This window comes from Pseudogemmobacter hezensis (genome assembly GCF_013155295.1).
Classification (GTDB): Bacteria; Pseudomonadota; Alphaproteobacteria; order Rhodobacterales; family Rhodobacteraceae; genus Pseudogemmobacter; species Pseudogemmobacter hezensis.
On record NZ_JABJXT010000002.1, the window covers coordinates 1 to 113,600 of the forward strand.

The 113,600-nt window shown below is 63.1% G+C and carries 106 protein-coding genes and 2 pseudogenes (1 of these 108 running past the window's edge); 55 read left to right on the forward strand and 53 right to left on the reverse strand.

What is annotated here, in order from left to right; genetic code table 11:
- Window positions 1–212 precede the first annotated feature (212 nt).
- The 6 genes and pseudogenes from HOY34_RS02020 to HOY34_RS02045 all read left to right on the forward strand — a co-directional run bounded on the left by HOY34_RS02020 (window position 213) and on the right by HOY34_RS02045 (window position 5,384).
- Window positions 213–539, forward strand: a complete 327-nt coding sequence (locus tag HOY34_RS02020) for a hypothetical protein (RefSeq protein ID WP_172359667.1) — start codon at window positions 213–215, stop codon at window positions 537–539.
- Between the two features lie 76 nt (window positions 540–615).
- Window positions 616–1,716 carry a tyrosine-type recombinase/integrase gene (locus tag HOY34_RS02025; RefSeq protein WP_172359668.1) on the forward strand — a complete coding sequence of 367 codons (1,101 nt, stop codon included), beginning with the start codon at window positions 616–618 and terminating at the stop codon, window positions 1,714–1,716.
- 588 nt (window positions 1,717–2,304) lie between these two features.
- Window positions 2,305–3,141, forward strand: a pseudogene (locus HOY34_RS02030) (protein NO VEIN domain-containing protein).
- Window positions 3,142–3,289: 148 nt separating this feature from the next.
- A pseudogene (locus HOY34_RS21955) lies at window positions 3,290–3,532 on the forward strand (DNA cytosine methyltransferase); the annotation flags it as partial.
- Between the two features lie 124 nt (window positions 3,533–3,656).
- Entirely contained in the window at window positions 3,657–3,965 is a 309-nt protein-coding gene (locus tag HOY34_RS21960) for a hypothetical protein (RefSeq protein WP_253944145.1), read from the forward strand.
- 357 nt (window positions 3,966–4,322) lie between these two features.
- Window positions 4,323–5,384 (forward strand): glycosyltransferase family protein, encoded by a 1,062-nt coding sequence (locus HOY34_RS02045; protein ID WP_172359669.1) that lies wholly within the window; start codon window positions 4,323–4,325, stop codon window positions 5,382–5,384.
- Window positions 5,385–5,725: 341 nt separating this feature from the next.
- Here the strand turns inward: HOY34_RS02045 and HOY34_RS02050 are convergent, their stop codons facing one another.
- Both HOY34_RS02050 and HOY34_RS02055 read right to left on the reverse strand, forming a co-directional pair.
- Window positions 5,726–6,808 carry a helix-turn-helix transcriptional regulator gene (locus HOY34_RS02050; protein ID WP_172359670.1) on the reverse strand — a complete coding sequence of 361 codons (1,083 nt, stop codon included), beginning with the start codon at window positions 6,806–6,808 and terminating at the stop codon, window positions 5,726–5,728.
- A gap of 177 nt (window positions 6,809–6,985) precedes the next feature.
- Window positions 6,986–8,008 (reverse strand): polyprenyl synthetase family protein, encoded by a 1,023-nt coding sequence (locus tag HOY34_RS02055; RefSeq protein ID WP_172359671.1) that lies wholly within the window; start codon window positions 8,006–8,008, stop codon window positions 6,986–6,988.
- A gap of 69 nt (window positions 8,009–8,077) precedes the next feature.
- Here HOY34_RS02055 and HOY34_RS02060 point away from each other — a divergent pair, with 69 nt between their 5' ends.
- The 3 genes from HOY34_RS02060 (at window position 8,078) to HOY34_RS02070 (ending at window position 9,385) form a co-directional block, all read left to right on the forward strand.
- Window positions 8,078–8,293 carry a putative signal transducing protein gene (locus HOY34_RS02060; RefSeq protein WP_172359672.1) on the forward strand — a complete coding sequence of 72 codons (216 nt, stop codon included), beginning with the start codon at window positions 8,078–8,080 and terminating at the stop codon, window positions 8,291–8,293.
- The gene (locus tag HOY34_RS02065; protein ID WP_366926896.1) at window positions 8,290–9,108 is read left to right on the forward strand and encodes a tRNA1(Val) (adenine(37)-N6)-methyltransferase; all 819 of its coding nucleotides are present in this window, start codon (window positions 8,290–8,292) and stop codon (window positions 9,106–9,108) included. Before HOY34_RS02060 ends, HOY34_RS02065 begins: the two co-directional genes overlap by 4 nt.
- A gap of 109 nt (window positions 9,109–9,217) precedes the next feature.
- Entirely contained in the window at window positions 9,218–9,385 is a 168-nt protein-coding gene (locus HOY34_RS02070; protein ID WP_172359673.1) for a YdcH family protein, read from the forward strand.
- 34 nt (window positions 9,386–9,419) lie between these two features.
- On the opposite strand, the gene yddG is transcribed toward HOY34_RS02070, so the two are convergent.
- The 4 genes from yddG to HOY34_RS02090 form a co-directional block, all read right to left on the reverse strand.
- Window positions 9,420–10,271, reverse strand: a complete 852-nt coding sequence (yddG, locus tag HOY34_RS02075) for an aromatic amino acid exporter YddG (RefSeq protein WP_172359674.1) — start codon at window positions 10,269–10,271, stop codon at window positions 9,420–9,422.
- 139 nt (window positions 10,272–10,410) lie between these two features.
- Complete coding sequence (locus HOY34_RS02080) at window positions 10,411–11,136, reverse strand: beta-ketoacyl-ACP reductase (RefSeq protein ID WP_172359675.1); 726 nt, start codon at window positions 11,134–11,136, stop codon at window positions 10,411–10,413.
- Between the two features lie 191 nt (window positions 11,137–11,327).
- Window positions 11,328–12,503, reverse strand: a complete 1,176-nt coding sequence (locus HOY34_RS02085; protein WP_172359676.1) for an acetyl-CoA C-acetyltransferase — start codon at window positions 12,501–12,503, stop codon at window positions 11,328–11,330.
- A gap of 142 nt (window positions 12,504–12,645) precedes the next feature.
- Complete coding sequence (locus tag HOY34_RS02090; RefSeq protein ID WP_172359677.1) at window positions 12,646–13,500, reverse strand: EAL domain-containing protein; 855 nt, start codon at window positions 13,498–13,500, stop codon at window positions 12,646–12,648.
- Window positions 13,501–13,601: 101 nt separating this feature from the next.
- Here HOY34_RS02090 and HOY34_RS02095 point away from each other — a divergent pair, with 101 nt between their 5' ends.
- The 4 genes from HOY34_RS02095 to HOY34_RS21965 all read left to right on the forward strand — a co-directional run bounded on the left by HOY34_RS02095 (window position 13,602) and on the right by HOY34_RS21965 (window position 16,095).
- Window positions 13,602–14,204, forward strand: coding sequence for a DNA-3-methyladenine glycosylase I (locus HOY34_RS02095; protein WP_172359678.1), 603 nt, complete (start codon window positions 13,602–13,604; stop codon window positions 14,202–14,204).
- Window positions 14,205–14,289: 85 nt separating this feature from the next.
- Window positions 14,290–15,195, forward strand: coding sequence for a thioredoxin (trxA, locus tag HOY34_RS02100; RefSeq protein WP_172359679.1), 906 nt, complete (start codon window positions 14,290–14,292; stop codon window positions 15,193–15,195).
- Between the two features lies 1 nt (window position 15,196).
- Window positions 15,197–15,844: an LON peptidase substrate-binding domain-containing protein gene (locus HOY34_RS02105; protein WP_172359680.1), complete on the forward strand. Its 648-nt coding sequence runs from the start codon at window positions 15,197–15,199 to the stop codon at window positions 15,842–15,844.
- Between the two features lie 98 nt (window positions 15,845–15,942).
- Complete coding sequence (locus HOY34_RS21965; protein WP_253944162.1) at window positions 15,943–16,095, forward strand: Trm112 family protein; 153 nt, start codon at window positions 15,943–15,945, stop codon at window positions 16,093–16,095.
- 129 nt (window positions 16,096–16,224) lie between these two features.
- Here HOY34_RS21965 and HOY34_RS02115 read toward each other — a convergent pair whose 3' ends face one another.
- Window positions 16,225–17,463, reverse strand: a complete 1,239-nt coding sequence (locus HOY34_RS02115) for an RsmB/NOP family class I SAM-dependent RNA methyltransferase (RefSeq protein ID WP_172359681.1) — start codon at window positions 17,461–17,463, stop codon at window positions 16,225–16,227.
- 85 nt (window positions 17,464–17,548) lie between these two features.
- Here HOY34_RS02115 and HOY34_RS02120 point away from each other — a divergent pair, with 85 nt between their 5' ends.
- The gene (locus tag HOY34_RS02120) at window positions 17,549–17,752 is read left to right on the forward strand and encodes a DUF1674 domain-containing protein (RefSeq protein ID WP_172359682.1); all 204 of its coding nucleotides are present in this window, start codon (window positions 17,549–17,551) and stop codon (window positions 17,750–17,752) included.
- Between the two features lie 68 nt (window positions 17,753–17,820).
- Here the strand turns inward: HOY34_RS02120 and dapB are convergent, their stop codons facing one another.
- The 6 genes from dapB to HOY34_RS02150 all read right to left on the reverse strand — a co-directional run bounded on the left by dapB (window position 17,821) and on the right by HOY34_RS02150 (window position 22,745).
- Complete coding sequence (gene dapB / locus HOY34_RS02125) at window positions 17,821–18,630, reverse strand: 4-hydroxy-tetrahydrodipicolinate reductase (RefSeq protein WP_172359683.1); 810 nt, start codon at window positions 18,628–18,630, stop codon at window positions 17,821–17,823.
- Window positions 18,631–18,743: 113 nt separating this feature from the next.
- Window positions 18,744–19,868, reverse strand: a complete 1,125-nt coding sequence (gene modC / locus HOY34_RS02130; RefSeq protein WP_172359684.1) for a molybdenum ABC transporter ATP-binding protein — start codon at window positions 19,866–19,868, stop codon at window positions 18,744–18,746.
- On the reverse strand, window positions 19,865–20,563 hold the full coding sequence (gene modB, locus HOY34_RS02135) for a molybdate ABC transporter permease subunit (protein ID WP_172359685.1): 699 nt from the start codon (window positions 20,561–20,563) through the stop codon (window positions 19,865–19,867). Before modB ends, modC begins: the two co-directional genes overlap by 4 nt.
- A gap of 25 nt (window positions 20,564–20,588) precedes the next feature.
- Window positions 20,589–21,374 (reverse strand): molybdate ABC transporter substrate-binding protein, encoded by a 786-nt coding sequence (gene modA / locus HOY34_RS02140; RefSeq protein ID WP_172359686.1) that lies wholly within the window; start codon window positions 21,372–21,374, stop codon window positions 20,589–20,591.
- A gap of 66 nt (window positions 21,375–21,440) precedes the next feature.
- Window positions 21,441–21,821 (reverse strand): winged helix-turn-helix domain-containing protein, encoded by a 381-nt coding sequence (locus HOY34_RS02145; RefSeq protein WP_253944146.1) that lies wholly within the window; start codon window positions 21,819–21,821, stop codon window positions 21,441–21,443.
- Window positions 21,822–21,860: 39 nt separating this feature from the next.
- Entirely contained in the window at window positions 21,861–22,745 is an 885-nt protein-coding gene (locus HOY34_RS02150; RefSeq protein ID WP_172359687.1) for a bestrophin family protein, read from the reverse strand.
- Between the two features lie 277 nt (window positions 22,746–23,022).
- Here HOY34_RS02150 and HOY34_RS02155 point away from each other — a divergent pair, with 277 nt between their 5' ends.
- Window positions 23,023–23,985 (forward strand): helix-turn-helix domain-containing protein, encoded by a 963-nt coding sequence (locus HOY34_RS02155; protein ID WP_172359688.1) that lies wholly within the window; start codon window positions 23,023–23,025, stop codon window positions 23,983–23,985.
- A gap of 225 nt (window positions 23,986–24,210) precedes the next feature.
- A complete protein-coding gene (gene exaC / locus HOY34_RS02160; protein WP_172359689.1) occupies window positions 24,211–25,728 on the forward strand; it encodes an acetaldehyde dehydrogenase ExaC in 1,518 nt (505 codons plus the stop codon).
- A gap of 117 nt (window positions 25,729–25,845) precedes the next feature.
- Here exaC and HOY34_RS02165 read toward each other — a convergent pair whose 3' ends face one another.
- A complete protein-coding gene (locus tag HOY34_RS02165) occupies window positions 25,846–27,264 on the reverse strand; it encodes an amidase (protein WP_172359690.1) in 1,419 nt (472 codons plus the stop codon).
- Between the two features lie 138 nt (window positions 27,265–27,402).
- Between HOY34_RS02165 and dapF the strand changes: the two genes are divergently transcribed.
- From dapF to HOY34_RS02180, 3 genes are all read left to right on the forward strand, one after another.
- The gene (dapF, locus tag HOY34_RS02170; protein ID WP_172359691.1) at window positions 27,403–28,272 is read left to right on the forward strand and encodes a diaminopimelate epimerase; all 870 of its coding nucleotides are present in this window, start codon (window positions 27,403–27,405) and stop codon (window positions 28,270–28,272) included.
- A complete protein-coding gene (gene mtaB / locus HOY34_RS02175; RefSeq protein WP_172359692.1) occupies window positions 28,269–29,540 on the forward strand; it encodes a tRNA (N(6)-L-threonylcarbamoyladenosine(37)-C(2))-methylthiotransferase MtaB in 1,272 nt (423 codons plus the stop codon). The genes dapF and mtaB overlap by 4 nt, the downstream gene beginning before the upstream one ends.
- Window positions 29,541–29,773: 233 nt before the next feature.
- Window positions 29,774–30,865: a hypothetical protein gene (locus tag HOY34_RS02180; protein WP_172359693.1), complete on the forward strand. Its 1,092-nt coding sequence runs from the start codon at window positions 29,774–29,776 to the stop codon at window positions 30,863–30,865.
- 91 nt (window positions 30,866–30,956) lie between these two features.
- Here HOY34_RS02180 and HOY34_RS02185 read toward each other — a convergent pair whose 3' ends face one another.
- Window positions 30,957–31,994, reverse strand: coding sequence for a LacI family DNA-binding transcriptional regulator (locus HOY34_RS02185; protein WP_366926897.1), 1,038 nt, complete (start codon window positions 31,992–31,994; stop codon window positions 30,957–30,959).
- Between the two features lie 244 nt (window positions 31,995–32,238).
- Entirely contained in the window at window positions 32,239–32,847 is a 609-nt protein-coding gene (locus tag HOY34_RS02190; protein ID WP_366926898.1) for a helix-turn-helix domain-containing protein, read from the reverse strand.
- Window positions 32,848–33,012: 165 nt separating this feature from the next.
- Between HOY34_RS02190 and HOY34_RS02195 the strand changes: the two genes are divergently transcribed.
- Window positions 33,013–34,971 carry an oxidoreductase gene (locus tag HOY34_RS02195; protein WP_172359696.1) on the forward strand — a complete coding sequence of 653 codons (1,959 nt, stop codon included), beginning with the start codon at window positions 33,013–33,015 and terminating at the stop codon, window positions 34,969–34,971.
- Between the two features lie 18 nt (window positions 34,972–34,989).
- Here the strand turns inward: HOY34_RS02195 and HOY34_RS02200 are convergent, their stop codons facing one another.
- The 4 genes from HOY34_RS02200 to HOY34_RS02215 are packed head-to-tail and all read right to left on the reverse strand — an operon-like array spanning window position 34,990 to window position 39,031.
- On the reverse strand, window positions 34,990–36,150 hold the full coding sequence (locus HOY34_RS02200; RefSeq protein WP_366926899.1) for a FecCD family ABC transporter permease: 1,161 nt from the start codon (window positions 36,148–36,150) through the stop codon (window positions 34,990–34,992).
- Window positions 36,147–37,202, reverse strand: coding sequence for a FecCD family ABC transporter permease (locus tag HOY34_RS02205; protein WP_172359697.1), 1,056 nt, complete (start codon window positions 37,200–37,202; stop codon window positions 36,147–36,149). Before HOY34_RS02205 ends, HOY34_RS02200 begins: the two co-directional genes overlap by 4 nt.
- Window positions 37,199–38,149, reverse strand: a complete 951-nt coding sequence (fepB, locus tag HOY34_RS02210) for a Fe2+-enterobactin ABC transporter substrate-binding protein (RefSeq protein WP_172359698.1) — start codon at window positions 38,147–38,149, stop codon at window positions 37,199–37,201. Before fepB ends, HOY34_RS02205 begins: the two co-directional genes overlap by 4 nt.
- Before the next feature lie 18 nt (window positions 38,150–38,167).
- On the reverse strand, window positions 38,168–39,031 hold the full coding sequence (locus HOY34_RS02215; protein WP_216654615.1) for a siderophore-interacting protein: 864 nt from the start codon (window positions 39,029–39,031) through the stop codon (window positions 38,168–38,170).
- A 219-nt stretch (window positions 39,032–39,250) separates the two neighbouring features.
- Between HOY34_RS02215 and HOY34_RS02220 the strand changes: the two genes are divergently transcribed.
- Complete coding sequence (locus tag HOY34_RS02220; RefSeq protein WP_172359699.1) at window positions 39,251–40,075, forward strand: ABC transporter ATP-binding protein; 825 nt, start codon at window positions 39,251–39,253, stop codon at window positions 40,073–40,075.
- A gap of 2 nt (window positions 40,076–40,077) precedes the next feature.
- Here the strand turns inward: HOY34_RS02220 and HOY34_RS02225 are convergent, their stop codons facing one another.
- Entirely contained in the window at window positions 40,078–40,881 is an 804-nt protein-coding gene (locus HOY34_RS02225; protein WP_172359700.1) for an IclR family transcriptional regulator, read from the reverse strand.
- A gap of 223 nt (window positions 40,882–41,104) precedes the next feature.
- Between HOY34_RS02225 and HOY34_RS02230 the strand changes: the two genes are divergently transcribed.
- Window positions 41,105–43,195 carry a TonB-dependent receptor gene (locus tag HOY34_RS02230; RefSeq protein ID WP_172359701.1) on the forward strand — a complete coding sequence of 697 codons (2,091 nt, stop codon included), beginning with the start codon at window positions 41,105–41,107 and terminating at the stop codon, window positions 43,193–43,195.
- A gap of 75 nt (window positions 43,196–43,270) precedes the next feature.
- A complete protein-coding gene (locus tag HOY34_RS02235; RefSeq protein ID WP_172359702.1) occupies window positions 43,271–44,578 on the forward strand; it encodes an NtaA/DmoA family FMN-dependent monooxygenase in 1,308 nt (435 codons plus the stop codon).
- Window positions 44,579–44,594: 16 nt separating this feature from the next.
- Here HOY34_RS02235 and HOY34_RS02240 read toward each other — a convergent pair whose 3' ends face one another.
- Both HOY34_RS02240 and HOY34_RS02245 read right to left on the reverse strand, forming a co-directional pair.
- On the reverse strand, window positions 44,595–45,782 hold the full coding sequence (locus tag HOY34_RS02240) for an ABC transporter substrate-binding protein (protein ID WP_172359703.1): 1,188 nt from the start codon (window positions 45,780–45,782) through the stop codon (window positions 44,595–44,597).
- Window positions 45,783–45,792: 10 nt separating this feature from the next.
- The gene (locus HOY34_RS02245) at window positions 45,793–46,854 is read right to left on the reverse strand and encodes a GntR family transcriptional regulator (protein ID WP_172359704.1); all 1,062 of its coding nucleotides are present in this window, start codon (window positions 46,852–46,854) and stop codon (window positions 45,793–45,795) included.
- Window positions 46,855–47,114: 260 nt separating this feature from the next.
- On the opposite strand from HOY34_RS02245, the gene HOY34_RS02250 reads away from it, so the two are divergent.
- The 7 genes from HOY34_RS02250 (at window position 47,115) to HOY34_RS02280 (ending at window position 53,490) form a co-directional block, all read left to right on the forward strand.
- Window positions 47,115–48,407 carry an ABC transporter substrate-binding protein gene (locus HOY34_RS02250; RefSeq protein ID WP_172359705.1) on the forward strand — a complete coding sequence of 431 codons (1,293 nt, stop codon included), beginning with the start codon at window positions 47,115–47,117 and terminating at the stop codon, window positions 48,405–48,407.
- Window positions 48,408–48,464: 57 nt separating this feature from the next.
- Complete coding sequence (locus HOY34_RS02255; RefSeq protein WP_172359706.1) at window positions 48,465–49,337, forward strand: ABC transporter permease; 873 nt, start codon at window positions 48,465–48,467, stop codon at window positions 49,335–49,337.
- A 7-nt stretch (window positions 49,338–49,344) separates the two neighbouring features.
- A complete protein-coding gene (locus HOY34_RS02260) occupies window positions 49,345–50,181 on the forward strand; it encodes an ABC transporter permease (RefSeq protein WP_172359707.1) in 837 nt (278 codons plus the stop codon).
- A 2-nt stretch (window positions 50,182–50,183) separates the two neighbouring features.
- Window positions 50,184–51,299 (forward strand): ABC transporter ATP-binding protein, encoded by a 1,116-nt coding sequence (locus tag HOY34_RS02265; protein WP_172359708.1) that lies wholly within the window; start codon window positions 50,184–50,186, stop codon window positions 51,297–51,299.
- A 26-nt stretch (window positions 51,300–51,325) separates the two neighbouring features.
- Window positions 51,326–52,228 carry a polysaccharide deacetylase family protein gene (locus HOY34_RS02270; RefSeq protein WP_172359709.1) on the forward strand — a complete coding sequence of 301 codons (903 nt, stop codon included), beginning with the start codon at window positions 51,326–51,328 and terminating at the stop codon, window positions 52,226–52,228.
- Window positions 52,229–52,319: 91 nt separating this feature from the next.
- Window positions 52,320–52,538 (forward strand): hypothetical protein, encoded by a 219-nt coding sequence (locus HOY34_RS02275; RefSeq protein ID WP_253944147.1) that lies wholly within the window; start codon window positions 52,320–52,322, stop codon window positions 52,536–52,538.
- Window positions 52,531–53,490: a CobW family GTP-binding protein gene (locus tag HOY34_RS02280; protein WP_172359711.1), complete on the forward strand. Its 960-nt coding sequence runs from the start codon at window positions 52,531–52,533 to the stop codon at window positions 53,488–53,490. Before HOY34_RS02275 ends, HOY34_RS02280 begins: the two co-directional genes overlap by 8 nt.
- Window positions 53,491–53,504: 14 nt before the next feature.
- Here the strand turns inward: HOY34_RS02280 and HOY34_RS02285 are convergent, their stop codons facing one another.
- The 5 genes from HOY34_RS02285 to proS all read right to left on the reverse strand — a co-directional run bounded on the left by HOY34_RS02285 (window position 53,505) and on the right by proS (window position 59,534).
- On the reverse strand, window positions 53,505–54,479 hold the full coding sequence (locus tag HOY34_RS02285) for a lysylphosphatidylglycerol synthase domain-containing protein (RefSeq protein WP_172359712.1): 975 nt from the start codon (window positions 54,477–54,479) through the stop codon (window positions 53,505–53,507).
- A gap of 199 nt (window positions 54,480–54,678) precedes the next feature.
- The gene (locus HOY34_RS02290) at window positions 54,679–55,353 is read right to left on the reverse strand and encodes an ABC transporter ATP-binding protein (protein WP_172359713.1); all 675 of its coding nucleotides are present in this window, start codon (window positions 55,351–55,353) and stop codon (window positions 54,679–54,681) included.
- Window positions 55,346–56,632 carry a lipoprotein-releasing ABC transporter permease subunit gene (locus HOY34_RS02295; protein ID WP_172359714.1) on the reverse strand — a complete coding sequence of 429 codons (1,287 nt, stop codon included), beginning with the start codon at window positions 56,630–56,632 and terminating at the stop codon, window positions 55,346–55,348. The genes HOY34_RS02290 and HOY34_RS02295 overlap by 8 nt, the downstream gene beginning before the upstream one ends.
- Before the next feature lie 123 nt (window positions 56,633–56,755).
- Window positions 56,756–58,075: a glycosyltransferase family 4 protein gene (locus HOY34_RS02300; RefSeq protein WP_172359715.1), complete on the reverse strand. Its 1,320-nt coding sequence runs from the start codon at window positions 58,073–58,075 to the stop codon at window positions 56,756–56,758.
- Between the two features lie 118 nt (window positions 58,076–58,193).
- A complete protein-coding gene (gene proS / locus HOY34_RS02305) occupies window positions 58,194–59,534 on the reverse strand; it encodes a proline--tRNA ligase (protein WP_172360007.1) in 1,341 nt (446 codons plus the stop codon).
- Between the two features lie 209 nt (window positions 59,535–59,743).
- Between proS and HOY34_RS02310 the strand changes: the two genes are divergently transcribed.
- From HOY34_RS02310 to HOY34_RS02350, 9 genes are all read left to right on the forward strand, one after another.
- Window positions 59,744–60,859, forward strand: a complete 1,116-nt coding sequence (locus tag HOY34_RS02310; protein WP_172359716.1) for an AI-2E family transporter — start codon at window positions 59,744–59,746, stop codon at window positions 60,857–60,859.
- Window positions 60,856–61,533 carry a P-loop NTPase family protein gene (locus tag HOY34_RS02315; RefSeq protein ID WP_366926900.1) on the forward strand — a complete coding sequence of 226 codons (678 nt, stop codon included), beginning with the start codon at window positions 60,856–60,858 and terminating at the stop codon, window positions 61,531–61,533. Before HOY34_RS02310 ends, HOY34_RS02315 begins: the two co-directional genes overlap by 4 nt.
- Window positions 61,534–61,624: 91 nt before the next feature.
- Entirely contained in the window at window positions 61,625–63,817 is a 2,193-nt protein-coding gene (locus HOY34_RS02320; RefSeq protein ID WP_172359717.1) for an RNA degradosome polyphosphate kinase, read from the forward strand.
- 248 nt (window positions 63,818–64,065) lie between these two features.
- Window positions 64,066–65,553 (forward strand): Ppx/GppA family phosphatase, encoded by a 1,488-nt coding sequence (locus tag HOY34_RS02325; RefSeq protein ID WP_253944168.1) that lies wholly within the window; start codon window positions 64,066–64,068, stop codon window positions 65,551–65,553.
- Between the two features lie 108 nt (window positions 65,554–65,661).
- Complete coding sequence (locus HOY34_RS02330; RefSeq protein WP_172359719.1) at window positions 65,662–66,375, forward strand: molecular chaperone DjiA; 714 nt, start codon at window positions 65,662–65,664, stop codon at window positions 66,373–66,375.
- Window positions 66,375–67,427, forward strand: a complete 1,053-nt coding sequence (locus HOY34_RS02335; protein WP_172359720.1) for an endonuclease/exonuclease/phosphatase family protein — start codon at window positions 66,375–66,377, stop codon at window positions 67,425–67,427. The genes HOY34_RS02330 and HOY34_RS02335 overlap by 1 nt, the downstream gene beginning before the upstream one ends.
- A 142-nt stretch (window positions 67,428–67,569) precedes the next feature.
- Window positions 67,570–68,082, forward strand: a complete 513-nt coding sequence (locus tag HOY34_RS02340) for a hypothetical protein (RefSeq protein ID WP_172359721.1) — start codon at window positions 67,570–67,572, stop codon at window positions 68,080–68,082.
- A 286-nt stretch (window positions 68,083–68,368) separates the two neighbouring features.
- Window positions 68,369–68,719 (forward strand): hypothetical protein, encoded by a 351-nt coding sequence (locus HOY34_RS02345; RefSeq protein ID WP_172359722.1) that lies wholly within the window; start codon window positions 68,369–68,371, stop codon window positions 68,717–68,719.
- Between the two features lie 48 nt (window positions 68,720–68,767).
- On the forward strand, window positions 68,768–72,340 hold the full coding sequence (locus tag HOY34_RS02350; RefSeq protein ID WP_172359723.1) for a M10 family metallopeptidase C-terminal domain-containing protein: 3,573 nt from the start codon (window positions 68,768–68,770) through the stop codon (window positions 72,338–72,340).
- 88 nt (window positions 72,341–72,428) lie between these two features.
- On the opposite strand, the gene HOY34_RS02355 is transcribed toward HOY34_RS02350, so the two are convergent.
- Window positions 72,429–76,478 (reverse strand): calcium-binding protein, encoded by a 4,050-nt coding sequence (locus HOY34_RS02355; RefSeq protein WP_172359724.1) that lies wholly within the window; start codon window positions 76,476–76,478, stop codon window positions 72,429–72,431.
- Between the two features lie 167 nt (window positions 76,479–76,645).
- Here HOY34_RS02355 and HOY34_RS02360 point away from each other — a divergent pair, with 167 nt between their 5' ends.
- Window positions 76,646–77,632 carry a glycosyltransferase gene (locus HOY34_RS02360; protein WP_172359725.1) on the forward strand — a complete coding sequence of 329 codons (987 nt, stop codon included), beginning with the start codon at window positions 76,646–76,648 and terminating at the stop codon, window positions 77,630–77,632.
- On the opposite strand, the gene HOY34_RS02365 is transcribed toward HOY34_RS02360, so the two are convergent.
- From HOY34_RS02365 to HOY34_RS02375, 3 genes are all read right to left on the reverse strand, one after another.
- Entirely contained in the window at window positions 77,629–78,678 is a 1,050-nt protein-coding gene (locus HOY34_RS02365) for a DUF2793 domain-containing protein (RefSeq protein ID WP_172359726.1), read from the reverse strand. The genes HOY34_RS02360 and HOY34_RS02365 overlap by 4 nt on opposite strands.
- A gap of 148 nt (window positions 78,679–78,826) precedes the next feature.
- On the reverse strand, window positions 78,827–79,741 hold the full coding sequence (locus HOY34_RS02370; RefSeq protein WP_253944149.1) for a DMT family transporter: 915 nt from the start codon (window positions 79,739–79,741) through the stop codon (window positions 78,827–78,829).
- Between the two features lie 45 nt (window positions 79,742–79,786).
- Window positions 79,787–80,389, reverse strand: coding sequence for a LysE/ArgO family amino acid transporter (locus HOY34_RS02375; RefSeq protein WP_172359727.1), 603 nt, complete (start codon window positions 80,387–80,389; stop codon window positions 79,787–79,789).
- A 146-nt stretch (window positions 80,390–80,535) separates the two neighbouring features.
- Here HOY34_RS02375 and HOY34_RS02380 point away from each other — a divergent pair, with 146 nt between their 5' ends.
- The gene (locus tag HOY34_RS02380; RefSeq protein WP_172359728.1) at window positions 80,536–81,450 is read left to right on the forward strand and encodes a LysR family transcriptional regulator ArgP; all 915 of its coding nucleotides are present in this window, start codon (window positions 80,536–80,538) and stop codon (window positions 81,448–81,450) included.
- Here the strand turns inward: HOY34_RS02380 and HOY34_RS02385 are convergent.
- From HOY34_RS02385 to HOY34_RS02400, 4 genes are all read right to left on the reverse strand, one after another.
- Window positions 81,422–82,342, reverse strand: a complete 921-nt coding sequence (locus HOY34_RS02385) for a lysophospholipid acyltransferase family protein (RefSeq protein ID WP_172359729.1) — start codon at window positions 82,340–82,342, stop codon at window positions 81,422–81,424. The two genes, HOY34_RS02380 and HOY34_RS02385, sit on opposite strands and share 29 nt — an antisense overlap.
- Before the next feature lie 157 nt (window positions 82,343–82,499).
- Window positions 82,500–83,240, reverse strand: coding sequence for a YebC/PmpR family DNA-binding transcriptional regulator (locus HOY34_RS02390; protein WP_172359730.1), 741 nt, complete (start codon window positions 83,238–83,240; stop codon window positions 82,500–82,502).
- Between the two features lie 165 nt (window positions 83,241–83,405).
- The gene (locus HOY34_RS02395; protein WP_172359731.1) at window positions 83,406–85,184 is read right to left on the reverse strand and encodes an SLC13 family permease; all 1,779 of its coding nucleotides are present in this window, start codon (window positions 85,182–85,184) and stop codon (window positions 83,406–83,408) included.
- Between the two features lie 139 nt (window positions 85,185–85,323).
- Window positions 85,324–86,136 (reverse strand): TIGR00282 family metallophosphoesterase, encoded by an 813-nt coding sequence (locus tag HOY34_RS02400; protein WP_172359732.1) that lies wholly within the window; start codon window positions 86,134–86,136, stop codon window positions 85,324–85,326.
- Window positions 86,137–86,225: 89 nt separating this feature from the next.
- On the opposite strand from HOY34_RS02400, the gene HOY34_RS02405 reads away from it, so the two are divergent.
- Window positions 86,226–86,861 carry a hypothetical protein gene (locus tag HOY34_RS02405; protein ID WP_172359733.1) on the forward strand — a complete coding sequence of 212 codons (636 nt, stop codon included), beginning with the start codon at window positions 86,226–86,228 and terminating at the stop codon, window positions 86,859–86,861.
- Window positions 86,862–87,029: 168 nt separating this feature from the next.
- A complete protein-coding gene (locus HOY34_RS02410; RefSeq protein ID WP_172359734.1) occupies window positions 87,030–87,398 on the forward strand; it encodes a hypothetical protein in 369 nt (122 codons plus the stop codon).
- 253 nt (window positions 87,399–87,651) lie between these two features.
- Here the strand turns inward: HOY34_RS02410 and HOY34_RS02415 are convergent, their stop codons facing one another.
- Window positions 87,652–89,556: a methyl-accepting chemotaxis protein gene (locus HOY34_RS02415; RefSeq protein ID WP_172359735.1), complete on the reverse strand. Its 1,905-nt coding sequence runs from the start codon at window positions 89,554–89,556 to the stop codon at window positions 87,652–87,654.
- Between the two features lie 184 nt (window positions 89,557–89,740).
- On the opposite strand from HOY34_RS02415, the gene zapE reads away from it, so the two are divergent.
- On the forward strand, window positions 89,741–90,859 hold the full coding sequence (gene zapE / locus HOY34_RS02420; RefSeq protein WP_172359736.1) for a cell division protein ZapE: 1,119 nt from the start codon (window positions 89,741–89,743) through the stop codon (window positions 90,857–90,859).
- 9 nt (window positions 90,860–90,868) lie between these two features.
- Here the strand turns inward: zapE and HOY34_RS02425 are convergent, their stop codons facing one another.
- From HOY34_RS02425 to serB, 3 genes are read right to left on the reverse strand one after another with little or no spacing between them, the layout of a single operon-like run.
- Entirely contained in the window at window positions 90,869–91,633 is a 765-nt protein-coding gene (locus HOY34_RS02425; protein ID WP_172359737.1) for a TSUP family transporter, read from the reverse strand.
- Between the two features lies 1 nt (window position 91,634).
- Window positions 91,635–92,126 (reverse strand): GNAT family N-acetyltransferase, encoded by a 492-nt coding sequence (locus HOY34_RS02430; protein ID WP_172359738.1) that lies wholly within the window; start codon window positions 92,124–92,126, stop codon window positions 91,635–91,637.
- Window positions 92,123–92,998 carry a phosphoserine phosphatase SerB gene (serB, locus tag HOY34_RS02435; RefSeq protein ID WP_172359739.1) on the reverse strand — a complete coding sequence of 292 codons (876 nt, stop codon included), beginning with the start codon at window positions 92,996–92,998 and terminating at the stop codon, window positions 92,123–92,125. Before serB ends, HOY34_RS02430 begins: the two co-directional genes overlap by 4 nt.
- Window positions 92,999–93,218: 220 nt before the next feature.
- On the opposite strand from serB, the gene HOY34_RS02440 reads away from it, so the two are divergent.
- From HOY34_RS02440 to HOY34_RS02455, 4 genes are all read left to right on the forward strand, one after another.
- Window positions 93,219–95,216 (forward strand): protein meaA, encoded by a 1,998-nt coding sequence (locus HOY34_RS02440; protein WP_172359740.1) that lies wholly within the window; start codon window positions 93,219–93,221, stop codon window positions 95,214–95,216.
- Window positions 95,217–95,323: 107 nt separating this feature from the next.
- A complete protein-coding gene (locus HOY34_RS02445) occupies window positions 95,324–95,815 on the forward strand; it encodes a hypothetical protein (protein WP_172359741.1) in 492 nt (163 codons plus the stop codon).
- 153 nt (window positions 95,816–95,968) lie between these two features.
- Window positions 95,969–97,330: an NADP-specific glutamate dehydrogenase gene (gene gdhA, locus HOY34_RS02450; RefSeq protein ID WP_172359742.1), complete on the forward strand. Its 1,362-nt coding sequence runs from the start codon at window positions 95,969–95,971 to the stop codon at window positions 97,328–97,330.
- A 120-nt stretch (window positions 97,331–97,450) separates the two neighbouring features.
- Entirely contained in the window at window positions 97,451–98,419 is a 969-nt protein-coding gene (locus tag HOY34_RS02455; RefSeq protein ID WP_172359743.1) for an aldo/keto reductase, read from the forward strand.
- Window positions 98,420–98,790: 371 nt separating this feature from the next.
- On the opposite strand, the gene HOY34_RS02460 is transcribed toward HOY34_RS02455, so the two are convergent.
- From HOY34_RS02460 to sdhC, 8 genes are all read right to left on the reverse strand, one after another.
- Window positions 98,791–99,570: a succinate dehydrogenase iron-sulfur subunit gene (locus HOY34_RS02460; protein WP_172359744.1), complete on the reverse strand. Its 780-nt coding sequence runs from the start codon at window positions 99,568–99,570 to the stop codon at window positions 98,791–98,793.
- A gap of 3 nt (window positions 99,571–99,573) precedes the next feature.
- The gene (locus tag HOY34_RS02465) at window positions 99,574–99,882 is read right to left on the reverse strand and encodes a hypothetical protein (RefSeq protein ID WP_172359745.1); all 309 of its coding nucleotides are present in this window, start codon (window positions 99,880–99,882) and stop codon (window positions 99,574–99,576) included.
- A complete protein-coding gene (locus tag HOY34_RS02470; RefSeq protein WP_172359746.1) occupies window positions 99,882–100,196 on the reverse strand; it encodes a hypothetical protein in 315 nt (104 codons plus the stop codon). Before HOY34_RS02470 ends, HOY34_RS02465 begins: the two co-directional genes overlap by 1 nt.
- Window positions 100,196–100,555 (reverse strand): succinate dehydrogenase, encoded by a 360-nt coding sequence (locus tag HOY34_RS02475; RefSeq protein WP_172359747.1) that lies wholly within the window; start codon window positions 100,553–100,555, stop codon window positions 100,196–100,198. Before HOY34_RS02475 ends, HOY34_RS02470 begins: the two co-directional genes overlap by 1 nt.
- Entirely contained in the window at window positions 100,536–100,907 is a 372-nt protein-coding gene (locus HOY34_RS02480; protein ID WP_172359748.1) for a hypothetical protein, read from the reverse strand. The genes HOY34_RS02475 and HOY34_RS02480 overlap by 20 nt, the downstream gene beginning before the upstream one ends.
- Before the next feature lie 98 nt (window positions 100,908–101,005).
- Window positions 101,006–102,811 (reverse strand): succinate dehydrogenase flavoprotein subunit, encoded by a 1,806-nt coding sequence (sdhA, locus tag HOY34_RS02485; protein WP_172359749.1) that lies wholly within the window; start codon window positions 102,809–102,811, stop codon window positions 101,006–101,008.
- A gap of 63 nt (window positions 102,812–102,874) precedes the next feature.
- Entirely contained in the window at window positions 102,875–103,246 is a 372-nt protein-coding gene (gene sdhD / locus HOY34_RS02490) for a succinate dehydrogenase, hydrophobic membrane anchor protein (RefSeq protein ID WP_172359750.1), read from the reverse strand.
- 11 nt (window positions 103,247–103,257) lie between these two features.
- Window positions 103,258–103,647, reverse strand: a complete 390-nt coding sequence (sdhC, locus tag HOY34_RS02495; RefSeq protein WP_172359751.1) for a succinate dehydrogenase, cytochrome b556 subunit — start codon at window positions 103,645–103,647, stop codon at window positions 103,258–103,260.
- A gap of 349 nt (window positions 103,648–103,996) precedes the next feature.
- On the opposite strand from sdhC, the gene HOY34_RS02500 reads away from it, so the two are divergent.
- Window positions 103,997–104,773, forward strand: coding sequence for a hypothetical protein (locus HOY34_RS02500; RefSeq protein ID WP_172359752.1), 777 nt, complete (start codon window positions 103,997–103,999; stop codon window positions 104,771–104,773).
- A 1-nt stretch (window position 104,774) separates the two neighbouring features.
- Here the strand turns inward: HOY34_RS02500 and HOY34_RS02505 are convergent, their stop codons facing one another.
- The 3 genes from HOY34_RS02505 to HOY34_RS02515 all read right to left on the reverse strand — a co-directional run bounded on the left by HOY34_RS02505 (window position 104,775) and on the right by HOY34_RS02515 (window position 107,094).
- Window positions 104,775–105,839, reverse strand: coding sequence for a MaoC family dehydratase (locus HOY34_RS02505; protein ID WP_366926907.1), 1,065 nt, complete (start codon window positions 105,837–105,839; stop codon window positions 104,775–104,777).
- 87 nt (window positions 105,840–105,926) lie between these two features.
- Window positions 105,927–106,130: a DUF1737 domain-containing protein gene (locus HOY34_RS02510; protein ID WP_172359754.1), complete on the reverse strand. Its 204-nt coding sequence runs from the start codon at window positions 106,128–106,130 to the stop codon at window positions 105,927–105,929.
- Between the two features lie 97 nt (window positions 106,131–106,227).
- Window positions 106,228–107,094, reverse strand: coding sequence for an HpcH/HpaI aldolase/citrate lyase family protein (locus tag HOY34_RS02515; RefSeq protein WP_172359755.1), 867 nt, complete (start codon window positions 107,092–107,094; stop codon window positions 106,228–106,230).
- Between the two features lie 238 nt (window positions 107,095–107,332).
- Here HOY34_RS02515 and HOY34_RS02520 point away from each other — a divergent pair, with 238 nt between their 5' ends.
- Window positions 107,333–107,524 carry a CsbD family protein gene (locus HOY34_RS02520; RefSeq protein ID WP_172359756.1) on the forward strand — a complete coding sequence of 64 codons (192 nt, stop codon included), beginning with the start codon at window positions 107,333–107,335 and terminating at the stop codon, window positions 107,522–107,524.
- Window positions 107,525–107,703: 179 nt separating this feature from the next.
- Here HOY34_RS02520 and HOY34_RS02525 read toward each other — a convergent pair whose 3' ends face one another.
- Window positions 107,704–108,453 (reverse strand): sulfite exporter TauE/SafE family protein, encoded by a 750-nt coding sequence (locus tag HOY34_RS02525; RefSeq protein WP_172359757.1) that lies wholly within the window; start codon window positions 108,451–108,453, stop codon window positions 107,704–107,706.
- Between the two features lie 198 nt (window positions 108,454–108,651).
- On the opposite strand from HOY34_RS02525, the gene mdh reads away from it, so the two are divergent.
- The 5 genes from mdh (at window position 108,652) to HOY34_RS02550 (ending at window position 112,642) form a co-directional block, all read left to right on the forward strand.
- Complete coding sequence (gene mdh, locus HOY34_RS02530) at window positions 108,652–109,614, forward strand: malate dehydrogenase (protein WP_172359758.1); 963 nt, start codon at window positions 108,652–108,654, stop codon at window positions 109,612–109,614.
- Between the two features lie 100 nt (window positions 109,615–109,714).
- Entirely contained in the window at window positions 109,715–110,341 is a 627-nt protein-coding gene (locus tag HOY34_RS02535) for a trimeric intracellular cation channel family protein (RefSeq protein ID WP_172359759.1), read from the forward strand.
- Between the two features lie 77 nt (window positions 110,342–110,418).
- Window positions 110,419–110,580, forward strand: coding sequence for a hypothetical protein (locus HOY34_RS02540; protein WP_172359760.1), 162 nt, complete (start codon window positions 110,419–110,421; stop codon window positions 110,578–110,580).
- A 110-nt stretch (window positions 110,581–110,690) separates the two neighbouring features.
- Complete coding sequence (pepT, locus tag HOY34_RS02545) at window positions 110,691–111,920, forward strand: peptidase T (protein ID WP_172359761.1); 1,230 nt, start codon at window positions 110,691–110,693, stop codon at window positions 111,918–111,920.
- Window positions 111,917–112,642, forward strand: a complete 726-nt coding sequence (locus tag HOY34_RS02550; protein WP_216654617.1) for a class I SAM-dependent methyltransferase — start codon at window positions 111,917–111,919, stop codon at window positions 112,640–112,642. The genes pepT and HOY34_RS02550 overlap by 4 nt, the downstream gene beginning before the upstream one ends.
- Here the strand turns inward: HOY34_RS02550 and HOY34_RS02555 are convergent.
- On the reverse strand, window positions 112,572–113,600 hold the 3' portion of the coding sequence (locus tag HOY34_RS02555; protein ID WP_172359762.1) for a helix-turn-helix transcriptional regulator. It continues 1,533 nt past the right edge of the window; 1,029 of the gene's 2,562 nt are visible here — the last part of the coding sequence; the start codon falls outside the window, past its right edge; its stop codon occupies window positions 112,572–112,574. The genes HOY34_RS02550 and HOY34_RS02555 overlap by 71 nt on opposite strands.

Here is a 113,600-nt window from a genome sequence, read left to right on the forward strand (position 1 = left end):
AGCAGCTGCAGTAAGAAAAAAGAAGGAGACACACCCAACCTTGACCCCAGCTTGAACCAAAATCCATAATCAGAGGTGGCTCACTTCTCGGTGACAAAACCGGCTCAGTTCCGCGTGAGATTCAACACGCTGGCGTCAAAATAGTCAGCGGCAAAAAGCAAATGTTTGCCGGTCGAGGGATCAGAAAACTCGATCCCGGACCCAAAGGCGGAATGATCCGCAAAAATATCGGGATACGCCATGATGGCGGCGAATGCGTGGGGGTTCCAAGCCATTTTTTGACCTTTCTGTCTGATGATAGCCAATCAAAAAGGGCGCTATCTCAGATGCTGATTTCGATACGCACGTCATCCGTGCCGCTAGAAGCGGGTCAGGATATGCGGCGTATGATCAGCGTTTTGGTCATGTCGGGAATCATAGATGGTGGCCCTGGAAATCGTCAATCCAAAAAATGTGCTTGCGGAAAAATAGTCCGGCCTTATTTTGATAGCCATCCGCAGCTCATTCCGAGCCGCGTCTCTGATTGGACATTCTGGTGATGATACGCGGCATAAACGCCCTGTAATATCAAGCGTTTGCGCTGCTCAGGCCATCAGGCCTGCGCCCGGAAATAAGATGGAGACGACCATGGCGGATGCAGCTCGCGCCCCCTATCTCACGTTCCCGAAAGGGAAATCATCCTTCCAGATCAGGGATGGCAAGAAATATATTTCGACCGGTAAAACCGATCGTTCGGAGGCGATGATTGTTCTGCTCGAGTATCTCGACCGCAAAAAGGCGGATGAGGCGCGGACCGCCGCACCGATTACCCGGCTCGCCACGGTAGGGAACATCCTCGACGCGTGGGCGGAGGAGCGTCAACGTGAAAATCCGGAGACCTGGCGCCGCAAATGGCGCACTCTCCATCAGCGGATGAAATGGAAAATCGGTAAATATCTCCTCACTGGCGTCAATAAAAAGCTTCTCGATTGGTATGAATCTGAGCGGTATCGCGAGGGCGTATCCGAGCCGACTGTTCGCCAGGAGCTGACGACTCTTACGGCCGCATGGTCGGTCGCACTGCGGGCAGATCCGCCGATCACCGACTTGCCGATCCCGAAGATCGACCTACCCGCCGGATCCGATCCGCGAGAGGCATTCCTGACACACGAAGAGGCGGACAGGCTGATCGCTGCTGCGGAAAAAGAATACCTCAAACTTTTCATCCGCATCGGTCTCGCCACCGCCGGTCGGCATCGTGCGATCCTCGATCTGACATGGAGCCGTGTGGACCTCGAGAGAGGAACCATTGATCTCCGTATGCCGGGTGAAACCGATGGACCGGTCAGGGTGGATGTGCGCGGACGCCGGATTCGCGCGCCGAGGATGAAGAAGCGCGGTTTTTGCAAGATCGAGGGGGATATCATCGACGAACTCCGCGCGGCTCAGGAGCGGGCCGCGTCGGATCATGTGATCGAGCTGGCCGGTCGCCGTCTCCAGTCCGTCGGCGATGGATTCAAGGCCGCGGTGATCCGTGCCGGATTGGACCCGGATGAGGTGACGCCGCACATCCTCCGTCATACGGCGATCACATGGCTGATGCAGTCGGGGGAAGACATCTACCGGGTGGCCTCCTTTGCCGGCCATAGCAGTCCGAAAATGATCGAAAAAGTTTATGGCCACCATCATCCCGATTTTCAGGGATCCATTGCGAGGCGCCTCGCCCGGCGTGCTTGACGCGATTTTGCTAGGGGTGCAGGGGGATTACCGAATGGTAATCCGGCCCCCGAAATCATCTCTACACGAACGAAACAAATCTGTTCTTTCGTGTAGAGATGCGAGATATGAATCCATTAAAATCAACCTGTTAGGTTGACTTTTAGACCACCAACGCCCCCGTAATGCCGCTTGCCGACACCCCTGCTAAGGGTGCAGGCCCGGAAGGGTCTCGAGGGTTCGAATCCCTTCGTCTCCGCCATTTTCCCCTGCAAACCTGAAAACAAGCCCCTCGCGGGATCTTTTTCTTTATGGCCAAAGGGGTTTGCAGGAGCCATCCACCCTTTGGAGACTGGCTTGCCTCACGAGCTCGGTCTCTGAACGCTCACCGTCACTTTCCACCCGCCCCTCGCTCTCGGCGAGACGGGTTCAAAACCTCCATGCATTTCAAGGAACTGGCGGGATCGCGTTGCGCCCGTGTTTCGCTGGTTCCGGCTTGTTTCGATTCAGATGGAGACGCGACGCGGGCGGCGTGGTCGTTGGTATGTCTTGGGAGACTTGCGCGAAGTCCCTGATGACAAATGCAGTTTCCACCTTTAGCCTGGCGCGATGTCAATCGGGGCCTGGACCGTTCAAGAGAACGACCTGATCATCGCGGATTACTTCGCGACGCTGGCCGACGACGTCTGTGGCCGCCCCTACAACAAGGCCGAGCATCGGCCCGGGCTTCTGCCGCTGTTGAATGATCGGTCCGAAGGAGCGGTCGAGTTCAAGCACCAGAACATCAGCGCCGTGCTGAAGGGGCTGTATGAGGACTGGATCCCGGGCCATAAGCCCGCCTTCAATTTCCAGATGACGCTGGTGGATGCCGTGGCACGTTGACTGGCGCTGAACCCGGCATGGCTCGGCCGCCATTCAGGTACCAGAGCACCGACTGGCCTGGCGGAGGCGCGGCCGATCTGGATCGGGCCGCCGCCCACGTTGTCGAACCAGCCGCCCCCGCAGGAGCTGGCGCAGATGCTGCACATCGCCCGCAAATTCGATGTCGCGGCGAGAGACGAGCGAAACCGCGCCCTCGGCCGTGCCGGTGAGGAGCGCGTCCTGGCGCACGAACGAGCCTTCCTGAAATCAGCGGGCCGCGACGATCTTGCGCGCAAGCTCCGGTGGGTGTCGGAGGAGGAAGGCGATGGTGCCGGCTACAATATCGCCAGTTTCGCGCCGGATGGCCGTCCGCGCCTGATCGAGGTGAAGACGACGAATGGCTGGGAACGCACCCCTTTCCACATCAGCCGCAACGAGCTGGCCGTGGCCGAGGAGCGGCGTTCGGAATGGTCCCTGTTCCGGCCTTGGAACTTCGCGCGCGAGCCGAAGGCGTTCGAGCTGCACCCGCCGCTGGACGCGCATGTCTCGCTGACCGCGACGTCCTTTCAGGCGAGTTTTCATTGAGGGTCAGCGAAACGCCCGCTCAGCCTGCTCCTGCCATTTCTCACCCGCCAGAAAGCGCAGGTCGTAGAGGCTGGAAGACGCGCCCCTGGATCACGCGCCTGTCTGGGACGACGTTGCCACCTTCGATGGCCGCCCGTGGCGCGGTGCAGTGGACATCGTCACTGCGGGCTATCCGTGCCAGCCGTTTTCCGTTGCGGGCAAGCGTCAGGGCGCGGACGACCCGCGCCACCTCTGGCCGCATGTCGCCCGCATCATCGGCGAAATCAAACCGCCCTTCGTCTTCCTCGAGAATGTCGCCCATCATCTCCGCCTCGGCTTCCCTGAAGTCGCCAGCAGACTGGTCGGAATGGGCTACCGCCTTGCGGCAGGCCTCTTCACGGCGGCGGAAGTCGGCGCGCCCCACAAGCGCGAGCGGCTCTTCATCCTCGCCGTCCGGGAGGGCGACGATCTGACCGACCCCGCGCGCCTGCTCTGGCATCCGGTCGAGTGGCGGGAACCGGACGGAACTGCTGCGCTTGTGGCCGACGCCGAGGGCCAGTGCGAACCAGAACCGGCAGACGAAACTGACGCCCTCGCAGGCAGCGGGCCAGCACGGGATGAATCTGGCGACGACGGCAGCAATGTGGCCGACGCCGCAGACCGACAGCTTTCGGAGCCGGGGCGGCGAACGGCGCGGCGAGAAAGGTCTGGAAGGGTTCTTCTTCCGGTATGAACACCGCTTCGTCTATACGCGCCGACTGTCCGACGGCCATATCGGTATCGTCGCGGTCCTGCATGAGCGCATGCATCAGATCGACAGGTTCAAGGAAGATTTTCGCGACTGAAGCGGCAGCCGCCCACGCCCGTCATGCCTCCATAAGCCGTGGGCGGTTTCCGGTGGTGAAGAAGGTTGGACTTCAGGCCCGCGCCCTCCGCCATCAGGCTTTCAACGCATTGAACGCATTGAACGCATTGAACGCATTGAACGCATTGAACGCGTCTTTCAAAGACAACCTGGGCAAGCCTGCTCCTGCGACAGCACATTGTTACAGCGGGCCAGGGGCAGGAACCACAGGACGGCCCGTCAGGCGCGGTGCGGTATTCCGCTTCCGTATGGGCGTTCCGCCTCATCCTGTTGCTCAGGCCACCGCGAACGGGGAAATCCGGGATATTCATTCGCGCCCCCGTTCATCGCGGGAACCTTGCCCAATATCCGCATTCTGTTACAGAATTCATTACATACAGTCGGCGCACATTGCGGCCTGATCCGCGCTATTGACGCGTTTACGCATGCCAGCTGGCCCTTTTTCATTGACACAGGAACGGGCAGCCGCAGCTCGGGCCTCTGGTTGCAGGACGGTACGGGAATGATTGGTGAAAAGCGACTTTTGGGCGTTATGACAATGGCCTACCAGGACTATTTCTTTGTCGAACGCTGGTATCGCTATTGGTCTGCGCAGATTGGTCCTGAATGCCTCTATCTTCTTAGCCATGGCAATGATCCGGTTCACCGCGAAATCGCCATTGGAGCCAATATCATCAATCTTCCCCGCGACAGCGGCATGTATAAGTTCGATGCGCGCAGATGGCGCTCTATGGGCTATCTGGCATCCGGACTTCTTGAGTTTTACAAATGGATGATTGTTTCGGATGTAGATGAGATTGTTATCGCCGATCCGCTATCAGCCACGTCTGTGGGCGACTGGATTGAACGCAACACCAGCGATAATAAATCGGCGCCCAAAAATATATCGCCATTGTGCCTGGAACTTATTCACCTGCCCGATGAAGAGCCCGAAAGTATCGCCGATGATGCGACCATACTTTCCCGGCGGCGCATATTTCAGCCGAACTGGAATTACAGCAAACCCTGTCTGATTGGCGCCCCTGCATTGTTTGCCCCAGGCGGGCATCGCAATAACCTGGGCCCCCGCCTTTTGCCTGATGGGTTGTTCACGCTGCACCTTAAGTTTTTCGATCTGCCCATGTTGACGGACCGAAGCAAGGGGCGCAAAGAAATCATGTCAGAGGCCAGCACAAACGGCCTGGAGGTCGACACCTCAACAAGCTGGGGAAGCACCACCCTGGATCGATATCACAATATTGTCGCAAGCAAGACGCTTCGCGGTGAGGATGTCGATCTTCCCGAATACCGGGCGGCAATGCGCAAGCAGAAACAGAAATATACCAATTCATTCATCTGGGGCCAGGCAATCGACAAAAACCTGTATCGCATTCCAGAGCGCTTTTCCGCCTTGTTCTGATCCGCATATCCCCGCCCCGGGCTGATCTTCCTGTCTTTTCTGGCCCGGGGCGCCGCTGCAATCCGGGCCATGACCGCAGGCAGGAACTTTTGGTCACTGTTTTCCTGGAAATGGCCACGGGAAAAAGCATAGGCCGCATCATTTTCACCCTGCAGGGTGATGAGGCATCCCTGACGCAGCCTCTAAAACAGGGCTATTGTTCCAGTCATTTTCATTCCCTCGAACGGGGTCGTATCCGGGCAATTCGTCCAATACGGCCCCGGTTTTATTCCAGCAGCCGGACAACAAGCCCGAAAACGCCCTGCCCTGCGGATCGGATATTCCGGCTCAGATCTTACGGCTCAGGCCTTGCGGATCAGCTGCAGCAAAGCAAGCTGGCTCTCGCAGCCGGTTTTATGCAGCAGGCTTTTGACCTGGCTGCGCACCGTCTCGGCCGAGCGCCCATGCAGCGCCGCCATATCGCGTATCGACAGCCCATCCGAGACCCCGCTGAGAACCCGCCTCTCGGCTCCGGTCAGCGCAAATCGCTGCGCGATCGTGTCGACGACCGATCCGCTGCTGTGGCGTCCCGGCTCGATCAGCAAGCCGACCATCGGGCCGCAAAGCAGTTCGGAAATCGGTTCGCGGGCGGCACGAAACAAGGTCATCCGATGGCCGTCCTGGTTCCAGACCACCTCTGATCGGGTCAGGGCGCCGCGCTGCAACAGCCGCCTCAGGGCCTGCTGGCCATTCTCATCGCCGAGGCGGATCTGCCCGGTCGGGGTGATCGTGAACAGATTGGCCCGCGCCGCCGCCTGTTCGGCGGCTGGGGTCACCATGACCGGGCGCAGGGTGTCGTCAATCAAACAAAGCCCGGCGCCCATCACCCCGAGGGCCTGGCCCGCAACATTGTCCATCCGCAACTCGCCCGCCGAGCGTGTATAGTAGCGCATCAGCCGCTGCAGATGCGGCTTCATCGCCTCTAACCTGCGGCCCATCGCGGTGGCGACGGCCGGATCCTCGTCCCCAAACACCGTGGTCAGCAGCAGATTTTCCCCACCACGACGGCTGAGCGTCACCCCGACCGAGCCGATATAGCCCGCCGGACGCAGGTAATCATTGTAGTATTCCGTGCGCTTCAGCGTCTCACGCGAGATCACTTCGTGATCGACAATCACGTCATTGGCGCGGCGCAGAATATGATCGGGCACCCATGGATTAAGCTGACTGTAATAATTGGCGTAATCGGCAATCTCTTTCTCACCGACGCCAGAGGCCAGTTCCAGCCGCCCCAGCCCACCGATTGCCTGGTCGTTTTGCAGCATGAACAACGCGCCGCCATTGCCCCGGTCAGAAACCAGCTGGCGCAGAAAAACCGGCCAGTCCGCCTCACCAAGCAGAATGGAGTAAAGCGTCTCGGTCAGATCGGCCTGCAGCTGGTCCACGCTTCCCCCTGACATGCTTCAGGGCACAGACTGTGCACCCGAACAGACAGATGATACCAGCTGCAGCCGGGGATAGCCTGGAAAAACGGCAATATTTGATCAAATATCGACACCGATGCCCGACTGATGCCCGGGTAAGGCCGATCAGCGGCGAGGGCGCAACCGCCCCCCGCCCGATCATGCGATGCGCGAGACCACGAAATCCGCCAGATCGCCCAGGATATCCTTCAGCGGATGGGCTGGCAGCGGCACCAGCGCCGCCCGCGCCTGCGCAGCCCAGGCCAATGCGTCATCGCGGGCCGCGCTGAGGGCACCGTGATGCTCCATCAGGCGCAGGGCCTCTTGCAGATCGCCGTCGCGCTGGTCGCCCTTTTCGATCACCCGGGTCCAGAAGGCCCGCTCTTCCGGGCTGGACGCCGCCACCGCCTTGATCACCGGCAGGGTCAGCTTGCGCTCGCGGAAATCATCGCCGGTATTCTTGCCGATCACCGCCGAGGCACCGCCGTAATCCAGCAGATCATCGGCAATCTGGAAGGCGATCCCAAGCGCATCGCCATAGGTGAACAGCGCCTGCACCTCAGCCGGGCTGGCCCCGGCGATCACCGCGCCAGATTCGGTCGCGGCAGAGAAGAGCGCCGCGGTCTTGCCGCGGACCACCTTGATATAGATCTCTTCCGTGGTCGTCAGATCCTGCGCTGCGGTCAGCTGCAGCACCTCGCCCTCGGCGATGGTGGCCGAGGCATTGGCCAGAATATCCAGCACCCGCAGGCTGCCCGGCTCGACCATCAACTGGAAGGCACGGGCGAAAAGATAGTCGCCCACCAGAACCGAGGATTTGTTGTCCCACAGCAGATTGGCGGTCGGGCGGCCACGGCGCTGTTCGCTTTCGTCAACGACATCATCGTGCAAAAGCGTGGCGGTATGGATGAACTCGACCGTTGCCGCCAGCTTGCGGTGATCCTCGCCCTCGGGGTGGCGCGTCGGATAACCGCAGATATGCGCGGCGGCCAGCACCAGCATCGGGCGAATGCGCTTGCCGCCCGCCTCGATCAGATGGGCGGTCACCTCGGGAATGCGCGGCGCATGTTCGCTGGCCATCCGCGCGCGGATGATCGCATTCACCGCCGCCATATCCGGGCCAAGAGCCTCGGCCAGCCGGTCCTGGGGGCCTGCCTGCGCCTGTTTGGAATTGCCGTCCATCTTCACCCTCAGCCCTTTGCGGGTGCCATTCCCCTTGCCTGATGCGGCAGGTGCAGCTACCCAAAACCGATGAAAGAGCTTTTGCGCACAACCGACCCTACGGTGATCGCCTTCGCCACGGCCCTTCTTGAGGGCGAGGGAATAACAGCCTTCGACCTGGACGTCCACATGAGTATACTGGACGGTTCACTGGGAATTTTGCCCCGCCGCCTGATGGTTGCAGACCGTGATCTGTTCATGGCCCGCGCCATAATGCGCGACAACGACATCGAGGTCTCAAAGTGACCGGCACGGGGAATAACCCAGAGCCTTCGCCCCAGACCGATGCGCCGGATCAGGGTCTCTTTCAGGATCATGAGCTGTCGGACGACAAATTTCTGACCGGCAGGCTGCAGCTGTGGCAACCCCTGCGCGGCTACCGCGCCGCGACCGATGCGGTTTTTCTGGCAGCGGCCTGTGGTGCAAAGCCGGGCGAGTCGGTGCTGGATCTGGGCTGCGGCGCGGGGGCAGCCTCGCTTTGTCTGGCGGCGCGGGTGCCGGGCCTGCAGCTTTCCGGGCTGGAGCTGCAGCCAGGCTATGCCGAGCTGGCCCGGCGCAACGCGGCCCGCAATGCGGTGCCGATTGAGGTCCATCAGGGCGATCTGACCCGAATGCCAAAGGCGTTGCGCCGCGACTTTGACCACGTGATCGCCAATCCGCCCTGGTATCCGGCAGGGGGAACCCCCTCGCCCGTGGGCGTGCGGGCAACCGCAATGCAGATCACGCTGCCCGTCAGCACATGGATCCTGGCTGCGGCCCGCAGACTGGCCCCGGGAGGCTGGCTGACGATGATCGCAGGCGCGGATTCAATGCCAGAGATGCTGGCGGCGCTGGCGCCGAAGCTGGGATCGGCCTCTATCCTGCCGTTGCAGGCCCGCGAAGGCCGCGAAGCGCTGCGGGTGATCCTGCGGGCCCGCAAAGGCGGGCGCAGCGCCTTTCGCCTGCTGGCCCCGCTGGTGATCCATCAGGGCCAGGCCCATGACGGAGACCGCGAAAGCTATACCCCGCTCGCAAATTCAATCCTGCGTGACGGCGCAGCACTGCCAGCACAATCTCGCTGATTAAAAGAGAATTACTGGCAGTATTTGTCGCAGCCGTGTGAAAGACAGATGACACGACTCACATTCCGTGCTGCACTCCTTGTTACGCGAAAACAAACAGGAGGACGAAATGAGCATTTCTTCGCATCTGACAGAACTTCGCAAAAAGCACGATGTGCTTTCCGACAAAGTCGAAAAGGCACAGCGCAGCCCGGCGGTCGACGCGACCCAAATCACCGAAATGAAACGCCAAAAGCTGCGGCTGAAGGAAGAAATCAACCGTCTTGCCACCCATTGATGGTGTGACGGGGCCCATAGCAGATACCGCCTGATCAGGGCCGTTTGCGTGCCGCGATCAAAGCGCCGCCAGCAATCAGAGCAGCTGCCGCCAGAATGGTCCAGCCAGGCTCGGCCCTGCCCGCGATGATCAGCACAAGGGTCGAAAGCAAAGGCGCCGCATAAGAGGCGACACCCAACAGCTGGATGTCGCCTCTTTTCATGCCGATGTCCCAGGTGAAAAACGCCGCCCCAACCGGGCCCAGCCCCAGAGCGATAACTGAAACCCAGCCCAGCGCATCGACAGGCAGAGCAGTCTCTTCCAAAGCCAGATGCGCAACCAGCGACAAAGCCGCCGAGGCAAGGCAGAAAACCGTAACACTTTCCGTGGGCACATCACCCAGGCGCCGCGAAATCACCGAATAGACAGACCATGTAATCGCGCAGCCAAAGGCAAGCAGCATGCCGGTGGTATTGAAACCGCCAGCCTCATTGCGGGCAAAAATGATCAGCGCAGCACCGGCAAAGGCGATCGACGCCCCCAAAAGCTGCTGCGGGAACAACCTTTCCCCCGGCAGAAGCCCAGAAAGCAAGACGATAAACAATGGCCAGAGATAGGCGATCAGGCCAGTCTCAGCTGTCGGCGCGACGCGAAAAGCCGTGAAATACAGGAAGTGGTATCCAAAAAGCCCAAGCGTACCAAAGGCATAGACCTTCCAGGATACGCCGCGCAAAATTGAGAACCCCTGCCTGGCCGTCCAGGCCAAACCAATCACCCCACCTATTGTGAAGCAGATTGCGTTCAACAAAAACGGCGGGACCGGAGCAGACCCAATTGTCAACAACGCAAGCAAAGACCACATCAGCACGGCGCTGAACCCGATAATGGTTGCTTTGTTGCGTGACATTTCATCCCCCCTGCCCCCGTTTCCTTTGAAGGAAACGGCCCGGAGTTTTCAAAAACTCCGGGTTCAGTCCTATGGCAGTCGGTCGAAAAGGAAAAGACCCGCTGCAAAAGCGGGCCTTACCTTGGATATAGGCGGCAGATCAGACTACGAATTGTCCGCCATTCGCAGAGATTGTCGAGCCGGTGATGAAGCCAGCATCATCAGATGCGAGGAAGGCGACACAGCGGGCAATTTCCTCCGGCTCACCAAGACGACCAACCGGAATTTGCGGAATGATCCGCTCTGCCAGAACTTTCTCATCAATCGCTCGCACCATCTCGGTGCCAATATAACCTGGGCAAATCGCGTTTACGGTGATCCCAGCGCGCGCGCCCTCTTGCGCCAAAGATTTGGTGAAGCCCAGATCACCGGATTTCGCGGCCGAGTAATTGGCCTGCCCTGCCTGGCCTTTCTGCCCATTGATCGACGAGATATTGATCACTCGCCCGAACTTGCGGTCACGCATGCCCGACCACAATGGGTGGGTCATATTGAACAACCCGGTCAGGTTGGTGTCGATCACCTCTTTCCACTGGGCCGGGGTCATCTTGTGAAACATCGCATCGCGCGTAATGCCCGCGTTGTTAACAAGGATTTCAATCGGACCCAGGTCAGCCTCGACCTTTCTGATACCTTCGGCGCAGGCGTCATAATCCGCCACAGACCACTTATAGGCTGGGATGCCAGTTGCCGCTGTAAACGCTTTGGCCGCATCGTCGTTGCCAGCATAATTCGCTGCGACCCTGTAGCCCGCCGCCTTCAGCGCGACTGAAATCGCAGCGCCGATACCGCGAGATCCGCCGGTGACGAGTGCAACTCTTGACATGATTCCTCCTCAGAAAACCCTATCTCTCATTGCTATCGATCAGAAAAGATATGCGCAACATTATTGCTGAGAATATTTTTATTGTGCATGAAAATTTCCTGATAACTGCTCAAATCTATCAGAATGCGCGTCAAAGGGCACCGAAATCGGAGCACCCTTTGACGTAATCTTTTCTGCCCGGCGCGTTACGTTCAGTCACGCTCGATGCAAAGCGCGACGCCCATACCGCCGCCGATGCACAGCGTGGCAAGCCCCTTTTTGCCGCCCGAGCGGATGAGCTCAAAGATCAGCGTATTCAGGATACGTGCGCCACTGGCACCGATTGGGTGACCGATGGCAATAGCACCGCCATTGACGTTCACCTTTGCCGTATCCCAGCCCATGTCCTTATTCACAGCACAGGCCTGAGCGGCAAAGGCCTCATTGGCCTCGATCAGATCAAGGTCAGAGGCCTTCCAGCCAGCTTTGTCCAACGCCTTGCGCGAGGCATAGATCGGACCGACGCCCATAATCGCCGGATCAAGGCCAGCCGTCGCATGCGAGGCGATCCGCGCCAGAACCTTCAAACCGCGCCGTGCAGCCTCTTCTTCGGACATCAGCAGCACAGCTGCCGCACCGTCATTCAACCCGCTGGCATTCGCGGCTGTAACCGTGCCATCTTTGGTGAAAGCGGGTTTCAGCTTTTGCATTGCCTCGATCGTAGCGCCGTGGCGGATATATTCGTCGCTATCGACCGTGATGTCGCCCTTGCGGGTTTTCACGACAAACGGGGTGATCTCGTCTTTGAACTTACCCGCCTTTTGCGCGGCTTCGGCCTTGTTCTGGCTGGCAACGGCGAATTCGTCCTGTTGTTCGCGCGAGATCTGCCACTGGGCGGCGACGTTCTCTGCAGTCTGACCCATATGGTAATTGTTGAACGCGTCCCAAAGCCCGTCTTTGATCATGGAATCGACCATTTTCATGTCGCCCATTTTGGTTCCCGCCCGAAGATGCGCGACGTGGGGCGACAGGCTCATGCTTTCCTGCCCGCCAGCGATGACGATCCCGGCCGCACCCGTCTGGATCTGTTGCGCCGCAAGCGCCACCGTCCGCAACCCCGAGCCACAGACCTGATTGATCGACCAGGCAGAACTTTCCCGCGGCAGGCCAGCCAGAATATGGGCCTGACGTGCCGGATTTTGTCCCTGTCCTGCGGTCAGAACCTGGCCCAGAATCGTCTCGTTGACATCGGCTTTATCGATCCCGGCGCGGGCGACAACGGCCTCAATCACAGCGGCACCCAGCTCATGTGCGGGCGTATTGGCAAACGCACCGTTGAACGAGCCTACTGCGGTCCGCGCCGCCGAAACGATTACGACATTGGTCATCTTTGGCCTCTCCTCAGGCAGATTAGACGGCGATGTATCCGGCGGCCATCAGAAAGCCAGCCATACAGGCCTTGCATGAAGAGGGGCATAATCCGAAGGAATACGCAAGAATATTGCAGGATAGCTGACAGCCGGATCTTTGCTACCCCCCGCCCCGCCGCCGTGAGCGCAGAAACTGCGCGAAATCCGGCGTCAGTTCAGGCTTGCCGAACAGATAGCCCTGCAGACAGCCGACCCCCTGCTCTCGCAGCCAGTTTGCCTCGTCGTTGGTTTCGACGGCTTCGGCCACAAGGAACATGCCAAATTCCTGCGCCATAGCGATGGCCGAGCGGATGACGGGCTGGTTCGTCGCGTCAATGTGGCAGTCCCGGATAAAGCGGCCATCCAGCTTTGCGATGTCAAAGCCGAATTCGTAAAGCAGGCTGAGCGAGGTGAAACTGTCGCCGAAATCGTCAAGGGTGAAGGTGATGCCAAAGCCCTGCAGCTCATCCATGAAGGGGATCAGCACATCGGGCATCTGCATGGCCGAGGCCTCGTTTATCTCAAGTATCAGACCGCGCCCGACATCAGGATGCTCGCCCAGCGTGCGGCGCAAAAGCTGTGTCCAGGGCTTATAACCCACCGAGCGCGCCGACATATTCACCGCGATTCGAATGCCCGGATTGCGCCGCAGCGTCTGCAACCCAAGACGCAGCGCGGCGACGTCAATCTCGCGGCCCAGTTCACGGGTTTCCGATATGGCCATGAAGTCGCGGGCCGGGATCGTCATCTGCCGCTCATCCAGCAGACGAATATAGCCCTCATAGAAGCCGATGATCTGCGGATCGGCCGCATAGACCGCCGGCTGAAACGCCAGCCGCATGCGTTTGTTGGTCAGCGCATCGCGCACCATTTGCAAAACCGCGCGCTCTGCCGATGAGGTTGCAATCGCGAAGGGCGATGCCTCATTCGGGTCGAGATCGACCTTCAACTGTCGCCGCACGGGCACGAAGCTCATCGCAGGATCCTCACTGTTGTAGTGACAGCCTGCACCAGGACGGGTAAAGCCTTTCTGAAGTTCTGCATTTGTTTCAAAATGCGCCTATCGAGGAGCCCCCGATGCCAGACGCCACCACAGCCCAGCCCTCGCCAGCGGCGCAGCGCTGCCCCTGGTGCGGCACCGATCCGCTTTATGTCGCCTATCATGACAGGGAATGGGGCCGCCCCGAACGTGATCCCCGCGCCCTGTGGGAGATGCTGATCCTTGAGGGCTTTCAGGCCGGGCTGTCCTGGTACACCATTCTGAAAAAGCGCGAAAATTTCCGCGCGGCCTTTCAGGGATTCCATCCTGCAACCATCGCCACCTGGGGCCAGGATGAGGTGGAAAAGCTGCTGCTCGATCCCGGCATCGTCCGCCATCGTGGCAAGATCGAAAGCACGATCCGTTCAGCCCGCGCCTGGCTGGAGATTGAGGCGGCAGAGGGGTTCTCACCCTGGATCTGGTCTTTCACCGGCGGCGTCAGCGTGCAAAACCGGCTGACCTCTATGGCGGATGCGGTGGCCTCGAGCCCGGAAAGCGTCATCATGTCAAAGGCGCTTAAAAAGCGTGGTTTTAATTTCTGCGGCCCCTCGATCACCTATGCCTTCATGCAGGCCACGGGAATGGTGAATGACCACTTCATCAGCTGCCCGCAGCATGCAGAATGCGCAGCCCTGGCATAAGCCGGGGCATGCGCTGCCGTTTCACCCCTTGGCGCTTGCGGCCTCAGCCCTCATATAGGGGCAAACCCGCGAAAGTGAGGAACGCATGTTCGGTCTTGATGACGCCAATATCCCCGCCGCCACCGATCTGATCAAAGACGGCGGCGATGCCACCTTTATGGCCGATGTGATCGAGGCCTCGAAAGAGGTTCCGGTGATCGTCGATTTCTGGGCCACCTGGTGCGGCCCCTGCAAGCAGCTTGGCCCGGCGCTGGAGGCGGCGGTAACCGCAGCCAAAGGCAAGGTGCGGCTGGTCAAGATTGACGTCGATCAGAACCAGATGGTTGCGGGCCAGCTGCGGGTGCAGTCGATCCCGACCGTCTACGCCTTCTGGCAGGGTCAGCCGGTCGATGGCTTCCAGGGCGCATTGCCCGCCTCCGAGATCAAGAAATTCATCGACAAGCTGACCGATCTGACCGGCGATGGCGGGCTGGCCGATGCGCTGGCTGCGGCCGAAGAGATGCTGGAACAGGGCGCAACCGCCGATGCGGCTGAAACCTTCGCCGCGATCCTGGGCGAAGAGCCGGAAAATGCTGCCGCACTTGGCGGCCTGGCCCGCAGCCATATCGCGGCAGGCGATCTGGACCAGGCCGAGGCGCTGCTGAATGCCGCCCCCGCAAAAATCGCCACGGCAAAAGAAGTTGAGGCTGCAAAAGCCCAGCTGGAGCTGACCCGCCAGGCCGCAAACGCCGGCCCCGAGGCCGAGCTGCAGGCCGCCGTTGACGCCGATCCCGCCAACCACCAGGCGCGCTTTGATCTGGCGGTGGCGCTGAATGCCAGCGGCAAGGTCGAAGAGGCCGTCGATCAGCTGCTGGAGCTGTTCCGCCGCGACCGTGAATGGAATGAGGGCGCCGCCCGCACCCAGCTTTTCACCATCTTTGACGCGCTGAAACCCCAGGACCCGATCGTGCTGAAAGGGCGGCGCAAGCTGTCCTCGATGATCTTCGCGTAAGATGTTCCCCCGGCACCCTTCGCTTTCGGATCTGCCGGGAACGATCCCGGTTTTCCCCCTGCCCGGGGCGCTGCTTTTGCCCCGGGCGCGGCTGCCTTTGCATATTTTCGAGCCGCGCTATCTGGCGATGATCGATGATTGCCTGAAACATCCGCATCGGCTGATCGGCATGGTCTGCCCGCTGGGCGAGGAGGGCGACCGCCTCTCGGCGATTGGCTGCGCCGGGCGGCTGGTGCAGCTGTCGGAAACCGAGGATCGGCGCTATATGATCACCCTCTCCGGGGTGGCGCGGTTTCGCCTGCAGGCCGAGGTCGAGGGTTTCACCCCCTATCGCCGTTTCAATGTCGACTGGTCCTCTTTCGGGCGCGATCTGGGCACGACAGAGCTGGACCCCGGCCTTGACCGCCCCGCGCTTTTCGCGCTGGTCTCGCGTTATCTGGCGGGGCGCGATATGTCGGCCGACTGGAAGGGGCTGGAATCCGCCCCCGATGAGGTGCTGATCAACGCGCTTTCGATGCTGGTGCCGCTGCCCCCCGAGGACCGTCAGGCGCTGCTGGAATCCCCCGATCTGCCAACCCGGCGCGAGACGCTGGTGACGCTGGTCGAATTTGCCCTCAGGGGCGGCAACAGTGATGAGATTTTGCAATGAGCGAGAATATGTCAGCGCCCCGGCCCGACCGCGCAGCCGAGGCCGCCAAAGACAATGACACCAAAGATCAGGCCAAACCCGCCGCCTTTGACCGCCGCATGCTTGAGGCGCTGGTCTGCCCGGTGACCCATGGCCCCCTGTCCTGGGACAGCGAAAAGCAAGAGCTGGTCTCGAAATCGGCGCGGCTGGCCTTTCCGGTTCGGGGCGGGATCCCGGTGATGCTGGTCTCTGAGGCCCGCGAGCTGGGCTGACCCTGCCAGAGACAGGGCTGCAGAGGCGGGGCTGCAGAGGCAGGGCTGCCGGGGCGGGGGCCAGCAAAGGCGGGGCCGGGCTTTTCAGCTGGCCGCCTCAGGTCCTGCGCTTCTCAGACCTTGCGCTTCTCAGGCTTTGCGCAGGCGCATCATGAAGAAGCCGTCCATGCCGCCCTGATCGGCCAGATAGTCTGGCCGCAGGCGCAACCCGCCAGGGCGCAGCCACCAGGCGGGATCAATGCCGGGCAGATCGGGCTGCTCGGGCGTCAGGCCCGGGTGACGTTCCAGCGCCGCATCCATCTGCATCTCGCCCTCTTCCGGGAACAGCGAGCAGGTTGCAAAGACCAGCCTGCCGCCTGGCACCAGCCACTCCAGCGCCCGGTCGATCAGCGCAGATTGCAGCGCGGCAAGCCCCGCGATCTCGCTGCCGTCGCCGAGGTAGGGCAGATCCGGGTGGCGGCGAATGGTGCCGCTGGCCGAACAGGGCGCATCAAGCAAGATCGCGTCGAATTTCTCCTCTGGCTGCCAGTGCAGCGCATCGGCGGTGACCAGTTGCGCCTGCAGCCCGGTGCGGGCCAGGTTCTCTTCCACGCGCCGCATCCGGGCCGGTGAAATATCCAGCGCGGTGACATCGGCACCGCTGGCCGCCAGCTGCATCGTCTTGCCGCCGGGGGCTGCGCAAAGATCCAGCACCCGCTCGCCCGGTTTGGCGTCCAGAAGCCGCGCAGGCATCGCTGCTGCCATATCCTGCACCCACCAGTGCCCCGCCTCATAGCCCGGCAGGCCGCTGATCCGGCCCGGATCGGTCAGGCGCAGGCTGCCTGTGGCAAGGCGCAGCCCCTCGGGCAGGTCACCTGCGGCGTTATCCTTCAGCGTCAGATCCAGCGGCGGCGCGGCGGCAAAGACCGTCTCCATCGCCTGGACGGCCTCACGCCCCCAGGCATGAACCAGCGGCTGACGCAGCCAACGCGGCATCTTTTGCACCGGGGCCGCCAGCAGCTGCGCCGGGTCAACCCCGCGCAGAACCGCATTGACCAGCCCCGACATATGGCGCGTTTTCATATTCTGCCGCGCCAGCGCGACAGCGGCATTCACCACCCCATGCGGCGCCGCGCCAAGCGCCATTTCAACCACCCCCAGCCGCAGGATATTGCGCAACGCCAGCGGCGGCGATTTGCGCAGCAGTTTGTCCAGCAGGCGGTCGGCGGGCTCGATCCGGCGCAAGACCTCATCGGCAAGGCGGCGGGCACGGGCACGGTCTTGCGGCGGCAAAGCAGGCTCGGGGATCTCAGAGAGCATCAGCCCCTCACCGAGAACCGCATTCAGCGCGGCCAAAGCTGCCGCCCGTGCTGCCAATCCATCCGCCATGCTGCGCCCCTTTGCACCTTGCTCGCGCAGGCTGTATCATGGCTTGGCCGCAGGAAGGAACCACTGCCAGGAAGGAACCACCGCCATGAGTGAAAAATCAGGCGACGCTGCCGCCCAGACCGATCTGCAGGCCCTGCCACCCGCCGCCCAACGCGCCCTGGCCGAGGCCGAAGCCCGCCGCAAAGCCGCAGGCGACCAGGCAGTGCCGAAAGAATACGGCGGCCGCGACGGCCCCGAGCCCGTGCGCTATGGCGATTGGGAAAAGAAAGGGCTGGCGGTCGATTTTTGACCCCAGCCCGTTTTTTGGCCCCAGCCCGGCTGCCTGGCCCCAAAGCCTCTGATAGGCTGCGGGGGGTGTCAGATCCCCAGCACATCCACCATGTCATATTGGCCGGGCTTTTTGCCCTGCCCCCACAAAACCGCCCGCAGCGCACCACGCGCGAAGATGCTGCGGTCGGTCGCCAGATGGCGCAGCACGATCCGCTCGCCATCGGCGGCGAAGATCACGTCATGCTCGCCGACGATATCGCCGCCCCGGATCGCCGAGAAGCCAATTTCGCCACGCCTGCGGGCGCCGGTAATCCCCTCACGCGCGGGAACACGCAGCTCTTGCAAGGGCTTGCCGCGCCCCTGGGCCGCCGCCTCGCCCAGCATCAGCGCCGTCCCCGAGGGGGCATCGACCTTGTGGCGGTGATGCGCCTCGACGATCTCGATATCCCAGTCCTCATCCAGCGCGGCGGCAATTTTCTGGGTCAGCCGGGTCAGAAGATTGACGCCAAGGCTCATATTTCCGGCCCGAATGATCACCGCATGGCGGGCGGCGGCCTCCAGCTTTGCCAGATCCGCCTCGCTCAGCCCGGTGGTGCCGATCACATGCACGGCGCGGGCCTGTGCGGCGAGGCCTGCAAAGGCAACCGTCGCCTCGGGCGAGGTGAAGTCGATCACGCCCTGGGCTTTGGCAAAGGCCTCGACCGGGTCATCGGTGACGATGATCCCGTTTGCCTGCCCGCCCATCGCCTCGCCCAGATCGCGGCCGATCCAGGGGCTGCCCTCACGCTCGACCGCCGCCACCAGGCGGGCGCGGTCGCTGGCCTGAACGGTCTTTGCCAGCATCTGGCCCATCCGGCCCGAGACACCTGTGATGACGATACCTGGCAAGTCGCTCATGGCGCAGAAATCCATATCTGTTTGGGATGGTTAAAGGGTTCTGCCCGCGTTCCTGCGGCAGAGCCGCGCAAATGTCACGCCGTTTTTGCAGCGGCGCTTGCCCGCGCCTCGCGTCAGATCGCCTGCGGGCCAACCGCGCCGGGGGCCACCGCGACCGATTTGATCACCGCGAAAACCCGCAGGCCCGGTGCCAGCGACAGCGCCGAGACCGAGCGGCGGGTGATCCGCGCCAGCAGGATCTCTGGTGCCGTCTTATCGCCAGCACCCGGCGCCAGTTGCAGCCGCACCAGCACCGCCGAGCCATCGCCATCCGCCGCGACGATATCCTGGATTTCCGCCTCAAGGATGTTCAGCGCCGAGATCCCCTCGGGCCGGGTGCGGGCCAGCATCACATCACGCGCCAGGATCTGCAGCCGCAGTGCGGCCCCGGCAGGCGCGGTGATCCCCGGCAGCCAAAGCGGCCCGGCCCCGCAATCCAGCCGCGTCAGCCCGTCCTCCTGGCGGTCACTGACCCGCGCCGTGATCAGCGCCCCGGCCTCGCGCTGGCCAAAGCCCCGCGCCCCGGTCGGATCGGCCAGCACCTCATGCGCGGGGCCTGCGATCGTGACCTGCCCGGCTTCCAGCATCACCACCGTCGTCGCCAGCCGCGCCACCTCGGCGGGCGAGTGGCTGACGTAAAGGATCGGCAGCGCGAAAGTGTCGCGCAGCCGTTCCAGATAGGGCAGGATCTCGGCCTTGCGCGCCTCATCCAGCGCGGCGAGGGGCTCGTCCATCAGCAAAAGATCGGGTTCCGACAAAAGCGCGCGGCCAAGCGCGACACGGCTTTTCTCGCCACCCGACAGCAGGCCAGGGCGGCGATCCAGCAAGGCGGCGATGCCCAGCATCTCTATCACCCGGTCAAACTCGGCCCGCCTTGCGGCTTTGGGCGCGAACCAACGGCCATAAAGCAGGTTCTGGCGCACGCTCAGATGCGGGAAAAGCCGGGCATCCTGAAAGACATAGCCGATGCGGCGGCGATGCGGGGCCAGGTTCTGCCGCTGTGCGGCATCAAAAAGCACCCTGTCGCCCAGGGTGATCCGGCCCTGATCGGGGCGCAACAGCCCCGCAACCGCATTCACCACTGTCGTCTTGCCCGAGCCAGAGCGACCAAAGAGCGCCGTCACCCCCTGGGGCGCGTCGAAACGAACATCGAGACTGACGCCGGGGAAGGCATGCTGCAAAGAGACCGAAAGCGTCATCGCCCCGAGATCCTGCGTGCAACCAGCCGCGACACCCATTCCGACAGCAAAAGCGCCGCCATGGCGATGGCAATCGCCACCCAGACCAGCCGCGCCGCCTGGGCCTCGCCGCCCGGCACCTGCAGGAAGGTGTAAATGGCCGAGGGCAGCGTGCGGGTCTGCCCGGCAATGTTGGAAACAAAGGTGATGGTGGCCCCGAACTCACCCATCGCTTTCGCAAAGGCAAGGATCGCGCCGGCGATCACCCCCGGCAGGATCATCGGCAGCGTGACCGTCAGCCAGACCCAGGGCCGGGAGGCGCCCAACGTCGCGCCCGCCTGCTCCAGCTTTGGGTCCACCGCCTCGATGGCAAGGCGCATCGCGCGGACCATCAGCGGAAAGGCCATGATCGCGGCGGCCAGCACCGCGCCCGTCCAGCGAAAGGCAAAGACGATGCCGAACCACTGGTCGAGATATTGCCCCACCGTGCCCTTGCGGCCAAAGGTGATCAGCAGCAGATAGCCCGTCACCACCGGCGGCAGGATCAGCGGCAGATGCACGATCCCGTTCAGGATCTGCTTACCCGGAAACTGCCACCGCGCCAGGGCATGCGCCACCAGAAGCCCCAAAGGCAGCGAGACCAGAACGGCCCAGAACGAGACCCGCAGCGACAGCGCCACTGCGGTCCATTCATCAGGGGATAGCCAGTCGGTCACGCAGCCCGGGCCCTTTTCATCGGTCTCAGTTCAGGATCGCAAAGCCTTCGGCGGCAAAGACCTTGCCCGCCTCTTCGCCCGAAAGCGCCTCATAGAAAGCGCGGTCGGCGGCATCGGCGGCCCCCGTCAGCAGGGCGGCAGGATAGGTGATCGCCTTGTGGCTGTCAGCGGGGAAGGTGCCAACGACCGTCACATTGTCATCGGCCACGGCATCGGTTGCATAGACGATGCCATAGGGGGCCTCGCCCTGGGCGACCAGCGCCAGCGTGGCGCGCACATTGTCCGCCTGGGCGACCGAGGGTTCGACCGCGCTCCAAAGGCCCAGATGCTCCAGCGCGGCCTTGCCATACTGGCCTGCAGGCACGGAATCGACCAGTGCCATCGCCAGCTTCTGATCGCCAAGAAGCGCAGGCAGATCAAAGCCTTCGCCGATCTCGACCGGGGCCGCATCTTTGCCATGCGCCACCAGAACCAGGGTATTGCCCAGAAGATCCTCACGGGTGCCTTCGACGATCAGGCCCTCTTTCTCGACCTCATCCATCCAGTTCACCGCAGCCGAGATGAAGATATCGGCGGGCGCACCCTCGATGATCTGCTTGGCCAGCGCGTTCGAACCGGCGTAGGAAATCACCACCTTATTGCCGGTCTCGGCCTCGAATTTCGCCGCGACCTCATCAAGCGCGTTCTTCATCGAGGCGGCCGCAAAGACCACGACCTCTTCGGCCTGGGCAAGGGCTGGCAGGGCGATGCTGAAAGCGGCGGCGAGTGCTGCGCTGCGCGTGATCAGGGGGCTGTTTTTGGTCAGCGACATGGGATTCCTCCGGCCGATATGTCTTTGCAGACATAAAGACCGCACAACCTGCCAGGGCGCAAGCGGTTATTTCCCGCCCGCCACATCGGCCTGCGGCGCGGCGGGAGGCGCGGCGGGCGCCAGCAGCGCCTCAAGCGCCTGGATCTCCTCTGCGCCTGCGGCACGGGCCTTGCGCTCGATCTCACGAAACAGCGCCAGCACCTCTTCGCCAAGCGGCGTCAGATGCGCGCCCCCGCCGCCAGAGCCGCCCCGGGCCGAGGCAACCAGCGGCCCCTGGAAGGCTGCGTTCAGCTCTTCGACCAGCATCCAGGCGCGCTTATAGCTCATGCTCATGGCGCGGCCCGCCGCCGAGATCGAGCCCGTCTCGCGGATATGTTCCAAAAGCTGGGCCTTGCCAGGACCAACCATCGCATTGTCGAAATAAAGGCGCAGGAAAAAGCGTTTCATCGCCGCAGTTTCCTTTCCCTGCGCCCGCTTCGCAAGAGGTCAGCTGAGATAATGTTCGACCGGGGCCAGTGGTTTTGGCGGCACCTCGCCCAGATGCGGCGCAAGGCTGATCTCACAGGCGCGGCAGATCGCATCCAGCGGCAGCCCGTTGGGGCTGGTGCCGAAAGGATGGCTCAGCTCTTCGGTCACCTCAGCCAGGCCAAGGAACATATAGGCCACCAGCGCGGTGAACAAAGGCGAAAGCCAACCTGTGGTTTCCGCCAGCGCCAGCGGCAGCAAAAGGCAATAAAGCCAGGTCGTGCGATAGATCAGCAGCGAATAGACGTAAGGCAGCGGGCTATTGGCGATCCGCTCTGCCCCGGCCTGCTGCAGGCCCAGATTGGCCATGCGCACCGTCAGGCCGCGGGCACCAAAGCCGTCGATCTCGCCCTTGCGGTAGCTGTCGCTGATGATGTCGGTGATCGCATCCATCGCAGCGCAGGGCGGATGGGTGGCATGGGAGAACTCTGACCCAGGGCCGCTGGCAGGCGGCGGCAGTTTGCGCAGGTTGATTCGGTGGGCATGGATGAACTCGATCGCCAGCCGCAGGATCCGCTGGCGCTTGTCGGGATCGGGGACGAAGGTTTCGACCTCACGCGCGAAGCTGCGCAGATCGGCCAGCAGACCGCCCCAAAGCTTGCGCGCCTCCCACCAGCGGTCATAGGCGGCGGCATTGCGAAAGCCCAGAAACAGCGACAACCCAATCCCGAACACCGTATAGGCGGCGGCGTTCAGATGCGGCACCACGGGCGTCAGGTGGTCCAGCACCACCACGACCAGGGCAAAACAGGCCACGAACAGCACCGAGGGCGCGACCTGGAAAATGATAGAGCCGCGCGTGGCGGTCAAAAGCTGAAACGGAGTGGGTTTGTCGCGGACGATCATCCTGGACAGGACCTTCTGAAGAGGGGTGTGGCCAAAGGCGGCAAGCGTAATCTTGCGCCTGGGTTGGTTGCGCAGGCTCGTGAAGCTTCCACAAGATTTCTTGCTCTGGAAAGCGGAACATGCGTTACTCTGTCGCATCAGACGCGGGCCAGAGCTGCGCCATTTGCCCGTTCTTCTGGCAAAGTCTTCATCTGATGCCAGCCATCTGATGGTCGTCATGCGTCGGATATCGCATCCCGGAACCCGCCGGGACCACCACCGGATCAGGAGCCGCACCATGGGAGGCAATATCACCATCGGACGCGCTGCACGCGAACATGAGGCGCTGATTTCCTCGGCGCTGGAAAAGGGCCAGGCGGCCAGATCCTCAATCGTCGCATCCTGGGCCCGATCCGCGCGGCATGGGCTGGCCCCCTCGGCCGCGGCACTGCGAAGTCAGCGGCTGGACGCCGCCAGCCTTGCGCGTCTGCGCGAAAGGATGGAGCCGGTGACCCGCGCCGCCCGCCCCACGCTGGAGCGGCTGTTTCAGGCGGTGGGCGGTTTTGGCGCCAGTGTGATTCTGGCCAGCCAGGAGGGCCTGCCCTTCGAGCGGCTGGTCAAAGCCTCTGAGGATCAGGATTTCAGCGATGCAGGCCTCGATGCCGGGTCAGACTGGAGCGAAGAGGCGGTCGGAACCAATGGCATAGGCACCTGCCTGGCCGAGGGCCGCGCCGTGGTGATCCACCGTGATCAGCATTATCTGGTGGCAAATACCGCGCTTACCTGCGCCTCGGCCCCGATCTGGGATGCGGGGGGAGAGCTGGTCGCGGTGCTGGATGTCTCAACCGTGCGCAGCGATATCGCCGAGGGCTTTGCCGGTCTGCTCAGCCATTCGGTGCAAGAGGCGGCGCGGCGGATCGAGGCGGATCTGTTCCACGCCCGCTATCCGCTGGCGCGGATGATGCTGGTGCCGGGGGTGGATCGCGGCACGGGTGCGCTTTTGGCGGTGGACGCCGATGAGCTGGTGATCGGTGCCACGCGCATGGCCCGCCAGCATCTGGGGCTAAGCGGTGATCTGGCCAAAAACCCCGTTCCGGCGGCAGACCTTTTGGGTCTGTCCAGCCATCTGCGCCCCGAAGATGGTGAACGCGCCGTAATCAGCCGCGCCATTGCCCGCACCGGGGGCAATATCTCGGCAGCGGCACGGGCGCTTGGCATCAGCCGCGCCACGCTGCACCGCAAGATGGGCCGCGCGGACTGAGATCAGGGCTGGCGGCGGGGCCAAACGCGCAGGGGCGCGGGGGCGAATCGCTTTGGAGACGGCTCAGGCCAGACCGGGCAGATGCAGCAAGGTTCAGGGTGCAGACTGTCTCAGATCTGCGACAGGCTTTGCAGCTGCGGCATGATTTGGGGGGTGACCGGCCCCCCTTCCCCGGCCAGCATTCCCCTATCGTCGCCGGGGAGGGCGACATCAGGAGGAGCTATCATGACCAAACACGAAGAATTCGGCCTTTCGGCCGCGCCGTTCAAAACGCGCTATGACAATTTCATCGGTGGTCAATGGGTCGCGCCGAAAGCCGGGCGCTATATGGAGAATGTCTCGCCCGTCACCGGCGGCGTGATCTGCGAAGTGGCGCGTTCAGACGCCTCGGATATCGAGGCGGCGCTGGATGCCGCCCATGCCGCCCGCCGCGCCTGGGCTGCCACCTCGGCCACCACGCGCTCGAATATCCTTTTGCAGATCGCAGCGCGGATCGAAGAGAATCTGCAGGCCATCGCTGCCGCCGAAACCTGGGACAATGGCAAGCCGCTGCGCGAGACGCTGGCCGCCGATATCCCGCTGGCCGTTGACCACTTCCGCTATTTCGCGGGCGCGATCCGGGCGCAGGAAGGCAGCATCGGCCAGATCGACGATGACACCGTCGCCTATCACTTCCACGAGCCGCTGGGCGTTGTGGGTCAGATCATCCCCTGGAACTTCCCGATCCTGATGGCGGCCTGGAAGCTGGCACCCGCGCTGGCGGCAGGGAATTGCGTGGTGCTGAAGCCGGCCGAGCAGACCCCGGCCTCGATCCTGTTCCTGCTGGGCTTCATCGAGGATCTGCTGCCGCCGGGCGTTTTGAATATCGTGAACGGCACCGGGGCCGAGGCGGGCGCGCCCCTGGCATCCAGCCCGCGCATTGCGAAGATCGCCTTCACCGGATCGACCCCGGTGGGCAAGTCGATCATGCGCGCCGCGGCAGACAATCTGACCAATATCACCCTGGAGCTGGGCGGCAAATCCCCCAACATCTTCTTTGAGGATGTGATGGATGAGGATGACGATTATTTCGACAAGGCCCTGGAAGGCTTCACTCTTTTCGCGCTGAACCAGGGTGAGGTCTGCACCTGCCCAAGCCGTGCCCTGATCCAGGAATCGATCTATGACCGTTTCATGGAGCGGGCGCTGAAACGCGTTGAGGCCATTGTCGCGGGCGACCCGCGCCAGGCGAATACGATGATCGGTGCGCAGGCGTCAAAGCAGCAGTTCGACAAGATCAGCTCTTACCTGGAGCTGGGCCCGAAAGAGGGCGCGAAAGTGCTGACCGGCGGCCAGGCGAACCATTTCAACGGCGACATTGCCAATGGTTTCTACATCCAGCCGACGGTGTTTGAAGGCACCAATAAGATGCGCATCTTCCAGGAGGAAATCTTCGGGCCGGTGGTATCGGTGACGACCTTCAAGACCCAGGACGAGGCGATCGAGATCGCCAATGACACCGTCTTCGGCCTGGGCGCGGGCGTCTGGTCGAGAAACGCGAATACCGCCTATCGCGCGGGCCGCGCGATTGAGGCGGGCCGGGTCTGGACGAATTGCTATCACCTTTACCCGGCGGGCGCGGCCTTTGGCGGCTATAAGCAGTCAGGGATCGGGCGTGAGAACCACAAGATGATGCTGGATCATTATCAGGAAACCAAGAACCTGCTGGTCTCTTACAATCCGAAGAAACTGGGCTTCTTCTGAGCCGTTCTGCCTGCGGGTTACGTTCTGCCTGTGGGCAAGGCCGGGGGAGATGATCTCTCCCCCGGTCCCCCTCTTGTCTTGCCTGACCGATGTTGCAAGCCTGAAAGCCCGCCCGGATCAGATCTGTGGCGGGCGTTTTTGTGGCCAGAGCGTTGCCTGGTGATAGGCCTGCCCCAGGGCCAGAACCGCCGCATCCGCGCCGTGCCGCCCGGCGATCTGCATCCCCATCGGCAAGCCATTCGCGCCAAACCCCACCGGCACCGCCAGCGACGGCAGGCCGATCAGCGAGACCGGGACCACCACCTCCATCCAGCGGTGGTAGGTATCCATTTCCACCCCATTTATCGCTTGCGGATAGCGCCAGCCGACCGGGAAGGGCCAAACCTGCGCCACCGGCATCACCAGCGCGTCAAAGCCCTCCAGCATCTCATGGGCGCGGGCATACCAGCGCGAGCGGATCTTTGACGCCTGCCAAAGCGCCTCGGCCGTGACCGAAGCGCCGCTTTCGATTTCCCATTGCGTTTCGGGCTTTAACTGCTGCCAGTGGGCCGGGTTGCGCATCTCGGCCCCTTTGTTGCCGAAGTTGAGGAAGCTGCGGATCGTGATCCAGGCCTGCCAGAGGTCCGCCACCGGCAGGGGCAGCGAGACGGGCACCACCTCGGCCCCCAGATCCTCCAGCACCCGCAGCCCCGCTTCGCAGGCGGCGATGATGCCGGGCTCGAATTGCAGCTGGCCGCCGAAATCCCCAAACCAGGCAAAGCGCTTGCCTTTCAGATCAGCGGGGGCGGCCCCGACCGCGCCCAGATAGTCCTGTGGAGCCTGGCCGAAGGGGGTCAGCGGGTTCGGCCCGGCCTGGACGCCCAGCAAAAGCGCGATATCGGCGATGTCGCGGGCCATCGGCCCCTCGGTCGCCATGGTGTCGAGGAAGGTCTCATAGCCCGCGTCGGTGGGAACCAGCCCCCAGCTGGGCCGAAAACCGTAAACATTACAGAAGGCTGCCGGATTGCGCAGACTGCCCATCATGTCAGACCCATCCGCCAGCGGCACCATATGTGCCGCCAGCGCCGCCGCCGCACCGCCGGACGAGCCGCCCGCCGTCAGGCCCAGGTCATAGGGGTTGCGCGTGGCGCCAAAGACCGGGTTGAAGCTGTGGCTGCCATGGCCCCATTCGGGCGTATTGGTCTTGCCGATCAGCACCGCCCCCGCACCCCGCATCCGCGAAGCAATCAGGTCATCCGCCTTCGGCACGTGATCGGCGTAAAGCGGCGAGCCGAATGTCGTGCGGATGCCTTTGGTCTGCAGCAGATCCTTCACCGCCAGCGGCAGCCCGAAAAGCGCGCCTTCGGGGGCCTGATCGTCCAGCGCAAGGGCCTCTTCCATGATCTGATCCGGCTCACGCAGTGAGACCACCGCATTCACCTGCGGATTGACCGCTGCGATCTGCGCCAGATGGGCCCCGATCACCTCGGAAGGTTTCACCTCGCGCGTGCGGATCAGGCGCGAAAGCGTCAGGGCGGATTGCGATGTCAGGTCCATGATATATCCGGGGTGCAGCGGGTTTCGCGGCGAAGCTAGCAGAGAGGGGCGCGGACGCGAAAGCCCCCTCACCCAGCGGCAGCCAGCCATGCGAGATGCGCTCTGGATTGCCAGCCTTTGCAGGCGTATATGGGCGCTATGACATATGGCCCTGATCAAAGCGGCCTGCCCTTCATCAAGATGCACGGGGCGGGCAATGATTTCGTGGTGATCGACTCGCGCAGGCGGGCCGGGGCTGTGGTGACGCCTGCGCTGGCGCAGGCGCTTGGGGATCGCAATCGCGGCGTGGGCTTTGACCAGCTGGCCGAGATCCGCCCGGCAGAGGGCGCCGATTTCACGCTGGATTTCTGGAACAGCGACGGCAGCCGCGCCGGAGCCTGCGGCAATGCCACGCGCTGCGTCTCGGATTATGTGATGCGTGATCTGGGCAAGGATGCGGTAACGCTGCTGACCGCCCGTGGCAGCCTGCGGGCAGAGCGCCTGGCGGACGGCCGCGTCACGGTGAATATGGGCCAGCCGCAGCTGGACTGGGCCGAGGTGCCGCTGTCGCATCCGGTTGACACGCTGCATCTGCCGCTGGCGGGGGATCCGGCGGCGGTCGGCATGGGCAATCCGCATTGCGTGTTCTTTGTGCCCGACGCCGGGGCCGCAGATGTCGCCGGGCGCGGGCCCGAAATTGAGCATGATCCCCTGTTCCCGCAGCGCACCAATGTCGAATTTGCCAGCCTGACCGCGCCAGACCGCCTGCGCATGCGGGTGTGGGAGCGCGGCGCAGGCATCACCCTGGCCTGCGGCTCTGGCGCCTGTGCGACGGCGGTGGCGGCGCATCTGCGCGGGCTGACGGGGCGGCGCGTGACGCTGGATCTGGATGGCGGTGTGCTGGAAATCGACTGGCGCGAGGATGGCGTCTGGATGACCGGACCCGTGGCTTTGGTATTCGAAGGCCAGCTTTCAGCGGCATTCCTGGCCGGGGTATCGGGCACAATTGCAGAGGCGGATGCGATATGAATGCCGTCACGCCTCCGGTCTTTGCCACGCTGGGCTGCCGTCTGAATGCCTATGAAACCGAGGCGATGAAAGAGCTGGCGGCCCAGGCAGGCGTGGCGGGCGCGGTGGTTGTGAACACCTGTGCGGTTACCGCCGAGGCGGTGCGCAAAGCCAAGCAGGAAATCCGCCGCCTGGCGCGGGAAAACCCCGGTGCGCCTGTGATCGTCACCGGCTGCGCGGCCCAGACCGAGCCTGAAACCTTCGCCGCCATGCCCGAGGTCACCAGGGTCATCGGCAATCACGAAAAGATGCAGGCCGAGACATGGACCAGCCTGCGTGCCCCCGATCTGATCGGCGTCACCGAGAAAACGCTGGTCAATGATATCATGTCGGTCAAAGAGACCGCAGGCCATCTGATCGACGGTTTTGGCCGCCACCGCGCCTATGTCCAGGTGCAGAATGGCTGCGATCACCGCTGCACATTCTGCATCATCCCTTATGGGCGGGGCAATTCGCGGTCTGTCCCGGCGGGGGTGGTGATCGAGCAGATCAAACGTCTGGTAGACAAGGGTTTTCAGGAAGTTGTGCTGACCGGGGTCGATCTGACCTCATGGGGGGCAGACCTGCCTGCCACGCCTCGGCTGGGCGATCTGGTGATGCGGATCCTGCGGCTGGTGCCGGATCTGGCGCGGCTGCGCATCTCTTCCATCGACAGTATCGAAGCCGATGAAAACCTGATGCAGGCGATCGCCACAGAGCCGCGCCTGATGCCGCATCTGCATCTGTCGCTGCAGGCGGGCGATGACATGATCCTGAAACGGATGAAGCGCCGCCACCTGCGCGATGATGCGATCCGTTTTTGCGAAGAGGCCCGCAACCTGCGCCCCGATCTGATCTTTGGCGCCGATATCATCGCGGGCTTCCCGACCGAAACCGAAGAGATGTTCGCAAACAGCCTGAAACTGGTCGAAGACTGCGGTCTGACCTTCCTGCATGTCTTCCCCTACAGCCCCCGCAAGGGCACTCCGGCGGCCCGCATGCCCCAGGTCAAAGGCCCCGCCATCCGCGAACGCGCCGCAAGGCTGCGGGCAGCAGGCGACCTGGCGCTGGCGCGCCATCTGCAAAGCCAGCAGGGTGCCTTGCATCAGGTGCTGACCGAGGGGCCCCTGCTTGGGCGGACCGGGCAATTCACCGAAGTCACCTTCGCCACCCCACAGCCAGAGGGGCAGATCATCCCCGCCCGTATCACCGGGAAGGATGGTCAAAAGCTGATCGCAACCGCGTTGTAGGCTTTGCGCCGGGCTGAGCGTTTCCCCGAGGTGCGTGTTTCGCAGCGGGGTGTTCGCGGCGGGGAGTTTTGCGGCGGGGTGTTCGCGGGGGCGAGTTGGCGCAGGTTACCCCCTGAGGCCACAGGTTTCCGGCCTTTCACGGGTCAGGATTTCCTGACAATTTCACATTCGTGCTGGGCAATATCACGGGGTTGTGAGAGTTAACACCTGATGAAAAGAAGGTGTGCAGTTCCATGACAAATACCAATCTGACCCTGCCCTCCCGCCCATTGCGGATGACGCCGGGGGCCGTTGCCCGCCCCATCGGCGCGATCTTTGGCACGCTGGTAATGCTGGCGCTGTCGGCCTTTTTCCTGGTCTGGCAAGGCCCTGACCTCTGGCGCGACTGGCAGATCAGCCAAAATCCGGTCCTCGCGGACAGAAGTGACGTAAGCAATGGCAAATGCACGGCCCGCAAGGGCGTCCTGACCGATTGCGAAGCCCATGTCAGCTATGACTACCAGGGACAGCATTACGAATCTGACGTTAAACTGCTGTTCGTCGATATGCATGCCGGGGATTATGAGGTCGATGTGGTGATCTCGGCCGACAAGCCGCATCTGGCGACGCTGACGCTGGGGCTTGAAAAGCTGAACAACCGCCTGATCATGATTGCGATCATCGTGCTTGGCTTCTTCGCGGGCGGCATCGCCCTGCTGCGCCCGATGCTGCGGGCCGGAACGGCCTCGCGCATCCTGGCGCAAGAGGCGCCAATGACGCTGGTTCCGGTCGAAATCGTCAACGCGCATACGACGCGGGGCACGACCCAGATCAGCTATAAGGACAAAGAGATCTCGAACAGGGTGCTGGCCGCGAATTTCGCCGCCGGGGAAGAACCGCTGATGGTCTGGGGGCCAAATGGCGAAGGTCATGGCCTGGCGGTGCGCAGCAGCATCAAACCCTTCGCGGGCCTGCTGGATCAAAAGCTGACCCGGATCAGCCTGACCGATCAGGAACGCCGCGACGCGCTGGCGCAGCTGGAAAAAGACCAGCCCTCTTCCGATCAGCCCAGCGAAAGCGGCCCGGCTGAAAAGGCCAGCTGGGGCATCCTGCGCAAGCTTCGCGCCGCGCTTGGCATTGCCCTGCTGGTGGTGATCGGGATTGGTTGTTTCTGGATCTGGTATGTGACCAGCGCCGATAACCGCTATAACAGCCTCGGCATGGAGATTAACGCAGCCCTGCCAGAGGCGCTGAACAAATGGGGCTGTGAACAGCTTGAAAAGCGGTTCGGCGATCAGCCTGCGCCCCATGGCTGCACCGCGGCCGATTTTACCAGCTGGAAATAACCTGCGAACCGTGCCCGGAGGCTGCCTTACGGCATCCGGGCACGGGCTTTCCTGCCCCGCTCAGGTTTTGACGTTCATCAGGCTTTGATGTTCAGACCTTGCGGATCGTGTCGCCGGGCTGCAGCTTTGGCTCGAACTCGATCACCTCGCCGCCGATCACCCCGCTGTGGCGCTTGCCCGCGATGATCTCGGCCGCAGCCACCCCGGTTTCCAGACGGCAGGCATCCATGGTCGCCAGGCGGCGCGGCAGACCATCCAGCAGCTCAACCCCGTTGAAGCCCGCCAGCCCGATCCGGCCCGGCACATCCAGCCCCTGCTCCAGGCACCACAAAAGCCCGCCTGCCCCAATCATATCGTTGGAATAATAAAGAAAATCGACGTCAGGACGGCGCTTCAGCAGCGCCTCGGTCATCTCGCGGCCCTTGGCCAGCGCCGAGCCACCCGAGTAGAACTCGCGGTCGACCAGCGACAGACCTGCTGCCGCCAGCGCCTCTTCGAACCCTTCCAGACGCTTGCGGGCGCGGTGGTCATTCGTGGGCATATGGGTGCCCAGAAAGGCGATCTTGCGATAGCCCGCGGCGACAATCGCCTCGGCCATCTTGCGCCCGGCACGACGATGCGAAATGCCCACCATGCTGTCGACGGGCGTGCCGTCAATATCCATGATCTCGACAATCGGCACCCCGGCCTGGGCCAGCATCGCCCGCGCCGCCTCGCTATGCTCCAGCCCGGCCACGATCAGCCCCGAGGGCCGCCAGGACAGCATCTCATAGATCACCTGCTCTTCGCGCTCGGACTGATAGTTCGAGACGCCCACCACCGGCTGCAGCCCGGTATCCTCAAGCGTTTTCGAGATCCCGGTCATCACCTCGGGGAAGACCATATTCGACAAGGACGGGATCACCACGCCCACCAGATTGACCCGCTGACTGGCCAGGGCCCCGGCGATTTTATTCGGCACATAGCCCAGCCGCCGCGCCGCCTCGAGCACCTTCTCGCGCGTCGCCTCAGAGACATCACCACGATTGCGCAGCACCCGGCTGACCGTCATCTCGCTGACGCCCGAGGCCTCGGAGACGTCACGAAGCGTTAATGTGCGGTGCGGTTCCGGGATGGGTGGCTTTGTCACGAGAGATCCTGTCAGGCGAAGAGTCGGGCGGGGAAATGACATGCTGCTAACGGTTTCCTGATTGTTAGCGCCAAAGGGGGGGCTTGAACAGGCGGTTTTCCCAGGCTAATGATAGCGCTAACAGTGCAAGCTGTGATCTCGGTTGCCGTGGCAGATTCTCTTTGCACGGCACAGGGTATCAAAAGAGGGGGCGGTGGGCCAAATTCGCCCCCTCTTTCACACCCGAGACAAATATCACCACAGATCAATAGGTTGGCGGGCTAATCGCCCAGATCACCACCGTCTCACCGGGGCCCGGATTGCGGTAGCGATGCGGCTCTGCCGAGGCGAAGGAAAAGCTGTCGCCTGCCTTCAGGTGAAAGCTGCGGCTGCCGACCCAAAGATCCAGCTGGCCCGATAAAATCAGCCCGACCTCGTCACCCTCATGGCTATAGGCGTCCTGCGCCTCGCCGCCCGGCGGAAAGACCGAGCGGATCATCTCAAGCGCCATCGACAGTTTCGGCGTCAGAAGCTCGTCCACCGTGCCGCCCTGATAGCTGATGCGCTGGCGGTTGGCGGCGCGGATCACATAGCCGTTTTCCTCGGGCGGGACGGGCTGCTTCTCTCCCGCGAAGAACCATTGCACCGTCACGCCAAGCGCCTGCGCAACTGAGATCAGCGCGTTGATCGAGGGCTCGGCCAGGTCGCGCTCGATCTGGCTGAGATAGCCGATCGACAGCCCCGCCCCATCGGCCAGCTGCGCCAGGGTCATCCGCCGGCGCTTGCGCAATTCGCGCAGCCGCTGGCCCAGGATGGCCCCCTCTGGCACCTGCCCGGCGGCATCCGCCTGCTCTTCGCTGTCAAAGCCGCGCACCAGTGCCCCCTGTGCCCCCCCCGCATTCACCCCCAGGATAGCCGCGTCACAGCATCGCCCGCCAGTAAAAAAACATATTGATTTTTTTACTGGCTCTGCCACGACTGTGGCGAACAGCCCACCGATCGGCCACCCATCCAGCCACCCTGACCCCAGGCAGCCCCCATGACGCAACCGCTTTTCCCGCATCTGTTTCAGCCGCTGACCATTCGCGGCCATGTGATCCGCAACCGGATCATGTCCAGCGGCCATGACACCTGCCTGCCAGAGCACGGCCTGATCAATGAGGCCTATATCGCCTATCAGGAGGCCCGCGCCAAAGGCGGAACCGGGCTGATCGTCACCCAGGTCGCGGGCGTGCATGAGACGGCGCGCTATACCTCGCATCTGATCATGGCGACCTCGGATGACTGCATCCCCGGCTATGCCGAGCTGGCCCGGCGCTGCCATGCGCATGGCGCGGTGGTGATCTCGCAGCTGTTCCATCCGGGCCGCGAGATCATGGAAAGCGCCGATGGCATGCTGGCGGTGGCTTACTCTGCCTCGGCCACCCCGAATGAGCGGTTTCGCAACATGCCCCGCCAGATGGATCGCGCGATGATCGCCGAGGTGACGGCGGGCTATGCGGCGGCGGCGCGGCGCATGTATCAGGCCGGGATGAACGGGGTCGAGCTGGTGGCCTCACACGGCTATCTGCCGGCGCAGTTTCTGAACCCGCGCGTCAATCACCGCCAGGATGAATATGGCGGATCGGATGCCAACCGCCTGAAATTCATGGAAGATATTCTTGACGCGATGCGGGCGGCGACCTCGGATGATTTCATCATCGGGCTGCGCATTTCCTCGACCGAAAAGGATGAGGCGGGGCTGACCCGCGCCGAGACGCTGGCTGCGACAAAGGCGCTTGGGGCGCGGATCGACTATGTCTCGGTCACCATCGGCACCTCGGCCAGCCTGGGCGGCGCGGTGCATATCGCGCCGCCCATGGCCTTTCCCGCCGCCTATACCGCGCCCGAGGCCCGCGCCTTCCGCGACGTGCTTGAGGTGCCGGTTTTCATCGTCGGCCGCATCAACCAGCCCCAGGAGGCCGAGCAGATCATCGCCCGTGGCGAGGCCGATATCTGCGGCATGACACGGGCGCTGATCTGCGACCCCGAGATGCCCGGCCTCGCCCAGGCGGGCCGTTTTGACGATATCCGCGCCTGTATCGGCTGCAACCAGGCCTGCATTCATCACTTTCACCGGGGTCTGCCGATCTCTTGCATCCAGCACCCTGAAACCGGGCGCGAGACCCTCTTCCCCAGCCACCCCGCCACCACAAAACCGCGCCGCATCATGGTGATCGGCGGCGGTCCCGCCGGGCTGAAGGCCGCCGCCGTCGCCGCCGGGCGCGGGCATGAGGTCACGCTGTTTGAGGCCGGGGCGCGGCTGGGCGGCCAGGCGGCCCTGGCGCAGCTTTTGCCCGGGCGCAGCGAATTTGGCGGCATCGTCACCAATCTGACCCGCGAATGCGAGCGCGCAGGCGTCACCATCCGCCGCAACAGCCGCGTCGATCTGGCGGTCTTACGTGACTTTGCGCCCGATGCGGTGGTGCTGGCCAGCGGCGCCACGCCCTATCTGGCCCCGTTTGAGACCGATGGCGAGATGCAGGTCACCTCGGCCTGGGCGGTGCTGCAGCGCCAGGTGAAGGTGGGTGCAAGGGTGGTGGTTTGCGACTGGCGCTCTGACTGGATCGGGCCGGGGATTGCCGAACTTCTGGCACGAGAGGGCAGCCGCGTCGATCTGGCGGTGAACGGGCTTTACATGGGCGAGGCGCTGCCCTTCTACGTCCGCGATGCCACCGCAGGGGCGCTGCATCGGCTGGGGGTGCAGGTCACGCCCTATGCGCGGCTGGTCGGCACCTTTGGCGATACGGTTTTCCTGCAGCACAGCGCCTCGGAGCTGCCGATAGAGATTGAGGGCGTTGATACTCTGGTGCTTTCAACCGGGCATCTGCCCTTTGACGGGCTGCGCGAGGAGATCGCCTCGCTTGGCATCGAATGCCATGCCATCGGCGACTGCCAGACCCCGCGCACCGCCGAAGAGGCGGTTTATGAGGGGATGCTGGCGGGCCGGGCGCTTTGACCGCCGGGCCTGCCCCCCTCAGACCCGGCGCGAAAACAGGATCAGCGCGATCAGATACAGCCCGCCCAGGAACCCGGTGGTCAGCCCGATCGGCATCGCCAGACCAAAGGGCGCGTTCTGGCCGATCAGATCGGCGGCCATCAGCAAAACCGCCCCCGCCAGCGCCCCGCTGATCAGCGGCACATCGGGCGAGCGCGTCAGCCCCCGCGCCAGTTGCGGCCCGGCCAGCGCCACAAAGGCAATCGGCCCCGCCGAGGCCACCGCAACCGAGGTCAGCCCGACCGAGGCCAGCACCAGCACCAGCCGCGCCCGCCCGGTGTGAACCCCCAGCTGGCGGGCCATATCCTCGCCCATCTCCATCACCATCAGCTGCCGCCCATTGGCCAGCACCAGCGGCGCAAACAGCAAAACCCCGGTCAATGCGGTCAGCACATGGCTCCAGTCCCGGGCCGCAAGCGAGCCTGCCAGCCAGATCTGCGCCGACATCGCGCGCTCCAGATCGCCGGTCACCATCAATAGCGTGTTCAGCCCCGACATCAGCGCCCCCATGCCAATGCCGATCAGGATCAGGCGATAGCCGCCCGCGGTGCCACCCCCACCAGGGCCGCTTCCTGGCCGATGCGACAGGGCCAGCACCACCAGCGCCGTCATCACGCCAGAGGCCACCGCCGCCAGCGCCGTCTGCACTGGCCCAGCGTTGAAGAGGATGATCTGGGCAATCGCCCCCGTCGCCGCCCCGGTGGTGAAACCGATAATATCGGGCGAGCCAAGCGCATTGCGCGACAGCGACTGAAAGACCGCCCCCGCCAGCCCAAGCGCCGCGCCAACCAGGGCGGCGGTGATCAGCCTCGGCAACCGGATCTGGGTGATCAGGCGATTGGTCACAGGCGGCTCGGCCATGCCGCGCAGGCCGGACAGCACCTCTGCGGGCGAAAGGCGCACCTTGCCACTGGCCAGCAAAAACACCGCCAGCACCGCGCCAACCGCAATCAGGCAAAGACAGACCGCCACCGCCCGCCTGCGCCACAGGAAACTGACCTGCCACAGTCGCAGCACCTGCTGGCCCGGTCTGGTCTGGCCTGCTTTGGTCCGGCCTGCTTTGGTCTGGGCTTCTGTGGTCTGGCCGGGCCTGACCTGCCCGGATCTGACCTGCCCGGATCTGGTATCGCCGCCGCTCACAGCTGCGCCATCCGAAAGCGGCGGACCACATGGATAAAGAACGGCCCGCCAAGGATCGCTGCCACGATCCCCGCCGCCAGCTCAGAGGGCGGCACCACCACCCGCCCCAGAATATCGGCCGCCAGCAGGATCCCCGCCCCGAACAGCGCCGCCAGCGGCAAAAGACGGCGATTGTCCGGCCCGCTGATCGCCCGCGCGAAATGCGGCGCAACCAGGCCCACGAAAGCAATCGGCCCGGCGCAGGCGGTCGCCGCCCCCGCCAGAACCATCACCGCAAGGCAGGATAGCGCCCAGACCGGGCCAGGCCGCAGCCCAAGCGCCAGCCCCATGCTGACCCCCATCGCCAGCGCGTTCAGGTCACGCGTCAGGATCAGCGCCAGCCCGCCGCCAAAGGCCAGCGCCACCGCCATCACCAGCGCGACACCAGCGCCCCGCCCCTCAAGCATGCCCGAGCCCCAGTTGCGGAAAACATCCAGCACCTCAAGCCGCGCATTCAGGATCACAAAGCCTGTGGCCGCCCCCAACAGGACCGAAAGCCCGGCCCCCGCCAGCACCAGACGCACCGGATCGGTGCCAGATCCCGTGCCCTCGCCATGCACCCGGCCCAGCACGAAAACCGCCACCCCGGCAAGGCCCGCACCCAGAAAGCCCAGCCAGACATATTGCGTGACATCGGTCAGCCCAAAGGCCGAGGCCCCCAGCACCACCGCCATCGCCGCCCCTGCATTGACCCCCAAAAGCCCGGGCTCGGCCAGCGGATTGCGGGTCACGGCCTGCATCACACCCCCCGCCAGCCCAAGCGCCGCGCCCGCACTTAATGCCAGCAGGGTGCGCGGCAGCCGCAGTTCCCGCAGGATCAGATGCAGGTCATTTGTGGGATCATAGGCGGTGAAGGCACGCATCACCTCGGGCAGCGGCACCGATCTTGAGCCTATGGCCAGGCTGATCAGCGACAAAAGCAACAAAAGCACCAGGCCGGACAGGCAAAGCCGCCACAGGCCCGCGCCCTGCCTGCGAAACTGCGCCTCTCTGCCCGCAAGACCTTGTTTCATTTGATGAAATATGGCGATACCGTGTTCAGGATATCCAGCCCGGAATAGTAATCCACCCGGAACGAAGTTGGCCCCAGCGGCCAGACCTGCCCCGCTTTGACCGCGGGCAGATTGGCCAGCACCGGATCGGCCATAAAGGCCGCGACGCTTTCTTCGGTGCCGTTCAGGAGGAACACCCCCTCGCCCGCAATCGCCGCCGCCAGGTTCTCATGCGAGACAAAGTCGAAATCAGACGAACGCTCTGCCGCGCCTGCCAGCGCCTCGGGCAGGCCCGAGACGGTAAAGCCCAGCTCTGCCAGCAGTTTCGCCTGCGGGCTGGTCGGTTTCGACACCGCATAGGTGCCGCTGAAATTATAGGACACCACCGAGACCGTGCCCGCCGGGACCGTCAGCTTTTGCGCAACCGCCTGCGCCTGATCGGCGAAATCGCGGATCACCTTTTCCGCCCCCGCCTCATGCCCGGTGGCGCGGCCCAGCTGGCGGGCCAGATCCTCCCAGGACCCGCTGGAGTAATCCAGCACCAGCACCTTCAGCCCCTGGGCCTGCAGCGCCGGAACAAAGGGCAGGATCGCATCACCCCCGGTCGCCGAGGCGATCACCAGGTCGGGATCTGCAAGGATCACCGTCTCAATGTCGAAGGTCAGGTTCGGGTAAAGAGGCTCGACGCCCTGGGCATCGGCCTCGGCGGCCCATTGCAGGAAATAGCCCTTGTCATCGGTCAGCGGCCCGATCAGCGCGGTCGAGGTCGATTTCACCGGCGCCCCGATGGCCAGCAGGATCCCGGTCAGGCTGGGCGCGGTCGAGGCGATGTTTTGCGGTGGCGCCTCTATCACAACCTCGCCCAAAGGGTCGGTCAGGCTGCGGGGCCAGCCCTCACCTGCGGCATCCTGACCCTGTGCGGCCAGCGGCATCAAAAGGGCAGCACCCAACGAGATCATGCGCAACATATTGAACCCTCGTGACAATTATACAGGCAGATCCACGTCGCCCAGATCCTCAATGGTCAGCCCCTGGGCCCGCAGCGCCTCATATTCGGCAAGCCTTGCACGGTCGAGATCAGAGCTGCTCATGCCCTTTTTCCAATAGCCCAGCACCTGCATCGCGTCACGCGTCACGCCCTGGCTGCGCAGATGATTGCGCAGATCGCGCATCTCGACCCGCTCGCCCGCGGCCCAGACCGTCCAGTCTTGCGGCTGCGGCAGCGCCTTTGCGGCGGCCAGCAGGCTTTGCGTGGTGCCCGCGCCAACCCCCGCCGGGCGGGCGATCAGATGCAGGGTCACCCCTTCGGGCTGCGGCAGTTCGGCAAAGGCGGCGGGGTCGGGCGTCTCGATCCAGGCCTCACCGATCAGGCCCTGCGGCCAGGCTTTCAGAATGGCGTAAACCGCCGGGATCGCCGTCTCATCGGCGAAAATAGCCGCCTTCCTGTCGCCCGAGGGCTGCGGAATGAAATGCTGGCGCGGCCCGATCATCGGCAGGATGGTGCCCGGACGCGCCGCCTTCAGCCAGCGCATCGCGGGGCTGTCATCCTCATGCAGCACGAAATCAATCTCGATCTGGCTGGTCACCGGATCAAAGGCGCGGATCGTATAGACCCGCACCACCGGCCGCTGGCCCGGCGGCTCCTCAACCGCGATGCGCACCGCCTGATTGGGCGGGCTCCAGGGCGCGGGATCCTGCGGTGCGATCCGGCCCGTGACCCTGGCGACCGAGGCAAAGGGATAGGTGATCGAGACGACCTCCATCCCGATACGCTCCATTCCGCGCATGTGATCGTCTTCTTCGAGAATCCCGTTGCGATCCTCGACCGACTCGCTGTTGCTGACCGACATGCGCATCCGCCTCCAAATTCCACTGCCCTTATGGTCCGGCGGCACAGCCCCGCTGTGGCCCGCACCCATAGGGTCTGTCTGTGCGAAAATGGCTGAACCCGGCCTCTTGGGGGCAAAACAGGGATGGCTGCCTTCCATATTGCAGAGCGCATCCCGCAATGCAATACGAGTGGCGGTCAAAAATCCCCACCCCGCCGCCGGGTCAAAAAGGAACCAGCCATGTCTGACCGCCTGAGCGCCGAATCCGTCACCCTGCGCTATGAGGCAAGGGTGATCTCACGCGATCTGTCGCTGTCAGTCCCGGACGGGTCTTTCACGGTGGTTGTCGGGCCGAATGCCTGTGGCAAATCCACCCTGCTACGGGCGCTGTCGCGGCTTTTGGCCCCCGAAAGCGGTCAGGTGGTGCTGGATGGCAAGGCGATCCACCAGCTGCCCTCGCGTGAGGTGGCGCGACGGCTGGGGCTTTTGCCGCAGTCACCACATGCGCCGGATGCGATCACCGTCGCCGATCTGGTGGCCCGTGGCCGATTTCCGCATCAAAGTTTCCTGCGCCAATGGTCGCCGGATGACGAGATCGCCGTCGCCACGGCGCTGCATGACACCGGGATCACGGATCTGGCCGCGCGCCCCGTGGCCGAACTGTCGGGCGGGCAGCGTCAGCGGGTCTGGATCGCCATGACGCTGGCCCAGGAGACGCCCATCCTGTTGCTTGATGAGCCGACAACCTATCTCGACATCGTGCACCAGGTAGAGGTGTTAGAGCTGCTGGCGCGGCTGAACCGGGCCGGACGCACCATCGTTGCGGTGCTGCATGAGCTGAACCTGGCCTTCCGCTATGCGACCCATCTGGTGGCGATGCGCGAAGGGCAGATCATGGCCGAGGGCACACCGACAGATATCGTCGACGCCGCCCTGATCCGGCAGGTGTTCGACCTGCCCGCACTGGTAATGGCAGACCCCCTGACCGGCCGCCCGATGGTGGTGCCATACCCGCGCGATCAGGCAGAAGATCAGGCCCGGACCCAGACCCGGAATCAGGCCTGAAATCAGGATTGATCCAGGGCGCTTTGCCCACCTGTTGCGCGATTTATCAGCCTGGCCACATCCTGTAGTGCCAACCGATCCCCCGGCGCATTCAGCTTGCCCAGATCGGTGATCGTGGTCAGCACGCAGGACAGCTCGCCCTGGGCGTCCAGAATGGGGGCAGCCTGGCCTGTTATACCCGGCAAAAGATGGCTGGTCATCTCGGCCCAGCCCTCGGCCCGGATGCGCTCGATCAGGCTGCGGGGCGCGGGATCGCCCGCGAATCCCTGAGGCTGGATACGACGCGCCGCCTCGATGGTGGCTCGGGGCAAAAACGCCTGGAAAACCTGGCCGCAGGCCGAATTGTCAACCGGCAGAACATCGCCCAGCTGCACCGGAGAAATGGCAAACAGAGCGCTGCGATACCAGCGCACCAGCGTCGGGCCGCGATCCGTCCAGATCGCCACACCGCCACTGATCGCATGGTTTCCGGCCAGCTGCTTCATCTGCATCCCGGCCATCTCGACCGCGTCCACCCGGCGCAGCGCCGCAATGCCGATCGACAGCGCCGCCGCCCCCAGATCGTAATGGCTGGAGACCGGGTCCTGCATCGCCAGCCCCTCTTTCACCAGACTTTGCATATAGCGATGCGCGGTCGAGCGCCCGGTGCGCGACAGACGCGCCAACTCGCCCAGCGGCAGCGCCCGCTCGGCGGTGGCAAGGATGTTCAGAAAGCGCATCGCCACCGAGATCGACTGAATCGTCGTCGCCCGTTTGGCATCGGCGGCCCCTGAATCCTCATCGGGAAACAGCTCAAACTCCATCATCGCCCTGGGTGTCCTTTGCCTTAGGCCCCGGGGCCCCGTGCCACGCCCATGCCTCGGCCGCGCCCCAGCTGTGACCTTAGTGCGCCAGCCTGGCCGCGGTAAAGAGCAGATACGCCGGGCACGAATTGACACACATAACGCGTTATGCAATGCGGAACGACACTACATGCCGCCAGCCCACGCGCCCGCCACCGCATGTTCTTATCATCAACCGGAGAACATCATGCCGAGCACGCATCGTGGCCGGCTGGCGCGTGGGGCCAGCCTGCTTTCCATCATCGCAGCCTTCACCGCGCATCCGGCCATGGCCCAGGACGCTGCAGACACCAGCTCGCTGGGCACCATCTATCTGACCGGCGAAAAGCAGCAGCGCGATCTGAAAGACACCGCCTCTTCGGTCACGCTGATCACCGGCGAAGAGCTGGTGCAGGAAAAGCCCGGCAAGGATGATGTGAAAACCGTGCTGCAGGGCACGCCGAACGTGATCTATACCGACAATGTCTCGACCCCGGTGATCCGTGGCCAGAACGCCGAGGGCCCCCATACCGGCGCGACCGCCTTCTTTGCCGGCACCATGCCCCGCGCCACCATCAATGTGGACGGCCATTACCTCAGCTATAACGAGCTGTATTTCGGCGGATCGGCCACCTGGGATGTCGCCAGCATCGAGGTGTTCCGTGGCCCGCAAACCACCAGCCAGGGCGCGAATGCCATCGGCGGGGCGATCATCGTCAATACCAATGACCCGACCTGGGAGCCCGAGGGCGCCTATCGGCTGGAGTTTGGCAATTACAACCAGCGCCGCGCCTCTTTCGCCTGGTCTGGCCCGATCAATGACCAGCTGGCCGCCCGTGTTGCGCTGGATTACTCGTCGCGCGACACCTTCATCGACTATATCAGCCCCGCCTTTGAGCAAAATGAGATCGGCCAGGACTTCCGCAACCTCACCGGCCGGGTGAAATTCCTGTGGCAACCCACCGATATTGACGGGCTGACGGTCAAGCTGACCTACTCGCGCTCTGACGTAATCCGGCCCAGTGCCGAAGGTGCCGCCCAGGCCCCCGAATACAGCGACCTGAACTCGACCACGATCTGGATGCCGGGCTGGGATCAGATCACCGATACCGCCGTGATCGACGTTGATTATGATTTCGGCAATGGCATTGTTTTCACCAATAAATTCGAAACTTCCAGCGCCGAGGTCCAGCGCCGCGTCGGCCGCCCGACCATGGGTGACGCCAATGTCTGGCGCGACAATTACGCCAATGAAAGCAAGCTCAGCTTTGGCACGCCTGAGGATGTTTTCTCTGGCGTGGCAGGGCTTTACATCGCCTATGCCGATCAGGACGAATGGCTGAACCAGGGCGGCGAATCGACCTTCCACGACCAGAAGAACCAGCTTGGCCTTTACTCTGAACTCAGCTGGCGGCTTGACGATCAGTGGACCCTGACCGGGGGCCTGCGCTATCAGCGTGACCACCTGCGCCGCACGGGCGATGTCTCGCCGCTCTTTGCCAATAGCGACGTCGATTACGATCAGGTTTTCGAAGAGGTTCTGCCCAAGCTGACCCTTTCCTATGCCGCCACCCCCGACTGGACGGTCGGCGCGATGGTCTCGAAAGGCTATAATCCGGGCGGCATCTCGCTGGATTTCATCGGCACGCATGACTGGACGAAATACAAAGAAGAAACCGTCTGGAACTATGAGCTCTTCACCCGCGCCAACCTGCTGGATGATCGGCTCTTCGTTTCGGGCAACCTGTTCTACATGGATTACAGCAACGCCCAGCACAGCGTCAGCCAGATGACCGCGGCCGGGATCAACCAGACCCAGACGCTGAACGCCGAAAAAGCGCATGCTTACGGGCTTGAGGTGGCGATGGATTATCGTCCCGTCGACAGCCTGCAGCTGCGTGCCAGCGCCGGTTACCTGAAAACCAAGATCGATGAGATGACCGCCGCCACCCAATGGGAGGGCAATGAATTCGCCCGCTCGCCCGGCAAGACCTTTACGCTTGGCGCGAATTGGGATCCGACGGAACAGCTGACCGTCGGCGGTCAGCTGCGCTTTATCGACGGCTATTATTCCAATACCGCCAATACCCCGGCCTTTGAGGTGGACAATTACACCCTGGTCGATATCCATGCCAGCTATCAGCTGCGCGACAATCTGACGGTCTATGGCTATGTGAACAACGTCTTTGACGAGCGCTCGCCGACGCTGCTTGAGGCGGCACGTGGCACGATCCCCTTCACCCAGGGCTCGATGACCTCGCCGCGCATGTTCGGTATCGGTATTCGCGGCACGTTCTGAGCCGCCCGCAAACCCAGACCGCGACCGGCCCATATCAGGGCCGGTCGTTTCATAAGATTTAAGACAGGCAGGGCGATGAAGCTCCGACCGAAACTTTGCATCGGCATCTCACTGGCCCCGACATGGCTTTCCGGCGAGGGCTGGCGGCTGCCAGGCAGCGGCATCGAGGGGCTATACTCCAGCGATTTCGCGCTGGAGACCGCCAAAGCCGCCGAGGCCGCGCATCTCGATTTCGTCTTTCGCCCCGATGCCAGTTTCCTGCCCCTGCCGGTGATGGAGCAGTCTTTCGGTTTCTCCAGCCTGGATGCGACGCTGCTGATGACCGCCATCGCGCGTGAAACGGCAAAGATCGGGCTGGTCACCACCATTTCCACCACTTTCGGCCATCCCTATATCGCGGCGCGGCAGCTGATGTCGCTGCATTGGCTAAGCCAGGGCCGGGCCGGGTGGAATGTGGTTACCGCCTTGCAGGGGCACGAGAATTTCGGCCTGCCCGATATGCCATCCTCTGATGCCCGCTATGCCCGCGCCGCCGAATTTACCGAAGTTGTGCGCCGGCTCTGGGCCAGTTTCCCCTCAGACGCGCTGGTGGTTGACCGCGCAGCCGGGCGCTATGCCGATACCGATCTGATCCTGCCGATCAACCATCGCGGCCCGGATTTCCAGGTCCAGGGCCCGCTGAACCTGCCCGCCTTCCCCGGCCCCGGCATTCCGCTGATGCAGGCGGGCGGCTCGGCCACCGGGGTCGATTTCGCGGGTCAGGTGGCAGATATGGTCTTTGGCATGACCCCCGATCTGGATACCGCGCTGAAGACCCGCGCCCAGCTTTCGGCCCGCGCCATCGCCCATCGCCGCGCGCCGCGCGACCTGCGGCTTTTGCCCGGGCTAAGCCTTTATCTGGGCAAAACCCGGGCCGAGGCGCAGGATCTCTTTGCCGCCAATCACCGCCGCATCACGCGGGCGCAGCGCATCCAGCGCGTGACCGAGGCGACCGGCCTCGACCTGAGCACCTGGCCCGATGATCGCCCGATCACCCTGGCCGATCTGCCAAAAGCGCCGGGCGGCCCACGCAGCGCTGGCCATATCGCCCTTCTGCGCCGGATCATTGAGACCGATCAGCCCACAGTCGAACAGCTGCTGGCGCGGCCCGAGATCCTGGCCTCGGTCCATTGGCAGATCATCGGCACCCCCGAAGATGCCGCGACAGAGATCATCCGCTGGCATGAGGCGGGCGCGATTGACGGCTTTATCGCGGTGCCGGGGGGGGCGCCTCAATCGCTGCATCTGACGCTGAACGATCTGGTGCCCCGGCTGAGGGATGCAGGCCATTTCCGCCACGCTTATCAGGGCGATACGCTGGTCTCACATCTGACCGAGGCGTAAGCGCCCGGATCCGGGGTCAGTCGCCCATGAATTGCCGCCAGCGGCGCACCAGGTAATTGTGCTCGGGCATGATCGTTGACCAGACCGCGACCCGCGCCACCCGTGCCTGATAGCTGCCGCCCTCGCGCCGCTCGCCCTTATGGACGACAACCGTGCCGTCGCTGCCGGGCAAATCGGTGGCGGCGGTCTGGCCGTCATACCAATAGGCCCATTCCTGCGGGGTCAGCGTTTCGCGCAATGGCCCCGGCACCGAGATGTAATAGCCCTGCCGCGCCATGATCGCGCCCGGCATACCATCCAGCCACCAGTTCAGATAGGCATAGGCCATATCCAGCACCGCGCCGCTGGCCGCCGCCGAAAGGCACAGCCCCGAATGCCAGCCGCGATAACCCTCAGCCGGGGCCGCATAATGCAGCCGCCGCCCCTGCCCGCGCAGCGTATAACACGCCGGAGACCACATCGCCGAGATCATCGGCCCGCCACTCCCCGGCGCCATCATCAGCCGCACCGCATCATCCGAGGTCGCCCAGAACCGCGTGAAATGCCCCGCCCGGCGCAGCGGCATCAAGACCGCGAAAAGCGCGTCAATCTCTTCGATGGTCAGATCACCGGGATCCTGGATCGCCACCAGCCCGGCGGCCCGCGCGGCCAGGGCCAGCTCGACCACACTGGCGGCCGGGTCGGCGGCCAGCGCGGTGCGCCCGTGCCAGCGCCCATCCAGCAGCCAGGCCCAGCTTTGCGCCTCATCCGGGGCAAGGCTGGCGGCCAGCTCTGGCGTGATGGCAAAGCTGTCGACGTTATAGGTGGTCGGCAGCATGGCGATCTGCGGACGCTCGCCCAGCGGGCGCGGGCCAAGGCTGCGCCCGGGCTGCACGAACAGCAGATCACCGGGCCAGCTGCCTGAACGGGGCGAGGACGGGCGCGCACCGATGGGGGTTCCGGCCACAGTGACCTCTGGCCAGCGGGTGATCCGGGCCGTCTCGACCGGCTGGATCGAGGCCGCCGTCCAGAACAGATCCAGCGCGTGGAACCACTGGTCGCATACATCGAAACTGCCTGGCGACATCACCACGCGGCGCTGACAGTCCAGCCCATCCAGCGCCTCGAAAACGATGCGGAAGGGCAGATCCTGCTGCGCCCGCGCAGTCAGCGCCGGGATCAGCGTCGCCGGGGTGCCGATCACCCGCAAAACCGGCTCTGTCATCGCGGCCCCCTCATGTTTCGGGCATCAGCCAGGGGGCCAGTAGCGGCGGTGGCAGCTGCGACAGCACCCGCAGCCGCGCCAGTGTCAGCGGCCCGATCCGCGTCAGATGAGCCGCCAGCAGAGCCTGCGCCGTGCCCGGCTCGTCATGGCGCAAATGGCGCAGGATCAAAGCGTAATCCTGCAGCGCCGCCAGATCGTCAACCAGCGGAAAATGCTGGCGAAACAGATGCGGCACCACCAGCGAAATCTGATTGCGCCGGATCGAGGCCAGCAGCCGCGAATTGCGAAGCCCGCCAAAAATCTGCTGAAACATCAGCTGATCCAGATCGTCCAGCGCCACCGGATCCACCGCCGGAAAGGCATCCATCACCCGCGCCAGCCGCGCCCCGGCCTGATCCAGCCAGTCCGGGTCCAGCCCCGGCTGCACCTGGGCCAGGGCCGCAGGCTCTAACAACAGCCGCATCTCAAGCGTTTCGCGCAGATCGCGGGCGGTCATCTGGCCGACGATCCAATGCGATTTGCTGTCCTTGATCACAAGGCGGCGGTCCAGCAACCGCCAGAGCACCTCGCGTGCGACGGTGCGGCTGACGTGATAGTGGCGGCCAAGCGCCTCTTCCTGGATACGCCAGGAGCCAAAGGGCATCGCGGCGGTGATTTCCTCGCGCACATCTTCATAGATCCGCTCCCATGTGGCAGAGCGGTCGATTTCCTCTGGCTGCTCGGTCAGGATCCGGTGCAGCTGACGCAGCGGCATCCGCAGCGGCGCAGCCGTGCCCACCACATAACCCTGCCCGCCCGCCTGACGAATCAGCCCTTCATCGGCCAGCAGCGCCAGCGCCCGGCGCACCGGGGCCCGGCTGACCCCCAGCTGCCCGGCAAGCTGCGCCTCTTTCATGACCAGCCCGGCCGGAAGCTCATGGCTGGCGATTTTGCGCCGCAAAAGATCGCGCAGCGTCGCATAGAGGAAGGCCGGACGCCGCTGGCTGGCCCCGGCCCCGCCCCGCCCCCCGCCAGAAAGAGATCGGGCAGCAGGGGATTTGGCAGCGAAAGATTCGGCTGCGGGCTTCACCATTGGCCGGAAATCCTGTGCAACAGATTAAAAACTGAGCCTTCCTCGGTGTTTATCCGGAAAATCGCCCAAAAAACAGGCGACGATCTCGGGCAAACAACACATTCCGGCCGCTGAATCTCTTTTTACACTATAAAATTGTGCATTGCATCCGAAGAACACTTTGTTAGCGTGTTCGCCGGAATGGCATCCGCTTTGGATACTTCTGACGGCCCGACCGGGCAAAGATCCGGCAGGTCATCTCCAGCAACAGGGAGAGTGTTATGACAACCAGGACCAGCAAAACCGGCGTCAGCCGGCGCGACTTTCTGAAAACCTCGGCGGCGGGGGCCGGTGCGGCTGTGGGATCAGGGATCCTTGGCGCACCGATGATCTGGGCACAGACCATCAAAGACATCACGCTGAACCAGGTGGGGCCGTCCTATTCGGTGATCGGCGACATCTGTGAAAAGGCCTCGGCCGATCTGGGCTTTAAGATCGTGCCGCAAACCGCGGACAGCACCCAGCTGATGGCCAAGGTGGTGAACCAGCCCGAAACCATCGACATTGCCGATCTGGAATTCTGGGCGATGCAGAAGATCTGGCGCTCGGGTCAGCTGCAGCCGGTCGAGGTGAACAGGATCGCCAAATGGGGCGATATCACCCCGGTGATGAAGGACGGGAAGAACTTCGACGGCTCCGCCCAGTCGATGCAGGGCACGACGCCGATCAAGGTGATGTATACGGGCGGCGCGGGTGACACTACATTTGCCGCGTCGGCCACCGATTTCGCCACCACGCTGCCCACCATCTTCAACGCCGATACCGTGGGCATCCGCCCCGATCTGATCGGCCGCCCCGTCGACAGCTGGGGAGAGCTGTTCAACCCCGAGTTCAAGGGCAAGACCGCGCTGGTCAATATCCCGCAGATCGGGATCATGGACGCCGCCATGGCGATGGAGGCTCTGGGCGAGCTGACCTATGGCGACAAGGGCAATATGACCCGCGAAGAGATCGACGCCACCATCAACCGCCTGATCGGGCTGAAGAAAGACGGCCAGTTCCGCGCCTTCTGGTCGACCTTCGACGAATCGGTCAACCTGATGGCGGGCGGCGAGGTGGTGATCCAGTCGATGTGGTCGCCCGCCGTCACGGCCGTCAAATCGCGCGGCACCGCCTGCGTCTATCAGGGGCTGAAAGAGGGCTATCGTGGCTGGGGCCTGGGCATGGGCCTGATGAGCCATCTTGAGGGGATCAAGCTGGAAGCGGCCTATGAATATCTGAACTGGTATCTCTCGGGCTGGCAGGGCGCGTTCATTGCACGCCAGGGCTATTACTCCTCGGTGCTTTCGACCACGAAAGAGCAGCTGACGGCCAATGAATGGGGCTATTGGTATGAGGGCAAGGCCGCGACCGAGGACATTCTCGACCCCTACGGCGCGGTGATGGACAAGGCAGGCGCAGTGCGCGACGGCGGCTCTTTCGAGGCGCGGATGGGCCATGTCGCCTGCTGGAACACCGTCATGGATGAAGAGCGCTACATGGTGCAGCGCTGGAACGAGTTCGTCTCGTCGTGATCCATCCACCGGCGGGGGCCTGCCCTCCGCCGGTCCCTTTGCTGTCGAGGTTCCCCAATGTCCCGATCCTCTGGGCGGTCGTCGCCGCTGACCCCTTATCTGCAGGTTGCGCCGCTAGCACTGATCATGCTGGCGATGGTCGGCGTGCCGCTGATCACGGTGGTGCTGCTGAGTTTCTGGCAGTCGGATGGCATCTCGATCTACCCCGAGTTCACCTGGGCAAATTACGCCCAGGTGCTGACCTCGCCGGTGACGCTGACGCTGTTTCTGAACACGCTGAAATATGCCGCGCTGACCCTGGTGGCGACGATCCTGATCGGCTTCACCTGCTCGTATTTCCTGGTCTTCCATGTGCGCAACCTGAAATGGCAGATCGGGCTGTTTTTGCTGTGCACGATCCCGTTCTGGACATCCAATGTGATCCGCATGGTCAGCTGGATCCCGTTTCTGGGGCGTGAAGGCGTGTTCAACCAGGCGCTGATTTCAGCCGGGATGATCGACCAACCGCTTGATATCCTGCTCTATTCTGACTTCGCGGTGGTCCTGACCTATATCCATCTGTTTACCCTGTTCATGATCGTGCCGATCTTCAACTCGATGGCGAAGATCAATCCGAATCTGATCGAGGCCGCCCGCGATGCAGGGGCCTCGGGCTGGCAGATCCTGTGGACGGTGATCGTGCCGCTGTCGCGGACCGGGATCGCGCTTGGTTCGATCTTTGTGGTGACGCTGGTGATGGGCGACTTCTTCGTCGTGCGGGTGATGAGCGGCGGGCAAAGCGCCTCTGTCGTCTCGGCGATGAAAAACCAGATTGATCAGCTTTTCTATCCCGAGGCCGCGGCCATGGCGGTGCTGCTGATCGTCGTCGTGCTGCTGATGGTTTCAGCGATCCTGCGGATTGTCGACATCCGCTCTGAACTGGCGAAGTGAGGGTCTGATGGCACAGGCAACCCAGAAACGCGGCGTCGGCTTTTACCTGCTGGCAGCATTTTTCGCGCTGTTCGTGATCTTTCTTTACGGGCCGATGCTGGTGATTTTCGTGCTCAGCTTTCAGGGACCGTCGGGGGGGCTGACCTTTCCGATGCGCGGTGTCTCGACCCATTGGTTCAACGATCTCTGGACCTCGACGCGCTATGGCGATCTGGGCGGTGCCTTTCGCCGCTCGGTCATGCTGGGGGCGATGTCGCTGCTGATCACCGCCGTGGTTTGCCTTTTCGCAGGGCTGGCCTTTCGCAAGCGGTTCATCGGGGCGGGCCCGCTGTTCTATCTGGCGATCACCAGCCTGGTCGTGCCCGGGATCCTGCTTGGCCTTGGCATTTCCCAGCTTTTCCAGATGCTTGGATTCCGTCTACACTGGTGGCTGTCAGGGCTGGGGGCGCACCTTAGCTGGACGCTGCCTTTCGGCCTTTTGATCATGTTCGCCGTCCTGAACCGCTTTGACAGCTCCTGGGAAGAGGCCGCCCGTGACGCGGGCGCAAGCCCCTGGCAGACCCTGCGCTATGTCACGGTGCCAATTCTGTTCCCGGGCCTGATCGCAGTCGCCCTGTTCGGCTTCACCCTTTCCTATGACGAGATGCCGCGTTCTTTGCTGACGGTTGGTGGCCGCAATACCCTGCCGATCGAGATCTCGAATATGACAACAAATGTCACGACGCCCGCGCTTTACGCCATTGGCACTGTCACCTCGGTGATCAGCTTTGCGGTCATCGCGCTGGCCTTCGCCGGCATCGCCCTTATCCAAAAACGCCGAGCCCGCGCCAAGCGAGGAGCCTGAATATGTCCGATCTCAGCCGTATCGATATCCAATCCGTTACCAAACTTTATGGAACCGCCAGGGCCGTCAACAATGTGGATCTGGTGATTGAGGGGGGCTCTTACTGCTGCATGATCGGCCCCTCGGGGTGTGGTAAAACCACGCTCTTGCGGATGATTGCCGGCCATGAAGAGCCTTCCTCGGGCATGATCAAAATCGGTGGTCAGGATGTCACCCATGCAAAAACAGGCAATCGTGGAACGGCGCTTATGTTCCAGAACTATGCCCTGTTTCCGCATCTGTCCCTGACCGACAACGTCGCCTTTTCTTTGCGCATTAAAGGGATTGCTACTGACACCCGCCGCCAGAATGCGCGAGAGATGCTTGAGCGTGTGCAGCTTGGCCACCTGGCCGACCGCCTGCCATCAGAGCTGTCCGGCGGCCAGCAGCAGCGTGTTGCCCTCGCCCGAGCGCTGATCACCAACCCAAAGGTCCTTCTCCTGGACGAGCCGCTTTCCGCGCTGGATGAATTCCTGCGCCTGCGGATGCGGGTCGAGCTGAAACGGTTGCAAAATGAGCTTGGCATCACCTTCATTCACGTCACTCACACCCAGCCAGAGGCAATTGCCCTGGCTGATCAGGTTGTCGTTATGGACCACGGCCTGATCGAACAGGCCGCTTCCCCGCATGATATCTACAACCACCCGCACAGCCCCTATGTTGCCCGCTTCATGGGGGGGCAGAATGTGCTGACCGGCACCGTCAGCAGCACCTCTGGCGACACGGCAATCGTCACCAGCGCAGCAGGTGTCAGCTATGACCTTCCATCAGCGCCCGGCGTTGTTCAGGGCGCCGAGATTCGCTTTTCCGTCCGCCGTGATCGCATCCAGGTGATCCCCGCCCCCGCCGCACGAAACGGGCTGACGGGAAAGGTGATCAATACCGAGTATCAGGGCACTTTCGTCAAAGTGGCCCTGGATACCGGATCACGCGAAGAATTCATCATCTACATGCCCGATGACACCTGGTTCGCGCGCCCGATCGAAATCGGCGAAACCATTCATGCCAGCTGGCAGCCCGCCACAAGCCACCACCTCAAAGGCACGAACAATTCAACCGGAACGCCCCTCGAAGACTGACAGCGATCCGTTAACAAGAGGATAACATGGCAAAAAAAATCTACTGCACCTTTGGCACCGATATTGATTCGGTTGCGGGCTGGATCGGATCCTATGGCGGGGGCGACAGCCCCTCAGACATTCAGCGCGGCATTTTCGCAACCGAAGTCGGCATCCCCCGGCTGCTGCGCCTGTTCAAAAAATACGATCTCCAGACCAGTTTTTTTATTCCGGGCCATTCGCTGGAAACCTTTCCGAAAGAAATGCGGATGATTGTGGATGCAGGCCATGAGGTGGGCGCCCACGGCTATCTGCATGAAAACCCGATTGCCATGACACCACAGCAAGAGGAGGATGTTCTCGTCAAATCAATCGAGCTGATCGACAAACTAACCGGCCGCCCGCCACGCGGCTATGTTGCCCCATGGTGGGAAATGTCGAACTCGACGGCGGCTTTGCTGCAAAAATACAATTTCAGCTATGATCACAGCCAGGGCTATCGCGACTTTCAGCCTTTCTACGCTCGTGTCGGTGATGAATGGAATGTCATCGACTATACAAAGCAGGCGAAGGATTGGATGCATCCGCTGAAACACGGCACAGAGATCGACCTCGTCGATATCGCTGCGAACTGGTATGTCGACGACCTGCCGCCCATGATGTTTATGAAGAAGTCGCCCAACAGCCATGGCTTTGTAAACCCGCGCGATATTGAAGAGCTCTGGCGTGATCAGTTCGACTGGGTCTACCGGGAAATGGATTATGCGGTCTTCGCCTTTACTATCCATCCGGATGTGGCGGGCCGGCCGCAGGTTCTGCTGATGCTGGAACGCCTGATTGAATACATCAACGGCCATGAGGGGGTTGAATGGGCCACCTTCGAGCAGATCTCCGACGATTTCCGCAAGCGTTATCCGTTTGAAAGCGGCAGACGCCCGGAAGTGATCTGAACGGCGCAACTGCGGAATGTGCTCTGCCTGTGGCTATCCCAGTCGGCCAGGACATTGGACCGATGCAGGCGCGGTCTCCGCAGGCGACAGATTGCGCCTGCGGTACACACGCGTCGCGGCGATCAACCGCTTGCTAGCCCCCTATGGGCTGAAAGCCTATGATGACGGCGCCACACCAGGCCTGCAACTCATCGCATCAGGCGGTGCGACTGAACTGGTGGCCGACCTGGAGGGCCTGTGGCAGGCGGCGGCCCGGATCGCAGGCAGGCCAATTGATCCGCTGGACGCCCGGGTCCTGTCAGATGTCTGACGGCCTGCTACCTTTAACCATCCTCGGGGGCTTTCTGGGGGCCGGGAAAAGCAGCTGGGCCCGGCACCAATTGCATGAGGGGCGCTTTCTGCAGCACCATGTCATCGTCAACGAGGCCGCAGGCACACCAGTCGACAACCTCTTGCTGCAAGGGGCAAGTGATATCACTGTATTGGCCGGGGGCTGTGCCTGTTGTAACGCTTTGCCCGCACTGCTGACAGAGTTGCGGCGGATCTGCGATTTCGCCACTCGCGCCAACACCAGGCCGATTGCCGGCATTTTGCTGGAGACCAGTGGCCTGGCCGACCCCGGGCGCATCGCAGCTGCAATATCAACCGATCCCGTATTGGCAAGGCGCATTCGCCTGGCGGAAACCCTGGTTCTGGTCGATGCTCAGCATGGGTTGGCGCAATTGACCACAGAAGCTTTGGCCAGAGCACAGGTCGAGGCCGCTGATCGGATTGTTGTGACCAAAGTCACCGCCGCCCCCCCGCAGCAGACGGCCTCTCTGCTGGGTGTCCTGCGCCAATTGGCACCTGCGGCTGGGATCACTGGCGCCGAATTTGGAAGCCCGGTCGATCTTCCGCCCCCGGCCACCCCGGTCGACCTGCCGGCGATCACCAGCCAGGATCCCATTCGCGCCTATCGTCTCGACCTCGACACCGACAGCGGGACAGGCGCAGGCTGGACCGATGGCGGCTGGATCGGCCTGTCCACATGGCTTTCAGCCTTGCTGCATGCGCGGGGGGATGATGTGATCCGGGTGAAGGGCGTGGTGCGCAGCCCTGCCGGACGGCTCTTGCTGCAATCGGTGCGCCGCGTCGTGCAGCCGCCAGAAATTCTGCCCGATCGGCTATCCGGCCCTGCGCCGGATGAAGGCTTCATCATCCTGATCGGCCGGAATTTCGACGCAGAGCTACTGCAACGCTCCTGGAGAAAATTTGGGGTCTGAGCGCAGCGCCCGCGTCAACCGCTTTCGGCTATTCGCTTCAGCTTCAGCTGGTTCGCCTCGAACATCGCCACCAGAACCAGGCCGAGCAGCAGCGGGATCATCAGATAAAACAGCCGAAAGACCAGCAGCGCCGCGATCTTCACATCGACCGGAAACTCGGGCAGGCCCGCGATCACAACGGCCTCGAAAACCCCAATTCCGCCTGGCGCATGCGACAGCAAAGCCAGCGAGAAGCCAACCACAAACACCCCCATCACCACCATATATCCAGGGTTGTTCACCTCTGGCAGCGCGAAATAAAGGATGCCGCCCGCGAAAAGAAGCTCTATCGGGGCGATGGTCACCTGCTTCAGCGCAATCGGAAAGCGCGGGTAAGAGACCCGGAAGTTCCGGATTTTCAGATCCGGCAGCCCAAGCGCGGATGAGGCCAGATAAAGCAACACAATCGCCAGCGTGACCAGCGCCGCCCAGCGAACCACATGCGGCGAAATATACTCGCCAACCCGTTCCCCAAGGCCGGGCGTCAGCAGGAAGGCAAAGCCCAGCACGATCATCACCGCAAGGCTGAAGGTCAGCGAGCAAAAGGTGACCAGAACCCCCACCTCAGGGCCAGAAAGACCCTTGGTCGTATAGGCGCGATAGCGGATCACCGCGCCGGAAAACGCTGATGCGCCAATGGTATGCGCCAAAGAATAGGTGGTCAGCGCACAGCCTGCCACGAAAGGAAAACTGACTTTTTTGTTCAGATGCTGCAGCGCGATCACATCATAAAGCGCCAGATTGATATAGCAGCCCAGGGTGCACAAAATGATCAGCGCCCAATGTCCGGGGCCGATTGCGCCGAATGCCTCACGCAGGCCTGCCCATGTCAGGGATCGGATTTCAGGATCATGCGCCAGGAACCAGAACGAGCCGACAATCGCCAGCAGGCCAATCACCGGCCAGATGAATTTCTTCCACTTCGCGCCGCCTGCCGTCGATCCTGCCACGTGCCAATGTCCTGTTGTTTTTGATCCGGTCGGGGATAAAAAATCCCAACCGTCTGGCGCTATTGGAACCCTATTCCATGACAAGGGCAATTCCGCAGGCCAGGGAAAATGCAGAAAATCACGAAATTCTGTTCATCTGCCACAGCTTCCGTGCGCGTCCGCAATCAGGCGGCGATCCAGGGGCACGCAGAAGCGGCCGTCAGGAAATGCGCCCCTGGCTCAGCCGCACCGTGCGATCCATCCGGGCCGCCAGCTCCAGGTTATGGGTCGCAATCAGCGCCGACATTCCGGTGGCCCGCACCAGCTCCATCAGCGCGGCGAAGACCTGGTCAGAGGTGTCAGGATCCAGGTTTCCGGTCGGCTCATCGGCCAGCAAAAGCCCCGGCCCATTGGCCAGCGCCCGGCAAAAGGCGACGCGTTGCTGCTCGCCCCCCGACAGCGCGGCCGGGCGATGGCCTGCACGGCCCGCAACGCCAACGGTTTGCAGCAGTTTCTGCGCCCGCGCCTCGGCCTCGGCCTTGCCGACGCCATTGGCCAGCTGCGGGATCACCACATTTTCCAGCGCGGTGAACTCAGGCAACAGATGGTGGAACTGGTAGATAAAGCCAACGTCGCGCCGCCGCGCCTCGGTGCGCAGACGGTCGGAAAGGCCGTTCATCTGCCGCCCGTCAAGCGTAACCTGCCCCGCATCCGGCGTGTCCAGCAGGCCCGCGATGTGCAAAAGCGTCGATTTACCCGCGCCAGAGGGCGCAACCATCGCCACCACCTCGCCTTTGGCGATGCGAAGATCGGCGCCGTTCAGCACCTTTACCTCGGATGATTTGCCGGGATTGTAGATCTTGGTGATCCCGCTCAGAACCAGGGTGTCACTCATAGCGCAGGGCCTCCACCGGGTTCATCCGCGCCGCACGACGGGCCGGGAAAATGGTCACGACAAAAGACAGGCCAAGCGCCAGCGCCACCGCCGAGATCACATCACCCGCCTGCAGTTTCGCGGGCAGCGAATAGATCCCCCGCACCGAGGCATCCCAGACCGGGCTGCCATTGATCCAGGCGATAAAGGCCATGACCTGATCGACATTCAGCGCCACGAGGCAGCCAAGCGCCAGCCCGGCAATCGTGCCGATCACCCCGGTCAGCGATCCGCAGATGAAGAAAATCCGCATCACCGAACCCTGTGACAGCCCCATGGTGCGCAAAATGCCGATATCGCGGCCCTTGTTTTTCACCAGCATGATCAGGCCAGAAACGATGTTCAGCGACGCGATCAGCACCAGGATCGACAGGATCAGGAACATCACATTGTCCTCAATATCCAGCGCGCGCAGGAAAGACCCCGCCGAGTCGCGCCAGGTCCAGGGATTGGCCTCTGGCCCGGCGGCGTTCAGGATCGGCAGCACCAGGTCGTCGACCTTTTCGGGGTTTTGCACGATGACCTCGATCTCATCGGCATAGCCCTCACGGTTCAGAAAGCTTTGCGCCTCTGAAAAAGGCATATACATCCGCACCTTATCGATGTCATAGCGCCCGGCGGTAAAGATATAGACCACCTCATAGACGCTGGTGCGCGGGCTGCTGCCCATCGGCGTGCGCACCCCCGAGGCGGTGATCACCCGCACCTTGTCTCCGACGATCACCCCCAGCTCTCGCGCCAGAACCGAGCCAAGCGCGATCCCATGCGGGAACTGGTCAATATCCCCGGTTGCATTGGCCCCGCGCCCGACGCGGGGGATCTTGTCCAACTCGGCCGGGCTGATGCCGTAAAGATCGGCGCCCATGGTGCGCTCACCATCCGACAGCATCACCTGGCCGCGGATCAGCGGGGCCGCCCGCACCACACCCGGCACCTCGGCCACGCGGGCGGCCAGCGCATCGTAATCGGCAAAGCCACGGATTTTGGCACCGTTTTCGTCAATCCGGTCCGAGGACCACAGCGTCACATGCGCATTGGCGCCAAGGATCGTATCGACGAATTCCTCACGAAAACCCGCCCGAACCGCCAGCGTCACGATCAGCGCCGCCACCGCCAGCGTGATGCCGATCAGCGAGATCCAGGTCATCACCGAGACCCCGCCCTCAGCGCGGCGTGCCCGCAGGTAGCGCCAGGCGATCATCCACTCAAAGGCGGCGAAAGGTTTGGTCTTTTCGGCCATTTACCCGATCCTCATGGCACCCCGGATCAGGCCCGGGGCGATTGTTCTGCCGGTTATCTGCCAGATTTTTCCCTGGCGGCGATGCCGATTTGGCGGCGAAATTGGCCTCTGGCCGGGCAAAGGTCAAGAAAGCCCTTCGTGATCCCCCTGCCGGGCGGCGGTTGCCGGATCTGCGAACAGATGCCGCAGAACCTCGGCGCGGCGCTGATGCATGGTGGCATGGGTGTAGGTTCGCGCCGTTTCCAAAGCCATAAGCCCCATTTCGTGCAGGCGCTCTGGCTGGTTTTGGGCGCGAATGATGCCCTCAGCCAGCGCATGGGCGCCCCCCGGCGCGACCACTATTCCGGTGGCACCATCCGTGACCACCTCAAGATTGCCGCTGGTTCCGGTGGCCAGAACCGGCACCGCCTGCGCGAAGGCGTCAAAGAGGATGCGCGGCTGTTCATCCCCGGTCGTTGGCACGATAACCGCATGATATGATTGCAAAAGGCGCATGAAAGGCGGGCCGTATTCCACCGGGTCCAACAGTCGCAGCATCACAGGGCCGGGGCGGTCCGCAAAGGCCTGCAGATCGGCCCGCATCGGGCCTTCGCCGATCACATCAATCCGGGCTGCAATTCCCTGCGCCCGCAATTCCTGAAGCGCCGCCAGGAAAAGGCCGATCCCCTTTTCCGAAACCAGCCGTGAGGCCATCAGAAACCGCACCGCACCACCTTCGCCTTGCGGGGCGGGCAGTTTCTTCGCCCAGGATGCCCCGGCCTCGGCCTCACTGAGGATCATCTCATCCGAGATCCAGCTGGCGGACAGCACCAGCGCCTCGCCCCCCGGGCCGACGGGCAGGCTTTGGCGGTAAGCCTGGCTGGTATAGATCCCCAGGCGGGCGCGGCGCAAAGACCAGCGGGCGAACCGCTCGGTCAGGCTGGCGCGCAGCCGCGCCTTCCAGCCCGCCTGCGCCGGATCGGGCAGCCGCCAGAAGGCGCTTTCAATGACGATGATCAGCGGGCGACGGCGCAAAACCGCAATCGGGTTCAGCAAAAGCCCCGGCGGCAACGGCCAGCCCGCAACGCCGGAATGGACGATATCGGCCTGACCGACGGCGGCCCAGGCGTCAATCGCACGGGCGGGCAGCGCCAGCAGCGCCCGCAAAGCGCCGCCCCCTGCCTTGCCATAGGGCCGGAAACGCAGATTTACCCCGGGCGGCACTTCGAAACGCACGAGGTCTGCACCGTTATCCGGGCCGGGCTGGTCGATTTGCACTTCGGGGGCAAGGATGGTCAGATCGCCCAGATAGTCGAGATGCGCCCGCAGATCATGCGCCCAAAGACGGCCCAGCCAGATCGCGCCGTTGCGGTCGCGGTAATAGGGGATCAGCACCGAAAGCATATAGCGCTGGCGCAGCCTGGACGGCAGGGCAATCGGCGCATTTTGCTGGGGCTGGGTCATAGGGCCGTGGTCCCGGGTCTGCTGATGCTGATGACCCTGGTGCCAGGGTCGGGTCTGCGCCTTATACGGCTGCAGGAGCAGCGGCCCGGGTTTGGCCCGGGCCGCAGCCAATACCCGCTTAACGATGAGCGGCGTAGATTTCTTCCAGCTTTGCCACCGCAGCCTCAGGCGCCAGCTCGACGCTTTCGCCGGTGCGGCGCGAGGTCAGCTCGACCACGCCATTTGCCAGCCCGCGCGGGCCGACGGTGATCCGCCAGGGCAGGCCGATCATGTCCATGGTGGCGAATTTCGCACCCGCGCGCTCGTCGCGGTCGTCGTAAAGCGGCTCCAGCCCTTTGGAAAGAAGCGCTTTTTCCAGGCTGGCGCAGGCTGCGTCGGCAGCCTCATCACCTTGTTTCAGGTTGACGATACCAACCGGGAAGGGGGTGACGCCTTCGGGCCAGATGATGCCCTTGTCGTCATGGCTGGCCTCGATGATCGCACCCAGCAGGCGCGAGACGCCGATCCCGTGGCTGCCCATCTCGACCGGAACCTTGCTGCCGTCTTTGGTGACAACGGTTGCGCCCATGGCCTCGGAATATTTGGTGCCGAAGTAGAAGATCTGGCCAACCTCGATGCCGCGACCCACCTTGCGGTGTTCCTCGGGGATCTCGTTGAAGAGGGCCTCGTCATGGGTTTCATCGGTGCGGGCATAGAGGGTGGTGAACTCTTTGCAGACGCCCTCGACCTCGGCCCGGTCATCGTAATCGACCTGACGGTTGCCCAGTTTCAGCCCGGTCACGCGGTCGTCATAGAAGACCTCGCTCTCGCCGGTATTGGCCAGCACCAGGAATTCATGGGTATTGTCGCCGCCGATCGGGCCCGAATCAGCCCGCATCGGGATCGCGGTCAGGCCCATACGTTCATAGGTGCGCAGATAGCTGACCATGTGGCGGTTATAGGCATGCAGCGCCGAGTCTTTGTCGACGTCGAAGTTGTAGCCGTCTTTCATATAGAACTCGCGGCCGCGCATGACGCCAAAGCGGGGGCGGACCTCATCGCGGAACTTCCACTGGATCTGATAAAGCGTCAGCGGCAGGTCTTTGTAGCTGTTCACATGGGCGCGGAAGATGTCAGTGATCATCTCTTCATTGGTCGGCCCGAACAGCATATCGCGCTCATGACGGTCTTTGATGCGCAGCATCTCGGCGCCGTAATCGTCATAACGGCCGCTTTCGCGCCAGAGATCGGCGGGCTGCATCGTCGGCATCAGGACCGGGATATGCCCGGCGCGGACCTGTTCCTCGTTCACGATCTGCGCGATGCGGTTCAGCACGCGCAGCCCCAGCGGCAGCCAGGAATAGATGCCCGCAGCCTGCTGCTTGATCATACCCGCCCGCAGCATATAGCGGTGCGAGACGATCTGCGCCTCTTTGGGATCTTCTTTCAGAACGGGAAGAAAGTAGCGCGACAGACGCATGGCGGCCTCACTGGCAGGAATATAGGGCAAAGAGTTGCCCCGTTCCTAGCTGCAAGCCCGCCCCCGGGCAAGAAGAAGCGACGCAGCCCCCCGCAGCGGCCCGATACCAGGCCCATATCCGCGTGGCCAGACCTGCCCACACACGCTGCCCCCTTGCACAGCCGGGCCTGCGCGGCAATATCAACCCATCAAAGCGCGAAAGGACCGACATGTCGCTGCCGATCCAGACACAGGCCAAATACTGGGGCATCGCTGCGGTGGTGCTGGTTTTATTGCTCTGGCTGCTGGGCAATGTGCTATTGCCCTTCATTCTGGGCGCAGCGCTGGCCTATTTCCTCGATCCGGTCGCCGACCGGCTGGAACGGGCCGGCCTGTCCAGGGTAGCCGCAACCGGGGTGATTGGCCTGGTGGCGGCGCTGATCTTTGTGATGCTGGTGCTGGCGATCATTCCGACGCTGATCCAGCAGCTGACAGCCCTGGTCGAATCCGCGCCCGAGATCTCAAAGCGGCTGCAGACCCTGCTGATCGAGCGCTTCCCCGAGCTTGCCGACCGCACCTCGACTTTGCGCCAGACCATGGCCGATATCGGCGAACAGGTGAAATCCCAGGGGGGCCAGGTCGCGGGCGGGCTGATCTCTACGGCTTTTGGCGCGGTCTCGATGGTGGTTGTGCTGCTGGTTGCGCCTGTCGTGGCCTTTTACCTGCTGCTGGACTGGGACCGGATGATTGCCCGCACCGATGCACTGCTGCCGCGCCAGCATGCCGAAAAGATCCGCCAAGTCGCACGCGAGATCGACAATACCCTGGCCGGATTTCTGCGCGGTCAGGTGATGGTCTGCGTCATCCTTGGGGCGTTTTACGCAATCGCGCTGATGCTGGCGGGGCTGAATTACGGCATGATCGTAGGGGCGATTGCGGGCACGATCACCTTCATCCCCTATGTGGGCGCGCTGTTTGGCGGGGCGCTGGCGATTGGCCTTGCGCTGTTCCAGTTCTGGGGCGACTGGTTCTCAATCGGAATGGTGGTGGCGATTTTCGCCGTCGGCCAGTTCGTCGAGGGCAATATCCTGTCGCCCAAGCTGGTGGGCCAGTCGGTCGGGCTGCATCCGGTCTGGCTGTTGCTGGCGCTGTCGGCCTTTGGCTCGCTGTTTGGATTCGTGGGGATGCTGGTCGCGGTGCCGGTGGCGGCGGTAATCGGTGTGCTGGTGCGCTTTGGGGTGGCGCAATATGAATGCAGCACCCTGTTCACCGGACAGCCACCCGAACACCTGCCCGAACCCGATATCCCAGAATTTCCCGTCACCACCGACGGAGAGCGCGCGTGAGCATGCAGCTGGCCTTTGCCCTGCCGCCGCAGGAAAAGCTGGGGCGTGAGGATTTCATCGTGACCCCGGCGACGGCGCTGGCCTTGCAGGCGACCGCCCGCTGGCAGGACTGGCCCGGCGGCAAGATGCTGCTGGTCGGGCCAGAGGGCGCAGGCAAAACGCACCTCGCCCATATCTGGGCCACCGATTGCCGGGCCACCCGTATCGCGGCCACAGATCTGACCGAGGCCGATCTGACGGCCCTGGCCGCTGGCGGTGCGGTGGTGGTCGAGGATGCCGACCGCATCGCAGGCAACCGCGCCGCAGAGGCCGCGCTGTTCCATCTGCACAATATGGTTCTGCCTGCCGGGCGGCTGCTGATCACCGCGAAAACGCCGCCGCGCGACTGGGGTCTGACCCTGCCCGATCTGCTGTCGCGCCTGCAGGCAGCGGGCCTGACCCGTATCGAAGGCCCGGATGATGCGCTGCTTGGCGGCGTGCTGGCCAAGCTGTTTGCCGACCGCCAGCTGCAGATCCCGGCCAGCCTGATCCCCTGGGCGATTGCCCGCATGCCCCGCTCGATCCATGCCGCCCGCCATCTGGTCGAGCAGATGGATATGCTGACCCTGCAGCGCGGCTGCGCCCCCGGGTTGCGGCTTGCCGCCGAAATTCTGGAAGAAGCGCCGCCGGAATAGCGCCTGCCTGCGAATTGCGGCACAATCGGTTACAAAACAGTTACATAAACTTCACATCCCTTCCCCAAATCGCCGACATATAAGCCGCGACATGACCCAGGCAGATTTTCTCAAAACCGCAGCCCCCGCTCTTGTCACTCTGCCAGAGGATGAGATCACCGGCCCGAAACGCTTTTTCAACCGCGAGCTGTCCTGGCTGGCCTTCAACTGGCGTGTGCTGGAAGAGGCCGCGAACCCCGCCGTGCCTTTGCTGGAACGGCTGCGCTTTCTGTCAATCTCTGCCACCAACCTGGATGAGTTTTACACCGTCCGCGTCGCGGGCCTTCGGGCGCTGAAACGCACCGGGAATGCGGTCTCCTCCGAGGATGGTCGCACCCCCGCCGAACAGCTGGAGCTGATCAGCGCCGAGGCGCGACGCCTGATGCAGGTGCAACAGACCACCTTCAAAAAGCTGCGCGCAGAGATGGAAGAGGTCGGCATCGTCTTGCTGACGCGCTCGAAACTGAATGTGCGCGATCTGAAATTCCTGGAAGAATACTTTCTTTCCAATGTCTTCCCGGTGCTTTCGCCGCTGGCGATTGACCCCGCGCACCCCTTCCCCTTCATCCCCAATACCGGCTTTTCGCTGGCGCTCGAGTTGGAGCGCACCTCGGACCGCCGCCGCCTGAATGCGCTTTTGCCGATCCCGCAGCAGGTGTCGCGCTTTGTGCAGCTGCCGGGCAATCCGGGCCAGGACCGTTTCCTGCCGCTGGAAGAGCTGCTGCTGCTGCATCTCGACATGCTGTTCCCGGGCTTTTCAGACCGCGGCCATTGCACCTTCCGCGTACTGCGGGACAGCGATCTTGAGGTCGAGGAAGAGGCCGAAGACCTCGTGCGCGAGTTCGAGACCGCGCTGAAACGCCGCCGTCGCGGCGAGGTGATCCGGCTGAAAATGTCGGCAGGTGCACCGCCGGAACTGCGCGCCCTGATCATGGAAGAGATCGACGCCGACGAGGATGAGGTGATCGAGGTTCGCGGGTTGATCGGCATTGCCGATCTGAAGGCGCTGGTGCTGAACTCGCGCCCGGAACTCCTTTGGCCGTCCTTCACGCCGCGCGTGCCGGAACGCGTGCGCGACCATGACGGCAATATCTTCGCCGCGATCAAGCAAAAGGATATGCTGCTGCATCATCCTTATGAAACCTTTGACACCGTGGTGCGCTTCTTGGAACAGGCGGCGCGTGACCCGAATGTGGTGGCGATCAAACAGACGCTTTACCGCACCTCCTGGGACAGCCCCATCGTCTCGGCGCTGTGCGAGGCGGCTGAGAGCGGCAAGTCGGTCACCGCGCTGGTCGAGCTGAAAGCCCGCTTCGACGAGGCCGCGAATATCCGGCAAAGCCGCCGGCTGGAACGCGCGGGCGCCCATGTCGTCTATGGGTTTATGAACCTGAAAACACACGCGAAAATCTCGGCGGTTGTGCGGCGTGAGGGCGACAATCTCGTCACCTATACCCATTACGGCACCGGGAATTACCACCCGATCACGGCACGGATCTACACCGACCTTTCGCTTTTCACCTGCGATGCCGCGCTTGGCCGTGATGCGACGCGGGTGTTCAACTACCTTTCGGGCTATGTGCAGCCGCAGGGGCTGGAGAACCTGGCGATCTCGCCGATCAGCCTGAAGCCGCGCCTTCTTGAACTGATCGCGGCCGAGGCGGATCATGCCAAAGCGGGCCGCCCGGCGGAAATCTGGGCCAAGATGAACTCGGTCATCGACCCCGAGGTGATCGACGCGCTTTATGCCGCCAGCCAGGCCGGGGTGAAAATTTCCCTCGTCATCCGCGGCATCTGCGGTCTCAGGCCCGGCGTCAAAGGCCTGTCAGAAAATATCCGCGTCAAATCCATCGTCGGGCGCTTCCTGGAACATTCGCGCATCGTCTGTTTCGGCAATGGATTCGGCCTGCCTGCGCAAAAGGCGCGGGTCTTCATCTCCTCCGCCGACTGGATGGGCCGCAACCTCAACCGCCGCGTCGAGACCCTGGTCGAGACCATGAACCCTACCGTGAAAAGCCAGATCCTGTCGCAGATCATGGCGGCAAACCTCGCGGATGAGGCGCAAAGCTGGGTGCTCTCGCCCGATGGCCGCTATCAGCGCGATCTGGGCAATGGCGAGGCCAACCTCTTCAACTGTCACCGCTTTTTCATGGAGAACCCCTCGCTTTCGGGCCGGGGCACCGCCGGGGCAAAAGACGCGCCCCGCATCCTGTCGTCGCGCGACGAGGAAAGCACCCGCAGCTGATCGCGCCCCGCCGGGCACAAAGGCGGGGCGTGATAGCGCAGACAGGGGTTCAGACGGGGACTCAGACCCGGGAATGGTTGACCTGAGCGCCTGGCTGCCACAAAACGGAAATACCCAAGGCCGGAGATGCGATGAGCACCGACGAAACGCCCACCCCGCAGCATGACCTGAACGCTGGCCGGACAGCTGAGCCGCCGCCAGAGGCGCTTTATGAAGAGGAATGGGCCCCCTTTGGCCGCCCCCTCTTCATGGACAATGACGCCAGGGCGCTTTCGCGGGTTGGCGTGGTCGATGTGGGGTCGAACTCGGTTCGGATGGTGGTGTTTGACGGGGCCGCCCGCAGCCCGGCCTATTTCTACAATGAAAAAATCATGTGCGGCCTGGGCAAAAGCCTGGTTGAAACCGGCGCGCTGCACCCCGAGGGGCGCAAGCGGGCGCTGGCCGCGCTGAAGCGTTTCGCACTGCTGGCGCGGGGGCTTGGCGCGGATCCGCTGACCGTGGTCGCCACCGCTGCCACCCGCGAGGCCAGCGACGGCCCCGATTTCCAGGCCGAGGTTCTGCGCGAAACCGGGCTGAAGCTGCATGTGATCGACGGCGCCGAAGAGGCGCGGCTTTCGGCGCAGGGCGTGCTTTTGGGCTGGCCCGATGCCTCGGGGGTGGTCTGCGATATCGGCGGCAACTCGATGGAGCTGGCGCGGATCGGCAATGGCCGGGTCGGCAAACGTGTCTCGACGCAGCTGGGGCCGTTCCGGCTTTTGCAGCTGGAAGGGAACGCCAAGAAGCGCCAGGCCCATATCGACCGGGTGCTGAAAGACGCCCAGGCGCAGATCAATTCGCGCAATGAGCGGATCTATCTGGTCGGCGGCTCGTGGCGGGTGATCGCCCGCCTTGATATGGAGCGGCGCAATTATCCGCTGCTGGTTTTGCACGAATACCGCATGTCACCCGAAAGCCTGCTGGATACGCTGGACTGGATCGCGGCCTCGGATTTGGCGGTGCTGCGCTCGCGCACCGGCACCTCGGCCGAGCGGATGGAGCTGGTCCCCCAGGCCTGCGAAGTGCTGCGCGAACTGATCAAAGTGCTGAAACCAAAAGAGATTGACGTCTCTGCCTATGGCATCCGCGAGGGCCTGCTTTATGAGCAGATGCCCGATCGCCTGCGCCAGCGCGACCCGCTGATCGAGGCCGCCCGCATGGCCGAACGCAATCAGGCCCGCATTCCAGGCTTTGGCAAAAAACTTTACGAATTCCTGCAGCCTTTGTTCAAAAATGAGGACAAAGAGCGCCAGCGCCTGATCAAAACCGCCTGTCTTTTGCATGACACCACCTGGCGCGCGCATCCCGATTACCGGGCCGAGGCCTGCTTTGACAATGTCACCCGCGCCAATCTGGGGGCGCTGGATCATCCGGGCCGGGTGTTCATCGGGCTGGCGCTGCTGCACCGCTATAAGAACTCGCGCTCGGGCAGCCGGCTTGAGCCGCTTTTCCGGCTGCTTTCCGACCCCGAGCTGAAACTGGCCGAGGTGCTGGGCAAGGCGATGCGCTTTGGCGCGATGTTTGCGGTGGGCGACCCGGCTGAGGCAGGCGAGCTGAGCTGGCAGCCGAAAAAGCGCGTCCTGGGTCTGAAGCTGACACCCGAGGGCAATGATCTCTTTGGCGAGGTGGCGCAGGCGCGGTTTGCCTCGCTGGTGACGGCGCTGAAGGCCGAGCCGAAGATCACCCGCGCCAAAGACTGAGAGCAAAAACCCGAGGCCCACTCCATTCCTGACAAAACGGCATAAGATTGTCGTGAACGGGCTGTAATCGTTCACGACATTCCAGGATTGCAGGGTTATCCTTCGCGTATGACGCTCTGGACCCGCATCTCCGAGGCCCTGACCGCCCTGATTCAGGGCCAGCCGCTTTCTGCTGTTTTCGACCTGCTTCGCGGCCAGACCAGCCCCGAAAAATCGGTGGGGTTCACCATCGCCGTGATCGCGCTTGGGGCCAAGATGGCCAAGGCCGATGGCGAGGTCTCACGCGAAGAGGTCACCGCCTTTCGCCGCATCTTCACCCTGCCCGATGGCGAAGAGCGCCACGCCGCCCATGTGTTCAACCTGGCCCGCCAGGATGTGGCGGGTTTTGACCATTACGCCCGCAAAATCGCGCAGCTTTTCAACCCCGAGGGGCGCAGGCTCTGCGCCGATGACCATCACGTGCTGCTGGATCTGCTGGAGGCGCTGTTCCAGGTAGCGCTGGCCGATGGCAATTACCACCCCGGCGAGGATGAATTCCTGCGCCATGTCGCGGGGATTTTCGGCCTGGATGAGCCCTGCTTCAACGCCGTCCGCGCCCGCCTGGTCGAGGGGGCCCCGCGCGATCCCTATGACGTGCTGGGGATCCCGCATGGCACCGAAATCGCAGATGCCCGCGCCGCCTGGAAGCGCCTGGTGCGCGACACCCATCCCGATGTGATGACCGCCCGCGGCGTGCCCCCCGAGGCGATCCATCTGGCCGAGCGGCGGCTGATCGCCATCAATGCCGCCTGGGCCGAGCTGTCGGGCCAAAAGGCCGCCTGATGACAGCCCCGCCGCCCGTCTTGCGCATTGCCACCTATAATGTCGAATGGTTCGACCGGCTTTTTGACGATCTGGGCCGGGGCTATGAGGATGACCAGCCCTCGGCCCGCTACGGGATCAGCCGGGGCACCCAGCTGGGGGCGCTTGGGATTGTGTTCACCGCGCTGGATGCCGATGGGATCATGATCATCGAGGGGCCGGATACCACCAAAACCCGCTCGACGGTGCGCGCGCTTGAGGGGTTCGCTGCGAAATTCGGGCTGCGGGCGCGCCGTGCGGTGCATGGGTTTTCATCCGAGACCGAGCAGGAGATCGCCTTCCTCTATGACCCCGACCGGATCACCGCGCATCATGACCCCCAGGGCGAGGCCACGGGGCGGCGCGACAGCCCGCTTTCGCCGCGCTTTGACGGGGTGTTCCGCTATGACCTCGACAATGACAGCGCCCCCGACACGATCCGTTTTTCAAAACCCCCGCTGGAGCTGGCGGTCACCCTGAAAGACGGCCGCCGGATGCGGATGATCGGCGTGCACGCCAAGTCGAAGAACCCGCATGGCGCCACGGATGAGGCCCAGGCGATCCGCATTTCGATCGAGAACCGGCGCAAGCAGCTGGCGCAATGCATCTGGCTGCGCGCCCGCGTCGATGAGATCCTGAAGGCGGGCGAGAATGTCATGGTGATGGGCGATTTCAACGATGGCCCGGGCCTGGATGAGTTCGAAAAGCTGTTCGGAAAATCAGGGGTCGAGATCGTGCTGGGCCAGGACGCCGATCCCGCGATGCGGCTGAAAGACCCGCATGCCAATATGGCGCTGTGCTCGCGGATGGGGTTTTGCCCGACCACAGCGCGGTTCTGGCTGGCGCCGCAAAAGCGCTATTTCGAGGCGCTGCTGGATTTCATCATGCTCTCGCCCGGGCTGATGAAGCCGGTTCCCGAATGGCGGATCTGGCACCCCTTCCAGGACCCGCGCATCCTGGGCAAGCGCGATCTGAGCGAGGCGCTTTTGCAGGCCTCGGACCATTTTCCGGTGACGGTGGATCTGCCGCTTTAAGGTCGGCGCTGAGCTGAGCGCTAAATCGGGGCCGCAATCTCCTGCCGATGCGGAAACATGTGATTTGTGCGCAAAGGCCCGGGCCTGCATAGTCTGCATAGTCAGAGCGACCGCACCCTGCACCGATGCGAAGGATACTGCCATGCAGCCCCGCCTTTATTTGCGCCGCCTCTTTCCGATGAAGCGAATGGCGATGCTTTTCGCGCTTTTGCTGGTGGCGCCCCTGCCGCTGCCCCATCACCGCGCCCATGCCCAGGTGTCAGAGCCGCCAGCCGTCGCCGACGGGGCCGGAAAAGACCAGGCAGATCAGGGCCTTTCGCTGATCGAACAGGGGGCAAACCTCTTGCTGCGCAGCCTGATCTCAGAGCTGGAGCCCTCGATTTCCGATATGGACCGCGCCCTGCGGGATCTGGCCCCGCAGCTGCAGGCCATCGGCCCGCAACTGGCCGAGGTCGCGCGGATGATGGAGGATATGCGCAATTACGACATGCCGGTGATGCTGGAAAACGGCGATATCCTGATCCGTCGCAACGCGCCTTTGCGCAATGCGCCGGGGACAGAGGGCTCTGATCCTGACACGGACGAGGCTGCCCCCCGGCCCGGCCAGCCCGCGCCTGGGAAACTGCCGCCCCCGCAAAACGAAATCGAGCTTTAATCCTGCGAATATCCCCGGGATGTCAGGCCGGTGCTGCGTCATCGGCCTGACATCCCGCCGCAATTTTCGTTTCACAAAATTCGTAAACAAAGTGTAGGTTATTCGTGACTTGATCCGCCTCTGCGGATCGGCAAGCATTTGCGACTGAATTTTTGATTCCGCCCGTTTTGGCAAAGTGAGACCTGTGGTGAACAGTTATGTGGCCAGCAGAGCATGGGGGCTGGGGATCGCACTGGCCATGCTGCTGCCATTTCCGCCGGCAACCACACCTGCAAAGGCCCAGACCATGACCTATCCCCTGATCTGTGATGCCGGGCCCGGCATTGATCGTGACGCGGCCGCGACGGTTTGCGAGGGCTTTATGCGGGTGCTGGCAGAGGCCTATCCGGCGCAGGAGTTCACCCGTTCCGACAGCTCTGGCAACATAAACGGCGCCGCCGGTCAGGCCTCGCTGTTGTTGCAGATCACCCAGGCAAACCGCTCTGGCACCGCGATCCGGCTGGTCTGGACTGACAGCAGCGGCCAAAGCATCTCTGGCGACATCGCCGCTGTTTCGGCGATGGACCGCCCTGTCACCCCATCCATGCAATTGTCCCTGTTCCAGCGCGCCCTCGCGGAAACGCCGATGCCGGAATGAGTGACCTGATGATTTACCGGAGCAATTGATATGTGCACGATTTGCAGCATGACCCCGAATTCTGACGCGCTGGCAGGCTATGACAGCCATACCGATCTGGCGCCTGGCAGCACATTGATCGGCAATGGCGTCAGCGGGCCAGACCGGGTGAATGCGCCCTATACCTGGGATCAGATCGCCAATTATCTGACAAATGGATACTGGGGTTTCAACGGCGCTTCGTGGCGGGCCTTTGACCTGGGCGCCACACGCACGATCACCTATAACGCCTCGCATCTTTCGCCGCTGGCGCAGGGGATTGTCGAATACTCGCTTGACGTCTGGGCGGCGGTGACCGGCATCAATTTCGTTGATGTCAGCGCGAACCCCACCTCTTTCACCGAGACCTTTGACGTCAGCGGCTCGACCGCCGGCGCGGCGTCGATCGGCACCAATACGGTGGTCAGCGGCTCGATCGGCACGGTTGGCGATGCCGATTATTATCGCATCTCGCTGGTTGCGGGTCAGACCTATATGTTCTCGCTGTCGCGTGCGGGCGGTTCGACCATCGACCCGGTGCTGGATTTGCGCAACAGCTTTGGCGTGGTGGTTGCCTCGGCAGATGATCCCAGCAACGCTGCCGCAGGCGAATATATCACCTTCACCGCCAGCAGTTCGGGGACCTATTATCTGGTCGCCCGGGATTTCGGCAACCGCACCGGCAGCTATGAGCTGACGACCCAGGTCGCGGCCGATCTGACCTTTAACGATGCAGATGCGACCGGGGCCTATGCCTGGTCTGAGACCACGGGCAACCGGATCCTGCGCTCTTTCATCAATATTGAGGACAGCTGGGATCTGCTGACGCTGAACAGCTATATGCAGCAGACCTATATTCATGAAATCGGCCATGCGCTTGGGCTGGGTCATGGCGGGCCCTATAACGGCTCGGCCAACTGGGGCAGCAGCCACAGGCTTTATGACAATGACAGCTGGTCGTCGTCGGTCATGTCCTATTTCGATCAGAGCGTGAACACCTTCGACCCGTCGGATTTCGCCTATCTGGCAACCATCATGCCAGCCGATATCATTGCGATCCAGAACCTCTATGGGGCGGGTTCGATTGGCTATCAGACCGGCAATACCGTCTGGGGGCCGGGTGGCAATGTCGGCGGGTATTTCCAGCTGCTGCTGAATATGTGGGGCGGCCTCATCCCCCGGAATTCGGCGATCTATGTCGGCAATGACTTTGCCTTCACCATCTATGACACCGGCGGCACGGACACGCTGGATGTCTCGGTCTTTGGCCAGAACCAGCTGGTCAACCTGACCGAGCTGCAGCGCTCGAATATCGGCGGGGTGGTCGGAAATGTGGTGATCGCGCGTGGCACGGTGATCGAGAATGCCACCACCGGGGCAGGCAATGACACGATCCATGGCAATAACGTCGCCAATGTCATTCGCAGCGGCGCGGGCAATGACCAGCTTTATGGCGGTGGCGGCGACGATATCCTGATCGGCGGCGCGGGCGCTGACCGTCTGGATGGCGGCGCAGGCCGCGACCGGGCCGATTACTCGGATGCGACGGCTGCGGTGCGGGTCGATCTGATCTCTCCGGCGGTCAATACCGGCTTTGCCGCCGGGGATGTGTTTGTCAGCATCGAGGACCTGCAGGGCTCGGGCTATAATGACACATTGATGGGCGACAATATCGCCAATGCCATCTGGGGCGGCAATGGCAATGACCAGATCCTGGGCCGGGGCGGCAATGACACGCTTTATGGTGGGGCGGGCAATGACATTCTGATCGGTGGCGCAGGGGCCGACCGCCTGGATGGCGGTACAGGCCGTGACCGGGTGGAATACTCCGACGCAACAGCTGCGGTCAAAGTCGACCTGGTTCTGCCCGCCAGCAATACGGGCTTTGCGGCAGGCGATACCTTTGTCAGCATCGAGGATATCCTGGGTTCGACCTATAATGACACGCTGATTGGCGACAATCTCGCCAATGCGGTCTGGGGCGGGCTTGGCGATGATTACCTGATGGGCCGGGGCGGCAATGACAGCCTTTATGGCGGCGTCGGCAATGACACGCTGATCGGCGGCGCGGGCGCTGACCTTCTGGATGGCGGCGCGGGTCGTGACCGGGTGCAATATAACGATGCCACCACCGGGGTGCGGGTCGATATGATTGCGCCGACCAGCAATACCGGCTTTGCGCAAGGCGATACTCTGGTCAATGTTGAGGAAATATCCGGCTCGAACCACAATGACACGCTGTCGGGCGACAATCTCGCAAACGGTCTCTGGGGCCTTTCCGGCAATGATTACCTGTTTGGCCGGGGCGGCAATGACAGCCTCTATGGCGGTGACGGCAATGACACGCTGGTCGGTGGGGCGGGCGCTGACCGCCTGGATGGCGGCGCGGGCCGCGACCGGGTGCAATATAACGATGCAACCACCGGGGTGAAGGTTGACCTGGTGCTGCCAGGCACCAATACCGGCATTGCCGCAGGCGATACCTTCGTCAGCATAGAGGACATCTACGGCTCGAACCACAATGACACGCTGCACGGCGACAATGGCGCCAATGCGATCTGGGGCGCGGGCGGCGCCGATTTCCTGATGGGCCGGGCCGGCAATGACAGCCTTTATGGCGATGCGGGCGATGATATCCTGGTCGGTGGCGCAGGGGCGGACCGCCTGGATGGCGGCGCGGGCCGGGACCGCGCACAGTATAATGACGCGACGTCCGGCGTCCGGGTGGATCTGATCTCTCCGGCTGCCAATACCGGCTTTGCCGCAGGCGACACCTATATCAGCATCGAGGATCTCGCCGGCTCTGCCCACAATGACATTCTGCTGGCCGACAATGCCGACAACTGGCTTTGGGGGCTGAATGGCAATGACCAGCTTTATGGTCGGGGCGGCAACGACTCGATCTATGGCGGCAATGGCAATGACTCGCTTTACGGCGGTGACGGCAATGACGTCTTGCAAGGCGGCGTTGGCGCCGATCTCCTGGATGGCGGCGCAGGCCGGGATCGGGCGCAATATTCCGATGCGGCGGGCGCGGTTCGGGTCAGCCTGCTGAACCCAGCCATCAATACCGGGGATGCCGCAGGCGATACCTTCGTCAGCATCGAGGATATCTTCGGCTCCAGGTTCAACGACACTATCGCCGGCGACAATGCCGCCAATGCGCTTTGGGGTGCGGCCGGGAATGACAATCTCAGCGGCAATGGCGGCAACGACACCATCTATGGCGGCGATGGCAATGACACCATCCGCGGCGGTGACGGCAATGACATGCTCTATGGTGGTGCGGGGGCGGATGTCTTCATCTTTGACCGCCCGATTGTCGGGGTAAGCAATATCGACCGGCTGCTCGATTTCTCATCAGTGGATGACTCCATCTGGCTGGACGATGCGATCTTTACCGCGCTCTCTGTCGGGGCCCTGGCGGCAAACGCCTTCCACATCGGGGCCGCCGCCACCTCTGCCGCGCATCGGATCATCTACAACCAGACCACCGGCGCGCTTTTCTATGATGCTGACGGCAATGGCGCGGGGGCGGCCCGGCAATTTGCCACGCTGAATGCGGGAACGACGCTGGTTCTGTCCGATTTCGTCGTGATCTGAGCCCCATTTCGTTTGCGCATAACAGACAAAGCGGGCCGCATCCCTTGCGGCCCGCTTTTTGCTGCGCAACAGCCTTCGGCAACAGGGCTCAGATGATCAGAAAATCCGTGATTGTCAGCACTGTGCCTGCGGTGACGCTTGCAAAATGCAGCGCCGCGGCCCGGCCATTGCCATCGGGATCATAGAAAATCTGTCCCGTCGCCTGATTGTAAATGATCCGATGGCTGGCCGAGGTGGCCGCCGTGCCGACATGAAAGGCGTTTGCCGCCAAAGCGCCCGGGCGCAGGGACTGGAACACGGCGTCGTCCAGGTGGATGCGGTCAATCCGGGGCTGGAAATCCGCAATACGGCCCAGATTCCCCCCTCCGGCCGGGCGGTCAAAGACAAAGACATCCGCCCCCGCACCGCCGAACATCAGATCATTGCCAGAGCCGCCATAAAGCGTGTCATTGCCATTGCCGCCATAGAGGATGTCATTGCCGCCACGCCCCAGCAGCAGATCATTGCCATCGCCACCCCAGATCGAGTTTGGCGCATCATCTCCGAACAGGGTGTCGGCCCAGGCCGAGCCATGCAGATCCTCGATGCTGATATAGGTGTCACCGGCGGCATATCCGGTGTTGTTTGCCGGGAACATAAGATCGGCGCGCAGCCCGACCGGGGCGTCGCTGTAATGGGCGCGATCGCGGCCCGCCCCCCCGTCCAGCCAGTCACCGCCCGCGCCGCCGATCAGAACGTCATTGCCCTCGCTCCCATGCAAGATGTCATTGCCGCCCCGACCATAGAGGATGTCGTCACCCGCCCCCCCGGTGATCCGGTTCGAGAGGTTGTCGCCCAGCAGGATATCGGCGTGGTTTGAGCCATGCAGATCGTCAATGCCCTGATACAGATCCCCCGCCGCAAAGCCGGTATTGTTGGCGGGCAGCAGAAGATCGACCCGCACGCCCGCTGTTGCGTCAATATAGCTGGCCGTGTCACGCCCATCGCCGCCAACCAGAAGATCCGCGCCTGCGCCGCCGATCAGCGTGTCATTGCCCGTGCCGCCATAAAGCGTGTCCGCCCCGCCGCGCCCATAAAGCACATCATTGCCATCTGCGCCCCAGATCACATTGCCCAGATTGTCGCCCAGCAGCGTGTCGGCAAAGGCCGAGCCGTAAAGATCCTCGATGCTGATATAGCGGTCTCCGGCGGCAAATCCGGTATTGGTGCCGGGCTGCAGCAGATCGGCCCGCAGGCCTGCGGTCGCGTCGCCGTAATGCGCCCTGTCGCGGCCTGCACCGCCATCCAGCAAATCCGCACCTGCGCCGCCGAACAGCGTGTCATTGCCCGCGCCGCCATAAAGGCTGTCATTGCCCGCCCGCCCGACCAGCTGATCATTGCCCTCACCGCCCCAAAGCGCGTTGTCGCCCGCATCGCCCATCAGGATATCGTTGAAGGCAGAGCCGATCAGGATCTCGATACTGACGAAGCGGTCACCTGCGGCGATCCCGGTATTGGCCGCGGTCAGCACCAGATCCACCTTCAGACCGATGGGGGAATCGCCGTAATGGGCGGCATCCCGGCCTGCGCCGCCATCCAGATAATCCGCCCCCGCGCCGCCAATCAGGACATCATTGCCATCGCCGCCGTAAAGCGAATCGTCGCCATTCCGGCCATAGAGGCTGTCCACCCCCGCGCCGCCGAACAGCCTGTTCGCATCGCTGTCGCCCGCCAGGGTGTCGTTGAAGGCCGAGCCCTGCAGGTCCTCGATGCTGAGATACACATCCCCAGCCGCAAAGCCGGTATTGCTGCCCGGCAGCAGCAGATCGGCCCGCAGGCCCGCCGTCGCGTCTGAATAATCCGCCGTGTCGCGGCCAGCCCCTCCGTCGAGCAAATCAGCCCCGGCCCCGCCGATCAGCGTGTCATTGCCGTCGCCGCCATAAAGCGTATCGTCGCCGCCGCGCCCATAAAGCACATCATTCCCGGCCGCGCCCCAGATCACATTGGCTAGATTATCGCCCAGCAGCGTGTCAGCAAAGGCCGAGCCGTGAAGATCCTCGATGCTGATGTAGCTGTCTCCGGCGGCAAAGCCGGTATTTGTGCCAGGCTGCAACAGATCGGCCCGCAGGCCTGCGGTTGCATCGATATAGCTGGCCAGATCGCGCCCCTCGCCGCCATCCAGCAGGTCAGCGCCCGCGCCGCCGACCAGGGTGTCATTGCCGATGCCGCCATAAAGCGTGTCATCACCTGCCCGGCCATAGATCGCGTCATCACCGCCACCGCCCCAGATCACATTGGCAATGGCATCGCCCCAAAGGCTGTCGGCAAAGGCCGAGCCATGCAGATCCTCGATGCTGATATAGGTATCGCCTTCGGCATAGCCGGTGTTGTTGGCAGGCAGGGCCAGATCCACCGTCAGCCCGACGGGTGCATCGCCGTAATGGGCGCGGTCGCGCCCCTCGCCGCCATCATGCAGATCGGCACCGGGCCCGCCCTCAAGGATATCGTCGCCCGCGCCGCCATAAAGCGAATCGTTCCCCGCGCCGCCCCGCAAAACGTCATTGCCCGCGCCGCCCATCAAGCGGTCATCATCCCCGGTGCCAACCAGCGTGTCATTCGCCGCGCTGCCATAGATCCCCTCTTCCGAGATCGGCGCAACCGGCAGCGCATGCCAAAGCCCGCCCGCAACCACCGCCTGGCGGACCTGCTCGCGGGTCAGGGGCAGGCCGTTTGCGCTGTAAATATCCAGCTGCTCGGACAGCAGGGTCAGCCGCGCCCCCCAGGAGGTGGCGGTGAATGTCACCCCAATGAAATCGCGGAACCCCCGCCAGGCGGTCAGGTCGATCCGGTCAATGCCGGGCTGAAAGTCGCGGATCGTATCGGCGGTGCCGCCGCCCGCGATCACGAAAAGATCCGCCCCCGCGCCCCCGAACATCGTGTCCGAGCCGGTTCCGCCCACCAGGATATCATTGCCCGCCCCACCATAGAGCGTATTGTTCCCGGCATGCCCGACGATCAGATCATGGGCGCCGCTGCCGCTGAGAACCTGCGAGGCGGCACTGCCGATAAGGGGCGCGCCGAGATTGTCGATTGCGACGCTCAGCCGGGTCAGGCCTGTGCCCTCTCCGGCGGCGAAGATCTCAAAACCGCCCGCAACCGGGTTAAGCAAAAGCGCGGTGATATTGTCCAGCGCCTGGCCAATCTGCTGAATGACCGTGGTCAGCAGAACCAGCTTTCCCGAGGGCAGGATCTCAAAGAGCGTCAGCCCGTTATCGCCGCCCCCCGTCACCACAAAGGCCCGCTGCCCGATGGTGATCGTCTCAACGACCCGTGTGGCCTGGAACCGGGTGTCGAGCGTGTCGATGACGTGATCGAGCACCGTCATCACCCCATTCGCCGCCACCCCCAGCACGCTGATCGACGAGCTGCCAGACGAGGCCACCAGCAGCATCGTCTGCCCATGAACCGTGGCCAGCTGCATGCCGCCCGGCCCGTTGATCCCCCAGCCATCCGCCGCCCCCAGCGAGCCCACCATCACCGGCACGCCGCCTGCTCCGGCGCGGAACAGATCGATCCGGTCGCCCGACAGCGCACTTGCCGCAACGAACTGCGCCCCGCCGATAGTGAAAGCCATCAGCGCGCCGATATGGATCCCGGGCCCGTCCTCGCCCAGCATGAAATCGGCAACCCGGGTCATCGAGCCATTTGCGTTGATCACATAGCTCTGCACGCCCGCCTGACCGGCCATTGAGACATATAACATGTCAAGCCCGCCGACATTGGCCATGGCATGGGCGGTAATCACCCCGACAGGCCCGCCTGCCGGGCGGTTCGCGGCCCCCAATGTGCCATCATCACGGATCGCCCAGGAAAAGAGCGTCGTCTCGGCGGTGCCCGAGGACACCAGATAGCGCCTGGCCCCTATCGTATAGATCTCAAGCGTCGGTGGGGCCGACAACACCGCCCCGCTGCGCATCGTGGCCTGTGACAACAGGCTGAGATCGCCGCTGATCTCCAGCGCCAGCATGCCCCCCCCGGCCCTTGTGCTGGTGTAAAGAACCGGCCTGCCATTGATATCGGCCAGCAGCAAAGCGCCAATCCCTGAAACCATATTCAGCGGCGCATCTGTAAATGTCTCTCGGACAGTAACCCCAAACATAGACCCACACCTTTATTCCCCGGTCCGACTTTGGGGGATCACGGTTTAGGCCTCCTTTCCCAATCGGGGCGAAAGCGCGGCATTCATCTGCAGATCAAGTCAAATACTGCCGATTGCACCGGGCGGCGCTTTTGGCGCATGAAGGGACAGGGACAAAGGCACCGAAGATGCAGGGCAAGGCAGCCACAGATCATATGGGCAAAGCACAAACGGATGCACCGCATCCGGGGGCCGCGCATGTGACCATCATAATGGCAACGCGCAATGGCGGGCGTCATCTGCGCGAGCAGCTGGCCAGTATCGCCGCCCAGACCCATCGCAACTGGACGCTTTACGTCTCAGACGATGGATCGACAGACGACACAAGACAGATCCTGAAAGACTTTGGCCAGCGTCACCCGCTGCATCTGGTCGAAGGGCCGCGTAGGGGCGCAGCTGCGAATTTCCTCTCGGCGCTTTCGCAGCCGGATCTGCCCAAGGGGGTGATTGCCCTGGCCGATCAGGATGATGTCTGGCTGAAAGGCAAGCTTGCGCGCGGGCTGCGGCGGATGGCGGCGGCGGCGCGGGTCATGGGCAATCATGATGCGCCCGTGCTTTATGCCGCTGAAAGCATGCTGTCAGATCATCAGCTGACGCCGAAAACCATATCACGCTCGGGGCGGGTGCGTCCGGCTTTCGCGCCTTCGCTGGCGCAGAACCTGTTTGCCGGGCATTCGATCATGCTCAGCCCGGCGGCGCTGGCCCTGGTGCGTCAGGCGCGGGGAACCGAGGCGGTGATCTGGCATGACTGGTGGCTTTATCAGCTGCTGGCCGGGGCCGGGGCCGGGCTGGTGCTGGACCCGACGCCCCTGGTGATCTACCGCCAGCATGGCGGCAATGCGATCGGGGCGCCCGGCGGCGCGGTGGCGGGCATTCGGCGCATGCAGATGGTGCTGGGCGGCGAATGGCGGCGCACCATTGCCGCCCATACCGCCACCCTCAGCGCCAATGAGGCGCTGCTGACCCCCGAGGCGCGCCAGATCCTTGCCGCCTTTCACGCAGCCCCAGGCGCAGGACCGGGCCGGATCCGCCAGCTCAGGGCACTTGGGATCCGGCGCAGCTCGCGCATGGGGGATCTGTTGCTGGCCTCGGCGGCGCTGATCGGCAGGCTCTAGAACCAGCGCCCGACCGCCATCACCCGGATCGGCACGGCGGCAGCTTTTGATACCAGCCCCAGCACCCGCAGCGAGACCGCCGTGACCGAAGGGGCCGCCTGCGACAGCCAGCAATCCACCCCATCCGCCATGCCGGAAACCACCGGGGCCGACCCGGCCACGAACGGCTGCGGGAAGGTCCAGGCCACCGCAGCCGAGGTGAACCCCGCCCCAAGCGCCGTTGACACATTCGCCGCTGACAGCCCGCTGCGCCAGCAGATCTGGGTGCCATCTGCCAGACGAATATACTCGCCATTCGCGCCCGAGCCGCGCTCGATCACCGCGCCTGTGGGCTGGCCGCCTGCCTGCGCCACAGCCCCCAGGATATTCCCGCGCGAAAATACCTGCGCCCCGGCCAGCGTCAGGTTCTGCGCCGCATTCACCGCGCCGCTGGAAGCCGCAATCTGCAAGCCGGTCGCCCAGGTCGCACCATCCGCGCTGACGCGGATCGCAAAATCGCTGCCGCCGGTGGTGCCCATCTCGGCCCGGCCTGACCAGTTGGTCTGGAACAGAAGGCTGGCCGTATCGGCGGGCGCGGCCTTGTTCAGCTTCAGCTGCATGCCCGCGCCCTGATGGGTCAGCAGCACCGCCTCAGAAGCCACCGCCAGACGGTTGACGCTGTCAGGCGGGGTGGAGATCCCCAGCCGCTGAAAGCCCGCCTCACCCTGATCGGGGGTTTTCCAGGCCAGGCCGTCGAACACCGCCAGCTGCCCCTCGGCCAGCACATAGGCCTGCCAGCCGGGCTGGGCTGCGTGAAACTGCCAGCCCGTGCCTGCCAGCACCGCGATCTGCCCGCCCTGCCCGGCCCAAAGCCCGGCCCCAGCCCCGGCGACCAGATGGCGGTCGCCCGGGGATGCGGTCTCTGGCGGCGCGGTTCGGTCGCGGTCCAGCACCGCCAGCTGCACAATCGCATCCAGCGCTAGCAGCGCCTCATTATGGGTGACATGTTTCTGAGCCTGGGCGGGCAGGATCAGCGGCAATGCAAGAATATCGGTGGTATCGGACAAATCAGCCTCCTGGGGCGGGACAAAGCCGCAGCAATCGCGGGGTCTCGCGCCCGCAAAGGCCAAGGCTAGTCAGGGCTGGTTAGCCGCCCCTGAAGGATGCGTGCGCGGCCCGGGCGTTATGCGCAACGCGGCCGCCTGGGTTGGCGGCTCAGCCGACGGGGCCGCCGGTGCCCGCACCATCCGCCGCCCGGATCACGCGCCGGGCCTGGGCCTCGGCCCGGATGTTGAAGCTGATCGCGGCAATGATCACCGCGCCGCCCAGGATCACCCAGGGGTCGATGCCCTCATGGAAAAGCACCGCCCCCATCAGCGCCGACCACAGGATCTGCAAGAAACTGACCGGCTGCGTCACCGCCAGCGGCGCCGCCGCGAAGGCCCGCGTCATCGCATAATGGCCCAGCGTCGCGCAGCCCGCGCCCACCGTCAGCGTCAGCATCTGCCACAGCGCCACCGGCTGCCAGTCCAGCAGCGCCAGCGGCAACAGCCCCAGGGCCGAGCTGAATGTCATCATCGCCACGATCACCCCGGCAGGCACGCTGGCGCTCAGCCGTTTGGCGCAGATATAGCCGCCCGCGAACAGGAAGGCCGCGCCCAGCTGCGCCCAATGGCCCATGGCGATCTCTCGCAGGCCCGGGCGCAGCACGATCAGCGCACCGCCAAAGGCCAGGATCGCCACCATGATGCGCCGGAAACTCAGCCCCTCGCCCAGCAGGATGCCGCCCAAAACCAGCACGATCACCGGGTTGAGAAAGCCAATCGCCGAGACCTCGGCCACCGGAATCCGCGCCATGGCGTAAAACCACAGGATCACGCCGCCGACATGAAAGATCCCGCGCAGGCCGAAAAGCCGCCAGACCGCAGGGCTGTAATGCGCCCGCAGGATCGGCCCGATCATCAGCGCAAAAAGCGGCAGGCTGACGGCAAAACGGATGAAGGCCGCCTGAGGCGCGGGCAGGCTGGTGCCGACATATTTCACCGCGCCATTCACGCCCACCAGCGCGACGCCCGAAATCAGCATCCAGATGATCCCCGCCACGGGTCTGTTGGCCAGTCTTACCCACATAAGCGCGACCTGCGCCCGATTTCCCGAAATAGCAAGAGCAGGCGATCACGACAGGGCAAGCGCAATCGCAATCGCCCACATCACCGCGCCGACCAGCACCTCCAGCACCACCCAGGCGCGGGGCTTGGCGAATACCGGGGCGAGATAGCGCGCGCCAAATCCCAGGGCTGAGAAAAAGCTTAATGACGCCGCCGCCGCCGCCACCCCAAACGCCAGCTGATGGGGCACATGCTGCGCCGAGACAGAGCCGATCAGCACCACCGTATCCAGCCAGACATGCGGATTGGCCCAGGTCAGCAAGAGGCAGGTCATCGCCACCCGCTGCCAGGAGGCCCGGCTGTCAGGCGCAGGCACCAGCGCCGCACCGCCCTGCATAGCCGCCCGAAACCGCAGGGCGCCATAGACCAGCAAAAACGCGACCCCGCCCCATTTCATCAGGGGAAGCGCCCAAGGGGCAGCGCGGCTCATCGCGCCAAAGCCCGTAACGCCCAGCCCGATCAGCAGCGCATCTGAGACCGCACAGATCGCCACCACCAGCGCCACATGCTCGCGCCGCAAGCCCTGGCGCAGCACAAAGGCATTTTGCGCCCCGATCGCCAGGATCAGGCTTAATGCTGTGAAATAGCCCGCAAAAATTGCCTCAGTCATCCGCGTCCCTCATTCAAACGCCCGCGGCCATCGTTGCAAACCGACAGGGCCCGGGGCCTGACAGCCCCCGCAAGACTGCTAGACCTTGCACCATCGGCAAATCCAATTCATTTTTCTTCCAAATCATTAGCAATACTAATCTGTTCATGCTCGACCCCAACTGGCTAGCCGCGCTTTCTGCAATTCACCGCCGCGGCTCATTCGAACTGGCTGCCGCCGATCTCAGCGTGACGCAATCGGCGGTCTCGCAGCGGATCCGGGCACTTGAGGAACGGGTCGGCCTCCGGCTGATCCGGCGCGGCCAGCCCTGCACGGCAACGCCTGAAGGCCTGCGCCTGATCCGCCATTTCGATGAGATCACCCTGCTTGAAAGCCAGCTCGGGAATGAGCTGCCCGCGCTGCGCAGCGGGTCTGCGCCTTTGCGGATCGCCGTCAATGCCGACAGCCTGGCCAGCTGGGTGCTGCCCGCGCTCAGCGCCTGTGAGGGGTTTCTGTTCGACCTGGTGATCGACGATCAGGATGTCAGCCAGGCCTGGCTGCGGCGCGGCGAGGTGATGGCCGCGATCACCTCACAGCCAGGGCCGCTGCAGGGATGCGAGACGGTTGCGCTTGGGGCGCTGCGCTATCTGGCAACCGCCAGCCCGGATTTCGCCCGCCGCTGGTTTGCAGGCGGGATCAGAGCGGACACCCTCAGCCATGCGCTTTCGCTGGTCTATTCCGCGCAAGACCGCCTGCAGCAAAACTGGGCCGAGCGCATTGCCGCAAGCGAGCCGACCCCGCAGCGGGTGGTGCTGCGCAGCCATCTCATCGCCTCCTCGCAGGCTTTTATCGACGCGACCCTGCTGGGGCTGGGCTGGGCGATGAACCCCGAACATATGGCGCGGCCGCATATCGAGGCCGGGCGCATGCAGGTTCTGCGCCCGGATGTGGTGCTGGATGTGCCGCTTTACTGGCAGTTTCCGCGCCTGGTCGGGCCAGCGCTGGCCCCGCTGACTGCGGAAATCCGCAAGGCGGCAGCGGCGGTGCTGATCCCTACCAGCGAATCCGCGCCGGAAAGGTGAATGCGACCTCGGGGCGCGGGGCCTGAGGTCCGGCCAGCCGATGCACCATCCGCCGCAGCTGATCTGTGGCCTGCGCCTTTTGCCCCGCATCAACCACCACCGGCGCACCGATGGCCAGGCGCAGCGGGCGGTGGCGGTGGCGCAGCGTTTCCCGAAAGATAAGCGCCACGCGCAGCGGATAGGAATAGTGGCTGGCAATCTGGAACAGTCGCGAGTTCTGGCCGTGAAACCAGATCGGCAGCACCTGCACCCCCGGCAGCACCGCCAGCCGCGACACGAAAGGATGCCAGGCCGGATCTGCCGCCCGGCGCGACAGTGGCTTTGGCGCGGTAGAGACCCCGCCCGCCGGAAAGATCACCAGCACATGCCCCGCCTCCAGCCATTCGGTGGCGGCGCGGCGTGTTTCAGCCGAGCTGCGCCGCGCCCCGGGGCTGTGGCTGAAATCGACGGGCAGCAGCAGATCCTGCGCCTCGGGGGCGATGGCCAGCGCGGCATGCACCATCAGCTTCACATCCGGGCGGGTGCGGGTGATCAGATCGCCAATCGCCAGGCCGTCCGCGATGCCAAACGGGTGGTTTGCAATCACCAGCAGCCCGCCCGTCTTTGGGATCAACCCGGCGTTCCCGGTGGTAAATTCGGTTTGCAGGCCCAGAACCCGCATCGCCTCGGCAAAGACCGGGACGGTCTGGTCGCGGGCCGGATCGCGCCGCCAGTTGTGATAGAGGCGCTCGATCCGGCTTTGTCCCGAAAGCCGTTCAAAGGCGCGGATCAGGCTGCGGCGCAGCCGCGACTGGCCGGGGTGCGAATAGGTGAATACCGGGCCATTACAAGGCGTTGCACCGATGCTTTTCGTCGTGCCTTTCACCATGCCTTTCGCAGTGCTTTCCGCCACCATTTCCCCCGGATATCATGGGCGCTGGCCCGTCTCTGAGGCGGCATGTAGCGCCCGCAGATCACAGCCGGGTGACAGCAGAAAACCTGTGGCGGAAAATGAAAACGGCCCCGACTGACGCCGGGGCCGGTTCCTGATTTACGGTCGAATGTCGCTGTCACAGCTGGGCTGCGACATCCTCGGGCACGTCGAAATTATGGGTGACGGTCTGCACATCGTCATCCTCTTCCAGCAGGTCGATCAGCTTCATCAGCTTTTGCGCGGTGTCGAGATCGACCTCGGTGCGCGACTGCGGACGCCAGACCAGCTTTGCCTCGGTGGATTCGCCAAGCGAGGCCTCAAGCGCGTCGGAAACCGAAGAGAGGTTTTCAACCGGGCAATAGATCAGATGGCCATCCTCATCGGATTCGACATCCTCTGCACCGGCCTCGATCGCGGCCATCATGACGGTATCCGCATCCCCGACAGATGCCGGGTAAGAGATTTCGCCCAGGCGGTCAAAGCTGTGCGAGACCGAGCCGGTCTGCCCCATATTGCCGCCAGCCTTGGTGAAATAGCTGCGCACATTCGAGGCGGTGCGGTTCAGGTTGTCGGTCAGCGCCTCGACGATGATGGCGATGCCACCGGCGCCGTAGCCCTCATAACGGATCTCGGTGTAATCCGCCGCGTCGCCCATTTGCGATTTCTTGATCGCGCGGTCGATCACGTCTTTGGGCATGGAAACCGCCTTGGCGGCTTTCACCGCCAGACGCAGGCGGGGGTTCTTCTCGGGGTCAGGATCGCCCATCTTCGCAGCGACGGTGATCTCTTTCGAGAGCTTGGAGAACATCTTGGAGCGGATTGCATCCTGCTTGCCCTTGCGGTGCTGGATGTTCGCCCATTTCGAATGGCCTGCCATAGGGGCCTCATTCCTTCGATTTTCGTGGTGGGCCTCTTTACACCGTGCGGGGCATGCGCGGCAAGGGCCGGGGGAGCAGTCCCGCAAAACACTGAAAGAAAAACCGGGGGACCAGTCCCCCGGCCCCCCTGGGATATTTTTGGACAGATGAAAGGGGAAAACAGCTCAGAGCGGCCAAAAAACCGGGATCAGAGCCGAGCACAGGAACATAAGGATGATATTGAGCGGCAGGCCGACGCGCATATAATCGGAGAAGCGATAGCCGCCGGGGCCATAGACCATCATATTGGTCTGGTAGCCGACCGGGGTCGCAAAGGCGAGCGTGGCCGAGAACATCACTGCGACGACGAGCGGGCGCGGGTCGATGCCGAGATTATTGGCGAGTTCGATTGCGACGGGGGTGTAGATCACCGCGACGGCATTGTTTGAGAGGAATTCGGTCAGCACGAGGCCGAGGAAATAGACCGCGAGGATCAGGAAGAAGGGCGAGAGGCCCTGGAGCCAGGGGGCGGCGGCGTTGACGATCATCTCGACTGCGCCGGAACGGTCAAGCCCCTCGCCCACCGCAAGCATGGCGAAGATCATCGCCAGCAGGCGGCCATCGACAAAGCTGAAAGCCTCATCGCTGTCGACGCAGCGGGTGACGAGGATCACCGCCACCGCGAGGAAGGCCAGCAGCTGGATCGGGGCGACATCAAAGGCCGACAAAAAGACGATAAAAGCCAATGCGCCGACCGCGATGGGGGCTTTGCCGCGGCGATAGGGCTTTTCGCGCGGACGGGTAATATCGACCAGATCCATATCGGCGGCGAGGCGCTGGATGTCTTCGATTGCGCCCTCGAGCAGCAGGGTGTCGCCGACGCGAACGATCAGATCGTCCAGCTGGCGGCCGATGTTCTGGTTGCGGCGATGGGCGGCCAACACATAGACGCCGTAGCGACGACGCAGGCGCAGATCGCCGAGGCGCTGGCCCTCCATCCGGCAGCCGGGGCCGATAAGCACCTCAACTGTCTCGGTTTTCACCGAGGAGAGCTTGTCCACGAGATGCACTTCGCGGCGGCGGTCGAACTCCATCAGGTCGGCCATTTCGGCGCGCAGAACCACGCGATCGCCGGGCTGCAGGCGCACGGGGGCAAGGTCGCGGCGCAAAGAGGCGTCGCCCCTGAGCACGTCGATCAGCCGCACGCCATTGCGGCGGAAGAGATCCACCTCAAGCGGGGCCTGGCCTACCAGCGGGCTGTCTTCGGGAATGGCGACCTCGGTGAAGTATTTCATCTTGCGCCGGTCGGTCAGCAGCATGCCCATCGACTGGCGCTCGGGGAGCAGGCGGTTGGCGAAGAGGCCGAGGAAGATTGCCCCCGCGATGGTGACGGCCAGACCCAGTGGCAGAACCTCAAACAGCGAGAAATGCGCAAGCCCCGCCTTGGCCGCGACACCGTCGACCAGCAGGTTGGTCGAGGTGCCGATCAGCGTCATCATCCCGGCCATTACCGTCATATAAGACAGCGGGATCAGCAGCTTAGAGGGAGAGGTGCCGATTTTCAGTGCGAGTTGCATGACCACGGGGATCATCACGGCCACCAGCGGCGTGTTGTTCATGAAGGCCGAGGCGACCGAGATGAAAGCGAAAAGCGCGATGATGGTGACGCGTGGCCGCCCCTCGACCGATTTTTCGGCCAGGTGGATCACCTGTTCGATCGCGCCGGTCCTGACCAGCCCACCCATCACCAGAAACATCAGTGCAATCGTCCAGGGCGCCGGGTTGGACAGCACCGCCTGCGCCTCTGACAACGGCAAAAAGCCCAGCACCATCATCACCGCAGCGGCAGCAATGGCCGTCACCTCGACCGGAATGGCCTCGGATACGAAAAGGCCGAACATCACCACGAGAACCGCCAGCGCCACCCAGGGCTGCGCTGCGGCAGAAATCTCAAACCAGAGCATTGGCACCCTCAGCTATACTGTGGGTCTTATAGGCAGCGCCGGGGGGCTGGGGAAGAAAATTCTACAAACAAGGTCGTCTTTGCTGCCGTCACGGGGTAGCTGCGTGGCGCGTCAGCATTTTCCATCCCCAAGGCGCCGGTTACGGCCCCGACTGCTGCAATCTGCCGCCCTGGCGCACCATGACGACGCGCGTTGCAAGCCCGGTTGCGTCATCGGTCTCGACATAGACACCCGAAAGCGTCGCCTCGCCGCTGGCAGGCTCGAAGCGGGTTTTCGACATGCCGGTGATAAAGCGGCGCATCGGTTCCAGCTTTTCCATGCCGATCACCGAATCATAATCGCCGCACATACCGGCGTCTGACAGATAGGCGGTGCCGCCCTTCAGGATCTGTGCGTCCCCGGTCGGAACATGGGTATGGGTGCCGACGACCAGACTGGCCTGGCCGTCACACCAGTGGCCAAGCGCCATCTTCTCTGAGGTCGCCTCGGCATGAACGTCGATGATTGCCGCCTGGATGCCAACGCCCAGCCGATGCGCCTTCAGCAGCGGGTCAATCGCAGAGAAAGGGTCATCGAAAGGTTGCTTCATAAAGACCCGGCCCAGAACCTGCGCGACCAGCACCTTGCGCCCGCCAGGAGCATCAAAGACCCGCCCGCCCCGGCCCGGCGCGATGCGCGAATAATTCAGCGGCCGCACCACCCGGGGCTCGGTCTCCAGGAATTGCGCCATGTCTTTCTGGTCGAAGGCATGATCGCCCAGCGTGACAACATCCGCGCCCGCCGCCAGGATCCCTTTGGCATGCTCTGCCGAAAGCCCCATGCCCCCGGTCGCATTCTCGCCATTGACCACGACGAAATCGAGACCCCAATCCGCACGCATTTTCGGCAGGCCGGCCGTTATTGCCGCCCGCCCGCTGCGCCCCATCACATCGCCAAGAAAAAGCAGTTTCATGGGGAAACCGCTTATGCCTCTGCCCCTGGCCGCGCAAGCCCCCTTTCCTGCGGCTTGAGCCATGGCGCAGAACCCGCTAACCAAAGCCCATGACGCCAGATCAGATCCAGTCGCTTTTCACCCGCCCCGATGGCAGCTTCCTCTGCGCCCGCTGGGGCCGCCCCATCGTGCCGGTGATTTTCGGCACCGATGACGCCACGCTTGCCATCGTCAAAGGCGCGATCGAGGCGGTGGTATTGCTGGCCGGGCATCGCATGGCCGAGACCGACCCCGAGCTTGGCGCCAATCTGATGGTGTTTTTCTTCCGTGACTGGGCAGAGCTGCCGCAGGTGCCCAAGCTCGATCATATGATCCCGGGTCTTGCCGCGCTTTGCGAGCGCCTCAGAGATCAGGGGGCGAACCGCTATCGGACTTTCCGCTTTGACGGCGATGGTGCGATCAGGGCGGTTTTTCTGTTTATCCGTATGGATGAGCATCTGGCGCAGATGCCCGCCGAGGATCTGGCCCTGGCCCAGGGCGCCGAGGCGATGCTGTCCTTCGCAGACGGGGCCTTCGGCCAGCTTTCGCCACTGGCCCGCAGTGATGGAGGCGGCGTGATCCTGCATCCCGACCTCGCGCGGCTGATCCGCGCCGCCTATGACCAGGTCCTGCCAGCCGTGGCCCGTGACCCCGGACATGCCCTGCGACTGATGGCGCGGATGCTTCCTGCTGCCGGTCAGGTTTAGGTACCTCTTGTTGCCGCAACAATATCGCCTCGCCCGCATCATTCGGCAAAGATATGCGGAAAGGACCGGCCTGGCCGACTGAAAATACCTGGAAAAGTGATCCGTCCGCGAGGCTAAAGGGGCGCAGGGACGCAATTTCCGCGTGAGCAGCGAACTGAAGAGTTTCGCATGAGAAAGAGCCGTTTCACGGCACCCCAGATCATGGCAAAAACCGCCGCCAGTGCCGACAGCGTCAGGCGGAATGACCTGAAACCACTTTGCCGGAACTCTCCGATCCAAAGCCGGGCCACACAGTCCAAACCACTCAGCGCCGGGCAACTCAGCCTGTTTGTCGCAGCCACACCAACCAGTGACGATAGCGGCGCCGCCGCTGTGTTGCACAGCGTCTCAAAGGCGGACTGGATGCCGGCAGATGGGGGCCAGAATACCGATTGGTTCAAAGGCGCGTTGAATGACAGTGGTATAGACGCCTGTCCCCTGAACCGGAAAGTCCACAAAATGCAGTTCGACACAAAAAACGCCGCAACAAAAATCTAAGCCTCATTTAGATCGGGTTTGGAGGCCTCATGGGAGTGGTGTCGCGCGGAAAGACGTTACGGCAGATGCCCCTGCGCCCTCCTCGCAGCAATCGCTCTCGCCGCAACCCACTACTCTGCTTTTGGTGTTTAATTTGCCTGGAGATTGGTCAACCACATGAACCATGTCGCCAGCCGATAACGCACAGCAGCGGGATTTCCTGCATGAATGAAACCCAAAACAGCTTAGCTTCCCGTTGCCGCCTGGAGCCTCGTCAGAAGTCCTCCCATTGCTGAACGCCACCGTCTGTTCCGGTACGCGCAATTGGCACCGGCTGAAATCCTTCCGGTGTCCGGGCTACTGGTGCAGGTTCACGTTGTACCGTTCGGCCGTCGGTGTCCTTCGTGGCCGGTACTGTAAAACGGGCCAGAGTTTCGCTAAGACGCATGGCGTCATTGTGCAGCGCATCTGAAGACGTCGTGCTTTGTACGACCACGGCAGCATTACGCTGGGTCACCTCATCCAGCTGTTTCACGCCGGTATTGATTTCAGAAAGGCCCAGCGACTGCTCTCGCGCTGAGGCGGCAATATCGGCAATCAATGTAGTGACCGAATGGATACGTTCGATCATCCGGTTCAGCGCCGATCCTGTCTCATGCACCAGAGCCGATCCAGCTTCGACCTGCTCGGTGGATTGGCTGATCAACCGCTTGATTTCGCGCGCCGATTCCGAGGCACGCTGTGCAAGTGAACGCACCTCTGATGCCACCACCGCAAAACCCTTGCCTGCCTCGCCCGCGCGGGCGGCCTCAACCCCGGCATTCAGCGCCAGGAGGTTGGTCTGGAAAGCAATGTCATCAATGACATCCGTAATGCGGGTAATCTGGCGCGAGCTTTGTTCGATCTGTTCCATCGCCGTGATCGCCCGGTGAACCACCTGCCCGCTTTCCTCGGCCTGGCGGCCATTTTCTGCCATTTGCGTATCGGCATTTGCCGCATTTTCCGCTGTGGACTGCACGCTGGCCGTCAGCTCATCCAGGGCTGCAGCCGTTTCTTCCAGCGTTGCGGCCTGGGTCTCGGTGCGATTCGACATATCCTGGGCGATCGTATTGAACTCTGAAGCGCCGCTGTCGATGGAACCCGCGATCTGGCGGATCATCACCATCGTCTCGGCCAGCATATCAACGACATTGTTAAAGTTCTGCCGCAGTTCTTCATAACGGGCCGGGAAGGGGTCATCCGACGCGCTGACAATCGCCGCTGTCAGATCCAGCGCCGACAGCCGGGTCAGAGAATCCGACAGGTCGCGCACCACCCGGCTTTGCTCGGCCTCGCGCCGGGTCGATTCAGCGCTCATCTCTTCGGTATCGGCGACCGAGCGGCGCCAGTCCTCAAACCCGCGGGCAAAGGTGCCGATCTCATCCTGGCGCTTGAGGGCAGGCACTTCCACAGTGGTATCGCCCTCACGGATGCGCTCAAGGACCCGCGACAAAGAGTCCAGAGGACGCAGCAAACCGCGATTGGCCAGATAAAGCAGCAGCGCGCCCAAAAGCGACGCGATGGCCACGCCAGCCACGCCCTGCAACTCAGCCGAGCGCAGCCCGCCGCGCAGCACAGCCTCGGGGATGAAGTTGCACAGCACGCCAACGACAGCCCCCTCAGGGTTGCGAATCGGGATAAGGTTCACCGCATAGGGTTCGCCAAAGAGATTGGCCGATCCGGTATAGGTTTCACCACGCAGCAGGCTGGCACGGGCGGGATGATCCGGCCCCAGCGGACTATCGGTCCAGCGACGGCCATTTTCGTCCAGTATACTGGTGGTGACCCGGAAAAAGTCGGCCCGCGCCTGATCCCAGCGAAGGATCGAGAATTGCGAGCCCGTGGTCTTTTTCGCCTCATCCACCAGGGTGTGACTGTTGAAACTGGGGATTGCGTCCCAGACGACATCGGTCACATTCCCCGCCTCATCAATCCGATAGCTGAGGCCGGAAAACGTATCCTCGGTGATTTCTGCTGTCATGCGTGAGGCCATCAGGACGATGGCCTGCAGCCTTTCCTCGACCACAACAGAGACCTTATGGCTGGAAAACCAGACCCCGATCCCGCCGACAAGCAGGAACATTACAAGCGAAAGGCCGGTCAGTTTGGTGACGAGGCCGAGTGAGCGCAGCCGTTGCATGAAATCCCCTGAAGCAAAGACATATCTGCTGGGAAACCTGCCCGCGCCGCGTATAGATTCGGTTATCAAAACCGCGTTCGCTTAAATTGTCGGTATTCTTTTCGCGGCGGTTCACGACGATTTCCCGCCCCTGCGGCTGATGCGAAACCTTTCAGCTGCCCATTGACCCAAGTATAGTGACAGCATGCGACAGACCCTTTCAGAAATCTATGAGACGCGCGTCAGTGAGGGGCTTTTACGCCCTGATCCCGCGCAAAAAGCCGTGCTTCCCCTGCTGGAAGAGCTGCGGCTCTGGCTGGAGACTACGCCCGCGCGCAAGGGTGGTTTCCTTTCAGGCCTCTTTGGCAAGGCCCCGGTGCAGGGGCCGAAGGGGCTTTACCTCTGGGGCGGGGTCGGGCGCGGCAAGTCAATGATGATGGACCTTTTCACCGAGGCCACCGCGATCCCCGAAAAGCGCCGCGTGCACTTTCACGCCTTCATGCAAGAGATCCATCACGGCATGCATGAGGCCCGCCAGAAAGGGGTCGAGGATCCGCTGGCCCCGGTCGCGGCAAAGATCACCAAAGAGCTGCGGCTGCTGGCCTTTGATGAGATGCAGATCACCGATATCACCGATGCGATGATCGTGGGGCGGCTGTTTGAAAAGCTGTTCGCGGCGGGTGTGGTGATCGTGACCACCTCGAACCGCCCGCCGGAAGATCTGTACAAAAACGGGCTGAATCGTCAGCTTTTCCTGCCCTTCATCGCCATGCTGGGCGAGAAAATGACCGTTCATGAGATCGTCAGCGCCAATGATTACCGCCAGCACCGGCTGAAGGGGGCGCAGGTCTGGTTCCAGCCTGCGGGCAGCAGCCGGGGCCAGATTGACGCGATCTGGAAGGATCTGACCGGCGGGGCTGCGGGTGCGCCTTTGCGCCTGCCGGTCAATGGCCGCGAGGTCGAGCTGCCGCGTTTTGCCAATGGCGTCGGCCGGGCCTCGTTCTATGATCTTTGTGCGCGGCCATTGGGGGCTGCGGATTTTCTGGCGATCGCGGCGGCCTGCCGGGTGCTGATCCTGGATGATATCCCGCAGCTCAGCGCCTCGAATTACAATGAGGCAAAGCGGTTTGTGACCCTGGTTGATGCGCTTTATGAGGCCAAAGTCCGGCTGATTGCTTCGGCGGCGGATGAGCCAGAACGGCTTTACAATGAGGGCACCGGAGCGTTTGAGTTTGAGCGCACCGCCAGCCGTCTGCGTGAGATGCAGGATGCGGCCTGGGGCACAGAAGAGCCCGGCGAAGAGCACAGCGAGACGCAGGCGTAAGCCGGGCCTTCAGCCGTAGATCGCCTGCCAGATCAGCCGCAGCGCCATCGCGGTTGAGGTGATCACCAGGATCGGGCGGATCAGCCCGGCCCCGATACGCATCGCCAGTTTTGCCCCCAGCCAGGCCCCCAGCGTCTGGGTCAGCGCCATGGCAAAGCCCACCATCCAAAGCACGCTGCCCGTGGGGATGAACACGGCAAGCGAGCCCAGATTGGACGCGAAGTTCAGCATCTTCGTATGGGCGGTGGCCTTCAGGATGCCGTAGCCCGCCAGCAGCACGAACCCCATCATGAAAAAGCTGCCGGTCCCCGGACCGAAAAAGCCGTCATAGGCGGCAACCAGCGGCACCACCGTCAGCGCGAAAACCGCAGGCTTCATCCGCTGAACGCGGTCATTGTCGCTGAGCCCCTTGCGAAAGGCGAAAAAGGCGGCAACCGCGATCAGCACCACGGGCATGATGATCCGCAACAGCTCGGCCGACAGAAGATGCGCAATCATCGCCCCCGCGCCCGCTGCCAGCGCCGAAATCGCCGCCATCGGCAGCTGGGCTGCGGGGTTTACATGCCCGGCCCGCGCATAGGTCAGCGCCGCCGTGCCGGACCCAAAGCTGCCCTGCAGTTTGTTCGTGGCCAGGGCCTCAACCGGGGGCAGCCCCGCCAGCAGCAGCGCAGGCACGGTGATCAGCCCGCCGCCCCCCGCAATCGAGTCTATAAAGCCGCCGATGAAGGCCGCCAGCATCAGCAGCAGCACAATATCCATGGCCAGACCGAACATCTCAGAGATCCAGCCTGCGATGCACCCGGCCCACGACCTGGCCATTGGCAAGCGCCCAGGCCGGATCACTGTCATAATCAACAAAGCCGATCTTTGCATAATAGCCAAGGCCGGGACGGTTGTCGGCGCGAATGGTGGCGTTCAGCACGCGAATACCCGCCGCCTGCGCCGCTGCCCGCGTGGCGGCAAACAGCGCCTGTCCGGTGCCCCGCGCCTGCACATCTGCGGCGACGAAGGTGCCGATCTCGGCCCAGCCTGGCGGCAGCTTCGGGTTCAGCCCGACTGACTGAAAGCCGATCAGCTGGCCGTCCGCCTCGGCGATATGGCAGCAGACCCCGGCGTCCGAGCGGATGTAAGAGGCAATGACCTGCGCCTCATCGCGGGGTTCCTCATAGGCGGTGGTGCCGCCGAGCGCGATGATGTGGTTTTGCAGCCGGGTCATCGCGCCCGCATCTGCCAGCCTCACCGGGCGAACAAGGACGGAGGCGCTCATGCGGCGAACTCTTCGCGGTGGTAGCCCTGCAGATACAAAAGCGCGGTCAGATCGCCATGGTTGACGCGGATCCGCGCCTCGGCCTGAACCTTTGGCTTCGCATGCAGCGCCACGCCCATGCCCGCGCGCTGCAGCATCGGCAGGTCATTCGCCCCGTCGCCCACCGCAACCACCTGATCCGCGCCGATCCCCAGCCGGGCGGTGATCTCTTCCAGCGCGGTGACCTTGGCCTCTTTGCCAAGGATCGGATCCTGGACCTGCCCGGTCAGCCGTCCGTCGGCCACCAGCAGTGTATTGGCGCGGTTTTCATCAAAGCCCAGCCGCGCCGCAATCGCCGAGGTGAAAGCCGTGAACCCGCCAGAGACCAGCGCCGTATAGGCTCCATGCGCCTTCATGGTGCGCAAAAGCACCTCGCCGCCTGGCATCAGCGTGATGCGGTCGCGGATCACGGTGGCGATCACGCTTTCCGGCAGATCCTTCAGCAGGCCGACGCGCTCGCGCAGGGCGGCGTCGAAATCCAGCTCTCCATTCATCGCGCGGGCGGTAATCCCGGCCACATAGGCCCCGACGCCCGCCTCATCGGCCAGCTCGTCAATGCATTCCTGGCGGATCATCGTGCTGTCCATATCGGCGATCAGCAGCTGCTTTTTGCGCCCCGCCTCTGGCTGGATGGCAAGGTCGATCTTCAGCCCCTGCAGATCCTGCCAGACCTGATCCGCATTGTCAGGCACCGAGGCCAGCGCAAATTCCGCAGCCACGCCCGGGTCCAGCCAGGCCGCATCGCCGCCACCCCAGGCATTGCGCAGGCTCTCAACCGTTTGGCGGTTCAGAATCGGGGTCTCTGGGCTGGTCAGCAAAGTGGCGATGAACATCTGGCCTCCGGGGGCGCGTTTGGGGGATTTCGGATGATGCGGTCCCTGCCGGAATTACGCGCTTTCGGGGGGCAAAGCCAGCGGGGCCCGGGGATTTTGCAACCGCATCGCCCGCGCCGCATTGCAGCGATTGACATTGTCATTAAATGACCCCTATCAATCTTTGTGCACAAGATTATTGCGTATTGAATTTCAGCGATGCACGACAGGTGAGGCGGATATGACCGAAGGCACAGCCCCCACGGATACCCGGGCAGAGGCAAAACCCGCGAAAGACAAGCCCTGGCTCTTTCGCACCTATGCCGGGCATTCGACCGCCTCGGCCTCAAACGCGCTGTACCGGGGCAACCTGAAGAAGGGACAAACCGGGCTTTCCGTCGCCTTCGACCTGCCCACCCAGACCGGCTATGACAGCGATCACGAACTGTCGCGCGGCGAGGTCGGCAAGGTCGGCGTGCCGGTCTGCCACTTAGGCGATATGCGGGCGCTGTTCGACCAGATCCCGCTGGAGCAGATGAACACCTCGATGACGATCAACGCCACCGCGCCCTGGCTGCTGGCGCTTTATGTCGCGGTGGCCGAGGAACAGGGCGCTGATATCAGCCTGCTGCAGGGCACAGTGCAGAACGATATCATCAAGGAATATCTCTCGCGCGGCACCTATATCTGCCCGCCGAAGCCCAGCCTGCGGCTGATCACCGATGTTGCCGCCTGGACGGGGCGGAATCTGCCCAAATGGAACCCGATGAATGTCTGTTCCTACCATCTGCAAGAGGCCGGTGCGACGCCCGAGCAGGAACTGGCCTTTGCACTCGCGACAGCCTGCGCGGTGCTCGATGACCTGAAGGGGAAGGTCGCGGTGAGTGACTTCCCCAGGATGGTCGGGCGGATTTCCTTCTTCGTCAATGCGGGCATCCGCTTCGTGACTGAGATGTGCAAGATGCGTGCCTTTGTCGATCTCTGGGCCGAGATCTGCCGCGACCGATACGGCATAACTGACGAGAAATATTCGCGTTTCCGCTATGGGGTGCAGGTGAACAGCCTTGGCCTGACCGAGCCGCAGCCCGAAAACAACGTCTACCGCATCCTGATCGAGATGCTTGCCGTAACACTGTCGAAAAACGCCCGCGCCCGCGCCGTGCAGCTGCCCGCCTGGAATGAGGCGCTTGGCCTGCCGCGCCCCTGGGATCAGCAATGGTCTTTGCGGATGCAGCAGATCCTGGCCTATGAGACTGACCTGCTGGAATATGACGACCTCTTCGACCAGAACCCCGCGATTGACCGCAAGGTTGAGGCACTGAAACAGGGCGCCCGTGAGGAGCTGGCCCAGATTGACGCCATGGGCGGCGCGGTGGCCTCGATCGAATATATGAAATCGCGGCTGGTTGAGGCCAATGCTGAACGCATCACCCGGATTGAAACGCAAGAGACCGTGGTCGTCGGCGTCAACCGCTGGCGCGAGACGGAACCCTCGCCGCTGACCACCGGGGATGGCGCGATCATGGTCGTCGATGAGGCCGCCGAGGCCGATCAGCTGGCCCGCCTTCGTGCCTGGCGTGAGGCCCGCGATGAGGCCCGCGTCCAGGCCGCGCTGGAAGAGCTGCACGAGGCCGCAGCCAAAGGCCGCAACATCATGCCCCCCTCGATCAAAGCGGCCAAAGCAGGTGCCACCACCGGCGAATGGGGCGAGACTGTCCGCAAAGCCTTCGGCCAGTATCGCGGCCCGACGGGCGTCTCAAAAAGCCCCTCAAACCGCACCGAGGGGCTGGAGCCGATCCGCGAAGCCGTCCAGGCTGTCTCATCCCGGCTTGGTCGCCAGCTTTCGTTCCTTGTCGGCAAGCCCGGCCTTGATGGCCATTCCAACGGGGCCGAACAGATCGCCGCCCGCGCCCGCGACTGCGGGATGGAGATCCACTATGAGGGCATCCGCCTGACCCCCGCCGAGATTGTCGCCGCTGCCGCCGACAGCGCGGTGCATGTCGTCGGCCTCTCGATCCTTTCCGGCAGCCATTTGCCCCTGATCTCAGACACGATGGAGCGGATGCGGGCGGCGGGCCTGACGGTTCCGGTCGTGGTCGGCGGCATCATCCCCGAGGAAGACGCCGTAAAACTGCGCGCCATGGGGGTCGCCGCCGTCTATACGCCGAAGGATTTCGAGCTGAACCGGATCATGATGGACATCGTCACCCTGGTTGACCCAGAGGAACAGGCCGCCTGACGCATCAGATTTCCCCCCATTGCGAAGGCGGGGATGGTGGTCAAAACTGCCGCCATCCGCCTGCATCCGGGGAGATGGGAAATATGCACAAGATCCTGACAGGCCTCTTGCTGACGGCTGCCCTGGCGGCGCCGGTCCGCTCTCAAACCGCCGGGGCGCCGGGGGATGCACCGCAACCCATTGAAATCTCACAGCGGATCGTGGCCCTGCGCTCTCGTTGCCTGAAGGACAGCGGCATGCTTATGGGGGAAGAGACCGCACTCACCTCTTTCGGAACCCGCCTGCCAAGCGGCGAGAGGCTCTGGATCTTTGAAGAAGGTTACCTCTATTGCGACGGCGGCACCTGGCTGCGCCATTGCGACAATGACAGCTGTAAGGCCATGTTCTTTCTGGGCCAAAACAAGATGACGCTGGTGATCCGAAGCTGGGATTTTGTTCCGGGCGACGGCGCTCCCCTCCTGCGCGTCTGGCCGAGAGACGGCATTTGCGGCGGTCAGAAAACCGAAAGCTGCATGAATGAATATGCCCTGAGCGATGGCGATTTCAGGCCGAGCAGATATGAGATTGTAACCCCACTTCGGCAATTTGATGCGCCATAAGGTCATTTTGACTGATTGAGCCAACTTCATCCGACGAAATGGCGGCATTTTGTCATGTTTTTCGGCGAAATGCCGCGCCGCCCTTATATCGGATCACAAACTGCTTTATTTCGCGCCAACATGAACAATCTTTAGGCGAATCGGCGACCAAGAATGCCTCAACTTGACGAGAGACTTGAATCCATCCTTGCCGAAGTGATCCGGCGCAACCAAGGCGAGCCAGAATTCCACCAGGCGGTGCGCGAGGTTCTCGAAAGCCTCGGCCGTGTGGTCGCCAAACGCCCCGACCTTCTGGAAGACGCCCTGATCGAGCGCATTTGCGAGCCAGAGCGTCAGATCATCTTCCGCGTGCCGTGGATCGATGACAGCAATCAGGTGCGCATCAACCGCGCCTTCCGCGTGCAGTTCAACTCGGCGCTTGGGCCCTATAAGGGCGGCATCCGCTTCCACCCTTCGGTGAATGTGGGGATCATCAAGTTCCTCGGGTTCGAGCAGACCTTCAAGAACGCGCTGACCGGCATGCCGATCGGCGGCGGCAAGGGCGGCTCTGATTTCGACCCCAAGGGCAAATCTGACCGCGAAATCATGCGCTTCTGCCAGTCCTTCATGCTGGAGCTGCACCGCCATATCGGCGAATATACCGACGTTCCTGCAGGCGATATCGGCGTGGGCGGGCGCGAAATCGGCTTTATGTTCGGCCAGTATAAGCGCCTGACGAACCGCTATGAGGCAGGCGTTCTGACCGGCAAGGCGCTGTTCTACGGCGGCTCGCGCGCCCGCACCGAGGCCACCGGCTACGGCAATACCTATTTCGTGCAGTCGATGCTGGGGACCAAAGGCACCTCGTTTGACGGCAAGAAAGTGGTGATCTCTGGTTCCGGCAATGTGGCGATCTACAGCCATGAGAAGGTCACATCCTTCGGCGGCAAGGTCATCGCGATGTCCGACAGCTCGGGCTATATCGTCGATGAAAACGGCATCGACCTTGATCTGATCCAGGAGATCAAAGAGGTGCGCCGCGCCCGGATCTCGGAATATCTGCGCATCAAGGGCGAGGGCAAAGGCGTTTACTTCGTCAAGGCGGGCGAAGGCTCGATCTGGAATGTGCCCTGCGATGTGGCGATGCCCTCGGCAACGCAGAACGAGCTGACCGGCAAAGACGCGAAAACGCTGGTGAAAAACGGCGTGCTGGCGGTGGGCGAAGGCGCGAATATGCCCTCGACCCCGGATGCAGTGCGGATCTTCCAGGAGGCGGGCGTGCTTTTCGCACCGGGCAAAGCCGCGAATGCGGGCGGCGTCGCCACCTCGGCGCTTGAGATGCAGCAAAACGCCAGCCGCGACAGCTGGACCTTTGAGCAGACAGAGGCGCGTCTGGCCACCATCATGAAGAACATCCATGACACCTGCGCCGGCACCGCCGAGGAATTCGGCGCCCCGGGCGACTATGTGATGGGCGCGAACATCGCGGGCTTCATCAAAGTGGCCGAGGCAATGCGGGCGCTTGGCGTTATCTGATCCCTGACCGGACCTCTTCAGAAAGGGCGCGGCCTGCGGGTCGCGCCCTTTCTCTTTGCCTCTTGCATGAAGCGATTCGCTCCTGTTGTATGGCCCCCCTCTTGTGACCGGAGCCTCCTCATGAAGATCAGAAAGCTGGGCCGCCACGATGTCGGCGCCATTGGATTTGGCGCGATGTCCTTTGGCGGCATGTTCGGCCCCACCGATGAGGCGACCAGCCTCAGAACGCTGGATGCGGCCTGGGATGCCGGGATCACCCATTTCGATACCGCCAATATCTACGGCATGGGCGTGTCAGAGGCGGTGATCGGTAACTGGCTGAAAACACGGGGGCATTCGCCAGTAATCGCCACCAAGGCCGCAATCGTTGATGGCACGCCGCGCCGGATCGACAACTCCGAGTGCTATCTGCGGGCCGAGTTAGAGGCCTCGCTGAAACGGCTGGGCCGCGATCATGTCGAACTGTTCTACATCCACCGCCGTGAGGCCGAGCGGCCCCTGGAAGAGGTGATCGGAACCCTGTCGCGCCTGATCGAAGAGGGCAAAATCGGCGGCTATGGCCTGTCAGAGATCTCGCCTTCTACGCTGCGGCTGGCGCATGCAGTCCATCCCTGCATGGCGGTGCAAAACGAATACTCGCTCTGGTCACGCCAGCCCGAACTTGGCCTGATCCAGGCCTGCGCCGAGCTGGGAACAACCCTCGTCGCCTTCTCGCCGCTGGCGCGGGGAATGCTGGGTGATACGCCCTTGCCCCTGCCAACCGACGGTTTTCGCGCGCGCAATCCGCGTTTCACGGGTGATGCATTCAAACGCAACAGCGCAAAAATTGAGGCCTTCCGCCAGTCTTGTCGCAGCCAGGGGCAAAGCACAGCCGCCATCTCTCTGGCATGGCTGCTGCACAAAGGGGACCATGTGCTGCCAATCCCAGGAACACGCAGCGCCGCGCATCTGGCGGAATGGCTCATGGCAACCGAGATCCAGCTCAGCCCAGAGACCATTGCAGAAATCGAGCGCCTGCTGCCTGCAGGTTTCGCCGAAGGCGACCGCTATGGCGACCATCAGCTGACCGGTGTCGAACGCTATTGCTGATCACGAGATGGCCGGAGGCAGGCATTCGGCGCCTGCCCCGGCGGCAGATCACACTCGGCCCCACAAGCCGCGCATTTATAATGCCCCAGCCCGCCAGCCCTGTCCAACCGCCATCGACAGGCGCGGGTCAGTGTGGAGCCGCGCCGATAGTACCACAGGCCAACAAACAAAAGCACCAAGCCCAAAGGAAAGAATAAAATCATCAACAACAGGCTCCTGCGCCACTGGCCAGCCTGCGCCTCCGGCGGGGATATTTAAGGACAGATGAAAAACTTCTCCCCTTTTCATCTGTCTCTAAATATCCCGGGGGTGAGCGCGGCACGCGCGAGGGGGCAGCGCCCCCTCAGCCCGATTGATCTCAGAGCCCTGTCTCAGACTGCGCGTTCGACCATCAGATTCTTGATCTCTGCAATCGCCTTGGCCGGGTTCAGCCCTTTCGGGCAGGTCTTGGCGCAGTTCATGATCGTGTGGCAACGGTAAAGCTTGAATGGATCTTCCAGCCCATCAAGCCGCTCGCCGGTGATCTCATCGCGCGAATCGACGATCCAGCGATAGGCATGCAGCAGCGCGGCCGGGCCGAGATATTTGTCCGAATTCCACCAATAGCTGGGGCAAGAGGTCGAGCAGGACGCGCACATCACGCATTCATAAAGCCCATCGAGCTTTTTGCGATCTTCGATCGACTGACGCCACTCTTTCGCCGGCGTGTTCGAGCGCGTCTCCAGCCAGGGCATGATCGAGGCGTGCTGTGCATAGAAATGCGTCAGATCGGGGATCAGATCCTTGATAACCGACATATGCGGCAGCGGGTAGATTTTGACATCGCCCTTGATCTCATCGAGGCCATAGATACAGGCCAGATGGTTGCCGCCGTCGATATTCATCGCGCAGGAGCCGCAAATCCCTTCACGGCAGGAGCGGCGGAAGGTCAGCGTCGGATCAATCTCATTCTTGATCTTGATCAGCGCGTCCAGGACCATCGGGCCGCATTTGTCCATATCGAGATAATAGGTATCGACCCGCGGGTTTTCCCCGGTATCGGGATCCCAGCGATAGATACGGAAGGCGCGCGTGTTCTTCGCGCCCTCGGGTTTCGGCCAGGTTTTGCCGGTGCGTACCTTGGAGTTCTTCGGAAGTGAGAACTGGACCATGGGTCAGCCTTTCCAGTCGGATCTTTGATAAAGCGGGCGGCTCGGGGCCTGACCCGATTTCGCCATGACGCAGGTTTCGTAAACTGCTGACGGATCTTTGCGCAGCAGCCAGTCGGACGAGATGTTCAGCTCAAGATCGCCCCTTGTCCGCGTTCCATGCGGGCCAGAGACAATACCGATCCCGGCGGTTCCCGTGGGCGCGCGCGCCTGACGGGCGGGTTTCATACATTGCTCTTCGGCGACATGCACCGGAACCGGGCCGCAGGCGGCCAGAGCCAGCGCAAGTACTGCGAAGGGGGCAAGATACCGCATCAGCGCACCTGCGGGATGTTATGGGCGGCAAAGCAGCTCTGCGCCGCCGGGCGCAGCGCGATATTGCGGATATTCTCACGCGTCAGGCTGCCTGCCTCGACCCCGGTGTCACGCGCCAGCGCCCGGATCTCGGGCATTGAGGCCGCGTTCAGAATGCAATCGGTGGCCTGGCCTGCGGGCCCTGCTGGCATGTCACGCGATACGACCGGCATCACCACGCCATGCGCGATATTGCGGGTGGTCTTATCCGCCAGCGCCTGCGGGTCGCACCCCGCCAGCGCCAGTGTCGCAAGGATCAGGGCCGGACGCAGCATCACAGCGACACCCCGCCGACCTTCAGCAGATCGGTCGTCGACAGCGATTGCACCAGGCATTGGGTGGCCTCGGGGCGGGTCGCAATCGTGCGCACCACCGGCCAGGCCTGGCCAGCGCCATTCGTTCCGGCCGAGGCATATTGTGCCAGCTGCACCAGCTCGCCCGTCTGCGCATTGTTGATCACGCAATCGGTATAGGGCGAGACGTTCACGCCCGGCAGATATTGGTTCGCAGCCCCGTTCACCGCCGTGCGGGCCAGCGAGCGGGTGGTTTCCTGCATCACGCTTTCGCCCACGACACAGCCGGAAAGCGCCAGAGCGAGGATGCCAGGGCTCAGCTTAGTTGCCAGTGCAGGCATAGCCCGACCCTCCGCTCAAAGTGACGCTGCAGCTTGCACGGGGGGCTGGCGCGCGCGAAGGGGCCGCCGGGGCAGGTGCTGTCTGATAGGTCGGGGTTTGCGGCGCTGCGACTGCGCCGGTTGAGGGGCCACCCCTGGTGTCAATGCGCGGCATTGATCCAGAGGCGGCGGTGCCTGCCGAGGGCGTGCTGTTCAGCGCCGAGATCGGCGCCCCCGCAGAGCCGCTGGCCGCCAGGCGGGCATTGGCACAGGCGTTCAGTGCGTCGGCCTCGGCCTGGGTTGCGCCAACACCGGGCATCAGCACACTGTCATTTTGTGACACATAGCTGCCCTTCGGTTTCAGCTGCAACATGCAGCTGGTCTGGGCCTGAGCCAGCGGGCTGGGCCCGCCGCAAGCGGATAGGCCAAACGCAGCCCCAGAAAACAAAAGAACAGCACTGGTTACACGCATCAGAATTTTCTCTCTGCCGGAGCAATCTTTTTCAGACTGATTCCGCCATCGGCCTCTGCCGTCAGCGGGTCCAGATGGACCGGACGATAGGAGAGCGTAACTTTGTTTCCGTCAACATGCGCCAGGCTGTGCTTGCGCCAGTTCACGTCATCGCGGGTCGGGTGATCTTCATGCGCGTGGGCGCCACGGCTTTCGGTGCGGGCATGCGCCCCATAGATCGTCGCCAGCGCGTTCGGCATCAGGTTGGTCAGTTCCAGCGTTTCCATCAGGTCGCTGTTCCAGATCATCGAGCGGTCGGTGACCTTCAGATCGCCCATCTTGCCAGCGATTTCGGTCATGGCGACCTCACCCTCGGCCAGGGTCTTTTCCGTGCGGAAGACGGCGGCGTCGCGCTGCATGGTTTTCTGCATCTCAAGGCGCAGATCGGCGGTCGGGATCGCGCCCTTCGCGTGGCGCAGATCATCAAACCGCGCCATCGCCTTATCGACGCTGGCTTTGTTGGTGGGCGGCACCGGGGTTTTCGGATCAACCACCTGGCCTGCGCGGATCGCAGCCGCACGGCCAAAGACCACAAGGTCGATCAGCGAGTTCGAGCCGAGACGGTTCGCGCCATGGACCGAGGCACAGCCCGCCTCACCCACAGCCATCAGGCCGGGGAAGATCGCGTCGGGGTTCTCGGGCGTCGGGTTCAGCACCTCACCCCAGTAGTTGGTCGGGATGCCGCCCATATTGTAGTGAACGGTCGGCAGAACCGGGATCGGCTCTTTGTTCAGATCGACACCGGCGAAGATCTTGGCGGATTCGGAAATGCCCGGCAGACGCTCATGCAGGGTGGCGGGCGGCAGGTGGTTCAGGTGCAGGAAGATGTGATCCTTTTCGGCACCGACGCCACGACCCTCACGGATTTCCATCGTCATACAGCGCGAGACATAGTCGCGCGGCGCCAGGTCTTTGTAATGGGGCGCATAGCGCTCCATAAAGCGCTCGCCGTTCGAGTTGGTCAGATAGCCACCCTCGCCGCGCGCGCCCTCGGTGATCAGACAGCCCGAGCCATAGATCCCGGTCGGGTGGAACTGCACGAACTCCATATCCTGCAGCTGCAGGCCTGCGCGGGCAACCATGCCGCCGCCGTCGCCGGTGCAGGTATGGGCCGAGGTTGCCGAGAAATAGGCGCGACCGTAACCGCCGGTCGCCAGCACCACCATCTTGGCGTTGAAGACATGGATGGTGCCGTCATCAAGCTTCCAGCACACCACACCCGTGCAGCGGCCATCGGTGATGATCAGATCAAGTGCGAAATATTCGATATAGAATTCGGCCTGTTCTTTCAGCGAACGACCATAAAGCGTGTGCAGGATCGCGTGGCCGGTGCGGTCAGCGGCAGCACAGGTGCGCTGGACGGGCGGGCCTTCGCCGAATTCGGTCGTGTGACCGCCGAAGGGGCGCTGGTAGATCTTGCCCTCTTCGGTCCTGGAAAACGGCACGCCGTAATGTTCCAGCTCATAGACCGCTGCCGGGGCGGAGCGTGCGAGATATTCCATCGCATCGGTATCGCCCAGCCAGTCTGACCCTTTGACGGTGTCATACATATGCCACTGCCAGTTGTCGGGGCCCATATTGGCCAGGGACGCCGCGATGCCACCCTGGGCCGCCACAGTATGCGAGCGGGTCGGGAAAACCTTGGTCACGCAGGCGGTGTGCAGCCCCTGCTCAGCCATGCCAAGCGTCGCCCGCAGCCCCGCGCCACCGGCGCCGACAACCACGACGTCATATTCATGCGTCTCGTATTGGTATGCAGCCGTCATTTCCGTCTTTCCTTACCGCATCTCTTGCAGGGCCACGCCGGGCGGCCGCCTGCAGGGCAAATCTTACAAAGCGATTTTGACCAGAGCGAACAGCCCCGCCGCGATCAGCGCCCAGGCAAGGCCCGTCACCGCAACCAGCAAGAGCTTGCCCTTCACGCCATGAACATAGTCGATGATCGCCTCTTCGGCCTCTGCTTTGCAGTGCAGCGTCACCACGATCAGCGTCAGACCGCTGATGATCGCGGGCCAGGGGCGCGAGAAATACTCCAGCACGCCCTCATGGCTGCGGCCAAGGCCCAGACCAAAGGTGAAAACGAACAGCGGCACCAGCACAACCAGCAGCGCCGAGCTGATCATCATGCCCCAGTGGTGATGGGTGCCTGCACGGGCCGATCCCAGCCCCTCAGCACTTTTGCGATCGGTGATGAAACGCATATCCTGCCTCCTCAGACCACAAGCACGGTGATGATGGTCAGAATGGTCGCGCCGATGAACATGGACCAGCCCATGATCTCATTGGCTTTGACCTCGATGAAATAGCCCAGATCCCAGATCACATGGCGCAGACGGCCAAGCGCGTGATACCAGATCGCCCAGGCCGCCAGCGTCATCAGCACATCGCCGACGATGCTGGTCAGAATGCCGTTCACGCAGGCAAAAGCCGCAGGCGATGTCACCGCCGAGATCAGCCAGGCCACGATCAGAAACACCGTGCCAAGCGTTGCGATCCCGGTGATACGCACCATGATCGACGAGATCGAGGTCATTTGCGGCCGATAATACGGCCCGATCATGAACGGAGAAAGAGGTCGCTCGACCCGTTTGGGTGCAGACATGGCTTGTCCCTTCGTCGCTGGCTTGCTCCATCCCGGATGCCTCCGGGAAATGGCGACACGATGGAGCGCGCTTCGATATGCCAATTCTCATAGCGCTTTTATCAGCCGAGTCACGGGGGGCAATGCCGCAATTGCAAACTGTTCCCGCTAACCAGGAAAGTTTTTGTACATTTTGTGATCACGATTTTGAATGCCGTGATCACACAGGTGATCACGGGCAATAACCAAGAGTTTTATTCAGAAATTCGCGCATCTTATCTCCACAGCCACGCCGGCGGTTAACGGTGGCATTCGCAGCCGGCCCCCAAACCGCCGCTGATACGCCCAGGAACCGCCCGATTGCTCCGCAATGCTGCAGGTTATGCCCGCTGCCTCGCCGCTCCGCTATCGAGACCCGACCCTGCCCCTCTGGCGCCGCGCCTTCGAGTGGTCTCTTGTCGTCGCAGCCATCTCGATGATCGTCGCAGCGCTCTGGTTCCTTGTGGTGCGCTTTTCGCCTTTCTTCGGCGGGGGCCCGGTGCCAAAGAGCCTCAACGGCCCCCGCTTTAACACCTGGGACCTCGCACTCCCGTTCTGGGGCCTGGGGCTTTATTGGTGGATTGCGGGCGTAATCGTGATGATACGGGCGCCGAAAATACCGCCGACCGGCATCCGGTCATACTATGGGCACCGCAACATCGGGTCAGGCTATGTGGGCCGTATTGCGATATACGTTCTCTTTCTCCCGATGCTTGCGTTCATGCTGTCGGCGGTGTTCGTTTCAACTGCGATTCCGCTCGTGCGGCTCGCCTTCGCCGGCGAGACGATCACGCAATCGCTACGAATCGAAAAGCTGGGTACTGTTTTTGATTACCCAGTCATGAGGCGGAGTCCGACCAGTCGGCCAGCGGTGCGGACCTGTTACACAACCATCCGAATTCTCGCCCCGCTGAAGGAGCCGTCACGGCATTGTATCAAGGGCTCACTCTACTGGTCGCTGGAACCCGGGGACGGGCTCAGCGCGCGCTTTGTCATCCACGGCGAATTTTACCGCATGAAGCTAAGCCGCCTAGCCGCGGCTGAGATGCCGGAAAACCTGACCCTCGCGCCCGCACTGGCCCCTTTCGTCACGCAGGCGCTGCGCTGACTCACACAGGCACAAGCGCCCAATAATCCAGATCCAGCAGCACCTCGGGCAGATATTTCCCATCCTGCCCCTTCAGCGCGAAAGGTGCTGCCCCCTCTTTCACCGCAACCAGCCGCAGTCGCAGCGCGCCCACGCCCGGGGCTGCGGTTTCCGCCCGGTCCAGCACCTCAGACCAGGCCCTGACCGTATCGCCCGCAAAACAGGGATTCGCATGTGCCCCCGCATTCAGCGCCACGATCATCTGCGCATTGGCCAGCCCGTTGAACGACAGCGCCCGCGCCAGTGAAATCACATGGCCGCCATAGATCAGCCGCCGCCCGTCCTCGCGGTTGGTGGCGTCGAAATGCACTTTGGCGGTGTTTTGCCAGAGACGCGTCGCCAGCATATGCTCGGCCTCTTCAATCGTAACGCCGTCGACATGGTCGATCTTCTCGCCCACCGTGTAATCGGCCCAGCGATGCCGCTCGCCCGCCAGATCAAAATCGTATCGGCTGAAATCCAGCCCCTGGGGCACCACCAGCTCGCCTGCAGGCACCACCGGCCGCAGCGGGGGGACGACGGGCGCAGGCGCCGCCACATCGCGCCGCTTTTTCACCATCACCCAGCGAATATAGTCCAGCACCACCCTGTCATGCTGGTTCATCCCCCGCGTGCGCACCCAGACCACGCCGGATTTGCCGTTCGAGTTCTCTTTCAGCCCGATCACCTCAGACTCGGATCGCAGCGTATCGCCAGGCCAGACCGGGGCCAGCCAGCGCCCCTCGGCATAGCCCAGATTGGCCACCGCGTTCAGCGAGACATCGGGCACCGTCTTGCCAAAGACCGTGTGGAAAGCGATCAGATCATCCAGCGGGCTGGCCGCCAGCCCCGAGGCCCGCGCAAATTCATCCGAGGAATAAAGCGCACCACGCGCCGGATAAAGCGCATGATACAGCGCCCGCTCGCCCCCCGACAGCGTGCGCGGCACCGCATGGCGGATCACCTCGCCAATCCGGTAATCCTCAAAAAAACGCCCCGCATTGGTTTTCATCCCAGACCTCCCCCTCTGGGCCGAAAAGGTGCAAATGGCACCCCTTCGGCCTTGCCCAAATATTGCGCCAAGTATCCCGGGAACTTCCTGTGCAGGCGGGGGCTGCCGCCCCTTTTCCCCGGCTTACTGCTCGCCCAGCTTCAGATCGGGCGTGTATTCCCCGGCCACCTCTTTGGTTACCGCCTGGCCGCAGCGCATCACCCCGTTTGAGGCGTCAAAGGCATAGGTCGGCGGGCCATAAAGCTCCCACCCTTTTGCCAGTGCGGCCGAGACCTTGTGGCAAAAGGCCGAAGTGTCATCCTCGCTTAAAAAACGGTAAAGTTTCATTCTTCTCATCCGGCTGCGTGACAGCGGGGCGCGCGATACGCCCCGGCAATCCCGCCATAGACCACCAGAGCGGCCAGAATGGCAATCGCCTGCGGCCTCAGCGCGGCTCTGCCAGGGCCGCAATCGCCGCAGCCTTCTGCAAAAGCCCGCGCGCCGTCACGATATGCAGGTTTTCAACGATGCGCCCGTCAACCACCGCGACCCCGCCGCCCTGGGCCGTCACCTCATCAAAGGCCGCGATCTGACGCCGCGCCAGATCCAGCTCTGCCTCAGAGGGGGCGAAGGCCGCATTGGCGATCTCCAGCTGCGCCGGGTGGATCAGCGTCTTGCCGTCAAAGCCCATATCGCGGCCCTGTTCGCATTCGAAACGCAGCCCCTCGTCATCTTTGAAGGCGTTATAGACCCCGTCGACGATGGTCAGCCCATGCGCCCGCGCCGCCAGCAGGCAAAGCCCCAGCCCCGCCTGCATCGGCAGACGATCGGCGCGGAAACGGCTGCCCAGCTCTTTGGCCAGGTCATTGGTGCCCATCACCATGCCCCGCAGCGCAGGATGGGCGGCAATCGCCCCGGCGTTCAGCATGCCCGCCGCCGTCTCCATCATCGCCCAGAGGTCCGTTCCGGGCGCCAGCTGGGCCACCGCCTCCAGATCGCCGGGCTGGCTGACCTTGGGCACCAGCAGCGCATCGATCCCCGCCCCGGCCCTGATCGCCGCGGCCATGGCCAGCGCATCCTCGCGCCCCCATTCGGTGTCCAGGCCATTGATCCTGACCAGTTTCAGCCGCGGCCCGTAATCGGCGGCCCGCAAAACCTGCGCCAGCAGCGCCCGGGCAGCGGTCTTTTCATCGGGTGCCACCGCATCTTCCAGATCGAAGATGATGGCATCGCAGGCCAGATCCCGCGCCTTTTCCAGCGCCCGCTCACGCGAGCCGGGGATATAGAGAACCGAACGGCAGGGGCGGGTCATGCGCATCTCCTGTGAAAGAATATTGCGCACAGGTTCACCAAATTGGCAGATTCAGCAAGAGCATAAACGCCGCAACGCAGAAACTATTCACCTAAGGCTGATGCGATTGCCGCCATATCCCTGGGGCAAAGCGGCGGAAACACGCCACAGTGATCGCCACCTGTGGAACCCGATCCAGCCCCCCGGCGTTGTTTCCACACTGAGACGCTCAGGATGCAATCACTGACAGGAGATTAAGATGAGCAGCACAGGTGACAAAATCAAAGGCCTCACCAATGAAGCGGTGGGGAATGTGAAACAGGCCGTCGGCAAGGCTGTGGGCAATGACCGCCTGCGCGCCGAAGGGGCCGCGCAAGAGCTGAAAGGCGAGGCGCAACAGGCGCTTGGCAAGGCCAAGGACGCCGTCAAGAACGTGGTCGACAAGACCTGATCACATCGCTGACCACATCGCTGTCCGGGGCCGCTGATAAAGCAGCCACCGCATCGGCAAGGCCACAGTAAGGCCACAGTAAGGCCATAGCTTCGGCAAGCGCAGCTTCAGCAATGTGGTTTCAGAAATACGGGGGGCGCGGGGCATCAGACCTCAGCGCCCCTTTCCTTCGCGGGCCGCTACAAAATGCCGACCAGACCGTCCCGGATCAGCTTGACCGAGATCAGCAGCAAGGACCAGACCACCAGCCGGAAGAAGGTTTTCTCCGGCAGGATCTTAACCAGCTTCACCCCAGCAAAAACTGCCAGAACCGCCGGCAGAATCAGCAGTGCCGACAGTTTCAGATTGCCCGGGTTCAGCTGACCAAGCAGCCCATAGGGCACAAGTTTCACCGCATTGATCACCGCAAAGGCGATGGTCGAAGTGCCCGCAAACACGGCCTTTTCCAGCCGCAGCGGCAGGGTGTAGACCTGATAGGGCGGTGCCCCCGAATGGCTGACAAAGCTGGTGAACCCCGTCACCACGCCCCAAAACAGCCCCGGGCCAGGGCGGGCCTCACGCGGGGGGCCCTCGGCCGGGCGGCGCAGCAAAAGGTTAAGGCTGAAAGCCAGCCCGATCACCCCGATCAGCAGCGTCACCGCCGCCTCGGGCACCACAGAGGCCGTCAGCCCGCCAATGGCGACCCCCAGCACCGCGCCTGGCAAAAGATACAGCAAAACCCGCCGATCCCAGGCGCGCCGATAGGCCCAGAGCCCGAAAATATCCGAGGCCACATAGACCGGCAGCAAGATCCCCGCCGCCAGCACAGGCGAGATTTTCAGCGCCATCACCGGCACCGCCAGAATGCCCAGCGCAGGCAGCCCGCCTTTCGACAGGCCAACCAGAATCGCGGCGATCACCGCCAGCACCCAGAAACTGCTACCGTCCACCGCCGCCCCCTTAGCCGCTGCGACCCGCGGCTTTGCCACCATCGGCTGTTATCGCTAACCCCGGCTATACCTGTGCGGCAGGCGGCGAAAGCAGAAAGAATTTTCGGCATGCAATGGCATACCGCCCCTCAGAGCCGCTGGACAGAGACGCGTTAAGGGGCTACGCCTCCGCCAACCCCAGCAACGGAGATCACTCCCATGGCACGACCCAGGATTGCCCTTATCGGTGCAGGCCAGATTGGCGGCACGCTCGCCCATCTCGTCGCCACCAAGGAACTTGGCGATGTTATCCTGTTCGACATCGCAGAAGGCACCCCTCAGGGCAAAGCGCTCGATCTGGCACAATGTGGCCCGGTTGCAGGCTTTGACGTGGCGCTGAAAGGCGCGAATTCCTACGAGGATATCGCAGGCGCAGATGTCTGCATCGTTACCGCAGGCGTGCCGCGCAAGCCCGGCATGTCGCGCGATGACCTCCTGGGGATCAACCTCAAGGTCATGAAATCGGTCGGCGAAGGCATTGCCAAATACGCCCCGAATGCGTTTGTCATCTGCATCACCAACCCGCTTGACGCGATGGTCTGGGCTTTGCGCGAATTCTCGGGCCTGCCGCATGAGAAAGTCGTCGGCATGGCGGGCGTCCTTGATTCGGCGCGCTTCCGTCACTTCCTCTCGCTTGAGTTCAACGTCTCGATGCGTGACGTTTCGGCCTTCGTGCTGGGCGGCCACGGTGACACGATGGTGCCGCTGACCCGCTACTCGACCGTGGCTGGCATCCCGCTGCCGGATCTGGTTGCAATGGGCTGGACCACGCAGGAGAAACTCGACGCGATCGTGCAGCGCACCCGTGACGGCGGCGCAGAGATCGTAGGCCTGCTGAAAACCGGCTCGGCCTTCTACGCCCCCGCGACCTCGGCGATTGAGATGGCAGAGGCCTACCTCAAAGACCAAAAGCGCGTCCTGCCCGCAGCTGCCTTCGTCAAAGGCGCTTACGGCCTTGACGGTCTCTATGTCGGCGTGCCGACCGTGATCGGTGCCGGTGGCATCGAGAAAGTGGTCGAAATCAAGCTGAACGCAGACGAGCAAGCGATGCTCGACAAGTCGATCGACGCGGTCAAAGGCCTCGTCACCGCCTGCAAAGGCATCGACCCCTCGCTGAACTAAGCCTCGGCCAGACATCACAGGCGCACGCTCCCCCGGGGGGCGTGCGCTTTTCATTGGCGGCGGGCAATGCCAGTATCGCCCCTGACACTCGGGGAACCGCATGACCTGGATCGCAACGGATTACGCCTCGCTGCTCTGGTGGCTCGATATGACGGGCACCTATGTCTTCGGCCTCTCCGGCGGCATGCTGGCGGTGCGCCGCCAGCTGGATCTGTTCGGCGTGATCGTGCTGGCCACCGCTGCCGCCACTGCAGGCGGGGTGATCCGCGACATGGCCATCGGTGACCAGCCAGCGGCGATGCTGCGCGATCCCTCATATCTGCTGGTCACACTGCTTGCGGGCCTGACCGCTTTCTTCTTCCACCGCCTGATCGAATGCGCGTCGAAACCCGTCATGCTGCTCGACGCGCTCGGCCTTGGCACCTTCACCGTCGCGGGCACGCAAAAAGCACTGATCTTCGGTCTGCACCCCGCCGCCGCCTGCGTGATCGGTGTTCTGACTGCGGTCGGCGGCGGGGTGATCCGCGATCTGCTGGTGACCGAGATCCCCCGCGTCCTGCGCGAAGAAATCTACGCCGTCGCCGCGATCATCGGGGCGGGTCTCGTCATCCTCGGCGATCACCTCGGCTGGTCACCGCTGCTCACCACCAGCATCGCCCTTCTCGCCACATTCTTCATCCGCGTCCTCTCGGTCCGCCTCAATCTGCGCATCCCCCGCGCCCCCTGAGCCAACCGAACCTGCAGCACGAGGCCTTGCCCCGCGCCGCCCTTTGCGCCATCTCAGAGAAAACCAAGGAGCCCGCCATGGACTATTCCAAATCCGGCAACCCGAAAAATGCCAAAGACAGCCATCACGCCCTCGACCTGACCCGTCGCGGCGCCCCCAAAGACAAGGCCGCAACCGATAAAAAGGCCGCGCTCCTCGAGCGTATGAAAGCCGCAGCCGAGGCCCGCAAGAAAGACTGACCCCTTTCATCTGTCCTTAAATATCCCGGGGGAGTCTGCCACCGGCAGACGGGGGCAGCGCCCCCCTCTCCCGGCCAGCCCCCCCCCCCCCAGCCAGCCACAGGCCCATCATGTCCGACCTGATCTCAGAGCTGTCATCCCGCCTGACCCGCTACTGTGCCATTGACAGCCAAAGCGATCCGGCCAGCCCCAGCCAGCCCTCAACCGCGATCCAGCTGAACATGGCGCGTCTGTTGCAGGCCGAACTGGCAGAGATCGGCGCATCCGACATCCGCCTGACAGATTACGGCACCGTGCTGGCGACCATTCCCGCCACCGCGCCCGGACCAACCATCGCCTTCCTCGCCCATATGGACACCGCGCCGCAGTTCAACGCGACCGGCGTGAAACCCCGGGTGATCCATGGCTATAATGGCGGCGAGATCACCTTCCCCGACAATCCCGCCCTGGTCCTGTCCCCCGAAACCTCACCCGGCCTCGCCACGCGCCAGGGTCATGACATCGTCACCGCCTCGGGCACCACGCTTCTGGGGGCTGACGACAAGGCAGGCGTGGCGATCATCATGGCCGCCGCCCATCGCCTGATCGCGGACAGGCCCGCCCATCCCGAAATCCGCATCGCCTTCACCCCGGATGAGGAAATCGGCCGCGGCGTCGATCCGCGCCTGCCCAAAGACATCGGCGCCGATTTCGCCTTCACCTTTGACGGCGCCAACCCCGGCGAGATCGAATATGAAAGCTTCTCGGCCGATGGTGCGGTGGTCACCATCAAAGGCGTCTCGATCCATCCCGGCTGGGCCAAAGGCAAGATGGTCAACGCGATCCACCTCGCCGCAAAACTGATCGGTTTCCTACCCCAGGCCACCATGCAGCCCGAGGTCACCGAGGGCCGCGAGGGCTTTATCCATGCCGTCGGCATGAGCGGCGGCTCATCGGAAATGGTGGTCCAGTTCATCCTGCGCGACTTTGAGCTGGACGGTCTTGCCGCCAAAGGCGAGATGCTGACCCGCGCCTGTGAGGCCCTGGCATTGACCGAGCCCCGCGCCGAAATCACCTGCAAAATCACGCCGCAATATCGCAATATGCGCTATTGGCTGGAGCGCGACATGACCCCGGTAAACCTTGCCCGTCAGGCCGCGCAGGATATCGGCCTTGATCCGGTCTCGGTCCCGATCCGGGGCGGCACCGATGGCTCGCGCCTGACCGAACTGGGCCTGCCCTGCCCCAACCTCTTCACCGGCATGCAGGAAATCCACGGGCCGCTTGAATGGGTCAGCCTGCAGGATATGGCGCAGGCGGTTGCCCTGATGCAGGGCATCGCCAGCCGCGCCGTGCGATGACGCTCGCCTCGCCCTATCTGAAACCCGGCTTTTATGCGGATGCGCTGGCACGCGGCAAACACCGCGACATCGTCGGTGGCCGCTGGGAGGAAACTGCCCTGCATCAGATGCAGGTGATCCTGGACGAAGGGCTGGAACGGCACGACCATTTCCTCGATATCGGCTGCGGCTGCCTGCGGCTGGGGCACCGGCTGGTGCCCTGGCTCGACCACGGCCATTACTGGGGCACCGATGCCTCACATGCGCTGATGCTGCATGGCCACGCGCATGAGCTGACGCCCGAGGCCCGCGCCCGCCTGCCCGCAGATCAGCTGCGCGAAGACAGCGAGTTTCGCTTTCCCGGCCTGCCGGCCTCGATCACATTCGCACTGTGCTGGGGGGTATTCACCCATCTTCCCGCCCCCGCGCTGCGCCCGGCGCTGGTCAATATGCGGCAAAGCTTCCCGGCGCTGCGCAAGTTTCTGCTGACGGTTTTTCTGGCCCCCGAGGCCCATGACGGCCCCTTCCGCCAGCGCGACGGCGTGGTCACCCATCCCAATCGCCCGCCCTGGCACCGCGCCCCCTCGGCGGTCGAGGCGGATGCACAGGCCGCCGGATACAATCTGCGCTGGCGTGACGATCTGCTGCCACGCGGCCAGGCGCTGGCGGTTCTTACCCGCCAGGACCCACCTGGATCAGCCGCAATTCTCGCGCCCGGGCAATCGCTGCCGAACGCGAGCTGACCTTCAGCTTCTCATAGAGGTTCTTGCGATGGGTCTTCACCGTCCCATCCGAGGTGCCCAGGTTGCGGGCAATCTCTTTGGTCGAAAGACCCTCGGCGATCAGGCGGATGATCTGGGTCTCTCGCGGGCTAAGCAGCCCCCGCCCGCTGCGCGGTATCGCGGCAAGCAGGGCCTGCACCGCGGGCTCTGGTGCGATCTGATGGGCGGCCAGCAGATCCCCGGCCTGGCGCAGGCGGTTTTGCATCCGCCGTTCATGCCCCAGTTCACGCCCCAGTCGCGGCAGGCGCGGCGCAAGCAGGGCGCAATGCTGCAGCGCGGCCTGCACCGCGCCCAGGTCCCCCGTTTGCAACGCCAGATCAAGGCCGAGGGCGCTTAACTGCAGGTCATTGCGCAGGTCCGCCGCCGCGATGGCCGCGCGGTCGATCTGCTGCAACGCGGCGGCAGCCTCGGGCAGCCGCCCATCAGCCAGCAGCAAGGCAGGCACAAGCAGCCGGGCCATATGGTCGATCTGCGGCGCGGCAGCCATGCCCTGCAACCCCGGGGCCAATGCGTCAAAGCGCTGCCGCGCCAGAACGGTCTGCCCGTCACGCAGCAGGAAATCCACCTCTGCCAGCTGCAGCCCCAGGGCCAGCTGCGGCTGATCGCGCTGCGCCGCCAGGTCATGCCCGCGCGAAATCCAGCGCCCGGCAACGGCATATCCCTTTGACTGGAAATCAATTTCCGCAAGGGCTGTGAAATATTCCAGCCAGTTCCGGCGCCAGCCATGGATGCTTGCCAGATGGGCGTGGCATGGTTCAAGCAAGGCCTGCGCCGCCGCCATCTCGCCCGCCTCAAAGGCACACAGCCCGGCATGGATCTGGCAGGAGATCATCTCATAGCTGTCGGCCTCGGTATGATCCGCCGCCAGCTTTTCGCCCTCGGAAATCGCCAGCCGCGCCTCATCCAGCGCGGCCTGCGC

Excerpts from the sequence above, each read along its gene's own strand:
- HOY34_RS02250 (WP_172359705.1), top strand. The coding sequence starts at position 47,115 with ATGACAACCAGGACCAGCAAAACCGGCGTCAGCCGGCGCGACTTTCTG.
- HOY34_RS02085 (WP_172359676.1), bottom strand. The coding sequence starts at position 12,503 with ATGACCAATGTCGTAATCGTTTCGGCGGCGCGGACCGCAGTAGGCTCG.
- HOY34_RS02465 (WP_172359745.1), bottom strand. The coding sequence starts at position 99,882 with ATGCGGTATCTTGCCCCCTTCGCAGTACTTGCGCTGGCTCTGGCCGCC.
- HOY34_RS02395 (WP_172359731.1), bottom strand. The coding sequence starts at position 85,184 with ATGCTCTGGTTTGAGATTTCTGCCGCAGCGCAGCCCTGGGTGGCGCTG.
- HOY34_RS02295 (WP_172359714.1), bottom strand. The coding sequence starts at position 56,632 with ATGGCCGAAAAGACCAAACCTTTCGCCGCCTTTGAGTGGATGATCGCC.
- HOY34_RS02480 (WP_172359748.1), bottom strand. The coding sequence starts at position 100,907 with ATGTTGCAGCTGAAACCGAAGGGCAGCTATGTGTCACAAAATGACAGT.
- HOY34_RS02370 (WP_253944149.1), bottom strand. The coding sequence starts at position 79,741 with ATGTGGGTAAGACTGGCCAACAGACCCGTGGCGGGGATCATCTGGATG.
- proS (WP_172360007.1), bottom strand. The coding sequence starts at position 59,534 with ATGCGTCTGTCGCGCTACTTTCTTCCCGTTCTGAAAGAAGATCCCAAA.
- HOY34_RS02470 (WP_172359746.1), bottom strand. The coding sequence starts at position 100,196 with ATGCTGCGTCCGGCCCTGATCCTTGCGACACTGGCGCTGGCGGGGTGC.
- HOY34_RS02025 (WP_172359668.1), top strand. The coding sequence starts at position 616 with ATGGAGACGACCATGGCGGATGCAGCTCGCGCCCCCTATCTCACGTTC.
- HOY34_RS02460 (WP_172359744.1), bottom strand. The coding sequence starts at position 99,570 with ATGGTCCAGTTCTCACTTCCGAAGAACTCCAAGGTACGCACCGGCAAA.
- HOY34_RS02515 (WP_172359755.1), bottom strand. The coding sequence starts at position 107,094 with ATGACCCGCCCCTGCCGTTCGGTTCTCTATATCCCCGGCTCGCGTGAG.
- serB (WP_172359739.1), bottom strand. The coding sequence starts at position 92,998 with ATGTTCATCGCCACTTTGCTGACCAGCCCAGAGACCCCGATTCTGAAC.
- trxA (WP_172359679.1), top strand. The coding sequence starts at position 14,290 with ATGTTCGGTCTTGATGACGCCAATATCCCCGCCGCCACCGATCTGATC.
- mtaB (WP_172359692.1), top strand. The coding sequence starts at position 28,269 with ATGAATGCCGTCACGCCTCCGGTCTTTGCCACGCTGGGCTGCCGTCTG.
- mdh (WP_172359758.1), top strand. The coding sequence starts at position 108,652 with ATGGCACGACCCAGGATTGCCCTTATCGGTGCAGGCCAGATTGGCGGC.
- exaC (WP_172359689.1), top strand. The coding sequence starts at position 24,211 with ATGACCAAACACGAAGAATTCGGCCTTTCGGCCGCGCCGTTCAAAACG.
- HOY34_RS02330 (WP_172359719.1), top strand. The coding sequence starts at position 65,662 with ATGACGCTCTGGACCCGCATCTCCGAGGCCCTGACCGCCCTGATTCAG.
- HOY34_RS02320 (WP_172359717.1), top strand. The coding sequence starts at position 61,625 with ATGACCCAGGCAGATTTTCTCAAAACCGCAGCCCCCGCTCTTGTCACT.
- zapE (WP_172359736.1), top strand. The coding sequence starts at position 89,741 with ATGCGACAGACCCTTTCAGAAATCTATGAGACGCGCGTCAGTGAGGGG.
- HOY34_RS02245 (WP_172359704.1), bottom strand. The coding sequence starts at position 46,854 with ATGGTGAAGCCCGCAGCCGAATCTTTCGCTGCCAAATCCCCTGCTGCC.
- HOY34_RS02550 (WP_216654617.1), top strand. The coding sequence starts at position 111,917 with ATGACGCTCGCCTCGCCCTATCTGAAACCCGGCTTTTATGCGGATGCG.
- HOY34_RS02325 (WP_253944168.1), top strand. The coding sequence starts at position 64,066 with ATGGACAATGACGCCAGGGCGCTTTCGCGGGTTGGCGTGGTCGATGTG.
- dapF (WP_172359691.1), top strand. The coding sequence starts at position 27,403 with ATGACATATGGCCCTGATCAAAGCGGCCTGCCCTTCATCAAGATGCAC.
- HOY34_RS02280 (WP_172359711.1), top strand. The coding sequence starts at position 52,531 with ATGTCTGACGGCCTGCTACCTTTAACCATCCTCGGGGGCTTTCTGGGG.
- HOY34_RS02080 (WP_172359675.1), bottom strand. The coding sequence starts at position 11,136 with ATGTCAAGAGTTGCACTCGTCACCGGCGGATCTCGCGGTATCGGCGCT.
- HOY34_RS02455 (WP_172359743.1), top strand. The coding sequence starts at position 97,451 with ATGAAGATCAGAAAGCTGGGCCGCCACGATGTCGGCGCCATTGGATTT.
- HOY34_RS02265 (WP_172359708.1), top strand. The coding sequence starts at position 50,184 with ATGTCCGATCTCAGCCGTATCGATATCCAATCCGTTACCAAACTTTAT.
- HOY34_RS02360 (WP_172359725.1), top strand. The coding sequence starts at position 76,646 with ATGCAGGGCAAGGCAGCCACAGATCATATGGGCAAAGCACAAACGGAT.
- HOY34_RS02510 (WP_172359754.1), bottom strand. The coding sequence starts at position 106,130 with ATGAAACTTTACCGTTTTTTAAGCGAGGATGACACTTCGGCCTTTTGC.
- HOY34_RS02070 (WP_172359673.1), top strand. The coding sequence starts at position 9,218 with ATGAGCATTTCTTCGCATCTGACAGAACTTCGCAAAAAGCACGATGTG.
- HOY34_RS02165 (WP_172359690.1), bottom strand. The coding sequence starts at position 27,264 with ATGGACCTGACATCGCAATCCGCCCTGACGCTTTCGCGCCTGATCCGC.
- HOY34_RS02260 (WP_172359707.1), top strand. The coding sequence starts at position 49,345 with ATGGCACAGGCAACCCAGAAACGCGGCGTCGGCTTTTACCTGCTGGCA.
- fepB (WP_172359698.1), bottom strand. The coding sequence starts at position 38,149 with ATGTTGCGCATGATCTCGTTGGGTGCTGCCCTTTTGATGCCGCTGGCC.
- sdhC (WP_172359751.1), bottom strand. The coding sequence starts at position 103,647 with ATGTCTGCACCCAAACGGGTCGAGCGACCTCTTTCTCCGTTCATGATC.
- HOY34_RS02390 (WP_172359730.1), bottom strand. The coding sequence starts at position 83,240 with ATGGCAGGCCATTCGAAATGGGCGAACATCCAGCACCGCAAGGGCAAG.
- HOY34_RS02180 (WP_172359693.1), top strand. The coding sequence starts at position 29,774 with ATGACAAATACCAATCTGACCCTGCCCTCCCGCCCATTGCGGATGACG.
- HOY34_RS02310 (WP_172359716.1), top strand. The coding sequence starts at position 59,744 with ATGTCGCTGCCGATCCAGACACAGGCCAAATACTGGGGCATCGCTGCG.
- HOY34_RS02105 (WP_172359680.1), top strand. The coding sequence starts at position 15,197 with ATGTTCCCCCGGCACCCTTCGCTTTCGGATCTGCCGGGAACGATCCCG.
- HOY34_RS02055 (WP_172359671.1), bottom strand. The coding sequence starts at position 8,008 with ATGGACGGCAATTCCAAACAGGCGCAGGCAGGCCCCCAGGACCGGCTG.
- HOY34_RS02205 (WP_172359697.1), bottom strand. The coding sequence starts at position 37,202 with ATGAAACAAGGTCTTGCGGGCAGAGAGGCGCAGTTTCGCAGGCAGGGC.
- HOY34_RS02225 (WP_172359700.1), bottom strand. The coding sequence starts at position 40,881 with ATGATGGAGTTTGAGCTGTTTCCCGATGAGGATTCAGGGGCCGCCGAT.
- HOY34_RS02270 (WP_172359709.1), top strand. The coding sequence starts at position 51,326 with ATGGCAAAAAAAATCTACTGCACCTTTGGCACCGATATTGATTCGGTT.
- dapB (WP_172359683.1), bottom strand. The coding sequence starts at position 18,630 with ATGAGCGACTTGCCAGGTATCGTCATCACAGGTGTCTCGGGCCGGATG.
- HOY34_RS02060 (WP_172359672.1), top strand. The coding sequence starts at position 8,078 with ATGAAAGAGCTTTTGCGCACAACCGACCCTACGGTGATCGCCTTCGCC.
- HOY34_RS02220 (WP_172359699.1), top strand. The coding sequence starts at position 39,251 with ATGTCTGACCGCCTGAGCGCCGAATCCGTCACCCTGCGCTATGAGGCA.
- HOY34_RS02535 (WP_172359759.1), top strand. The coding sequence starts at position 109,715 with ATGACCTGGATCGCAACGGATTACGCCTCGCTGCTCTGGTGGCTCGAT.
- HOY34_RS02410 (WP_172359734.1), top strand. The coding sequence starts at position 87,030 with ATGAGAAAGAGCCGTTTCACGGCACCCCAGATCATGGCAAAAACCGCC.
- HOY34_RS02340 (WP_172359721.1), top strand. The coding sequence starts at position 67,570 with ATGCAGCCCCGCCTTTATTTGCGCCGCCTCTTTCCGATGAAGCGAATG.
- HOY34_RS02540 (WP_172359760.1), top strand. The coding sequence starts at position 110,419 with ATGGACTATTCCAAATCCGGCAACCCGAAAAATGCCAAAGACAGCCAT.
- HOY34_RS02475 (WP_172359747.1), bottom strand. The coding sequence starts at position 100,555 with ATGCCTGCACTGGCAACTAAGCTGAGCCCTGGCATCCTCGCTCTGGCG.
- HOY34_RS02425 (WP_172359737.1), bottom strand. The coding sequence starts at position 91,633 with ATGTTCGGTCTGGCCATGGATATTGTGCTGCTGCTGATGCTGGCGGCC.
- modA (WP_172359686.1), bottom strand. The coding sequence starts at position 21,374 with ATGTCGCTGACCAAAAACAGCCCCCTGATCACGCGCAGCGCAGCACTC.
- HOY34_RS02215 (WP_216654615.1), bottom strand. The coding sequence starts at position 39,031 with ATGTCGGTCAGCAACAGCGAGTCGGTCGAGGATCGCAACGGGATTCTC.
- HOY34_RS02155 (WP_172359688.1), top strand. The coding sequence starts at position 23,023 with ATGGGAGGCAATATCACCATCGGACGCGCTGCACGCGAACATGAGGCG.
- HOY34_RS02230 (WP_172359701.1), top strand. The coding sequence starts at position 41,105 with ATGCCGAGCACGCATCGTGGCCGGCTGGCGCGTGGGGCCAGCCTGCTT.
- HOY34_RS02150 (WP_172359687.1), bottom strand. The coding sequence starts at position 22,745 with ATGATCGTCCGCGACAAACCCACTCCGTTTCAGCTTTTGACCGCCACG.
- HOY34_RS02020 (WP_172359667.1), top strand. The coding sequence starts at position 213 with ATGATCCGCAAAAATATCGGGATACGCCATGATGGCGGCGAATGCGTG.
- HOY34_RS02145 (WP_253944146.1), bottom strand. The coding sequence starts at position 21,821 with ATGAAACGCTTTTTCCTGCGCCTTTATTTCGACAATGCGATGGTTGGT.
- HOY34_RS02095 (WP_172359678.1), top strand. The coding sequence starts at position 13,602 with ATGCCAGACGCCACCACAGCCCAGCCCTCGCCAGCGGCGCAGCGCTGC.
- HOY34_RS02350 (WP_172359723.1), top strand. The coding sequence starts at position 68,768 with ATGACCCCGAATTCTGACGCGCTGGCAGGCTATGACAGCCATACCGAT.
- HOY34_RS02520 (WP_172359756.1), top strand. The coding sequence starts at position 107,333 with ATGAGCAGCACAGGTGACAAAATCAAAGGCCTCACCAATGAAGCGGTG.
- HOY34_RS02415 (WP_172359735.1), bottom strand. The coding sequence starts at position 89,556 with ATGCAACGGCTGCGCTCACTCGGCCTCGTCACCAAACTGACCGGCCTT.
- HOY34_RS02430 (WP_172359738.1), bottom strand. The coding sequence starts at position 92,126 with ATGAGCGCCTCCGTCCTTGTTCGCCCGGTGAGGCTGGCAGATGCGGGC.
- HOY34_RS02440 (WP_172359740.1), top strand. The coding sequence starts at position 93,219 with ATGACCGAAGGCACAGCCCCCACGGATACCCGGGCAGAGGCAAAACCC.
- HOY34_RS02300 (WP_172359715.1), bottom strand. The coding sequence starts at position 58,075 with ATGACCCAGCCCCAGCAAAATGCGCCGATTGCCCTGCCGTCCAGGCTG.
- gdhA (WP_172359742.1), top strand. The coding sequence starts at position 95,969 with ATGCCTCAACTTGACGAGAGACTTGAATCCATCCTTGCCGAAGTGATC.
- HOY34_RS02240 (WP_172359703.1), bottom strand. The coding sequence starts at position 45,782 with ATGACAGAGCCGGTTTTGCGGGTGATCGGCACCCCGGCGACGCTGATC.
- HOY34_RS02345 (WP_172359722.1), top strand. The coding sequence starts at position 68,369 with ATGACCTATCCCCTGATCTGTGATGCCGGGCCCGGCATTGATCGTGAC.
- HOY34_RS02335 (WP_172359720.1), top strand. The coding sequence starts at position 66,375 with ATGACAGCCCCGCCGCCCGTCTTGCGCATTGCCACCTATAATGTCGAA.
- HOY34_RS02120 (WP_172359682.1), top strand. The coding sequence starts at position 17,549 with ATGAGTGAAAAATCAGGCGACGCTGCCGCCCAGACCGATCTGCAGGCC.
- modC (WP_172359684.1), bottom strand. The coding sequence starts at position 19,868 with ATGACGCTTTCGGTCTCTTTGCAGCATGCCTTCCCCGGCGTCAGTCTC.
- HOY34_RS02355 (WP_172359724.1), bottom strand. The coding sequence starts at position 76,478 with ATGTTTGGGGTTACTGTCCGAGAGACATTTACAGATGCGCCGCTGAAT.
- HOY34_RS02235 (WP_172359702.1), top strand. The coding sequence starts at position 43,271 with ATGAAGCTCCGACCGAAACTTTGCATCGGCATCTCACTGGCCCCGACA.
- HOY34_RS02115 (WP_172359681.1), bottom strand. The coding sequence starts at position 17,463 with ATGGCGGATGGATTGGCAGCACGGGCGGCAGCTTTGGCCGCGCTGAAT.
- HOY34_RS21965 (WP_253944162.1), top strand. The coding sequence starts at position 15,943 with ATGCTTGAGGCGCTGGTCTGCCCGGTGACCCATGGCCCCCTGTCCTGG.
- HOY34_RS02255 (WP_172359706.1), top strand. The coding sequence starts at position 48,465 with ATGTCCCGATCCTCTGGGCGGTCGTCGCCGCTGACCCCTTATCTGCAG.
- HOY34_RS02290 (WP_172359713.1), bottom strand. The coding sequence starts at position 55,353 with ATGAGTGACACCCTGGTTCTGAGCGGGATCACCAAGATCTACAATCCC.
- HOY34_RS02500 (WP_172359752.1), top strand. The coding sequence starts at position 103,997 with ATGCTGCAGGTTATGCCCGCTGCCTCGCCGCTCCGCTATCGAGACCCG.
- HOY34_RS02090 (WP_172359677.1), bottom strand. The coding sequence starts at position 13,500 with ATGAGCTTCGTGCCCGTGCGGCGACAGTTGAAGGTCGATCTCGACCCG.
- HOY34_RS02400 (WP_172359732.1), bottom strand. The coding sequence starts at position 86,136 with ATGAAACTGCTTTTTCTTGGCGATGTGATGGGGCGCAGCGGGCGGGCG.
- HOY34_RS02405 (WP_172359733.1), top strand. The coding sequence starts at position 86,226 with ATGACGCCAGATCAGATCCAGTCGCTTTTCACCCGCCCCGATGGCAGC.
- HOY34_RS02375 (WP_172359727.1), bottom strand. The coding sequence starts at position 80,389 with ATGACTGAGGCAATTTTTGCGGGCTATTTCACAGCATTAAGCCTGATC.
- pepT (WP_172359761.1), top strand. The coding sequence starts at position 110,691 with ATGTCCGACCTGATCTCAGAGCTGTCATCCCGCCTGACCCGCTACTGT.
- sdhD (WP_172359750.1), bottom strand. The coding sequence starts at position 103,246 with ATGCGTTTCATCACCGATCGCAAAAGTGCTGAGGGGCTGGGATCGGCC.
- HOY34_RS02195 (WP_172359696.1), top strand. The coding sequence starts at position 33,013 with ATGACGCAACCGCTTTTCCCGCATCTGTTTCAGCCGCTGACCATTCGC.
- sdhA (WP_172359749.1), bottom strand. The coding sequence starts at position 102,811 with ATGACGGCTGCATACCAATACGAGACGCATGAATATGACGTCGTGGTT.
- yddG (WP_172359674.1), bottom strand. The coding sequence starts at position 10,271 with ATGTCACGCAACAAAGCAACCATTATCGGGTTCAGCGCCGTGCTGATG.
- HOY34_RS02380 (WP_172359728.1), top strand. The coding sequence starts at position 80,536 with ATGCTCGACCCCAACTGGCTAGCCGCGCTTTCTGCAATTCACCGCCGC.